Annotated in this window: 112 protein-coding genes and 4 pseudogenes (1 of these 116 cut by a window edge); 83 read left to right on the forward strand and 33 right to left on the reverse strand. The window is 60.0% G+C overall.

The annotated features are described in order from the left end of the window. Window positions 1-80: 80 nt before the first annotated feature. The 13 genes from EV130_RS11495 (at window position 81) to trmB (ending at window position 11,751) form a co-directional block, all read left to right on the forward strand. Window positions 81-647 (forward strand): NifU family protein, encoded by a 567-nt coding sequence (locus tag EV130_RS11495; RefSeq protein WP_074059972.1) that lies wholly within the window; start codon window positions 81-83, stop codon window positions 645-647. Window positions 648-724: 77 nt separating this feature from the next. Beyond that, the gene (gene tsaB / locus EV130_RS11500) at window positions 725-1,384 is read left to right on the forward strand and encodes a tRNA (adenosine(37)-N6)-threonylcarbamoyltransferase complex dimerization subunit type 1 TsaB (RefSeq protein WP_132551152.1); all 660 of its coding nucleotides are present in this window, start codon (window positions 725-727) and stop codon (window positions 1,382-1,384) included. 2 nt (window positions 1,385-1,386) lie between these two features. Further along, on the forward strand, window positions 1,387-1,881 hold the full coding sequence (locus EV130_RS11505; protein ID WP_074059970.1) for a GNAT family N-acetyltransferase: 495 nt from the start codon (window positions 1,387-1,389) through the stop codon (window positions 1,879-1,881). Window positions 1,882-1,917: 36 nt separating this feature from the next. Then, window positions 1,918-2,346, forward strand: coding sequence for a Fur family transcriptional regulator (locus tag EV130_RS11510; RefSeq protein WP_022713474.1), 429 nt, complete (start codon window positions 1,918-1,920; stop codon window positions 2,344-2,346). Between the two features lie 30 nt (window positions 2,347-2,376). After that, complete coding sequence (gene olsA / locus EV130_RS11515) at window positions 2,377-3,174, forward strand: lyso-ornithine lipid O-acyltransferase (RefSeq protein ID WP_132660512.1); 798 nt, start codon at window positions 2,377-2,379, stop codon at window positions 3,172-3,174. A gap of 49 nt (window positions 3,175-3,223) precedes the next feature. After that, window positions 3,224-4,645 carry a tRNA (N6-isopentenyl adenosine(37)-C2)-methylthiotransferase MiaB gene (gene miaB / locus EV130_RS11520; protein WP_074059969.1) on the forward strand — a complete coding sequence of 474 codons (1,422 nt, stop codon included), beginning with the start codon at window positions 3,224-3,226 and terminating at the stop codon, window positions 4,643-4,645. An 18-nt stretch (window positions 4,646-4,663) separates the two neighbouring features. Further along, on the forward strand, window positions 4,664-5,716 hold the full coding sequence (locus EV130_RS11525; protein ID WP_074059968.1) for a PhoH family protein: 1,053 nt from the start codon (window positions 4,664-4,666) through the stop codon (window positions 5,714-5,716). Then, the gene (ybeY, locus tag EV130_RS11530) at window positions 5,716-6,231 is read left to right on the forward strand and encodes an rRNA maturation RNase YbeY (protein WP_132551156.1); all 516 of its coding nucleotides are present in this window, start codon (window positions 5,716-5,718) and stop codon (window positions 6,229-6,231) included. Before EV130_RS11525 ends, ybeY begins: the two co-directional genes overlap by 1 nt. Beyond that, complete coding sequence (locus tag EV130_RS11535) at window positions 6,228-7,364, forward strand: hemolysin family protein (RefSeq protein ID WP_074059966.1); 1,137 nt, start codon at window positions 6,228-6,230, stop codon at window positions 7,362-7,364. The genes ybeY and EV130_RS11535 overlap by 4 nt, the downstream gene beginning before the upstream one ends. A gap of 79 nt (window positions 7,365-7,443) precedes the next feature. Next, window positions 7,444-9,048, forward strand: coding sequence for an apolipoprotein N-acyltransferase (lnt, locus tag EV130_RS11540; RefSeq protein WP_132551158.1), 1,605 nt, complete (start codon window positions 7,444-7,446; stop codon window positions 9,046-9,048). Between the two features lie 150 nt (window positions 9,049-9,198). Further along, entirely contained in the window at window positions 9,199-9,618 is a 420-nt protein-coding gene (locus EV130_RS11545; RefSeq protein WP_022713467.1) for a helix-turn-helix domain-containing protein, read from the forward strand. Between the two features lie 181 nt (window positions 9,619-9,799). Then, window positions 9,800-11,053 carry a methionine adenosyltransferase gene (gene metK / locus EV130_RS11550; protein WP_132660342.1) on the forward strand — a complete coding sequence of 418 codons (1,254 nt, stop codon included), beginning with the start codon at window positions 9,800-9,802 and terminating at the stop codon, window positions 11,051-11,053. Next, entirely contained in the window at window positions 11,050-11,751 is a 702-nt protein-coding gene (gene trmB / locus EV130_RS11555) for a tRNA (guanine(46)-N(7))-methyltransferase TrmB (protein WP_074059963.1), read from the forward strand. Before metK ends, trmB begins: the two co-directional genes overlap by 4 nt. A gap of 10 nt (window positions 11,752-11,761) precedes the next feature. On the opposite strand, the gene EV130_RS11560 is transcribed toward trmB, so the two are convergent. Both EV130_RS11560 and EV130_RS11565 read right to left on the reverse strand, forming a co-directional pair. Then, the gene (locus EV130_RS11560) at window positions 11,762-12,019 is read right to left on the reverse strand and encodes a BQ00720 family protein (protein WP_074059962.1); all 258 of its coding nucleotides are present in this window, start codon (window positions 12,017-12,019) and stop codon (window positions 11,762-11,764) included. A gap of 47 nt (window positions 12,020-12,066) precedes the next feature. Beyond that, window positions 12,067-12,492: an Hsp20 family protein gene (locus EV130_RS11565; RefSeq protein ID WP_022713463.1), complete on the reverse strand. Its 426-nt coding sequence runs from the start codon at window positions 12,490-12,492 to the stop codon at window positions 12,067-12,069. 292 nt (window positions 12,493-12,784) lie between these two features. Between EV130_RS11565 and EV130_RS11570 the strand changes: the two genes are divergently transcribed. Further along, window positions 12,785-13,729: a nucleoside hydrolase gene (locus EV130_RS11570; protein WP_132551162.1), complete on the forward strand. Its 945-nt coding sequence runs from the start codon at window positions 12,785-12,787 to the stop codon at window positions 13,727-13,729. A gap of 36 nt (window positions 13,730-13,765) precedes the next feature. Here EV130_RS11570 and grpE read toward each other — a convergent pair whose 3' ends face one another. Both grpE and hrcA read right to left on the reverse strand, forming a co-directional pair. Then, window positions 13,766-14,398 (reverse strand): nucleotide exchange factor GrpE, encoded by a 633-nt coding sequence (grpE, locus tag EV130_RS11575; protein ID WP_132551164.1) that lies wholly within the window; start codon window positions 14,396-14,398, stop codon window positions 13,766-13,768. A gap of 100 nt (window positions 14,399-14,498) precedes the next feature. Next, on the reverse strand, window positions 14,499-15,587 hold the full coding sequence (gene hrcA / locus EV130_RS11580) for a heat-inducible transcriptional repressor HrcA (protein ID WP_074059959.1): 1,089 nt from the start codon (window positions 15,585-15,587) through the stop codon (window positions 14,499-14,501). Window positions 15,588-15,769: 182 nt separating this feature from the next. On the opposite strand from hrcA, the gene rph reads away from it, so the two are divergent. The 4 genes from rph to hemW are packed head-to-tail and all read left to right on the forward strand — an operon-like array spanning window position 15,770 to window position 18,766. Next, window positions 15,770-16,489: a ribonuclease PH gene (rph, locus tag EV130_RS11585; RefSeq protein ID WP_074063023.1), complete on the forward strand. Its 720-nt coding sequence runs from the start codon at window positions 15,770-15,772 to the stop codon at window positions 16,487-16,489. Beyond that, window positions 16,486-16,902, forward strand: a complete 417-nt coding sequence (locus tag EV130_RS11590) for a VOC family protein (protein ID WP_074059958.1) — start codon at window positions 16,486-16,488, stop codon at window positions 16,900-16,902. Before rph ends, EV130_RS11590 begins: the two co-directional genes overlap by 4 nt. Before the next feature lie 7 nt (window positions 16,903-16,909). Continuing rightward, window positions 16,910-17,554, forward strand: a complete 645-nt coding sequence (gene rdgB / locus EV130_RS11595) for an RdgB/HAM1 family non-canonical purine NTP pyrophosphatase (protein ID WP_074059957.1) — start codon at window positions 16,910-16,912, stop codon at window positions 17,552-17,554. Between the two features lie 9 nt (window positions 17,555-17,563). After that, window positions 17,564-18,766, forward strand: a complete 1,203-nt coding sequence (gene hemW / locus EV130_RS11600) for a radical SAM family heme chaperone HemW (RefSeq protein ID WP_074059956.1) — start codon at window positions 17,564-17,566, stop codon at window positions 18,764-18,766. A 3-nt stretch (window positions 18,767-18,769) separates the two neighbouring features. On the opposite strand, the gene EV130_RS11605 is transcribed toward hemW, so the two are convergent. After that, window positions 18,770-19,684, reverse strand: a complete 915-nt coding sequence (locus EV130_RS11605; RefSeq protein WP_132660344.1) for a DMT family transporter — start codon at window positions 19,682-19,684, stop codon at window positions 18,770-18,772. 213 nt (window positions 19,685-19,897) lie between these two features. Here EV130_RS11605 and gcvA point away from each other — a divergent pair, with 213 nt between their 5' ends. The 4 genes from gcvA (at window position 19,898) to EV130_RS11625 (ending at window position 24,969) form a co-directional block, all read left to right on the forward strand. Continuing rightward, window positions 19,898-20,776, forward strand: coding sequence for a transcriptional regulator GcvA (gcvA, locus tag EV130_RS11610; RefSeq protein WP_132551168.1), 879 nt, complete (start codon window positions 19,898-19,900; stop codon window positions 20,774-20,776). A 128-nt stretch (window positions 20,777-20,904) separates the two neighbouring features. Further along, on the forward strand, window positions 20,905-23,091 hold the full coding sequence (locus EV130_RS11615) for a TonB-dependent siderophore receptor (RefSeq protein ID WP_132660346.1): 2,187 nt from the start codon (window positions 20,905-20,907) through the stop codon (window positions 23,089-23,091). 4 nt (window positions 23,092-23,095) lie between these two features. Then, the gene (gene fhuF / locus EV130_RS11620; protein WP_074059953.1) at window positions 23,096-23,851 is read left to right on the forward strand and encodes a siderophore-iron reductase FhuF; all 756 of its coding nucleotides are present in this window, start codon (window positions 23,096-23,098) and stop codon (window positions 23,849-23,851) included. Then, window positions 23,848-24,969, forward strand: coding sequence for an ABC transporter substrate-binding protein (locus EV130_RS11625; protein ID WP_132551172.1), 1,122 nt, complete (start codon window positions 23,848-23,850; stop codon window positions 24,967-24,969). Before fhuF ends, EV130_RS11625 begins: the two co-directional genes overlap by 4 nt. On the opposite strand, the gene EV130_RS11630 is transcribed toward EV130_RS11625, so the two are convergent. The 5 genes from EV130_RS11630 to mutM all read right to left on the reverse strand — a co-directional run bounded on the left by EV130_RS11630 (window position 24,966) and on the right by mutM (window position 30,742). Continuing rightward, window positions 24,966-26,048, reverse strand: coding sequence for a saccharopine dehydrogenase family protein (locus EV130_RS11630; protein ID WP_132660348.1), 1,083 nt, complete (start codon window positions 26,046-26,048; stop codon window positions 24,966-24,968). The genes EV130_RS11625 and EV130_RS11630 overlap by 4 nt on opposite strands. Before the next feature lie 123 nt (window positions 26,049-26,171). Then, window positions 26,172-27,725, reverse strand: coding sequence for a chromosomal replication initiator protein DnaA (gene dnaA, locus EV130_RS11635; protein ID WP_074063021.1), 1,554 nt, complete (start codon window positions 27,723-27,725; stop codon window positions 26,172-26,174). An 869-nt stretch (window positions 27,726-28,594) separates the two neighbouring features. Further along, window positions 28,595-28,873: a 30S ribosomal protein S20 gene (gene rpsT, locus EV130_RS11640; protein ID WP_022713448.1), complete on the reverse strand. Its 279-nt coding sequence runs from the start codon at window positions 28,871-28,873 to the stop codon at window positions 28,595-28,597. A 194-nt stretch (window positions 28,874-29,067) separates the two neighbouring features. After that, window positions 29,068-29,841 carry an enoyl-CoA hydratase gene (locus EV130_RS11645; RefSeq protein WP_132551174.1) on the reverse strand — a complete coding sequence of 258 codons (774 nt, stop codon included), beginning with the start codon at window positions 29,839-29,841 and terminating at the stop codon, window positions 29,068-29,070. 10 nt (window positions 29,842-29,851) lie between these two features. Continuing rightward, complete coding sequence (gene mutM, locus EV130_RS11650) at window positions 29,852-30,742, reverse strand: bifunctional DNA-formamidopyrimidine glycosylase/DNA-(apurinic or apyrimidinic site) lyase (protein WP_132551176.1); 891 nt, start codon at window positions 30,740-30,742, stop codon at window positions 29,852-29,854. 151 nt (window positions 30,743-30,893) lie between these two features. Between mutM and ubiE the strand changes: the two genes are divergently transcribed. The 8 genes from ubiE (at window position 30,894) to EV130_RS11690 (ending at window position 40,719) form a co-directional block, all read left to right on the forward strand. Beyond that, window positions 30,894-31,670, forward strand: a complete 777-nt coding sequence (ubiE, locus tag EV130_RS11655) for a bifunctional demethylmenaquinone methyltransferase/2-methoxy-6-polyprenyl-1,4-benzoquinol methylase UbiE (protein WP_074059949.1) — start codon at window positions 30,894-30,896, stop codon at window positions 31,668-31,670. A gap of 5 nt (window positions 31,671-31,675) precedes the next feature. Next, window positions 31,676-33,250: a 2-polyprenylphenol 6-hydroxylase gene (gene ubiB / locus EV130_RS11660; protein ID WP_132551178.1), complete on the forward strand. Its 1,575-nt coding sequence runs from the start codon at window positions 31,676-31,678 to the stop codon at window positions 33,248-33,250. A gap of 95 nt (window positions 33,251-33,345) precedes the next feature. Continuing rightward, window positions 33,346-34,929 carry an aromatic amino acid lyase gene (locus tag EV130_RS11665; protein WP_132660350.1) on the forward strand — a complete coding sequence of 528 codons (1,584 nt, stop codon included), beginning with the start codon at window positions 33,346-33,348 and terminating at the stop codon, window positions 34,927-34,929. A 28-nt stretch (window positions 34,930-34,957) separates the two neighbouring features. Beyond that, window positions 34,958-36,340 (forward strand): dihydroorotase, encoded by a 1,383-nt coding sequence (locus EV130_RS11670; RefSeq protein ID WP_132660352.1) that lies wholly within the window; start codon window positions 34,958-34,960, stop codon window positions 36,338-36,340. Then, entirely contained in the window at window positions 36,337-37,617 is a 1,281-nt protein-coding gene (locus tag EV130_RS11675; RefSeq protein ID WP_132551182.1) for a Zn-dependent hydrolase, read from the forward strand. Before EV130_RS11670 ends, EV130_RS11675 begins: the two co-directional genes overlap by 4 nt. Continuing rightward, the gene (locus tag EV130_RS11680; RefSeq protein ID WP_074059944.1) at window positions 37,598-38,695 is read left to right on the forward strand and encodes a thiohydantoin desulfurase; all 1,098 of its coding nucleotides are present in this window, start codon (window positions 37,598-37,600) and stop codon (window positions 38,693-38,695) included. The genes EV130_RS11675 and EV130_RS11680 overlap by 20 nt, the downstream gene beginning before the upstream one ends. A gap of 4 nt (window positions 38,696-38,699) precedes the next feature. Next, window positions 38,700-39,029 carry a TfoX/Sxy family protein gene (locus tag EV130_RS11685; protein ID WP_132551184.1) on the forward strand — a complete coding sequence of 110 codons (330 nt, stop codon included), beginning with the start codon at window positions 38,700-38,702 and terminating at the stop codon, window positions 39,027-39,029. Window positions 39,030-39,057: 28 nt separating this feature from the next. Continuing rightward, window positions 39,058-40,719: a thiourocanate hydratase gene (locus tag EV130_RS11690; RefSeq protein WP_074059942.1), complete on the forward strand. Its 1,662-nt coding sequence runs from the start codon at window positions 39,058-39,060 to the stop codon at window positions 40,717-40,719. An 18-nt stretch (window positions 40,720-40,737) separates the two neighbouring features. Here the strand turns inward: EV130_RS11690 and EV130_RS11695 are convergent, their stop codons facing one another. Together EV130_RS11695 and EV130_RS11700 are read right to left on the reverse strand one after the other, a co-directional pair. Beyond that, window positions 40,738-41,121 (reverse strand): VOC family protein, encoded by a 384-nt coding sequence (locus tag EV130_RS11695; RefSeq protein WP_132551186.1) that lies wholly within the window; start codon window positions 41,119-41,121, stop codon window positions 40,738-40,740. Beyond that, window positions 41,118-42,356, reverse strand: a complete 1,239-nt coding sequence (locus tag EV130_RS11700; protein ID WP_132660514.1) for an MFS transporter — start codon at window positions 42,354-42,356, stop codon at window positions 41,118-41,120. The genes EV130_RS11695 and EV130_RS11700 overlap by 4 nt, the downstream gene beginning before the upstream one ends. A 109-nt stretch (window positions 42,357-42,465) precedes the next feature. Between EV130_RS11700 and EV130_RS11705 the strand changes: the two genes are divergently transcribed. Beyond that, the gene (locus EV130_RS11705) at window positions 42,466-43,338 is read left to right on the forward strand and encodes a LysR family transcriptional regulator (protein WP_132660354.1); all 873 of its coding nucleotides are present in this window, start codon (window positions 42,466-42,468) and stop codon (window positions 43,336-43,338) included. A 4-nt stretch (window positions 43,339-43,342) separates the two neighbouring features. On the opposite strand, the pseudogene EV130_RS11710 reads toward EV130_RS11705, so the two are convergent. After that, window positions 43,343-43,519 (reverse strand): annotated as a pseudogene (locus EV130_RS11710) (LysR family transcriptional regulator); the annotation flags it as partial. A 1-nt stretch (window position 43,520) separates the two neighbouring features. Here EV130_RS11710 and EV130_RS11715 point away from each other — a divergent pair. Then, window positions 43,521-43,636, forward strand: a pseudogene (locus tag EV130_RS11715) (SDR family oxidoreductase); the annotation flags it as partial. A 207-nt stretch (window positions 43,637-43,843) separates the two neighbouring features. Beyond that, window positions 43,844-45,055: a bifunctional phosphopantothenoylcysteine decarboxylase/phosphopantothenate--cysteine ligase CoaBC gene (gene coaBC / locus EV130_RS11720; RefSeq protein ID WP_132660356.1), complete on the forward strand. Its 1,212-nt coding sequence runs from the start codon at window positions 43,844-43,846 to the stop codon at window positions 45,053-45,055. Here coaBC and EV130_RS11725 read toward each other — a convergent pair. Further along, window positions 45,042-45,851 carry a class II glutamine amidotransferase gene (locus EV130_RS11725; RefSeq protein WP_132660358.1) on the reverse strand — a complete coding sequence of 270 codons (810 nt, stop codon included), beginning with the start codon at window positions 45,849-45,851 and terminating at the stop codon, window positions 45,042-45,044. The two genes, coaBC and EV130_RS11725, sit on opposite strands and share 14 nt — an antisense overlap. 519 nt (window positions 45,852-46,370) lie before the next feature. Between EV130_RS11725 and EV130_RS11730 the strand changes: the two genes are divergently transcribed. The 6 genes and pseudogenes from EV130_RS11730 to otsA all read left to right on the forward strand — a co-directional run bounded on the left by EV130_RS11730 (window position 46,371) and on the right by otsA (window position 52,587). Then, complete coding sequence (locus EV130_RS11730) at window positions 46,371-47,048, forward strand: FadR/GntR family transcriptional regulator (protein WP_074059937.1); 678 nt, start codon at window positions 46,371-46,373, stop codon at window positions 47,046-47,048. Continuing rightward, window positions 47,045-48,332 (forward strand): annotated as a pseudogene (locus EV130_RS11735) (CynX/NimT family MFS transporter). The gene EV130_RS11730 and the pseudogene EV130_RS11735 overlap by 4 nt, the downstream one beginning before the upstream one ends. Window positions 48,333-48,428: 96 nt before the next feature. Beyond that, window positions 48,429-49,925: a S10 family peptidase gene (locus EV130_RS11740; protein ID WP_425375567.1), complete on the forward strand. Its 1,497-nt coding sequence runs from the start codon at window positions 48,429-48,431 to the stop codon at window positions 49,923-49,925. 7 nt (window positions 49,926-49,932) lie between these two features. Beyond that, window positions 49,933-50,334 (forward strand): GFA family protein, encoded by a 402-nt coding sequence (locus EV130_RS11745; RefSeq protein ID WP_132551196.1) that lies wholly within the window; start codon window positions 49,933-49,935, stop codon window positions 50,332-50,334. Between the two features lie 37 nt (window positions 50,335-50,371). Continuing rightward, window positions 50,372-51,169, forward strand: a complete 798-nt coding sequence (otsB, locus tag EV130_RS11750) for a trehalose-phosphatase (protein WP_074059933.1) — start codon at window positions 50,372-50,374, stop codon at window positions 51,167-51,169. Between the two features lie 44 nt (window positions 51,170-51,213). Further along, entirely contained in the window at window positions 51,214-52,587 is a 1,374-nt protein-coding gene (otsA, locus tag EV130_RS11755; protein ID WP_074059932.1) for an alpha,alpha-trehalose-phosphate synthase (UDP-forming), read from the forward strand. Here otsA and EV130_RS11760 read toward each other — a convergent pair. Further along, window positions 52,568-53,491, reverse strand: coding sequence for a choline sulfate utilization transcriptional regulator (locus tag EV130_RS11760; RefSeq protein WP_132660362.1), 924 nt, complete (start codon window positions 53,489-53,491; stop codon window positions 52,568-52,570). The genes otsA and EV130_RS11760 overlap by 20 nt on opposite strands. Before the next feature lie 283 nt (window positions 53,492-53,774). On the opposite strand from EV130_RS11760, the gene betC reads away from it, so the two are divergent. Next, entirely contained in the window at window positions 53,775-55,289 is a 1,515-nt protein-coding gene (gene betC / locus EV130_RS11765; protein ID WP_132660364.1) for a choline-sulfatase, read from the forward strand. A 25-nt stretch (window positions 55,290-55,314) separates the two neighbouring features. Here betC and EV130_RS11770 read toward each other — a convergent pair whose 3' ends face one another. Beyond that, window positions 55,315-56,022: a glutathione S-transferase family protein gene (locus EV130_RS11770; protein ID WP_074059929.1), complete on the reverse strand. Its 708-nt coding sequence runs from the start codon at window positions 56,020-56,022 to the stop codon at window positions 55,315-55,317. Between the two features lie 113 nt (window positions 56,023-56,135). Between EV130_RS11770 and EV130_RS11775 the strand changes: the two genes are divergently transcribed. Beyond that, window positions 56,136-57,032: a LysR substrate-binding domain-containing protein gene (locus EV130_RS11775; RefSeq protein ID WP_132660366.1), complete on the forward strand. Its 897-nt coding sequence runs from the start codon at window positions 56,136-56,138 to the stop codon at window positions 57,030-57,032. A 9-nt stretch (window positions 57,033-57,041) separates the two neighbouring features. Here the strand turns inward: EV130_RS11775 and EV130_RS11780 are convergent, their stop codons facing one another. After that, on the reverse strand, window positions 57,042-57,344 hold the full coding sequence (locus EV130_RS11780; RefSeq protein ID WP_074059927.1) for an ArsR/SmtB family transcription factor: 303 nt from the start codon (window positions 57,342-57,344) through the stop codon (window positions 57,042-57,044). A gap of 50 nt (window positions 57,345-57,394) precedes the next feature. Between EV130_RS11780 and EV130_RS11785 the strand changes: the two genes are divergently transcribed. Beyond that, the gene (locus tag EV130_RS11785; RefSeq protein WP_132660368.1) at window positions 57,395-58,333 is read left to right on the forward strand and encodes a threonine/serine dehydratase; all 939 of its coding nucleotides are present in this window, start codon (window positions 57,395-57,397) and stop codon (window positions 58,331-58,333) included. A gap of 400 nt (window positions 58,334-58,733) precedes the next feature. Here the strand turns inward: EV130_RS11785 and EV130_RS11790 are convergent, their stop codons facing one another. Further along, entirely contained in the window at window positions 58,734-60,317 is a 1,584-nt protein-coding gene (locus tag EV130_RS11790) for a peptide chain release factor 3 (RefSeq protein WP_074059924.1), read from the reverse strand. A 90-nt stretch (window positions 60,318-60,407) separates the two neighbouring features. Between EV130_RS11790 and dut the strand changes: the two genes are divergently transcribed. Further along, window positions 60,408-60,878, forward strand: a complete 471-nt coding sequence (dut, locus tag EV130_RS11795) for a dUTP diphosphatase (RefSeq protein WP_074059923.1) — start codon at window positions 60,408-60,410, stop codon at window positions 60,876-60,878. Then, window positions 60,875-61,774 carry a GNAT family N-acetyltransferase gene (locus EV130_RS11800; protein ID WP_132660370.1) on the forward strand — a complete coding sequence of 300 codons (900 nt, stop codon included), beginning with the start codon at window positions 60,875-60,877 and terminating at the stop codon, window positions 61,772-61,774. The genes dut and EV130_RS11800 overlap by 4 nt, the downstream gene beginning before the upstream one ends. 21 nt (window positions 61,775-61,795) lie before the next feature. On the opposite strand, the gene EV130_RS11805 is transcribed toward EV130_RS11800, so the two are convergent. Further along, window positions 61,796-62,257: an Lrp/AsnC family transcriptional regulator gene (locus tag EV130_RS11805; protein WP_074059921.1), complete on the reverse strand. Its 462-nt coding sequence runs from the start codon at window positions 62,255-62,257 to the stop codon at window positions 61,796-61,798. A 112-nt stretch (window positions 62,258-62,369) separates the two neighbouring features. On the opposite strand from EV130_RS11805, the gene EV130_RS11810 reads away from it, so the two are divergent. Further along, on the forward strand, window positions 62,370-63,266 hold the full coding sequence (locus EV130_RS11810) for a DMT family transporter (RefSeq protein ID WP_074059920.1): 897 nt from the start codon (window positions 62,370-62,372) through the stop codon (window positions 63,264-63,266). Here the strand turns inward: EV130_RS11810 and EV130_RS11815 are convergent. Beyond that, a complete protein-coding gene (locus EV130_RS11815) occupies window positions 63,253-63,813 on the reverse strand; it encodes a cysteine hydrolase family protein (protein WP_074059919.1) in 561 nt (186 codons plus the stop codon). The two genes, EV130_RS11810 and EV130_RS11815, sit on opposite strands and share 14 nt — an antisense overlap. 105 nt (window positions 63,814-63,918) lie before the next feature. Here EV130_RS11815 and EV130_RS11820 point away from each other — a divergent pair, with 105 nt between their 5' ends. Together EV130_RS11820 and cysK are read left to right on the forward strand one after the other, a co-directional pair. Then, window positions 63,919-64,536 (forward strand): LysE family translocator, encoded by a 618-nt coding sequence (locus tag EV130_RS11820; RefSeq protein WP_132660372.1) that lies wholly within the window; start codon window positions 63,919-63,921, stop codon window positions 64,534-64,536. Between the two features lie 133 nt (window positions 64,537-64,669). Beyond that, window positions 64,670-65,632, forward strand: coding sequence for a cysteine synthase A (cysK, locus tag EV130_RS11825; protein WP_074059917.1), 963 nt, complete (start codon window positions 64,670-64,672; stop codon window positions 65,630-65,632). Window positions 65,633-65,906: 274 nt separating this feature from the next. Here cysK and gshB read toward each other — a convergent pair whose 3' ends face one another. The 3 genes from gshB to rsmI all read right to left on the reverse strand — a co-directional run bounded on the left by gshB (window position 65,907) and on the right by rsmI (window position 68,642). After that, window positions 65,907-66,854 (reverse strand): glutathione synthase, encoded by a 948-nt coding sequence (gshB, locus tag EV130_RS11830; protein ID WP_074059916.1) that lies wholly within the window; start codon window positions 66,852-66,854, stop codon window positions 65,907-65,909. A gap of 95 nt (window positions 66,855-66,949) precedes the next feature. Beyond that, a complete protein-coding gene (locus EV130_RS11835; RefSeq protein ID WP_074059915.1) occupies window positions 66,950-67,453 on the reverse strand; it encodes a cupin domain-containing protein in 504 nt (167 codons plus the stop codon). Window positions 67,454-67,721: 268 nt separating this feature from the next. Then, complete coding sequence (gene rsmI / locus EV130_RS11840; RefSeq protein ID WP_245520051.1) at window positions 67,722-68,642, reverse strand: 16S rRNA (cytidine(1402)-2'-O)-methyltransferase; 921 nt, start codon at window positions 68,640-68,642, stop codon at window positions 67,722-67,724. Window positions 68,643-68,885: 243 nt separating this feature from the next. On the opposite strand from rsmI, the gene dnaN reads away from it, so the two are divergent. From dnaN to EV130_RS32900, 7 genes are all read left to right on the forward strand, one after another. After that, the gene (dnaN, locus tag EV130_RS11845) at window positions 68,886-70,004 is read left to right on the forward strand and encodes a DNA polymerase III subunit beta (RefSeq protein ID WP_132551208.1); all 1,119 of its coding nucleotides are present in this window, start codon (window positions 68,886-68,888) and stop codon (window positions 70,002-70,004) included. A gap of 117 nt (window positions 70,005-70,121) precedes the next feature. Then, on the forward strand, window positions 70,122-70,715 hold the full coding sequence (gene pmtA, locus EV130_RS11850; RefSeq protein WP_074059913.1) for a phospholipid N-methyltransferase PmtA: 594 nt from the start codon (window positions 70,122-70,124) through the stop codon (window positions 70,713-70,715). 1 nt (window position 70,716) lies between these two features. Further along, on the forward strand, window positions 70,717-71,304 hold the full coding sequence (locus EV130_RS11855; RefSeq protein WP_132551210.1) for a histidine phosphatase family protein: 588 nt from the start codon (window positions 70,717-70,719) through the stop codon (window positions 71,302-71,304). A gap of 1 nt (window position 71,305) precedes the next feature. Further along, window positions 71,306-71,998, forward strand: coding sequence for an orotidine-5'-phosphate decarboxylase (gene pyrF, locus EV130_RS11860; RefSeq protein WP_074059911.1), 693 nt, complete (start codon window positions 71,306-71,308; stop codon window positions 71,996-71,998). Between the two features lie 79 nt (window positions 71,999-72,077). Further along, window positions 72,078-72,365, forward strand: coding sequence for a DUF1330 domain-containing protein (locus EV130_RS11865; protein WP_074059910.1), 288 nt, complete (start codon window positions 72,078-72,080; stop codon window positions 72,363-72,365). 111 nt (window positions 72,366-72,476) lie between these two features. After that, the gene (locus EV130_RS11870; RefSeq protein ID WP_132660374.1) at window positions 72,477-73,457 is read left to right on the forward strand and encodes a complex I NDUFA9 subunit family protein; all 981 of its coding nucleotides are present in this window, start codon (window positions 72,477-72,479) and stop codon (window positions 73,455-73,457) included. Between the two features lie 278 nt (window positions 73,458-73,735). After that, complete coding sequence (locus tag EV130_RS32900; RefSeq protein WP_027510599.1) at window positions 73,736-73,888, forward strand: hypothetical protein; 153 nt, start codon at window positions 73,736-73,738, stop codon at window positions 73,886-73,888. A gap of 49 nt (window positions 73,889-73,937) precedes the next feature. Here EV130_RS32900 and EV130_RS11875 read toward each other — a convergent pair whose 3' ends face one another. Beyond that, window positions 73,938-74,738, reverse strand: coding sequence for an undecaprenyl-diphosphate phosphatase (locus EV130_RS11875; RefSeq protein ID WP_074059909.1), 801 nt, complete (start codon window positions 74,736-74,738; stop codon window positions 73,938-73,940). Between the two features lie 148 nt (window positions 74,739-74,886). On the opposite strand from EV130_RS11875, the gene EV130_RS11880 reads away from it, so the two are divergent. From EV130_RS11880 to EV130_RS11955, 15 genes and pseudogenes are all read left to right on the forward strand, one after another. Continuing rightward, window positions 74,887-75,579: a glutathione S-transferase family protein gene (locus EV130_RS11880; protein ID WP_074059908.1), complete on the forward strand. Its 693-nt coding sequence runs from the start codon at window positions 74,887-74,889 to the stop codon at window positions 75,577-75,579. A 12-nt stretch (window positions 75,580-75,591) separates the two neighbouring features. Then, window positions 75,592-76,749, forward strand: a complete 1,158-nt coding sequence (queG, locus tag EV130_RS11885) for a tRNA epoxyqueuosine(34) reductase QueG (RefSeq protein ID WP_132551216.1) — start codon at window positions 75,592-75,594, stop codon at window positions 76,747-76,749. Further along, window positions 76,749-77,621: an SDR family oxidoreductase gene (locus EV130_RS11890; protein WP_074059906.1), complete on the forward strand. Its 873-nt coding sequence runs from the start codon at window positions 76,749-76,751 to the stop codon at window positions 77,619-77,621. Before queG ends, EV130_RS11890 begins: the two co-directional genes overlap by 1 nt. Before the next feature lie 397 nt (window positions 77,622-78,018). Further along, complete coding sequence (locus EV130_RS11895; RefSeq protein WP_074059905.1) at window positions 78,019-78,387, forward strand: septal ring lytic transglycosylase RlpA family protein; 369 nt, start codon at window positions 78,019-78,021, stop codon at window positions 78,385-78,387. A 122-nt stretch (window positions 78,388-78,509) separates the two neighbouring features. Further along, window positions 78,510-79,799 carry an RsmB/NOP family class I SAM-dependent RNA methyltransferase gene (locus EV130_RS11900; protein ID WP_132660376.1) on the forward strand — a complete coding sequence of 430 codons (1,290 nt, stop codon included), beginning with the start codon at window positions 78,510-78,512 and terminating at the stop codon, window positions 79,797-79,799. A 487-nt stretch (window positions 79,800-80,286) separates the two neighbouring features. Beyond that, window positions 80,287-81,558: an imelysin family protein gene (locus tag EV130_RS11905; RefSeq protein WP_132660378.1), complete on the forward strand. Its 1,272-nt coding sequence runs from the start codon at window positions 80,287-80,289 to the stop codon at window positions 81,556-81,558. A gap of 46 nt (window positions 81,559-81,604) precedes the next feature. After that, a complete protein-coding gene (locus EV130_RS11910) occupies window positions 81,605-83,143 on the forward strand; it encodes a di-heme oxidoreductase family protein (protein ID WP_132660380.1) in 1,539 nt (512 codons plus the stop codon). Beyond that, entirely contained in the window at window positions 83,143-84,237 is a 1,095-nt protein-coding gene (locus EV130_RS11915) for an imelysin family protein (protein ID WP_074059901.1), read from the forward strand. Before EV130_RS11910 ends, EV130_RS11915 begins: the two co-directional genes overlap by 1 nt. Window positions 84,238-84,241: 4 nt before the next feature. Then, the gene (locus EV130_RS11920) at window positions 84,242-85,333 is read left to right on the forward strand and encodes a DUF1513 domain-containing protein (protein ID WP_132660382.1); all 1,092 of its coding nucleotides are present in this window, start codon (window positions 84,242-84,244) and stop codon (window positions 85,331-85,333) included. A gap of 133 nt (window positions 85,334-85,466) precedes the next feature. Beyond that, complete coding sequence (locus EV130_RS11925) at window positions 85,467-85,916, forward strand: PaaI family thioesterase (protein ID WP_074059899.1); 450 nt, start codon at window positions 85,467-85,469, stop codon at window positions 85,914-85,916. Continuing rightward, a complete protein-coding gene (locus tag EV130_RS11930) occupies window positions 85,913-86,551 on the forward strand; it encodes a 5'-methylthioadenosine/S-adenosylhomocysteine nucleosidase (protein WP_132551228.1) in 639 nt (212 codons plus the stop codon). Before EV130_RS11925 ends, EV130_RS11930 begins: the two co-directional genes overlap by 4 nt. 94 nt (window positions 86,552-86,645) lie before the next feature. Continuing rightward, window positions 86,646-88,208, forward strand: a complete 1,563-nt coding sequence (gene guaA, locus EV130_RS11935) for a glutamine-hydrolyzing GMP synthase (RefSeq protein ID WP_074059897.1) — start codon at window positions 86,646-86,648, stop codon at window positions 88,206-88,208. 426 nt (window positions 88,209-88,634) lie between these two features. After that, entirely contained in the window at window positions 88,635-89,717 is a 1,083-nt protein-coding gene (locus EV130_RS11940; RefSeq protein WP_245520052.1) for an AI-2E family transporter, read from the forward strand. A gap of 1,030 nt (window positions 89,718-90,747) precedes the next feature. Then, a complete protein-coding gene (locus tag EV130_RS11950; RefSeq protein ID WP_132660386.1) occupies window positions 90,748-91,584 on the forward strand; it encodes an alpha/beta fold hydrolase in 837 nt (278 codons plus the stop codon). Window positions 91,585-91,617: 33 nt separating this feature from the next. Beyond that, window positions 91,618-91,818: pseudogene (locus EV130_RS11955) on the forward strand (NAD-dependent epimerase/dehydratase family protein); the annotation flags it as partial. A gap of 349 nt (window positions 91,819-92,167) precedes the next feature. On the opposite strand, the gene EV130_RS11960 reads toward EV130_RS11955, so the two are convergent. Next, window positions 92,168-92,728, reverse strand: coding sequence for a methylated-DNA--[protein]-cysteine S-methyltransferase (locus EV130_RS11960; protein ID WP_132660388.1), 561 nt, complete (start codon window positions 92,726-92,728; stop codon window positions 92,168-92,170). Between the two features lie 401 nt (window positions 92,729-93,129). On the opposite strand from EV130_RS11960, the gene EV130_RS11965 reads away from it, so the two are divergent. The 3 genes from EV130_RS11965 to ybaK are packed head-to-tail and all read left to right on the forward strand — an operon-like array spanning window position 93,130 to window position 95,019. After that, window positions 93,130-94,191 (forward strand): M14 family metallopeptidase, encoded by a 1,062-nt coding sequence (locus tag EV130_RS11965; RefSeq protein ID WP_074063016.1) that lies wholly within the window; start codon window positions 93,130-93,132, stop codon window positions 94,189-94,191. Window positions 94,192-94,193: 2 nt separating this feature from the next. Further along, window positions 94,194-94,544: an ArsC family reductase gene (locus tag EV130_RS11970; RefSeq protein ID WP_074059893.1), complete on the forward strand. Its 351-nt coding sequence runs from the start codon at window positions 94,194-94,196 to the stop codon at window positions 94,542-94,544. A gap of 1 nt (window position 94,545) precedes the next feature. Further along, window positions 94,546-95,019, forward strand: a complete 474-nt coding sequence (ybaK, locus tag EV130_RS11975) for a Cys-tRNA(Pro) deacylase (RefSeq protein WP_132660390.1) — start codon at window positions 94,546-94,548, stop codon at window positions 95,017-95,019. Here ybaK and EV130_RS11980 read toward each other — a convergent pair. Continuing rightward, window positions 95,016-95,456 (reverse strand): MarR family winged helix-turn-helix transcriptional regulator, encoded by a 441-nt coding sequence (locus EV130_RS11980; protein ID WP_132551258.1) that lies wholly within the window; start codon window positions 95,454-95,456, stop codon window positions 95,016-95,018. The two genes, ybaK and EV130_RS11980, sit on opposite strands and share 4 nt — an antisense overlap. An 80-nt stretch (window positions 95,457-95,536) precedes the next feature. Here EV130_RS11980 and EV130_RS11985 point away from each other — a divergent pair, with 80 nt between their 5' ends. Both EV130_RS11985 and EV130_RS11990 read left to right on the forward strand, forming a co-directional pair. Further along, window positions 95,537-96,238, forward strand: coding sequence for a glutathione S-transferase family protein (locus EV130_RS11985; RefSeq protein ID WP_132660392.1), 702 nt, complete (start codon window positions 95,537-95,539; stop codon window positions 96,236-96,238). Window positions 96,239-96,350: 112 nt separating this feature from the next. Continuing rightward, entirely contained in the window at window positions 96,351-97,604 is a 1,254-nt protein-coding gene (locus EV130_RS11990; protein ID WP_074059889.1) for an aminopeptidase, read from the forward strand. Here the strand turns inward: EV130_RS11990 and EV130_RS11995 are convergent. Continuing rightward, a complete protein-coding gene (locus EV130_RS11995; RefSeq protein ID WP_074059888.1) occupies window positions 97,552-98,463 on the reverse strand; it encodes an EamA family transporter in 912 nt (303 codons plus the stop codon). The genes EV130_RS11990 and EV130_RS11995 overlap by 53 nt on opposite strands. Before the next feature lie 100 nt (window positions 98,464-98,563). Here EV130_RS11995 and EV130_RS12000 point away from each other — a divergent pair, with 100 nt between their 5' ends. Next, window positions 98,564-99,046, forward strand: coding sequence for a MarR family winged helix-turn-helix transcriptional regulator (locus EV130_RS12000; protein ID WP_132551262.1), 483 nt, complete (start codon window positions 98,564-98,566; stop codon window positions 99,044-99,046). On the opposite strand, the gene EV130_RS12005 is transcribed toward EV130_RS12000, so the two are convergent. From EV130_RS12005 to EV130_RS12015, 3 genes are read right to left on the reverse strand one after another with little or no spacing between them, the layout of a single operon-like run. Then, window positions 99,047-99,637, reverse strand: coding sequence for an NAD(P)H-dependent oxidoreductase (locus EV130_RS12005; RefSeq protein WP_132551263.1), 591 nt, complete (start codon window positions 99,635-99,637; stop codon window positions 99,047-99,049). Between the two features lie 9 nt (window positions 99,638-99,646). After that, complete coding sequence (gene xseA / locus EV130_RS12010; protein WP_074059885.1) at window positions 99,647-101,227, reverse strand: exodeoxyribonuclease VII large subunit; 1,581 nt, start codon at window positions 101,225-101,227, stop codon at window positions 99,647-99,649. 54 nt (window positions 101,228-101,281) lie between these two features. Further along, window positions 101,282-103,120 (reverse strand): hypothetical protein, encoded by a 1,839-nt coding sequence (locus tag EV130_RS12015; protein ID WP_132551542.1) that lies wholly within the window; start codon window positions 103,118-103,120, stop codon window positions 101,282-101,284. Between the two features lie 173 nt (window positions 103,121-103,293). Between EV130_RS12015 and EV130_RS12020 the strand changes: the two genes are divergently transcribed. The 4 genes from EV130_RS12020 to EV130_RS12035 are packed head-to-tail and all read left to right on the forward strand — an operon-like array spanning window position 103,294 to window position 105,789. Continuing rightward, entirely contained in the window at window positions 103,294-104,295 is a 1,002-nt protein-coding gene (locus EV130_RS12020; protein WP_074063015.1) for a glycosyltransferase, read from the forward strand. A 30-nt stretch (window positions 104,296-104,325) separates the two neighbouring features. Further along, window positions 104,326-105,030: a class I SAM-dependent methyltransferase gene (locus EV130_RS12025; RefSeq protein ID WP_132660394.1), complete on the forward strand. Its 705-nt coding sequence runs from the start codon at window positions 104,326-104,328 to the stop codon at window positions 105,028-105,030. Between the two features lie 11 nt (window positions 105,031-105,041). Further along, window positions 105,042-105,404: a DMT family transporter gene (locus EV130_RS12030; RefSeq protein ID WP_074063014.1), complete on the forward strand. Its 363-nt coding sequence runs from the start codon at window positions 105,042-105,044 to the stop codon at window positions 105,402-105,404. Next, window positions 105,397-105,789: a GtrA family protein gene (locus tag EV130_RS12035; RefSeq protein ID WP_132660396.1), complete on the forward strand. Its 393-nt coding sequence runs from the start codon at window positions 105,397-105,399 to the stop codon at window positions 105,787-105,789. The genes EV130_RS12030 and EV130_RS12035 overlap by 8 nt, the downstream gene beginning before the upstream one ends. On the opposite strand, the gene EV130_RS12040 is transcribed toward EV130_RS12035, so the two are convergent. Next, complete coding sequence (locus EV130_RS12040; RefSeq protein ID WP_074059881.1) at window positions 105,790-106,776, reverse strand: Gfo/Idh/MocA family protein; 987 nt, start codon at window positions 106,774-106,776, stop codon at window positions 105,790-105,792. It abuts the gene before it with no gap. 179 nt (window positions 106,777-106,955) lie between these two features. Between EV130_RS12040 and EV130_RS12045 the strand changes: the two genes are divergently transcribed. Together EV130_RS12045 and EV130_RS12050 are read left to right on the forward strand one after the other, a co-directional pair. Further along, complete coding sequence (locus EV130_RS12045) at window positions 106,956-107,903, forward strand: aldo/keto reductase (protein ID WP_132660398.1); 948 nt, start codon at window positions 106,956-106,958, stop codon at window positions 107,901-107,903. A gap of 10 nt (window positions 107,904-107,913) precedes the next feature. After that, a complete protein-coding gene (locus EV130_RS12050) occupies window positions 107,914-108,357 on the forward strand; it encodes a GNAT family N-acetyltransferase (RefSeq protein WP_132660400.1) in 444 nt (147 codons plus the stop codon). Here the strand turns inward: EV130_RS12050 and EV130_RS12055 are convergent. Continuing rightward, the gene (locus tag EV130_RS12055; protein ID WP_074059878.1) at window positions 108,347-108,964 is read right to left on the reverse strand and encodes a hypothetical protein; all 618 of its coding nucleotides are present in this window, start codon (window positions 108,962-108,964) and stop codon (window positions 108,347-108,349) included. The two genes, EV130_RS12050 and EV130_RS12055, sit on opposite strands and share 11 nt — an antisense overlap. A 153-nt stretch (window positions 108,965-109,117) precedes the next feature. On the opposite strand from EV130_RS12055, the gene EV130_RS12060 reads away from it, so the two are divergent. Both EV130_RS12060 and EV130_RS12065 read left to right on the forward strand, forming a co-directional pair. Next, window positions 109,118-109,618, forward strand: coding sequence for a YciE/YciF ferroxidase family protein (locus EV130_RS12060; RefSeq protein WP_074059877.1), 501 nt, complete (start codon window positions 109,118-109,120; stop codon window positions 109,616-109,618). A gap of 121 nt (window positions 109,619-109,739) precedes the next feature. After that, window positions 109,740-110,099, forward strand: coding sequence for a nuclear transport factor 2 family protein (locus tag EV130_RS12065; protein WP_074059876.1), 360 nt, complete (start codon window positions 109,740-109,742; stop codon window positions 110,097-110,099). Window positions 110,100-110,160: 61 nt separating this feature from the next. On the opposite strand, the gene pheT is transcribed toward EV130_RS12065, so the two are convergent. Next, on the reverse strand, window positions 110,161-111,250 hold the 3' portion of the coding sequence (pheT, locus tag EV130_RS12070) for a phenylalanine--tRNA ligase subunit beta (RefSeq protein ID WP_074059875.1). 1,334 nt of this gene lie beyond the right edge of the window; only the last 1,090 of its 2,424 coding nucleotides appear in the window; its start codon lies beyond the right edge, outside the window; it ends in the stop codon at window positions 110,161-110,163.

The raw sequence follows: 111,250 nt of genomic DNA on the forward strand, positions 1-111,250 counted from the left end.
AGCGCCGCCAATCGGCTTATTTTCTTTTGAAGAATTCTAAAGACGGCCTGAGCGACGACCTGGCCCGCATGGAGAGCGAAATGTTCATTCAGACCGAAGCCACGCCGAATCCGGCCACACAGAAGTTCCTGCCGGGCAAGGTGGTGATGGAAACCGGCACTGCCGAATTCCGCAGCGCCAAGGAGGCCCAGGCTTCGCCGCTTGCTGCGCGCCTTTTTGAAATTCCGGGCGTGACCGGTGTCTATTTCGGCTACGATTTCATTTCCGTCTCCAAGGAGAACCAGGAATGGCAGCACCTGAAACCCGCCATCCTTGGCTCTATCATGGAACACTTCATGTCCGGAAAGCCGGTCATGGGCGACGCTTCGGTACTTTCGGAAGAGCTCGATGCCGGAGGTGAATTCTTCGATGCGGCCGACGAGACCATCGTGCTCACCATCAAGGAACTCCTTGAAACCCGCGTTCGCCCGGCAGTGGCCCAGGATGGCGGCGATATCACGTTCCGCGGCTTCAAGGATGGCAAGGTCTATCTCAACATGAAGGGCTCCTGCGCCGGCTGCCCCTCGTCCACGGCGACACTGAAGCATGGCGTCCAGAACCTGCTTCGTCACTTCGTTCCCGAAGTGCAGGAAGTCATCGCCGCCTGACGATTTGTCCGAAATTCAGCCGGCTTAGCATTGCGCCGGCTGAATTTGTGGTAGGCTTTTATTCGGAAATTGATGGCATGATTGTTCTGGCGCTCGACACGGCTGGTGTAGATTGCGCTGCCGCTGTCTACGACAGCGGCAGGGATATGGTGCTGGGGGAGGCATCCGATCTGATCGGCAAGGGCCATGCAGAGCATTTGATGGGAATTGTCGACCGCGTGCTCAGCCAGGCGGACATGAAACTTGCAATGGTCGAACGCATTGCAGTCACCGTCGGTCCCGGCTCCTTTACAGGCATCCGCGTCGGTGTCGCCGCAGCTCGCGGTTTCGGCCTTGCGCTCAATATCCCAACCGTCGGCATCACGACGCTCGAGACCATGGCCGCCGCCCGGCGCGAAAAGACACCCGGGCGCCCTGTTCTTGCCGCCATGGACGCCAAGCGCGGCGAAATCTACCTCCAGAGTTTTTCTGCCGACGGCCCGGCGCTCGATGAACCTCGCGCAGTGCCGATCGAGGAGGCGAAAAGGATTGCGGCAGCCTTTGCCGGCGAAATTACAGGTTCGGCTACACCGCTCCTGAAGCCGGACGCTTCGGGCGAACACGCCAATCATTTTCCCATTTCCATCGTGGCACGCCTCGGTGCAGCCGCCGATCCCGGTTCAGGAAAGCCGAAGCCTCTTTATCTACGCGGACCCGACGCCAAACCGCAGGCAGGGTTCGCGATCGCGCGAGTGTGACCATGCTGGAATCTTATCTCACTCTGAAGCCCGAATTCGAGATCATCGCCATGGGCAGCGACGATTGCCGAGCGGTCGCTGCGCTGCATGGCGAACGATTTGCCCGCCCCTGGGGTGACGGCGAATTCCACAGCCTGCTCAGCCAGGACAATGTCTTCGGCTTCGTGGCGCACCAGACCAACGCTTTCTTGAAAAAACCGCTGCCGGGCTTCGTGCTCGCGCGCCAGGTCGCAGGCGAAGCCGAAATCCTTTCGATCGCCGTACAGGCGAAAGTTGCCCGTGCCGGCCTCGGCTGGCGGCTGATGCAGGCAGCAATGCGTGAAGCCAAGCTGCGCGGTGGTGAGAGCATGTTCCTCGAAGTCGACGACGGCAATGCCGCCGCCCTCGGCCTCTACCAGAAGCTCGGCTTCGAGAAAGTCGGCGAGCGCCGCGGATACTACAAGGACGCGAACGGCGCCGTTTCCACGGCGCTTGTCATGAAGCGCGTTCTTCGCTAGTTCCGTTGAGAATTGGAATCTGAATGAAGGCCGCCAATGACCGACGCAGCCAAGACCCTTGAGGAGCTTTGCACCGAGCGCGGCATGCGAATGACCGAACAGCGCCGCGTGATCGCTCGCATCCTGGAAGAGTCGGCAGATCACCCGGATGTCGAGGAACTCTATCGCCGTTCCGCGAAGGTCGACGCGAAGATTTCGATTTCCACGGTCTATCGAACAGTCAAGCTGTTTGAGGATGCCGGCATCATCGCCCGCCATGACTTCCGCGACGGCCGCTCGCGCTATGAAACGGTGCCGGAAGAACATCACGACCACCTGATAGACCTGAAGAACGGCGTTGTCATCGAATTCCGCTCGCCGGAGATCGAAGCGCTGCAGGAGCGCATTGCCCGTGAGCATGGCTTCCAGCTTGTCGATCATCGGCTGGAGCTTTACGGCATTCCGTTGAAGAAAGACGAACGCTGAACCGATGACAGCAGCCGCATGGAGCTCGCGTTGATCGTCTGGCTGCGCATCGCCTATGCCGCAGTCGTCGTCGCTGCCGCCAGCATTGTGCTGATGCCCCTCCAGCTTCTCGGCCTCCGTTTCGACTGGAAGCTTCGCCGCATCCTTCCGCGCCTGTGGCACCGCGCTGCCTGCCACGCCCTCGGCATTCGCGTGAAGGTTCACGGCAAGCTTGAGGGGCGCCGACCGCTGATGCTATGCGTCAATCATGCATCGTGGATGGACATCATGGTGATGTCCTCGGTCGCCGATGTCGCCTTCATCGCCAAGATAGAAGTGCGCGACTGGCCCATCTTCGGCCTGCTTGCCCGGCTGCAGAAAAGCGTCTTCATCGCGCGCGAAGAGAAGCGAAAGACCGGCAATCAGGCAAGCGAGATCGCCGCCCGCATGGCGCGCGGCGAAATCATCGTGCTGTTTCCGGAAGGCACGACCTCGGACGGCAATCGCCTGCTGGAAGTCAAGTCCTCGCTTTTCGGGGCGGCCGCCATGGCCGTGCCGCACTCGCCGAACGGTTCCGTCTTCGTGCAGCCGGTTGCGATTGCCTACACAAAGGCGCACGGCGTTGCGATGGGCCGCTATCATCGACCGCTGGCCGGCTGGCCAGGCGACGTGGAACTCGTGCCGCACCTGATCGACGTCGTGAAATGCGCCGCCCTCGATGCCGAGGTCTGCTTCGGCGAGGCGGTCGAATACCGTTCGGATTCGAACCGGAAGGATGTCAGCGCCACCATAGCACGGCGTATCCGTGCAATGCTCAACAGCCGCCTTCGCGGCCGTGAAATCCCCTGAGGCAAGATTTCGATTTTCTAGAGGGCAAAAAACCACTAAATAGCCGGCCATGACCCAAGACAGCGCCCTTCTTCCGGCCCCGGAGATCATCCCCAGCAAGGACCTTCGCGATGGCACCAACAGCCGCAAGGTTTTCATCAAGACCTATGGCTGCCAGATGAACGTCTACGATTCGATGCGCATGAGCGATGCACTGGCCCGCGACGGCTACGAGCCGACGGAGAACATGGATGAGGCGGATCTCGTTCTCCTGAATACCTGCCATATCCGCGAAAAGGCGGCCGAAAAGGTTTATTCGGCGCTCGGTCGGCTGCGCGAGATGAAAAAGAAGAAGGCCGCCGATGGGCGCGAGATGATGATCGGCGTGACCGGCTGCGTTGCCCAGGCCGAAGGCGAAGAAATCCTCCGCCGCGCGCCTGCCGTCGATGTCGTCATCGGCCCGCAGACCTATCACCGCCTGCCGGACGCGCTGCGGCGCGCCAAGCAGGGCCATCGCGTCGTCGATACGGAATATGCGCTGGAGGACAAGTTCGAGCATCTGCCGATTGCCGAAAGCAGGAAGATCCGCTCGCGCGGCGTGACCTCGTTCCTTACGGTGCAGGAAGGCTGTGACAAGTTCTGTACCTTCTGCGTCGTACCCTACACGCGTGGCTCGGAAACCTCCCGCCCAGTCAGCCAGATTGTCGAGGAGGCGCAAAAACTCGTCGAAGGCGGAGTGCGCGAGATCACATTGCTCGGCCAGAACGTCAACGCGTGGCACGGCGCCGGGGCCAATGGCGAAGAATGGAGCCTTGGCGATCTACTTTATCGCCTCGCTGAAATTCCAGGCCTTGCGCGGCTTCGCTACACCACCAGCCACCCGCGTGACATGGACGACCGCCTCATCGGGGCACATCGCGATCTGCGGGCGCTGATGCCCTACTTGCACCTGCCCGTGCAGGCAGGCTCGGACCGGATCCTGAAGGCCATGAACCGCCGCCATACGGCAGCCGAATATATCATGCTGATCGAGCGCATCCGCGCCGCCCGCCCCGATATCGCGCTTTCGGGTGATTTCATCGTCGGTTTTCCTGGGGAGACAGACAAGGATTTTGAAGCTACACTGCAACTGGTGGAGGAGATCGGCTATGCGCAGGCTTTCTCCTTTAAGTATTCGACGCGGCCGGGTACGCCCGGAGCGGAACTGAAGGACCAGGTGCCGGAAGAGATCAAGGCAGAACGGCTTGAGCGCCTGCAGGCGCTTCTCCTCAAGCAGACGCAGGAATTCAACACGTCCTGCATCGGCAAGGAGATTGATTTGTTGCTTGAAAAGCCCGGTCGCATGCCAGGACAGCTTATCGGCCGTTCTCCCTGGCTTCAGTCAGTGAATGTTGATGCAAAAGCATCGCAAATCGGTGACATTATAAAAGTGCGAATCACCGGAACCGGAACGAACAGCCTGTTTGCCGAGTTTGCAGAGGCTGAGGTTTAACCTAGGGAGCTCGACCGCTTGAACGGACAAGAATTGGTTTCTTCTTCACCGCGCCACCCACGCATTGCGAGCGACGCCAATCACTTCGTCCTGACGTTCGAGAACAACCGGTTCGCCAGCGAGCTGTTCGGGCAATTCGACCAGAATCTGAAGCTTCTCGAAGAGCGGCTGCAGATCGATGCGCGCGCCCGCGGAAATTCCGTCGTCATCACCGGTGACGTCGTCGCCACCAATCAAGCGCGGCGCACGCTGGACTACCTCTATGAAAAGCTCCAGAAAGGCGGCAGCGTGGAACGATCCGACGTGGAAGGCGCGATCCGCATGGCGGTTGCCGCCGACGATCAGTTGAGCCTGCCGACCATGGAGAAGAAAGCCAAGCTGACCATGGCGCAGATTTCAACACGCAAGAAGACGATCGTTGCGCGCACGCCGACGCAGGATGCCTACATACGCGCCATGGAGCGCGCAGAACTTGTGTTCGGCGTTGGACCAGCCGGCACGGGCAAGACCTATCTCGCCGTCGCGCATGCGGCCCAGATGCTGGAACGCGGTGCCGTCGAGAAGATCATCCTTTCGCGGCCAGCCGTCGAAGCCGGCGAGCGCCTTGGCTTCCTGCCGGGGGACATGAAGGAGAAGGTCGATCCCTATCTCCGGCCGCTCTATGATGCGCTCTACGACATGATCCCCGGAGACAAGGTCGAGCGCGCGATCACGGCCGGCGTCATTGAGATCGCGCCGCTCGCCTTCATGCGCGGACGCACCCTCTCGAACGCAGCCATCATCCTCGACGAGGCGCAGAACACGACCTCGATGCAGATGAAGATGTTCCTGACGCGTCTCGGCGAGAATTCGCGAATGATCATCACGGGCGACCCGAGCCAGATCGATTTGCCGCGCGGCGTGAAGTCCGGACTCGTCGAGGCACTGCATCTGCTCGACGGCGTGGAAGGGATCTCGACGATCCGCTTCAAGGATGTCGATGTCGTGCGCCATCCTCTGGTCGGACGGATCGTAAGGGCCTATGACGCCACCTATACCACGCGCCCGGAAGACGCCGGACCGCAGGTCTGATGGCCGCAATCGATATCCAGATCAGCATCGAGGAGGGCGACTGGCCCTCGGAGAACGAACTTCAGGCCCTGGCCGAACGCGTGCTGGAAGCGGCATCGAAGCTTCTCGAGCAAGACGAGAAGCAGAGGTTTCCCAAGAGGGCGACGGAGCTTTCTCTTCTCTTCACGGACGACGAGGCCATCCGCGCCATCAACGCCCAATGGCGCAAGAAAGACAAGGCCACCAATGTCCTCTCCTTCCCTGCCTTTCCGATAGCGCCGGGACAGATGCCAGGTCCGATGCTTGGTGATATCATCATCGCCAGGGAGACCGTCGAACGGGAAGCACGCGAGCTCGAAAAATCGTTCGAGGACCATCTGACGCATCTGATGGTGCATGGTTTCTTGCATCTCTTCGGCTACGACCATATGAATAACGACGAAGCCGAAATTATGGAGCGGTTGGAGACTCGCATTTTAGCGGTACTCGGCCTATCTGACCCATACGAGGGTCAAGACCTTAAAATGGAACGATGAGCGACTTTACAACGAAACCGGCGGCGGAAACCAAGGACGCCGATCAATCCTCCTCCTCGGATGAGGCTGGCAGTAGTAGCAGGCAATCAGGACGATCATTCTGGGCGCGTGCGGCCCGCATTCTCCGCCCCCAGCAAGGTTCGCGCATCCGCGAAGACCTCGCCGACGCGCTTATGACGAACGATACCGGCGACGATGCCTTTTCGCCCGACGAGCGGGCGATGCTCCACAACATCCTGCGTTTCCGCGAAGTGCGTGTCGCCGACGTCATGGTTCCGCGCGCCGATATCGAGGCGGTCGACCAGAACATAACCATCGGCGAGTTGATGATCCTCTTTGAGGAATCCGGACGCTCGCGCATGCCCGTATATGCCGATACGCTCGACGATCCGCGCGGCATGGTGCATATCCGCGACCTGCTCTCCTATGTCGCAAAGCAGGCACGCAACAAGCGCCGGGCAGGTACCAAGACTGCTGCCAAGCCGCTGGTCGAGATCGCCACAGACAACATCCAAAAGCCGGGACGCTCGGCAAAACCGAATTTCGATCTCGCCCGCGTCGACCTGCAGAAAACGCTCGCCGAGGCCGGCATCATCCGCAAGATCCTCTTCGTGCCGCCGTCGATGCTGGCATCCGATCTGCTTCGCCGCATGCAGGTGAACCGCACGCAGATGGCGCTCGTCATCGATGAATATGGCGGCACCGACGGCTTGGCTTCACACGAGGACATCGTCGAGATGGTCGTCGGCGACATCGACGACGAGCATGACGACGAAGAAGTCATGTTCAAGCGCATTTCCGAAGACGTCTTTGTGGCGGATGCCCGCGTCGAACTGGAGGAGATTGCAGAAGCGATCGGCCCGGATTTCGACATAACCGAGCAGGTGGACGAGGTCGATACGCTTGGCGGTCTCATCTTCTCCGCCCTCGGCCGCATTCCGGTTCGGGGCGAAGTGGTCCAGGCGCTGCCGGATTTCGAATTCCACATTCTCGAGGCCGATCCGCGCCGCATCAAGCGCGTGCGCATCACCCGCAAGCGTCAGGCGATCCGCCGGCGTGTGAAGGCCGACGGCGAAAGTGCGACCGGTGCTGAGGCAACAGACGACCGGACGGCGGAGTCCACGTCGAACTGATTTTCCGCACGGCACGACAAAGCGCGGCTTTTTTGAAAGACTGCGGACCGGGTTGATTCGCGGCTTGAATGGAGTGCGCATGGAGCGTCTTGCGGACAGGGTCATCCTGGTCTGGGGTTTCAAACGAGCGTTGCTGGCTGTCCTGGCCGGCGCAATTGCCGTTCTGGCCCTCCCGCCGATCGGCTTTTTTGCTGCAATGTTTTTCTCTTTCACGCTCCTCGTCTGGCTGATCGATGGCGCAGCCGCCTCCCCCGGGGCAAGCATCCTCGGCCGCCTCTGGCCCTCCTTCGCGATCGGGTGGCTCTTCGGCTTCGGCTATTTCGTCGCAGGCCTCTGGTGGCTTGGCCATGCGCTCATGGTCGATTCGGAAGAATTTGCCTGGGCGCTGCCGCTGGCCGTCCTCGGCCTGCCGGCAGTGCTGGCGATCTATTATGGCCTTGCGGCAGCTGTTGCCCGCATCTTCTGGTCGGACGGGATGGGCCGCATTGCAGCACTTGCCGCAAGCTTCGGCCTCTTCGAGTGGTTGCGCAGCTTCACCTTTACGGGTTTTCCGTGGAATGCGGTCGGCTACGGCATCATGCCTATGCCCTTGATGATGCAGTCCGCACACCTCGTCGGCACCGCAGGCGTGACTGCTCTTGCCGTCTTCGTCTTTTCTGCCCCGGCTCTTGTTGGGACGCGCCAGGGTGCGACGGCAGGTGTCGGGCTTGCCGCTCTGCTTTTTGCAGCTCATGTCGGATACGGCGCCTATGTGCTTCATGTTGCGCCGCAAGCTTCCACGCTGCCGGAGGAGAAACGGCCAGTGATCCGGCTCGTGCAGCCGATGATCGACCAGGCGGCCAAGCTCGACAGCAACGCCGACCGCTCGGCCATCTTCGAGATGCATTTGAAGCTCTCCGCCGAAGCGCCGCGAGACGGCGGAAAGAAACCCGACATCATCGTCTGGCCGGAAACTTCGATCCCTTTCATCCTCACCGACAATCAGGATGCTCTTGCCCGGATTGCCGATACGCTGGACGACAATCAGATTCTGATCGCAGGCGCCGTGCGAGCCGAAGAGATGGGGCCGGGAAACCCGGTGCGATACTACAATTCGATCTACGCCTTCGATGGACGCGGCCAGATCATCGCAGCTTCCGACAAGGTGCATCTCGTCCCATTCGGCGAGTATGTGCCGTTCGAGGATATCCTCGATGATTTCGGCATCGGGAATATCGTCGAAATGCCGGGCGGATTCTCTGCCGCGGCAACGCGGCATCTCCTGGAACTGCCGACGGGGCTAAAGCTCTATCCCCTGGTCTGTTACGAGATCATCTTTGCCGACGAGATGACCGGCGACATCGCCGATGCCGGTGCGATCTTGAACATCACGAACGACGCCTGGTTCGGCAATACCCCCGGTCCTTATCAGCACTTCCAGCAAGCGCGGGTGCGCGCAGTGGAGACAGGTTTGCCGCTGATTCGCGACGCCAACAACGGCATTTCGGCGATCGTGAATGCGCGCGGGCAGATCGTTGCAGGGCTCAGCCTCAATGAGAGAGGCTTCATCGACGCAACCCTTGAGAGATTCGGCAACGCTTCCCGGAATTTGTTTTTACAACAGGCTTACTTCTGGTTGACTGAAACGTTGTTGTTTTTGATTGCGGCGATTTCCCGCTTTGGTTTTATTTTCAAGCCGAATTGACCCAAAACCCCTAAAATTGCATAGTGGTGACGATCGGCGTTGTTAACGTATGCTTGATGATGGGGTTTTCGCCGCTTGCAACGTGGCGTTACGGATGGGTCTGGGCACTGCCGGTTTAACCAGGTTGAAATTCTTTGCTAGGGCACGACCATGATTGAAAACAAGAAGAAGCCTAACCCGATCGACATACACGTTGGCAGCCGCATTCGGCTTCGCCGCACAATGCTGGGAATGAGCCAGGAGAAGCTCGGCGAGAGCCTCGGCATTACCTTCCAGCAGATCCAGAAATATGAAAAAGGCACGAACCGCGTCGGTGCGAGCCGCCTGCAGAACATCTCGAGCATTCTCAACGTCCCGGTTTCGTTTTTCTTCGAGGACGCGCCCGGCGATCACACCGGTGGACTGACCGGCATGGCAGAAGCGTCGAGCTCGAATTATGTGGTCGATTTCCTCTCTTCCTCGGAGGGCCTTCAGCTCAACCGGGCGTTCGTAAAGATTTCCGACCCGAAGGTTCGCCGCAAGGTCGTGGAGCTTGTGAAGGCACTTGCCGCCGAGGCCGACACGGACTGAATCCCTTGATGCTTCCGGTTTTTCAAAAGGTGGTCGAAAGGCCACCTTTTTTGCTTTTTCGGGGCAAAATTTATCATTTCATGGTAGATATAAAGATATATTTATGTCCTTCTGTGCTTGTTTTTCGAACGCGAAATGAGTACCAACTAACGGCTTTTGTTCTTTGAGGGGAATCCCGAAAATGCGCGCGAATTATCTTTTCACCAGTGAGTCAGTCGCCGAAGGTCACCCGGACAAGGTGTGTGACCGCATCTCGGACGAGATCGTGGATCTGGTCTATCGTGAGGCGGCCAAGACCGGCGTCAACCCCTGGGGCGTGCGCATTGCCTGCGAAACCCTGGCAACGACGAACCGCGTCGTGATCGCCGGTGAAGTCCGTCTGCCACCAAGCCTGATGAAGAAGGGCAAGGACGGCAAGGACGTCATCAACCCGTCGAAATTCAAGGCTGCCGCCCGCCGCGCCATCAAGGACATCGGCTACGAGCAGGAGGGCTTCCACTGGAAGACGGCGAAGATCGACGTGCTTTTGCACTCGCAGTCTGCCGATATCGCTCAGGGCGTCGACAACGCAGCCGACCAGCAGGGTGACGAAGGCGCCGGTGACCAGGGCATCATGTTCGGTTACGCATGCAAGGAAACGCCGGACCTCATGCCGGCGCCGATCTACTATTCCCACAAGATCCTGCAGCTGCTTGCCGCGGCCCGCAAGAAGGGCGACGGCGATGTCGCCAGGCTCGGTCCGGACGCCAAGAGCCAGGTGACCGTGCGCTACATCGACGGCAAGCCGGCCGAGGTGACCTCGATCGTCTTGTCGACCCAGCACCTCGACGAGAGCTGGGATTCCAGCAAGGTTCGCGCTGTCGTCGAGCCCTATATCCGCGAAGCGCTCGGTGAGCTGCCGATTGCCACGGATTGCAACTGGTACATCAACCCGACCGGCAAGTTCGTCATCGGCGGTCCGGACGGCGATGCCGGTCTCACCGGCCGCAAGATCATCGTCGATACCTACGGCGGTGCCGCTCCGCACGGCGGCGGGGCGTTTTCCGGCAAGGACACGACCAAGGTCGACCGCTCGGCGGCCTATGCTGCCCGCTATCTTGCGAAGAACGTCGTTGCCGCAGGTCTCGCCGACCGCTGCACGATCCAGCTTTCCTATGCAATCGGCGTCGCTCAACCGCTGTCGATCTATGTCGACCTGCACGGCACCGGCAAGAGCGTGACGGAAGACCAGGTCGAGGCGGCGATCCGCAAGAACATGGACCTGTCGCCGACCGGCATCCGCCGTCACCTCGACCTCAACAAACCGATCTACGCCAAGACCTCGGCCTACGGCCACTTCGGCCGGAAGGCGGGACGTGACGGCTCGTTCTCATGGGAGCGCACCGACCTCGTCAAGGCGCTGAAGGAAGCCGTGAAGCTGCGGGAAGCCGCATGACGGATATGGAGCGTCGGGGGCGCGCGACGGAGGCGTTCTTCGGTCGCCGCAAGGGGAAGGCTCTGCGCGAACATCAGGCGGAAAGACTGAACACCCTGCTCCCGACATTCCTCATCGATATTTCGGCGGCTCCACCCGAGCCGCTGAAAAGCCTCTTTCCGGTTCCGGTAGAAGCACTGCGCCTGGAAATCGGCTTCGGCGGTGGCGAACATCTGATCCACCGTGCGCTGGAAATGCCCTCGACCGGCTTCATCGGCGTCGAACCCTTCATCAATTCCATGCAGAAACTGCTGGCAAGCATCGAGACGAAGGATGCAAGGAATATCCGCGTCTATGACGACGATGCAACGCAGCTTCTCGACTGGTTACCGAACGGCTGCCTTGATCACATCGATCTGCTTTATCCCGATCCCTGGCCGAAACGGAAGCATTGGAAACGACGCTTCGTTTCCAAGACCAATCTCGACCGTTTCCATCGCGTGCTGAAGCCGGGCGGCCTCTTCTGCTTCGCCTCGGACATCGATACCTACGTGAACTGGACCCTGCTGAAGTGCCGCGATCACGGCGGCTTCGACTGGCTTGCGCAAAACGCTGCCGACTGGCTTGCGCCTTATCAGGGCTGGCCGAGCACACGCTACGAGGCCAAGGCCCGGCGCGAGGGCAGATCCTCGGCCTATCTGACATTCAAAAAGATCTAAGCCTGCATCTCTAGTGCAGGCTGACCGTTTTCAATTCGTCTTCAGCCGCCTTGAAGAAGGTGCTGGAGCGATTGTCCGTGAGCAGGATCGGCGTTCCGTCTGCGCCGAAAAGGGCCCAAAGGTCGACGCTCGGATCGATCTCTGGTGCTTCGGGAAAGCACTTCGAAACCTCGTCGTTGCGCATTTTGCGGATATAGGCGACCTCGCCGTTGCCGATACCGGCAAGCTCGGACTTGGTCAGGTGAGAATTCGCTTCTTTCATCAACATTCCTGTACCTCCGGGAGAAGGGACCAACAGCCGGATGGGCCGTTGTCCTACTGTGAGACCGAAATGTTAATTTTCTTCACCATGCGCGCTGGTTCTGGACGAACGAGATCGACGGCCAGCAGTCCGTTCTTGAGGCTGGCGCCCAGAACCTGCATGCCGTCTGCCAAGACGAAGGTTCGCTGGAACTGGCGCGCAGCAATGCCGCGATAGAGATATTCATGTTCGCCATGCTCGACCTGGCGACCGCGGATCAGCAACTGATTCTCTTCCGTCGTAACGTCCAGCTCGTCTTCGCTGAAACCCGCAACGGCAACCGTGATGCGCAGGCGCTCGGGCGCTCCCTGGCCCGGAGCGATACGTTCGATATTGTAGGGTGGGTAACCATCGCTTGCCTTGGAAATGCGTTCAAGCGTCTTTTCCATGGCATCGAAACCCAAAAGCAGCGGGCTGGCGAAAGGTGTCATGCGGCTCATCTCTCAAAGTCCTTGATTCAAGCGACCTTCCCGGACCTAAGCGTAGCATCCGGACGCCGTTAATATGGGAAGTATGTGCCTTTGGCGCAAGTCACATGCGACGCATCGCCGTCACATGAGTTTAAGACGGTCGGACTGGCGTTTAAGACGGTTGGACCTGGGGCCGTTGCTTGACAAAGATCACGCCGCCTCGCATCACATCGTCGACCGCAGCGGCTGCGCCGATCTGCGACGGGAAAATGAACGAATGGTGCCTGCCAAAACGACGTGCACCTCGAGACGGAGCAACGCAATGGCGACCCCCAGGAAGATCATCATCGACACCGATCCCGGCCAGGACGATGCAGCGGCCATCATGCTTGCCTTCGGCAGTGCCGAAGAGCTCGAAGTACTCGCCATCACGACCGTTGCAGGCAATGTGCCGCTCTCCTACACGAGCCGCAACGCGCGCATCGTCTGCGAGCTCTGCGGACGGACCGACACCAAGGTCTTCGCAGGCGCCGACGCGCCAATGGCGCGCAAGCTGGTCACGGCCGAGCACGTGCACGGAAAGACCGGCCTCGATGGACCGGAGCTCGACGAGCCGACGATGCCGCTTGAGGCACAGCACGCCGTCGACTTCATCATCGAGACGCTTCGCCGTGAGCCGGAAGGTACGGTGACGCTTTGCACGCTCGGACCGCTCACCAATATCGGCATGGCCTTGCAAAAGGCGCCAGACATCATCCCGCGCATCCGTGAACTGGTGATGATGGGAGGCGGCTTCTTCGAGGGCGGCAACATAACGCCCGCCGCCGAATTCAACATCTATGTCGATCCGGAAGCGGCCGACATCGTCTTTCGTTCCGGCATGGCCATCGTGATGATGCCGCTCGACGTGACACATCAGTTGCTGACACGCAAGGATCGTGTGAAGCGCATGGCCGATCTCGGCACGGCACCGGCCAAAGCGATGGTCGAAATGCTGGAATTCTTCGAACGCTTCGATGTCGAGAAATATGGTTCTGACGGTGGACCCCTGCACGATCCGGCAGTCGTCGCCTATCTCTTGAAGCCGGAACTGTTCAAGGGCCGTGACTGCAACGTCGAGATAGAGGTGAAGTCGGAGCTGACTGTCGGCATGACGGTGGTCGACTGGTGGCATGTGACCGACCGCAAGCGCAATGCCAAGGTGATGCGCTATGCGGATGCGGACGGCTTTTTCGACCTGCTGATCGAGCGCTTCGCCCGCATCTGATTTTCATCCTGATTGCGACGGCGTCTGAGAAGACGATCAGGCGTCCTTTTCGGTGAAGGCTGTGTTGAGATCTGCATCCGCTGCCTTCGGGCCGCCCTTGGCCACGCCGACCATTGCGGGACGAAGAACACGCTCGCCGATCGTGAAACCTGCCTGGACGACCTGGACGACCGTGTTATTTGCCACTTCGGCATTCGGAACCTCGAACATCGCCTGGTGGAAGTTCGGATCGAACTTCTGGCCGATGGGATCCAACTTGCGGACACCGTGGCGCTCCAGCGCCGAGAGCATGGAGCGCTCCGTCATCTCGACACCTTCGATCAAAGTGTTGAGGCCCGTCTCGCCCGCTTCCTTCGCCTCGGGCGGTATGGCATCCAGCGCGCGGCGCAGATTGTCCGAAACGGCAAGCATATCGCGCGCAAAGCCGGCGACTGAGTAGGATTTTGCATCCTTCACGTCGCGCTCTGTGCGGCGGCGCAGATTGTCCATTTCGGCGGCCAGGCGCAGATAACGGTCGCGCAGCTCGGCATTTTCAGCCTTGAGCACTTCGAGCGGATCCGGCTGGCGCGGCGCTTCCACCGTGGTTTCGTTCTCGACGTTTGCGGCAACGTCGTCTGCGGCTTCAGCCGCGGCAGCGTCAGATCCGTTTTTCGTCGTTTCGTCAGTCATGACGGTCTCCGGTAGTAGGTTCTCTTGGGATGGGCCCGATATCGAGCTTTGACCGCAAAAAATCAAGTCTGCGTGACGAAGAAGAGAAAATTCCGTTCTTTTAAAGCGTGCCGCGCGCAAGCCGGGAAATCAGCTGGGCGGTGTAGTCCACCATCGGCACGATGCGTGAATAATTGAGCCGCGTCGGTCCGATGACGCCGACGGCGCCGACAATGCGGTCGTCATCGTCGCGATAGGGCGCAACAATCAGCGACGAGCCGGAAAGTGAAAACAGCTTGTTCTCAGAACCGATGAAGATGCGCACGCCCGGACCGGTCTCGGCAAGGTTCAGCAGCTCGATCAAGCTGTCCTTCTTTTCGAGATCGTCGAAGAGCATGCGGAGACGATCGAGGTCCTCCGCGCCTGCCAGGCCCTCGAGCAGGTTGGATCGGCCGCGGATGATAAGCTGCGGCGGCTTGCCTTCATCCGTATCGCCAGACCACACCGCGATACCGCGCTCGACGAGATCGCGCGACAACGCGTCGAGCTCGTGGCGGACGTTCTCCTTCAAGCGGCTGAGCTGCTTGCGCAATTCCGGCAATGTCTGGCCGGACATATGGGCATTGAGGAAATTGGCGGCCTCCGTCAGCTGCGACGACGTAACGCCTGCCGGCAATTCGATGATGCGGTTTTCGACCTGATCGTGATCGCCGACGAGCACTGCCAACGCCTTGGTGGGCTCCAGGCGGATGAATTCGACATGCTTGAGAACCGGGTCGCTCTTCGAGGTGATGACGAGCCCTGCGCCGCGCGAAATGCCCGACAACATCCGGCTTGCCTCGTTCATCATCGATTCAACCGGATTATCGCGGCTTTCGGGGCGGACCTGGCGGTCGATATTCGCACGGTCCTCGGCCGAAAGGTCGCCGACCTGCATGAAGGCATCGACGAAGAAGCGAAGGCCGCCCTGCGTCGGCAGGCGTCCGGCGCTGACATGTGGCGAGTAGATCAGGCCCAACTCTTCCAGGTCGCTCATCACGTTGCGAACCGACGCCGGCGACAGCGACATGGGCAGAATGCGCGAAAGATTGCGCGAGCCGAGAGGCTCGCCACTTTCAAGATAACCTTCAACGATGCGGCGGAAGATTTCCTTGGAGCGTTCATCCAGCGCAGCAACGGCATCCGAAACCGACGTCGACCTGAACCCCATGAACTTCCTTGGACCTGCCTTTGATGACGATCCTTAAAATATAGCCGTTCTCGTCCTCGTAGCAAAAGGGAATTTGCAAATGGCTGCGGCCAATCGTAGAAGCTGTCGACACCATTCAAGCATGCATGATGTTTTGCGCAAGCCGCTTCACGGTTTTCGGCATCATGTTTCAGGAGATCACAATGCGGCCTTCAGGCAGAAAAACCGACCAGATGCGCAAAGTCACTTTCGAGCGCAATTTTTCAAAGCATGCGGAAGGTTCCTGCCTCGTCAAATTCGGCGATACGCATGTGCTGTGTACCGCAAGCCTGGAAGAAAAGACGCCACCATGGCTGCGCAACACTGGAAAGGGCTGGGTCACGGCCGAATACGGCATGCTGCCGCGGGCAACCGGCGAGCGCATGAAACGCGAGGCCGCAGCCGGCAAGCAGGGCGGACGCACACAGGAAATTCAGCGCCTGATCGGCCGCTCCCTTCGTGCCGTCGTCGATCTCAAGGAACTCGGCGAGCGCCAGATCACCCTCGACTGCGACGTCATTCAGGCTGACGGCGGCACGCGCACGGCCTCCATTACAGGCGCCTGGATTGCGCTCTACGACTGCCTGAAGTGGATGGAAACCCGCAACATGATCAAGGTCGAGCGCGTGCTCAAGGATCATGTCGCCGCAATTTCGTGCGGCATCTTCGCCAGCCAGCCGGTGATCGACCTCGATTATCTCGAAGATTCCTCTGCTGAAACCGATGCGAATTTCGTCATGACAGGGGCGGGTGGCATCGTTGAAATTCAAGGAACCGCCGAAGGCACGCCGTTTACGGACGGCGAATTTGCCGCGCTGATGACACTGGCCAAAGCCGGCATCGTGGAACTCGTCGACATGCAGAAACAGGCCATCGCCGTATGACTGCCCTTTTGGAAGGCATGCTGGAGACGGCGCTTTATGCGGATGATCTCGACAAGGCCGAGGCTTTCTACGAAGGCGTACTCGGCCTTTCGAAGATCGCGCGCGCCGCAAACCGGCATGTATTCTTCCGCTGCGGGCAAGGCGTGCTGTTGATCTTCAATCCCGATGAAACGGTGAAGCCGCCAGCCGCCGGTGCCCTGCAGGTGCCGGCCCACGGCACGAAAGGTCAGGGCCACGCATGCTTCCGGGTGTCTGGTAAGAACATCGATGTCATGGCGCAGAAGCTCAGGGCCGAAGGCATCGAAATCGAATCGGAAGTGCACTGGCCGAACGGCGGCCGCTCGATCTATTTCCGCGACCCGGCGGGAAACAGCCTCGAATGCGCCGAAGCCAGAATCTGGGGCATCGAATAGGACGACCATGCGCACGCTTGAAACGAAGACCATCGTCGTCGCCAGCCACAACGCCGGCAAGATCCGCGAGATCCAGGACCTGATCGGGCCGCTCGGCTTCACTGCCAAATCGGCAGCGGACCTGAACTTCATCGAGCCTGACGAAACCGGCACGACCTTCGAGGAAAACGCGACGATCAAGGCTCTCGCCTCCGCAAAGGCAGCGGGAATGCCGGCGCTTTCCGACGATTCGGGACTGGTGATCGACGCGCTCGGTGGCGATCCGGGCGTCTATACGGCCAACTGGGCCGAGACTGCCGACGGCACGCGCGACTTTGGGTTGGGGATGGAGAAGGTGCAACGGGCGCTGGAGAAAGCCGGAGCCACTACGCCGGAGCAACGGCGCGCGCGCTTTGTCAGCGTGCTGTGCCTTGCATGGCCAGACGGCCATACGGAGCTTTTCCGCGGCGAGGTGGAAGGTAGCGTCGTCTGGCCGCCGCGCGGCACCCAGGGTTTCGGTTACGATCCGGTTTTCCAGCCGGAAGGTTACGACATCACCTTCGGCGAGATGAGTGCGCAGGAAAAGCACGGCTGGAATATCGGCGAGCCGCAGGCCCTGTCGCATCGGGCGCGCGCATTCAAACGCTTTGTCGAAACCTGCCTGGAAGCGTAAGGTCGGTTCGTGGAGATACTCGATACACCAAGCTTGACGCGCGATGCGATGCTCCTGCCCGATACCGGCGAGCCAGGTTTCGGCGTCTACGTGCATTGGCCGTTCTGCGCGGCGAAGTGCCCCTATTGCGACTTCAACAGCCATGTCCGTCATCAGCCGATCGACCAGGAGCGGTTCGCCGCTGCATTCGTCAAGGAGATGGCGGCCGTTCGCCGGTTGAGCGGGCCGAAGACGGTGACGAGCATCTTCCTTGGCGGCGGCACGCCCTCGCTCATGCATCCAGCAACGGTCTCGGCCATTCTCGATGGTATCGCCAAGCACTGGCACGTGCAAAACGGCATCGAGGTCACGATGGAGGCCAATCCTTCTAGCGTGGAGGCCGATCGCTTCCGCGGCTATCGCGCTGCAGGCGTCAATCGCCTGTCGCTCGGCGTCCAGGCCCTGAACGACCGGGACCTGAAATTCCTCGGCCGCCTGCACGATGTCGCCGACGCACTGAAAGCCATCAAGCTGGCGCGCGATATCTTCCCGCGCATGTCTTTCGACCTGATCTATGCCCGCCCCGACCAGACCGTCGAGGAATGGGACAAGGAGTTGAAGGAGGCGATCTCCTATGCGGTCGATCATCTTTCACTCTACCAGCTGACGATCGAGGAGGGCACGCCCTTCTACGGCCTGCACAAGGCCGGCAAGCTGATCGTGCCGGACGGGGAGCAATCGGCGATCCTCTACGAGGCGACCCAGGAGATCATGGCACGCGAGGGCATGCCCGCCTACGAGGTTTCCAACCATGCCCGGCCCGGCGCCGAGAGCCGCCATAATCTCACCTACTGGCGCTACGGCGACTATGCCGGGATCGGCCCCGGCGCACATGGACGCCTGACGCAAGGCGCTGAGAAGATCGCAACGGCGACCGAGCGCAAGCCGGAGACCTGGCTCGAGCTTGTCGAGCGCGACGGGCATGGCATTCTTGAGCAGGAACGGCTCGGCTATGACGAGCAGGCCGACGAGCTGCTGCTCATGGGACTGCGGCTGAAGGAAGGCGTCGATCTTGCCCGCTGGCAGCAGCTTTCCGGCCGGGATCCGGATCCGAAGCGCGAAGAATTTCTGCTGGAGCACGGTTTCATCGAGCGGATCGGCAACTCCCGGCTTCGCTGCACGCCGTCGGGCATGCTGATCCTCGATTCCGTCGTCGCCGACCTCGCCTGCTGAGCCTCAGGCTGGCCGCCTTTTCCCAAGTGACATCAACCGCCCGTCGATCGCCGCAAGGCCGACGGCGATCGTCACCATGCCGATCAGATGTTTCGCCTGCAGCTGCTCGCCGAGGATGAGCGTACCCAACAGAATGGCGCTGACGGGAATGAGGAAGGTCACCAGCGCCAGGTTCGTCGCGCCCGCCGTTGCGAGAACCCGGAAGAACAGCACATAGGCGACGGCGGTCGAAAGCAGTGCGAGGCCGGCCAGCGCCAGCCAGGTTTCGATACCAGGAGCGGGCAATGCCCATGGACGGTCGGCAATCAGCGCGATCGGCACCATCAGGATGGTGGAGGCCGTCACCTGGCCTGCGGCGGGCAGCAGCGGCGGCATGTTCATCGCCCGGAAGCGGCGGCCCCAGATGCCGGCGAAGGAATAGGAGATCGCAGCGCCAAGTACGGCGAGTTGCGCCAGCACGTTCGACCCGAGATCGTGAAGCACATCGAAGCCGATCATGTAGGCCACGCCGGCAAATCCGATCAGCACGCCAATCAGGCGATGGCCGGTCATCTTCTCGTCGGTGGTCAGTATATGGGCAACAACGACGGTAAAGAGCGGCGTCGTGGCGTTCAGGATCGAGGCAAGGCCGCTTGCAATGTGAACCTGGCCCCAGACGATGAGGCAAAAGGGGATCATGTTGTTCAGAACGCCCATGCCGAAGAAGGCAACCCAACTCTTGCGGTCGCGCGGCATCGTGTGGCCCATGAGCCGCACGATGACATTGAGCGCGAGTGCCGCCAGCAGCACCCTGCCCGTGACGATCGTAAACGGCGGCAGCGCCTTGACGAGGATGCCGTTGAACAGGAACGAGCCGCCCCAAAGAAGTGACAGGACCACAAGCATGCTCCATTCGGCCAAGCCCATTTGTTTCTGCATGTCTTTCTCCCTTCATTGTTGGCAAGGCTTACGATGCGGCCGACGATCTCGCCACCCGTTTCTTGCGCACCAGCTTCTGAAAGCTGCGACCTGTACTCGATGAATGTCGCTTGACGATTCTCTTTAGTGAATTGCTTTCATTTTGATATTATTTCGATAATTTTGCTTCTACAAACGAGTCTTTTTCCGCATACGCTTTAGCTGAACTAAATCATGAGCGAGTTTCTGCCATCCCTTTCGGCCCTACGGGCCTTTGAAGCTGCGGCGCGGCATCTGAGCATGACGCAGGCCGCCAAGGAGCTGCATGTGACGCCAGGCGCCGTCAGCCTGCAGATCCGCGATCTTGAAGCTGCCCTCCGCATACGGCTTTTTGAGCGGAAAGCGCGCGCGCTCGCCCTCACGGTCGAGGGCGCGGATTACTTCGCCACATTGCAGACCGCCTTCCGGCTGATGAGAGAGGCGACGGCTGCGATTGCGGCGCGGGGGCGCGGTTGTGTGCTGAACGTCACCTGCACGGCAGGCTTTGCGACCTATTGGCTTGTTCCGCGGCTCGGGCGCTTCGAGGAGATCCATCCGGAGATCGACGTGCGCATCAGTGCGTCGCATCGTGTGCTCGACTTTCAGCGCGATGGCATCGATCTGGCGATCCGGCACGGGCTTGGCGGCTATGACGGCCTCGTCAGTGAGCGGCTGGTGGATGACGAGCTGGTGCCGGTCTGCATTCCACCGCTGGCGGCTGAGCTTGGAGACCACCCCTTGCCAGATGGGCTCGCCGGATTCCAGTTGATCCATGATGTCTACCGGCACGACTGGAAGCTCTGGCTGGAGGCAGCAGGCGCGACGAAGGTGGATGCTTCGCGCGGGCCGATCTTCATGCATGGCAATGGCGCCTACGAAGCCATGAAGGCCGGCCTCGGTTTTGCATTGATGCGGCGGTCATTTCTGGACAAGGAACTCGCCGAAGGCGCCGTGGTCGCGCCCTTCCCGCTTGGTGTTGCAAGCCGCCTTGCCTTTCATCTCGTCTATCCAGGCGCGGCACTCGAACGCCCCGCCGTCGCGGCCTTCAGGCGTTGGCTGCTTTCGCAAGCGTGACCACCTCGCGCTTGTCGCCTCTTTCCCTAAAAAGTGGAGTACAATACTCATAAAAGGGTTTTCATCCGGCTTTTTGTTGACTATGACACTCATGATTTATCAACTAAACTGCCGAGAGTTGCAAGCCGATGAAAATACAAGTCTTTGCCAGGTCGCTGCGGGCTTCCGCATTGACGGGGGCCGCGATGGCCCATCTTCTCCTTCCCGCCGCTGCGCAGGACACGGCCGCCGACAAGCAGCAGGAAGATGGCGCAACAGTGCTTCAGGACATCATTGTCAACGGCGGTAGCGGCGGTGTCATCCAGGCGGACGGCTACGTCGGCAAGAGCAGCGCGACAGGCGCAAAGACCGATACGCCTTTCATCGAGACGCCGCAGTCGATCTCGTCCGTGACGGAACAGCAACTCAAGGACCGCAATCCCCAAACGCTGCTCGACACGATCGCCTATACGCCAGGCACGCGCGTGGGTGCCTATGGTTTCGATCCACGCTTCGACAGCTTCACGGTGCGCGGCTTCGACGTCACCTATACGGGTGTCTTTCGCGACAACCTGCGCCAGCCAGGCGCCGGCTCTTCGCTCTTCAAGACCGAACCCTACGGCCTTGAGGGCGTCTCGATCCTGCGCGGCCCCTCGTCGGCTCTTTATGGCGCCTCCGGCGCCGGTGGTCTCTACAACCTGATCACCAAGCGCCCGACGGAGGAGCCCTATCGTGAACTCCAGTTGCAATACGGCACGCAGCAGCGTTACCAGAGCCAGTTTGATTTCACTGGTCCCGTTAACGACCGTGATCCCTTCTACTATCGCCTCACCGGCCTTTATCGTGATGCCAATACGGAGCAGATCAGCGTTCCCGACGACCGCGTCTACATCGCGCCGGCTTTCACATGGAAGCCGGACGAGGACACAAAGCTTACCATCCTCGGCGAATATTCACGCACGAAGACAGGTGGCACGGCAGCCTATTACAACGACCCGGTCACCGGCGAAGTAACGGATTATTTCGCTGGCAATCCTGCCTTCAACGATTCTGTTCAGAACCAGGGCCGCATCGGCTATGAGTTCGAACACAGGCTCAACGACACCTTCGTCTTCCGCCAGAATGCACGCTTCTCGACATTGAACATCGACACGGATTGGGCCTTCGCCTACGCACCAAACGCGCTCGATCCAACGCTGCTCGATCGCAGCGCCGGCACGTTTGACGAGCGCCTTGCGGCTTTTGTCATCGACAACCAGCTCGAGGCGAGCTTCGATACGGGCGATGTCGACCATACGCTGCTCGCCGGCATCGACTTGACCCGGCTTCGCTGGCGTTCACTCGACGGCCGCGGCGTCTCCCCGCCGCTTGATACCAACGATCCGAGCGCAGGCGCTCCAGTCCCGCACATCGACTTCCAGACCCGCACCGTTCAGGACCAGTGGCAGGCGGGCACCTACCTGCAGGATCAGATGCGCTACGACGCCTGGCTGCTGACGCTCGGCGGGCGTTACGACTGGGTTTGGACCGATACGGAGAATACCGATCTGGTTGCAGACACCGAGGACACCGTCTCACAGAAGGACAAGGAGTTCTCCGGCCGGATCGGCCTGAGCTACGAGACCGACTTCGGCCTCGTTCCCTATATCAGCTATTCGACCGCCTTCGCGCCGAATGCCGGTATCAACAGGCAAACCAACGCCCCCTTCAAACCCACCGAAAGTGAACAGGAAGAGATTGGCGTCAAATACCTGTTGCCGGACAGCAATACGATGCTTTCTGCCGCCCTGTTCAATATCGATCAGAAAAACAGTCTCTATTACGAAGTCGTAAACCTGCCGAGCGGTCCGGCAAACATTCAGGTCCAGCGGGGCAAGATTCGTTCCCGTGGCCTCGAGATCGAGGCCAACACGAGCCTCGACAACGGCCTGTCGCTGGTCGCGTCCTATACCTTTACGCAGGCCAAGATCCTCGAAGGCCCGACGGGTACTGTCGACAACTATGTCTCCTCCGTGCCGAAGCACATGGCATCGCTCTGGGCCTACTACCGATTCCAGGAAACCAGCCCGGTTTATGGACTGGGCCTCGGCCTGGGTGCCCGCTACATCGGCAAGAGCTACGGCAATGATGAAAACACGACGGAAAACAGTGCCCGCGTGCTTTTCGATGCAGCAGTCAGCTACGACTTTGCGGCACTCGACGACAAGTATGATGGTCTCAGCCTGCAGGTGAACGCCACCAACCTGTTCGACCGCCGCGAGCCCGTCTGCTCGGCGGACTTCTGCTACCGCGACCAGGGCCGCTCGGTGATCGGCACCCTTCGCTACACTTGGTAGGCCGATGGCAAGCGCGTCGCATCGGGAGAGGAGTATCGAAGACGGGCTGCTTTGCCTTTCGCCAGCCTTTTGCGGCGAGCATGCCTGGTGCCGGGACAAGATGATGTTGAGCAAGGCGCTTGCCGGCGGCGTGCCACTGCCTGCCTTTTTCCGGGAAGGCGGCTTTCAGCGCGCGATCGATCGCTATGCGGAAGTATCCGGCGCCAGCGACCGGCGCGCCGTCGTTTCCATGTGGTCGCTCTACTATTTTTCCGCACTTTCCATCCCCTATTTGCTTGCCCGGCGCCTAAGCGGCCAGGCGCTTCCGGTCGGATTCGAAGAGATGACGATTGCATTGGAGGATAACGGCCTGCCACGCGCCTTCGGCGTCCCGCATGCCGGCACGATTGAAAGCGAGGTGGAGACCGAAAGTTTCGCCGCCGTCGGCCCCCTTCTTGAACACCACCTTGGTGAAGCGGTGATGCGGCTGAGGGCCTGCGGGATCTCGGCAAGGCTGTGCTGGAACAACGCTGCCGTCTATATCGATTATGCATTGCGCCTGACTGGAGGAGCACCGTCAGGCGGTCCCGATCTTCCGCTCTTTGCGCACGGCACCCTGCCGGATGGCGGCGTAAACCCGTTTTGCGGCTGCCTCAGCTACCTGGATGAGGAGGGTGAAAAGGTTGCACGGCGCAAGGTCTGCTGCCTTCGATACATGCTTCCCGGAATTCCAAGCTGCGGCAAACTCTGCGCATTGCCAAGCCAGAGGAACCCTCAATGACCGAGCTTGTCATCACGCGGCGAAATCTGATCGCTATGGCTTCCGTCGTCCTTTGTGCTCCGCATGTTGCAAAGGCGCAGACTGCCTGGCCGCTCACCATCACGGATGCCATCGGCCGCAAGGTGACGATCAGGAAAAAGCCGGAAGCGGTAATCCTTGGGACCGGATTCAATCTTGTCGCCCTGTCGCTGATCCATCCCGATCCCGTCAGCCTGCTCGCCGGCTGGGCAGACGACATGAAGGGCGACAATCCCTTTATCTATGAGGCCTTCCGGCAGAAATTTCCGGCAATCGAAAACGTGCCTTTCGTCGGCAATGGCCAGGCGGATGGGCTGTCCTTCGAGGCAGCGCTTTCGCTCAATGCCGACCTTGCGATCATGGCCATGTGGCAGGCCGACGGCGAACCCGGCCAGCGTGCGATACAGTATCTCGACGCCGTCGGCGTGCCGGTCGTCGTTGTCGATTTCAATCGCGACCCGCTGAAGACCACGCCGCGCGACATGCGCCTTCTCGGCCGGATCTTCGAGCGGAACGAGCAGGCCGAAGATTTCGCCAGGTTCTACGAGACGCGGCTGGAGCGCATCAAGGCCAAGGCAGCCACGGAAACGGGGCCTCTCGTACTGATGGATGCCTTTCCAAGCAAGGTCCGCGCAAGCTGGGCAATCGGCCGCACCGGGCTTGGCGAACTGATCACGCTTTCAGGCGGCCGCAACGCCGCCGACAAGAACCTTCCTCCCCAGGGCGGACCGGTGACTGCGGAATATATCCTTGAAGCCGACCCCGATGTCTACATTGCCACCGGATCACCCGGCGGCACCTATTCGGCCTTTTCAATCGGTCCCGGCGTCGATCCATCGCAAGCCCAGCGCTCGCTCGGCGAGACGGTGAAGATGCCGAATCTTGCACCGCTGAAGGCGGTTCGCGAAGGCAACGTCCACGGTATGTGGAATTTCTTCAATGCCGTGCCGCTGAACATCCTGGCAGCCGAAGCGGTGGCAACCTGGCTAAGGCCGGAGCTTTTCCACGACGTCTATCCGGCAAGCAGTCTTGCCGAGATCAACGCGCGTTTTGCCGCGGTCCCTTTCGAAGGTGCCTATTGGACGAGCCTCAAGGCCTAATGGCGACTTGAGGCGCTCGCCTTGAACAGGCTTCCCGTCGGCGTCTGCAAAAACACATCGAGCGGGATGTGCTCCTGATGCAGGAAACCCGTTGCCGGCAGCTTGCCGTCGCGAACCATTTCGATGACGGCGACGACGGACGCCGAGGTCGTCCAGGCGATTGCCGTGCGGCGCGCGCCGGCAATCTCGATCGGATAATAGGCGCGCACGAACTCCTTGCGGCGGAGGCTTCCTGCTTGCGTGCCTTCGGCCGCCACATGGACATAGACCACGTCGTCCTCGACCGGCGGCTTGGCATTGGTCAGGATTTCGCCGGCGAGCTTTCGCTGTTCCCGCATCAGCAACTCATGGAAGAAGAAATTCATCAGCTCCATGTGGCCCGGATAGCGCATCGTCTTGTAGTCGAGATTGTCGACCTTGCCGTGGAGCGTATCGCACATCGTGCCAAGCCCGCCCGACGTTGTGAAGGCTTCAAGCTTGACGCCTTCGACATAGACCGTTTCATGCCATTCCATCGGCGAGACGAGCTTGCGAACACCGCCTTCTATGACCTCGCAATCGTTCAGATATTCGTTGACGACGCCCTCCGGCGACCAGTTGAAGGCATAGCCCAACAAGCCCGTCGGGTTCTGCGGCAAGGCGCCGACACGCATTCGGATCGAGCGGCAGGCGTCGAACCCATCGGCAAGGCTTGCACCAACGATGCCGACGAAGCCCGGCGCCAGGCCGCATTGCGGCGCCATCAGGCCGGACGATGTCCTGGAAAGTTCGAGGATCAAATTGGTGGTCGGAACGTCTTCCGTCAGGTCGAAATAATGAATGCCTGCCACGTGGGCAGCTCGCGCAAGCTCGATATTGAGATGGTATGGCAGGCAAGAGAGTACCGCTTCCGCGCCGGATAGCAGCTCCGTCACGAAGGCCGGGTCTGAAATATCGCCGACACGGCACATGAACGGCACTTCGGCCTGCGGCAATTGCGTATCGACGCCCGTCACTTCGAAGCCGCCCTCGTGCAAAAGCGTTGCCGCAAGGCATCCGACCTTGCCAAGCCCGAGAACGGCGATCCTCTTGAAACTCATGCTGACCCCCATCGCCGTCGAAGCCGCGGCGCTTGCTTCATGCGGCTGTGATAGAAGAAAAAACTCATAAAAGAAAACGGCCGGAATTGCTTCCGGCCGCATATTCACGTGGACGACCACCGATTATTCGTTGATCAGGCGCTTCAGAAGCTCGATCTCGTGCGAAAGCTTGGTGTCTCCCGCAATCAGCTCCTCGATCTTGCGCACCGCGTGCAGCACCGTCGTGTGGTCACGCCCACCGAAGCGGCGGCCGATTTCCGGGAATGAACGCGGCGTCAGCGTTTTCGACAGATACATGGCGATCTGCCGCGGCTTTACGATGACGCGCGTGCGGCGGTTCGAAACCAGCTCCTGGCGGGACACATTGTAGTGGCGTGCGACGATGCGCTGAATATCCTCGATGCGCACCCGGCGCGGCTCGCCGGATCCGACCAGATGGGCAAGCAGTTCGTCCACCCGCTCGATCGACAGGTTCGGCTCGAAGGAGCGCCGGAAGATCAGCTGATTGAAGGCGCCTTCCAATTCGCGGCCGCTTGCCGTCACGCTGCGGGCGACATGCGAGAGCAGCTCGGCCGGAATTTCCAGGGATGGATCTTCCAGACGGGCCGCACTCAGGCGGCGCTTCAAGATCTCGAGGCGCATCTCGTAGTCGGGCGCATCAAGCTCGATCGCCACGCCGCCCTGCAGACGGGAACGCACCCGCGGGTCGAGCGATTCCAACTCCCAGGGCGCCCGGTCGGCGGCAACCACCACCTGCTTGGCGCTGTCGAGCAGCATGTTCAGCAGGTGGCAGAACTCGTGCTGGATCATCTTGCCTTGCAGGAACTGCATGTCATCGATGATCAGAAGGTCGATATTGCGGAGCGAGTCCTTCAGCGTCAGCGCATCGTTGTCCCGGATCGCCGTTGCAAAACGCCACATGAAATACTCGGCCGTCAGATAAACGACGCGCAGCGCCCGCGGATTCTGAACCGCTGCGTTGGCGATCGCCTGCAGCAGATGGGACTTGCCGAGACCGACATTCGAATGAACGAAAAGCGGGTTGAAGCGCACCGCGCCCTGTCCTGCTTCCGCAATCGTTTTTGCCGCAGCAAGCGCAACGCGGTTGGAGCTGCCTTCGACGAAGGTGTCGAAGGTGAAGCGTGAGTCGAGCGGCGAACCGAACAGCGGCTGGCCGACCGTCGCGGGACGGGCGGCAGCGGCGGCCGAAACGGCCTGTTGAATCGCCTGACCCGCAGGCTGAGCAGCAAGCGGCCGACGCATTGGCGTGACCGGTGAAGCCGGCTCTTGGGAAGCCGCCTCATCGATCGGCTTCATGCCGGGACGCGTTGCTGTACGGACGAGAATTTCCACCTTCAGGATTTCTGCATCTTCCTGCCGGAAAAGGCTGGTGATGAGATCAAGGTAGCGGTTGTTGATCCACGACTTGAGAAATGTCGTGGGAACCGAAAGACGCACGACGCTCTTTGAAACCGAATGCAGCTTCAGGCGTGCGAACCAGCTTGCATAAACGTCAGGGCCGACCTGGGCCTTCAGACGCGCACCAACACGCTCGAAAAGTATGCCATGCTTCATGTCTCCTTTTTCTCCCGCCGCATCCGGGCAAATTGAGCCAAACGCCTGCGGTGCATTATCCCCATTTTCAAGCGCACCCGTCGTCAATGAATTCATTTGCATCATGCCGCCTTCCAAATTCATTTCACCGGGCGGACATCAGTCAACAGCCGCCCGATCAATTTTCCCCGTTTTGGCACGCGCAAGGCCCTTTCATGGACCATCATGCATGCCGGTTCACACAAACGCTGTCCCGCAAGGCGAAACCGGCGCAGAAAACCGTGGCGGATACCGCCTTCATGCGGCCTCCGTCATGTTCGCCGCGCCAAGCCGGCTACCGGAACCTCGTTTTCCGGCAAGCCTGCCAAACGCAAATATTACTGTCCCCATCCCCTTCGGCTCCCTTGAACATGGAACCGCCGAGCGCACAAAGCCTCTTCGTTCCGTGACCAGCCACGGTCCCGGTGTAAATAGCTCAAGTGCTTGAAAAAACGGAGAGATAGCTACTCCGTGGCAAATGGCACAAACCCATCGCCCTGCCGGTGTGGCAGTTTAGACTGAGCCTTTGCAGGTGATGTCCGCGCCCTTTGCTGGAAGCCATTTAGGCAGGATCGCTTGCCGAGATCAATGATGAATTTTACGCAAAATTAACAAGCGACCATTGACTCCGGGGCCCGTTTTTGGGCGTCACGCCAATGTCAAAAAAGAATCGCAGGAGAATCAAGGAGATTCCCGAAGTGGGTATTTTGGACACGCATTGAAAGAAAAAAAATAAAAATCCGCTTGACTCACAACTAAGCCCACCGGAACGCAGAAGAGTCGCTCAAGCTGGAAACATCCTTGCGCAACTATTTGATTCTAAAGGTTTTTTCATGTCATCCCAGTGACACGAAACAGTCGCCAAATTAACCAATCCGGAGAGGATCATCGGAATCGAAAAAGCCCGGCTTGATTACCGGGCTAATCATAACGATCAATTTGTTAATCAAAGATTATGCGGTGGCAGTCGCCGACAGAGCCTTCACACGAGCAGCGAGCCGCGAGACTTTGCGCGATGCCGTGTTGGCATGGACGACGCCCTTGCTTGCAGCGCGCGCCAGTTCCGGCTGCGCTGCCAGGAAGGCTTCCTTTGCCTTGGCAGCATCACCCGCTGCAAGTGCCTCTTCGACCTGGCGAACGAAAGTGCGAACGCGCGAGCGACGAGCCTTGTTGACGTCGGTACGGCGGGCGATCTTGCGGGTCGCTTTTTTCGCCGAAGTTGTATTGGCCATGGATGCCTCTCTCAAGAATTCGAACAAACTCCGCCACCACCGCGGGCCCTGCGGCCACAACTTTCAGCAATGCGGGAGCATAAACGGAAAACCTGATCGGCTTCCCGAACCGTGGGCGGGCATATAACTCTAAAGCCGGCCCGCGTCAACGCGCATTTTCAAGGAAACGCCGCCTTTGTCCCATGGAATGACGATCAGCGGTGTTTAAAGGCCGGCTTTCGTTTGTCGATGAAGGCCGCCATGCCTTCCTTCTGGTCTTCGGTTGCGAAAAGGCTGTGGAACAGACGGCGCTCGAAACGCAGGCCCTCCTCCAGCGTGGTTTCCAGCGCGCGATTGACCGCCTCCTTGGCCATCAGCACCGAAGGCTGCGACAGCGAGGCAATCTTGGCGGCCGCCGCCAGCGCTTCGTCGAGCAGCCGCTCGGGCGCCACCACGCGCGAAACGAGCCCAGCACGCTCGGCTTCCGCCGCATCCATCATCCGGCCGGTCAACACCATATCCATGGCCTTCGATTTGCCGACCATGCGCGTCAAGCGCTGCGAGCCGCCCATGCCGGGGATGACGCCGAGTGTGATCTCGGGCTGGCCGAATTTGGCAGTTTCCGACGCAATGATAAAATCGCACATCATTGCCAGTTCGCAGCCGCCCCCCAGTGCGAAGCCGCTGACGGCAGCGATGACCGGCTTGCGAGCCTTGGCGATCTCGTCCCAGCCGCTGATGAATTCGGTCTTGTACATATCGGCAAACTGCAGCGGCTGCATTTCCTTGATATCGGCGCCGGCTGCGAAAGCGCGTTCTGATCCGGTCAGAACGATTGCACCGATCGCCTCGTCGGCATGGAAATTGGCATAAGCCTGCTTCAGTTCCTCAAGGACCATGGAATTCAGCGCGTTCAGTGCCTGCGGCCGGTTCAGTGTAATCAGACCGACATTGCCGCGTGTTTCGACAATCAGCGTTTCATAGGCCATGCTTGCCTCCCTATTTCTGGCAGTCCGGGCAATAAAAGGTGGAACGTCCTGCCTGCACGATGCGCGAGACCGTACCGCCGCAACCGGGTGTGCGGCAAGGCAGACTTTCGCGGTCATAGACCGAAAAGGAATGCTGGAAATAACCGAGCGAGCCGTCGGTCTGGATATGGTCGCGAAGCGACGAGCCGCCGGCCCTGATCGCATCGGCGATGACGCTGCGGATAGATGCGACGAGCAGACCAAGCTGCTCCTTCGGCTTTCCTGTCTTGGTGACCATGGTCCCCGCAGCGCGTGCCGGCATCAAGTGTGCGCGCCAGAGCGCCTCGCACACATATATATTGCCGAGACCGGCAACGTTTTTCTGGTCGAGGAGAGCGCCCTTCAGGGGCTGTGCCTTTCCCGCAAAGCGTTCTGCCAGGTAGGCCGCACTCAGTTCGTTGCCGGTCGGCTCCGGCCCGAGGCCGAAAAGGAAGGGAGTGTTGTGAAGCTCGCAGCGATCGGCGATATCCATGAAGCCGAAGCGGCGTGGATCATTGTATATGACGCGGGCCTCGCCACCCTTGCCTTGCAGATGGAAAATCGCATGGTCATGCTTCTCGTCCTTCGACCGCTTGGAGCGAAAATCGCCAGGCGTTTCACTGGCTGGCCCCTGCTCGATACGGAAGGAGCCAGACATGCCGAGATGGGAGATGATGGTCTTGCCGCTGTCGAGGTCGATCAGCAGATATTTGGCACGGCGGCCAAGCCCGATGATCGTGCGGCCCGAAACCTCGTCTTCGAAATTGTCCGGGAAGGGAAAGCGCAGGTCGCCGCGGCGAAGCTCCAGCCTCTCGATGCGCGCGCCCTCCATGGCGGGCGAAAGACCCCGCTTCACCGTTTCGACTTCTGGCAATTCCGGCATGTTAACCCATCTGTATCTAAACGTGTTTCAACTGCGGACGATGTGGGTTATAGCGCCAGTAAGCCGCGGGTATTACCCGCCTCCACAGATAGCGTCTCAAGCGGCCTTTCGCTATGGTCGCCGTACCGATTTCGAGTAACGGAGTAGTCCGATGTCAGAAAGCCGTACTTCCGCCAATGGCGGCATGGAAACATCCTACGGCTTCCGCGAGGTGCCGAGTGGCGAGAAGCAGGGTCTCGTCAACGACGTCTTCCATAAGGTCGCAAGACGCTACGATATCATGAACGATGTAATGTCGATGGGGATGCACCGCGTCTGGAAGGATGCGATGGTTGCAGCGCTCAATCCGCGCAAGGACTCGGGCTACAAGGTGCTGGATGTTGCAGGCGGCACGGGCGATATCGCCTTCCGTATCGTCGAGGCATCGAACCGCCTGGCGCACGCGACCGTGCTCGACATCAACGGCTCCATGCTCGGCGTCGGCGCCGAGCGGGCGGACAAGAAGAAACTTCGCGACAATCTCACCTTCATCGAGGCCAATGCCGAGAGCCTGCCCTTCGAGGCCGGCACCTTCGATGCCTATACGATCGCCTTCGGCATCCGCAATGTGCCGCATATCGACGTGGCGCTCTTGGAAGCTCATCGCGTGCTGAAGCGCGGCGGCCGCCTGCTGGTGCTGGAATTTTCGGAAGTGGACATGCCGCTCCTGGACAAGGTTTACGAGGCCTGGTCCTTCAACGCCATTCCGCGGTTCGGCAAGGCAATCACCGGCGACGCCGAGCCCTATCAGTATCTCGTCGAATCCATCCGCAAGTTCCCGAACCAGGAAAATTTCGCTGAAATGATCCGCAATGCCGGCTTTTCGCGCGTGACCTACACCAGCTACACCGGTGGTATCGCGGCCTTGCACTCGGGTTGGAAGCTTTGATCTGAATGAGTGCTTTCGGAGCATATTTTCGGCTCTTGCGGGTCGGCTGGATTCTGGTGCGCGAGGGCGTTGTTTCGGCGCTGCCTTCAGAAGGCTTGCCGCCTTCCGTCAGCCTTGCCAAATCCTTTGTCGGCCTGTTTGCGCGCAGCCGGGCAAAAGCCAAGAAGCGCAGCGATAGGCTTGCCCGGGCCGTCGAGCGGCTCGGACCTTCCTATGTGAAGATCGGTCAGTTTCTGGCGACCAGGCCTGACGTCGTCGGCGTCGAATTCGCCGACGACCTTTCGCAGCTCCAGGACCGGATGGCCTTCTTCCCGATCGCGGCGGCAAAGGCGAATATCGAAGGCTCGCTCGGTCGCCCGATCGAAGAGCTTTATGTGACTTTCGACGATCCGATTGCCGCAGCCTCTATTGCCCAGGTGCATCCTGCAGAGGTCAATACCCCCAACGGCCGCAAGAAGGTCGCCGTCAAGGTGGTGCGCCCCGGTGTGCGGCAGCGATTCGCCCATGACATCGAGGCAATGTACCTCGTCGCCGGCATGCAGGAGCGCTTCATGCCCTCGAGCCGGCGGCTGAGGCCGGTCGAGGTCACGAAGACGCTCGAGCAGTCGACCAAGGTCGAGATGGACCTCCGGCTCGAGGCGGCTGCACTTTCGGAGATCGCCGAAAACACGGGACAGGATCCAGGCTTTCGCGTCCCCAAGGTGGATTGGGAACGCACCGGACGCGACGTCATTACCATGGAGTGGATCGACGGCGTCAAGATGTCCGATGTCGAGGGTCTGCGCGCTGCCGGCCACGATCTCAACACCCTTGCCGATATCCTCATCCAATCGTTCCTGCGCCACACGCTGCGCGACGGCTTCTTCCATGCCGACATGCATCCCGGCAATCTCTTCGTCGATTCAGGCGGCATGATCGTCGCCGTCGACATGGGCATCGTCGGTCGGCTCGGAAAGAAGGAACGGCGCTTCCTTGCCGAGATCCTCTATGGCTTCATTACGCGCGACTACGTGCGTGTCGCCGAGGTGCATTTCGAGGCGGGCTATGTGCCCGGACATCACAATGTTGAAAGTTTCGCGCAGGCAATCCGGGCGATCGGCGAGCCGATCCACGGCCAGCCTGCTGAAACGATCTCGATGGGCAAGCTGTTGACGCTGCTCTTCGAGGTAACGGAACTTTTCGACATGCAGACCCGGCCCGAACTGGTGATGCTGCAGAAGACCATGGTGGTCGTCGAAGGCGTATCGCGGATGCTGAATCCGCGTTTCAACATGTGGAAGGCATCGGAGCCCGTCGTCGGCGACTGGATCCGCAACAATCTCGGTCCGAAGCGGGTCGTCACCGACCTCAAAGACGGACTGAAGGCTGCCGTGAAGCTGGCGGAAGCCGTTCCGGAAATCGCTGCGAAGACCGAGAAATTCCACCATCAGTTGCTGCATATGAGCGAGCATGGACTGCGCTTCGACGCTGAAACGGCCGACGCGATCGGCAAATCCGAGGCACGCTACAGCCGATCCGGCCGCCTGGCGCTCTGGATTATCGCATTGACGCTTCTCTATATAGCCTGGATGCTGAGCTGAGGCCCAGACACAAACAATTGCATGCTGTGTTCGGCATTTGGGATATCTCAAATTGCGCAGTGCTCGCTTAGTCTCGCATTCAAGGAGACCTGCAGATGAAGCATGAACGCCCCGGCATCGAACTTTCCGGCCAACCATTGAGCTTTGCCGAGATGGTGCGAATAGGCTCCGGCAGGGTAGCGCTTTCTGCTTCTTCGACAGGCATGGCACGCGTGGAGATCGCACGCTCCGTCGTCGAAGACGCGATCCAGGCCGGCATTCCCGTCTATGGCTCTACCACCGGAGTGGGCGCGATGAAGGATGTCGAATGGTCCGCGGAGGAACTCGACATCTTCAACCTCGGCCTCGTGCGCGCCCATCACTTCGGCACCGGCACGCCATTTTCCAGCGCTGTCGTGCGAAACGCCATGGCCATCCGGGTCAATACGGCGCTGACGGGCCAGGTCGGGTGCACGCCGGAACTCATAGAAACATATCTGCGGCTGCTCAGGGCCGACCTCATCCCGCTCGTGCGGCGCACGGGCTCGATCGGTTGCGCCGATATCGGCCTCATGGGACAGATCGGTGCGGTTCTGACCGGCGTCGGCGAAGCCGTCTATCGCGGCAAGCGCATGCAAGCGGCCGATGCCTTCAGGGCGGCGGGGCTTGAACCGGTCACCATGGCGCCGCGCGACAGCCTCGCCTCGCTCAGCATCAATGCCGTGAGCTTTGCAGCCGCCGCCGAGGCAACGCGCAATGCGGCGGCTTCGATCCGCGTTCTGCTGGCAACCGGTATGATGGCGGCAGGCGCGCTTGGCGCTTCGCGCGACCCCTGGCGGGCAGTGCGCCATGTCGGCACGCCGCGGGAGGCGCTGATCGGCTCGTGGCTGTGCAATGCCTCCGACGCCTGGGAATGGCCGGTCGCGACCCACGTGCAGGATCCGCTCAGCCTTCGCATGATCGCGCAGGTCTTCGGCGCAGTGATCGAGAACCTGCTGTCGACCGGTCACAAGATCCTTGCTGCCACCGGCCGCTCTGACGACAACCCGGTCGTCGTCGAGGGCCGGGTGATGACGTCGGGCGGTTCGCTGCCCCTCGATGTGACGATCCTGCTGGAATCGGCGGCATTGTGCATGGCGCATGCAGCGCGCAACGCCTTCAACCGCTGTGTCCTGCTCGGCAACGGGCAGCGGCGAGACCTGCCGGTCAACCTCGTGCCGCCGGGCCGAATCGCAACGGGTTTCGGCCCGATCATCAAGCTCGCCGGCGAGATCTTTTCACGCGTGCTTTCCATGTCCAACCCGGTATCGGCCCAGTCGCTGGTGGTTGCGGCGGGGCTCGAGGACGAAGCCGCTTTCCTGCCGCTGGTCATAGAGCGCTTCGAGCGGCAGATGCAGGCGCTGAAGCGTATGGCTGCGCTCGAGGCGCTGCTGGCAGCACAGGCGGCCGATATTCTCGGTGACCGGCCTGAAGGCGTCGCGGGCATGATCTACGATGTCGTGCGCAAGCACGCCGATTTCTACACCGTGGACCGGCCGCTTTCGGCCGAGGTCGAAGCAATCGAAGAAGAGCTCGGATCCGACGAATTCGCTTCGAAGCTGATCGAGCAGGTGCCGATCGCCTCATTCGACGACTTCTTCGCGCTCGGCTCGCTCGAGCGAATCGAACGGAGGCTGACGCAGGACGCCCTCGTCATCTGAGCTCTTGAACCGGATACGGAGGAACAGCATGGCTGATTTCGACCTTGTTTTGCAGGGCACCGTCGTGCTCCCGGAGCGGATCCTCGAAGGGGGTTATGTTGCAGCCCGCAATGGCAAGATCGCAGAGGTCGGCATCGGCGTGCCGCCTGCGGCCAGGGAGCGGCATCTGCTCGGCAAGGCGCTGATCATGCCCGGTGCGATCGATGCGCAAGTCCATTCGCTCTCCCAGAAGGATCAGGAGGACTTCATCTGGTCGACACGTTCGGCGGCAGCTGGCGGCGTGACGACGATCGTCGACATGCCCTATGACGAAGGCAACCTCGTCTGCTCGGCCGACGCGGTGAAGAAGAAGATCGATCACGCGAGCCCTCAGGCGCGAGTCGATTTCGCGCTCTACGGCACGGTCGATCCCGAAGAAGGTGCGGCGCGGATCCGCGAAATGGCGGATGCCGGCGTTGCCGCCTTCAAATTCTCGACCTTCGGGACCGATGCGAAGCGTTTCCCGCGCATCCCCCCCGCCCTTCTCGACGAATGCTTCGCGGCCATCACGCCGACCGGGCTGACTGCCGGTGTCCACAACGAAGACGACGAGGCAGTGCGCACCTACATGGAGAAGGTCAGGAAAATCGGCGTGACGGACTGGCGCGCCCACGGTCTCTCGCGTCCGCCGATCACAGAGCTGCTTGCCATGCACACGATCTTCGAGACCGGTGCCCATACGGGCTGCCCCGCGCATGTCGTGCACTGCTCGCTCGGCCGCGGCTACGACATCGCCCGCGCCTATCGCCGCGACGGGTTCGATGCGACCGTCGAATGCTGCATTCACTACCTGACGCTCGACGAGGAAAACGATGTGCGGCGCCTCGGCGGCAAAGCAAAGATCAATCCACCGGTCCGGCCGCGCGCCGAGGTGGAAACGCTGTGGCGGAAAGTGGCGGAAGGCAACGTCTGGCTGGTTTCGACCGATCATGTGAGCTGGTCGGAAAACCGCAAGACCAATGCGGACATGCTGGCAAATGCCTCCGGCGTGCCCGGGCTCGAGGTCATGGTGCCGTTGTTCGTCAAGGGAGCGCTCGAACGAGGCATCCCGCTCACCTGGGCTGCGAGGCTGATGGCGGAAAATCCGGCGAAACATTTCCGCCTCGACCACATCAAGGGGGCGCTGACGCCCGGCAAGGATGCCGACATCGTCGTGCTCGAGCCGCGCGAAACCGTCTATGATGCTGCCGCCAGCGGCAACAATGTCGTCGGCTGGAGCCCCTATAACGGCATCCGTCTGCCATGGACGATTTTAGCGGCATATCTGCGCGGCAGCCAGATAACCGATGGCACGAAGGTGCTTGCAAAGCCCGGCAGCGGAAAATTCGTCCGCCCCTTGCCGCGTCAGATCATTTCCGGAGAAGCTGCATGAACCGCAATCTGCCTGTCAACGTCGATCGTATTGCCGAGGATATCGATGCGCTGGCGAAGGTCACCGAGCCTGGTCATCCATGGACACGCCGGGCTTTTTCGCCGCTCTTTCTCGAAGGCCGCGCCTATATCGAAGCGCGCATGAAAATGGCCGGGCTGGAGACGCGGATCGATGCCGCCGGCAATCTGATCGGACGCCGTGCAGGGACGAAACCGGGTCTTGGAACGATTATGGTCGGCTCGCATTCCGATACGGTGCCGGACGGCGGACGCTTTGACGGTATCGCCGGTGTGATCGCGGCGCTGGAAGTCGCGCGCGCCCTCAAGGACCAGGCAATCACACTGCAGCATGACCTGGAAATCGTCGATTTCCTCGCGGAAGAGGTCAGCATCTTCGGCGTTTCATGCGTCGGCAGCCGCGGCATGACCGGTCAACTTCCCGAAGCCTGGCTTTCGCGCACGAGCGGCGAGCGCGATCTGGCACAAGGCATCCTTTGTGTCGGCGGCGATCCGGCAACGCTTCTCGCGCAGCGGCGCCCCGACCTCAAAGGCTTCCTTGAGCTGCATATCGAGCAAGGGCCGGTGCTTGAGAACGAGAAGAAGGATATCGGCATCGTGACGGCAATTGCGGGCATCACCCGGATCGAGGTCACTGTCGAAGGTCGGGCCGACCATGCCGGTACGACGCCGATGGATGCCCGCGCGGATGCGCTGGTGGCAGCCTCGCAACTGGTGCTCGATATCCGCAATGCGGCAGCCGAACGGGCGAAGACGCCGGGTCATTTCGCCGCAACCGTCGGGGAATTCCGCATCGAGCCGAATGCGGCCAACGTCGTGCCTTCCAAGGTGGTTCTGCTCATCGACGGGCGTGCGGAAATTCGCAGCGACATGGAAGACTTCTGCAGATGGCTCGATGCGCATGTCGTCAAGCTTGCGATCGCCCACGGCGTCACGATCAATTCGCCCAGTCGCGTCTCCGACAACTATCCGACGCCCGGTAATCCCGGCCTGCTGAAGACGCTCGAAAACGCCTGTGAAACGGTCGGCGCCAGACATCGGCGCATGGCGTCGGGCGCAGGACACGATACGGCCTGGATCGCGAAGGTCGCGCCGGCCGCGATGATCTTCGTACCATGCAAGGAAGGACGCAGCCACTCGGCCGACGAATGGGCAGAAAATGACGACATCGCACTCGGCGCTGCCGTGCTTTTCGAGGCTGTGCGCGAGATGGACAGGACGCTGGATAGGGAGGCTTTGGATGGGACGCATACTCGTTGAGAACGACGTCGAGGCGGCGGTCAAGGGTGGCTCGGTCTATGCAGCCGGTGGCGGCGGTTGGGCCGATCACGGGCGGATGCTGGGATATGCTGCGGTCAGCATCGGCAAGCCGGAGCTCGTTTCCATCGATGAATTGGATAACGACGACTGGATCGCGACAGCAGCGGCAATCGGAGCGCCGGCTTCCACGACGCCCTGGGAAATGCAGGGCATCGATTATGTGAAAGCCGTGCAGCTTTTGCAGGACGAACTCGGCGAAAGGCTGTCGGGGCTTATCATCGGGCAGAACGGCAAATCCTCGACGCTGAACGGCTGGCTGCCCTCGGCAATCCTCGGTACCAAGGTTGTCGATGCCGTCGGAGATATAAGAGCACATCCCACCGGCGACATGGGCTCGATCGGCATGGCGGGCTCACCGGAGCAGATGATCCAGACGGCGGTCGGCGGAAACCGCGCGCAGAACCGATATATCGAGCTTGTGGTCAAGGGTGCGACCGCCAAGATTTCGCCGATCCTGCGCGCTGCGTCCGACCAATCGGGCGGCTTCATTGCCAGCTGCCGCAATCCGGTGCGGGCGTCCTACGTGCGTGAGCATGCCGCACTCGGCGGCATCTCGATGGCGCTTGCCCTCGGCGAAGCGATCATTGCGGCGGAAAAGAAGGGCGGAGCGGCCGTCATCGATGCTGTCTGCAAGACAACCGGCGGCAGCATCCTCGCGGAGGGCGAGATTTTCAGGAAGGACGTCGTCTATACCAAGGAAGCCTTCGATGTCGGCACGATCGTCGTCGGCTCCGGCGCCAAAGCCGTGACGATGCATGTGATGAACGAATACATGGCCGTCGACGACGCCGATGGAGCGCGCCTGGCGACTTTTCCCTCAGTCATCACGACGCTTTCGCCGCAGGGCGAGCCGCTCAGCGTCGGTCAGCTCAAGCAGGGCATGCATGTCTTCATCCTACATGTGCCGATGGAGATCATTCCGCTTTCGGCAAGCGTGCTCGATCCGACCGTTTATCCGCCCGTGGAAAAAGCGATGGGTATCGAGATTGCGCGCTACGCTTTGTCGGCAAGGGCCTGACGCCATGGCGCGAGATGCCGGCCTTGAGGAACTGCTGAGGGAAGAGCTCGCTGGCCTGCCTGGTCTCAGCGAAAAGGCGATGTTTGGCGGATTGGCCTTTCTGTTGAACGGCAACCTCCTTTGTGGTGCGCGAGACGATGGCATGCTCGTTCGCCTCGGCAAAAGCAATGACGGCTTTGCGCTGGAGCTGCCAGGGGTCGTCCAGATGACCTCGGGCGGACGGGCGATGCAGGGCTGGGTTCGCGCCGATGCCCGTGCCTATGGCGAAAATGCGCTGCGCAAGCGCCTGCTCGATGCCGCCCGCGCCTACGTGCAAACGCTGCAGGTGAAATAACAAGACAGGACTTGAGGAAGGACATCCCATGCCGAAGCCCAATCCACGTCATCCAAAATTTCCAATTCCCGGCGGGCCGCAGTTGCGTGCCAAGGGGTGGCGGCAAGAAGCGCTGCTCCGCCTCCTCGAAAACGTGCTTGCCGTCGGCGAAGATCCGGACAATCTCGTCGTCTATGCCGCGCTCGGCAAGGCGGCGCGCAACTGGGCGGCGCACAAGGGCATCGTCAAGGCGCTGACCGAGATGGAAGAGGACCAGACGCTGCTGATCCAGTCGGGAAAGCCGATCGGCCTCATCAAGACTCACACGAAGGCACCGCTCGTCATCATGGCGAACTGCAATATCGTCGGACAGTGGGCCAAGGCTGAAGTCTTCTACGATTTGCAGCGCAAGGGGCTGATCTGCTGGGGCGGGCTGACGGCAGGCGCCTGGCAGTATATCGGCAGCCAGGGCGTCATCCAGGGAACGTACGAAATCTTCATGCGCATTGCCGAGCGGCGTTTCGGCGGCGACCTCTCCGGCCGCTTCGTGCTCACCGCCGGTCTTGGCGGCATGGGAGGGGCTCAGCCGCTTGCCGGCCGTATGGCGGGAGCTGCGATCCTCTGCGTCGATATCGATCCGGAGCGGGCAAAAAAGCGCCAGCAAATCGGCTATCTGCAGGAGATCGCACCTGATCTGGATGCTGCATTGCATATGATCGACAGGGCCGTGAAGGAAAAGCGCGCACTGTCGGTCGGCCTCGTCGGCAATGCGGCCGAGATCTACCCAGAGATCGCCCGGCGCGGCATTACGCCCGATATCGTGACGGACCAGACCTCGGCACACGATCTCGTCTACGGCTATGTTCCGAAGGGCATGAGCCTTGCCCAGGTCAAGGCACTTCGCGACGACGGCCAGGGCCAGTTGATGGCGGCAAGCCGCGCCTCGATCGTCCAGCATGTGACGGCGATGCTGGAGTTCCAGAAGAAGGGCTCCGAGGTTTTCGACAACGGCAACCTGATCCGCACGCAAGCGAGAGAAGGCGGCGTTGCCGATGCCTTCGACATTCCGATCTTCACCGAAGCCTATCTGCGCCCGCTCTTTGCGCGCGCTATCGGTCCCTTCCGCTGGATGGCGCTGTCGGGCGAAGAGAGCGATATCGCCCGGATCGACGATCTGCTGCTTCAAATGTTTCCGGATAACAAGATCATCACCAACTGGATCCGGCTTGCCCGCGAGCACGTGCCTTTCGAGGGCCTGCCGGCACGGATCGCCTGGCTGGGCCATGGCGAACGCACCGCCCTTGCCCGTCGCGTCAACGAATTGGTCGCAAGCGCAGACCTGAACGGTCCCGTCGCCTTTTCCCGCGACCATCTCGATGCCGGCGCTATGGCGCATCCGAACATCATGACCGAACGCATGAAGGATGGCTCCGATGCGATTGCCGACTGGCCCCTGATCGATGCGATGATGCTCTGCTCCTCGATGGCCGACCTCGTCGTCGTCCATTCCGGCGGAGGCGGCTATGCCGGCTACATGACCAGCTGCGGCGTGACTGTCGTTGCCGACGGCACCGAGGCCGCCGACGAGCGGCTCGATCATGCGCTGACCAACGACACGGCGCTGGGCGTCATGCGTTATGCGGATGCCGGATACGAGGAAGCGCTGGACGAAGTGCAAAAGAAGGATGTCCCGTATATCCGGTTGAGCTAGCACGCGGGACCAAGCGGCTCAGATGGGATTGGATACTTCGATGAGATTGCCGTCCGGATCGCGAAAATAGATCGAGCGGATAGTCCCGATGGCGCCGGAGCGTTCGACGGGGCCTTCCTCGATGGCAATATCTGCCGCTTCGAGATGCGCGATGACCTCGGCGAGTGGCGTTTCGGCGATAAAGCACAGATCCGCCGAACCCGGTACCGGCTGTTCGGCTTTGGGATCGAACTCGCGCCCGGCCTGGTGAAGATTGATCTTCTGATTGCCGAATTTCAGGGCCCTGCGGCCCTTGGCGAAGGTTTCCACGGACATGCCGAGGACACGGCGGTAGAAATCGCAGGTCGCCTCGATGTCGGAGACGGTCAGGACGAGGTGATCGAGGCGGCTGATGCGGATCAAAATTTTCTCCTCGAAAAGCTGCGTGCAGCGCACGCCGCCGCAAAGGCGAGAGCCAGCATGGCAAGGGTGAAGTAGACGACTGCCGTCCAGCCCTCGATGGCGAAGAACCAGCCGCCTGCCGAGCCCATGACGCTCGAGCCGACGTAATAGCCAAGCATATAGAGCGACGAGGCATGCCCTTTCGTGCCTCTGGCAAGCTTCCCGACGAGGCCGCTTGCGATCGAATGGCTCATGAAGAAGCCGCTGGTGAGCACGACAATGCCGAAAATGATGACCGGCAGGAAGGCGGAAAGCGTTAGGGCGGCGCCAACAGCGGTGATTGCAATTCCCGTCAGCAGGACAGCGAAGTGGCCGAAGCGGTCCCCCAGCAGGCCACCGAGCGACGAAGCGCCGATGCCGAAGAGATAGACGGTGAAGATCAAGCCGAGTTCGCTCTGGGTCAGGCCATATGGTGCTGCGACGAGCCGGAAGCCGGCATAGTTGTAGACGGTGACGAAGGAGCCCATCGCCAGAAAGGCAATGGCGAAAATGAACGGCAGCGCCGGATTGCGCATATGCGCCAGCCAGGCTTTCAGATGGAATTTCGGATCGAAGCCAGGGCGGCGGATAAAATTGCGCGAGGCGGGTAGAAGCGCGATGAAGCCGGCTGCCGCCACCAAGCCTGTCGCGCCGATCAGAAACATTGCCGGCCGCCAGGTCAGGTATTGCGCCAAGATACCGGTCAGCACCCGGCCGGACATACCGCCGAAGGCTGTTCCGCCGACATAAAGTCCCATTGTCGCGCCAAGGCCGCGCGGATCGATTTCCTCCGCAAGATACGCCATCGCAACGGCCGGAACGCCGCCAAGGACGAAGCCCTGGAGGGCACGGATGACAAGCAGCAGGTGCCAGTCCGGTACAAAGGCGGCAGCAATCGTCAGTACCGCCGCACCGACGAGCGAGATCGACATCAGGCTGCGGCGGCCAAGACCCTCCGAGATGATGGCCGCGCATATAATGGCAATGGCGAGGAAGCCGGTCGACAGCGAAAGCGCAAGCGAGCTTTCTGCGGGACTGACGGAGAATTCGTCCGCAAAGATCGGCAACAGCGGCTGGACACAATAGAGCAGCGAAAAGGTGGAGAAGCCAGAGAGGAAGAGTGCAAGACTGGCACGGCGGTAGGACGCCGTGCCACGCTGCAGGTATTCTTTCGCCGGCGGCGCCGCCGGTATTTCCATCGGGGAAATGTCGCTCATGACTGCGGTCTTGTGCATGGCTCAAGCCTTTCTCCAGTCATCTAGTCAGAAGGGCATAAGCTGTCCAATATATGGAAGTGATGTTTTCGATATGTTTTGGAGATAGCGCATGGAGCTTCGGCATATCCGCTATTTTCTGGCGGTCGCAGAAGAAGGCAATTTTACGCGGGCCGCGGCGAAACTCGGTATCGGCCAGCCGCCGCTCAGCCAGCAGATCCGCGATCTCGAAAAGGAAATCGGCGCGGCTTTGTTTCACCGCGTGCCGCATGGCGCGGAATTGACGGCGGCGGGCGAGGCGTTTTTCGGCAAAGCCAAGGCCTCACTTCTCTCTGCCGAGACGGCAAGGCTTGCCGCGCAGCGTGCCAATCGCGGCGAGACGGGCAAGCTGGCGCTCGGCTTTACGGCTTCTTCCGCGTTCAATCCGGTTGTCAGCGCGACGATCAGGCGGTTTCGAGCAGAGTGGCCGGAAGTACGGCTGTCTCTGACGGAATTGAACACGTTGGCCCTGATGGAGAAACTCCATCGCGGCGAACTGGATGCAACCTTCATGCGGCCGAGCCTGGACGATCCGCCGGGCGTGCGCCTGAAACGCCTCGGCGACGAGCCGATGGTGGTCGCCCTGCCAGCAAACCACCCGCTGGCGAAATACGAGCGGCTGGCCCTTTCACTGCTGTCAAACGAGCCGTTCATTCTCTTTCCGCGGCTGGTCGGCCTCAGCCTCTTCGACGATGTCGTGCTCGCGTGCCGGCAGGCGGGTTTCGAACTGACGGTCGCACAGGAAGCACCGCAGATTTCCTCTGTCGTCAATCTGGTTGCTGCAGAGCTTGGAGTGTCGATCGTTCCCGCATCGATCGCACAGATAAGGCTCGATGGCGTCGCCTACCGGCCGATCGACGGACCGCCTGCGGTCGCGCGGCTGGCGCTCGCGGTGCTGAAGACGCAGCGCTCGCCGGTGACCGAAAATCTGATGAGCCTGCTTTGACCCAGCCTGCACGATCCCAGTAAGGCGGATCACTGAGGGTTTCCTTCAGGTGATCGGCTAAGGCGCGGAGTTTTGCGGAGGGATTGCGGCCTTGCGGATGCGCCATGTAGATGAACTCGGCTTCGGGGCTGGAGCCGACATCAATCCCGACGAGCTTGCCTTCGCGGATTGAAGGACCTGCTGGCTTCAGTTTCGCTTTCCCGGGCGTCGCCGCCTATGCCGCCAGCAAATCCGGCCTGGTCGGCCTGATGCAGGCTCTTGCCGCCGAATTCGGGCGCGCAATGTCCGCGTCAATGCAGATCGGCGGCGGCATCGGTTGCTGGAATTCTCGATCGTTTCCGAAGCGCCTTCTCCGGTCGATTATGATGGCCTTTGCAGTCGCCTGGCTTGCGATCGCGATCTTCACTCCCAATGTCAGTGAGCTTGGGGACGCCGTGGTGATTGCATGTTATCCGCCAAAGGCTTAGGGTCGCTACCAGTCACAAAGGCAACGGATAGAAGGCCCATGGCTCTCAGCGGCAAACGCATCCTGCTCATCATTTCCGGCGGCATCGCGGCCTACAAGAGCCTCGACCTGATCCGGCGCCTGCGCGATTGCGGTGCTTCGGTGCGTCCGGTGATGACGAAGGGCGCGCAGGAATTCGTCACGCCGCTTGCCGTCGGCGCTCTTGCCGCAGACCACGTCTTCACCGATCTCTTTTCGCGCCAGGACGAACAGGATGTGGGCCATATCCGGCTTGCTCGCGACTGCGACCTCGTTCTGATCGCGCCGGCAACGGCCGATCTGATGGCCAAGATGGCAAACGGTTTCGCCGACGACCTGGCCTCGACCGTTTTGCTCGCGTCGGACAGACCGGTTCTTGCCGCGCCGGCGATGAACCCGAAGATGTGGTCGAAGGCGGCGACGAAACGGAATTTCGACATCCTGAAAGGTGACGGCATTCATTTTGTCGGGCCGATGACAGGCGAGATGGCGGAGAGCAAGGAGGCAGGCATCGGCCGCATGGCTGAACCGCTGGAGATCGTTGCCGCTGCAGAAGCGCTGCTTGACGACGGACCGAAGCCGCTTACCGGACGCAAGGCGGTCTTGACCTCGGGACCGACCCACGAACCGATCGATCCCGTCCGCTACATCGCCAATCGTTCTTCCGGCAGGCAGGGACACGCGATTGCCGCAGCACTTGCCAGGCTCGGTGCCGACGTCACACTCATCTCCGGTCCGGTGGCAATCGCCGATCCCGTCGGCGTCAGGACCATCCATGTCGAACGCGCCGAAGAAATGCGCGATGCAGTGCTCGCTGCGCTGCCCGCCGATATCGCCGTCATGGTGGCAGCCGTGGCCGACTGGCGCGTGGCTTCTGCCGCCGATCAGAAGATCAAGAAGCATCCAGGCGAATCCATTCCGACGCTGGCGCTGACCGAAAACCCTGACATCTTGAAGGCCGTCGGCCACCACACGATGCGGCCGACGCTGGTGATCGGCTTTGCGGCCGAGACGCAGGACGTCGAAAATAACGCCAAGGCGAAGCTCGAGCGCAAGGGCGCCGACCTGATCGTTGCGAATGACGTCTCGCCGGCGACTGGCATCATGGGCGGCACGCGCAACAGCGTGAAACTGATCAGCCGAAGCGGCGTCGAGCAATGGCCCGATCTCGGCAAGGAAGAGGTTGCCGAGAAGCTGGCAGCCCTGATCGCAGAACGCTTCAGGCAGGGATAGCGATACCCGCCGCTGCGCCGATACGCTTTTGCGGCTTGAAGGCCACGACCTCGATGCCGTTGTCGCCAATCGTGACGGCGCTGCCGTCCGGTATCTCGGCCCAGGCGTCGATGTCGTCATTCAATGGCTCGGAAACAAGGCAGTGTCCCCGGCGCATCGGTGAGGCATAAAGTGTCGGCGCCTTTCGATCCGTCGCATAACGAATGCCGTAAAGCGACCCTCCGTCGGAAAACGCCGCAGTGAAACGCAGATGGGCGCGGCCCAGGATGTTTTCAGCAAGCCCTTCGACAAAGCTCACCATCTCCGCCATTGCAGTAAGAGGCGCCCGGCACAGACCGAATTGCAGCGCGAGCAGGAACATCAGCTCGGAATCGGTCGTGCCACTGCGGACATTGAAGAGCTCGTCGTCGAGCATCGCCTCCATGGAACGGCGCAGGCGCTCGAAGCCCCCGATCTGTCCGTTGTGCATGAACGACCAATTCCCATGCGTGAAGGGATGGCAATTGTCGCGCCGCGTGCCGCCGCCGGTGGCTGCGCGCACATGCGCCAGGAAAAGCGGCGAGCGGATTTGACGCGCCAGGCTCTTCAGATTGCAGTCGGACCATGCGGGAAGGATATCGCGGTAGCGGCCCGGCTCCGGCCGGTCTCCGTACCAGGCGATACCGAAGCCATCGCCGTTCGTTGCGGTCTTGGCGCGGGTGGCACAATGAGATTGCTCGATCAGCGAATGGGCAGGTGAGGAAACCAATTCCTCGAGATAGAGGGGCTCTCCGCGATAGGCTGCCCAGCGACACATGCTTTTCTCACTCCGTAACCCGCCGTCCTTCCGGCGGGACTGATTGAAATGCCCGTTCGATTGTCGAGCGCGATGGTGAATAAAAACTTAACGATTGCACTTTTTGCAAGGCAGCATGCGGGTTGGAACCGCTTCAGTCGATCACATTCGTTGAGCACGCATCTTCTTTTGTGAACATTGCCTCTCGGCCGTCTCGCCGCGGTCGTCGTAAGGATTTCTCTTGCATCGTCGAAATTTTTCCTTACCTTTTCATCATCAGCAACAGAACGAAAGGAAGGTGATCCAATGTCTAATGAGATTTCGGACCTCGTATCGGGCATGGGAGTGGTGACGAAAGCGAGGCAGCCCTCGTTCTAATCCCCGCCTTCCTGGGGCCGCTTTGACGGTCCAGGCCAGCTACAGGCCAAACTCATGGAAAAGGGTCGCTGAGGCGGCCCTTTTTTATTTTGCAGATTATCTTTGACTGCAGGCGGATCGCGTCGTATTCATAAAGTCATCTGATGATTTTATGAATATGACATGCAGCCGCTCAACAAGACAAATCTGACCGAAACCGCCATTGAAGCGATCCGCGGCGAAATCTGCGCGAAGCGATGGAGTATCGGCGACAAGCTGCCGAACGAAACAGCTCTTTCGGCCGCGCTGGCAGTCAGCCGGGGCACGATCCGCGAGGCCGTGCGCGTGCTTGTCTCTCAGGGCCTGCTTCAAACGCGACAAGGCTCCGGGACCTACGTCCTTTCGACGATGGACGCCGGTCGGCCCCTGACGATGGCCCGGCGGGCAAGCCTGCGCGACCAGTTCGAAGCGCGCTGCGCCCTTGACGTCGAGGCAGCCCGCCTCGCCTCGCTGCGGCACACGCCGGAAACCATCACCGTGCTGCGCGAGCTTCTGGCCAAGCGCGGCACATACGAAGGGGGCGAAAAGGCCGCCTTCATCGAGCGCGATCTTGCCTTTCACAAAGCGATCATCGCAGCCTCCGGCAACCGGGCGATGATCGAAATCTATGACTTCTTCTCGACCTCGATCGCCGAAACCATCGAAGCGACGCTCGGGCAGGACCTTCCCGAGCCCGACATGAAAGCGCACAGCGATATCATCGATGCCATCGAAACCGGCCACCCCGGGAAAGCCGATGCCGCCGTGCGCCGCTTCATGAAGCCGGTGATTGCCGCCCTTGAACGGATGATCGTCTCGTGACCACCTCCATTTCTAATGCAGCCGAGGCTCTCGAGGCCATCGACGATCCGTTGATCGATGCCGAGGCAAACAGTGTTCCCGCACCGCAAGCTCCGGCACAGTCGACGGTGGCAAGCCGTGTCATTCTCGGTGTCAGCCTCGTCCTTATCGCCTTCAACCTCCGCCCCGTGTTCTCCAGCGCATCCGCGCTGCTGCCGGAAATTCGCGCGGGGCTTGGCCTTTCAGCCCTCGGCGCGAGCCTGTTGACCACGCTTCCCGTCGTTTGCCTCGGCGCTTTTTCGCCGCTTGCGCCAAAGCTCGCACAGCGCTTGGGTGCCGAGCGAACGCTCCTCGGCGTGCTCGTGCTTTTGGCACTCGGCACGGCCATGCGCGGGCTGTCCTCGGTCCCGCTTCTCTTTCTCGGAACCGCGCTTGCTGGTGCTTGTATCGCCGTCGGAAACGTCCTGCTTCCTGGCCTGGTCAAGCGCGATTTCGCCGAGCGCACGGCGCTGATGACCGGATGTTATACGATGGCGCTGTGCGCCGGCGCAGCGAGCGCTGCCGGTTTCACGCTGCCGATCGAGCACTCTCTCGACGGATCGCTTGAGGGCGCACTTGCCGCCTGGGCATTGCCCGCCTTCATCGTCGCCATGATCTGGCTTCCGCAGGTTCTTGGAGCTTCGGCTCAGGCGCGGCGAAGCGGCTTCAGGGTCGAGGGCCTGTGGCGAGACCGGCTTGCCTGGCAGGTCACCCTTTTCATGGGCCTTCAATCAGCGCTCGCCTATTGCGTCTTCGGCTGGCTGGTGCCGATCCTTCGCGAGCGCGGCCTCGACGGCGTGACTGCCGGTGCCATCGTTTCGGCATCAGTCATGGTCCAGGCCGCCGCCTGCCTCGTGGCACCGCAGATTGCCGTACGCGGCAAAGACCAGCGGTTGATCAACGCTTCGCTGTGCGTCGTTGCCGTGGTTGCCCTGCTTGGCCTACTCTTCGCCGCTTTCGACGGTCTGGCTTTGGGCAGTGCTGCAGGGAACGGGACAAGGCGGCCTGATTGCAGTGGCAATGACAACGATCGTGCTGCGATCACGCGATCCTCATGTCGCAGCTCACCTATCCGGCATGGCGCAATGCATCGGTTATCTGCTGGCCGCCGTCGGCCCCCTGATCGTCGGACTCATTCACGGCGCAACCGGAAGCTTTGCCTGGAGTGCCGCACTCTTTGTTCTGCTCGGACTGGGAGCCGCGATCAACGGCTGGAATGCCGGACGTGCGCTGCATGTCAATGCGCGCACGATCAAGACGACGTAAAGGTCTCTCCTCACCTGCGCATCACCATCTCTTGATACCTCTTAGAGATGGCAGATGTTACGGTATCTATCGTGTTTCATCGCCCAGGAGGAAAGAGTGTCGTTAAGGTCTGCTGCCATCCTGTTTGCGCTGCTGGTTCTCGCCACACCTGCTTTGTCAATTGCCCAGGAGCGGCCCGGCGTATTGAAGCTGTTGCCGTCCGATTCCGTCACCCAGCATGAACAGAACATCGGCGGCCGCAGGCTGGCCTATACAGCGACGGCGGGCACGCTCGATCTCTTCGGGCAGGACGGCGCTCGCACGGCTGCGATATTCTACACTGCCTATACCGCCAGGGAGCGTACACCCAACCGCCCCATTACCTTCGCTTTCAACGGCGGTCCGGGCGCGGCTTCGGCATTTCTGCACCTTGGGCTCGTCGGGCCGCGCATATTGGATTTCGGTCCGCAGGCCCGCGACGGCGCAAATGCCAAGCTCGTCGACAATCCGCAGAGCTGGCTCGATTTCACGGATCTCGTGCTGATCGATCCGATCGGCACAGGATGGAGCCGCACGGCAAAGGCCGACGACGCTTCGCACTACTACAGCGTCAACGCCGATGCGCAGGCCATCGCAAAGGCAATCGCGCTCTATGTCGCACACAACAATCGCTCCGGCTCGCCAAAATATCTTCTCGGCGAAAGCTATGGCGGTTTCCGTGCGGCCAAGGTCGCTGCTGCCCTTCGGCAAAGCCAAGGCATCATCATCTCCGGCGCGGTCATGCTCTCGCCGTTGCTGGAGGGCCAGCTGATGTTCAATGCAGACCGTTTTGCCCTTGGCGCTGCTCTCGAATTCCCGTCCCTTGCCGCCGCTGAAGCCGAGCGCCGCAAAACCTTCGACGAAAAAGCGCAACGGGACGCGGAGAAGTTCGCGCTCAGTGAATATCTGACGACCTTGGCCGGGCCGGCACCGGCGGGCGAGGCTGCGAAGGCATTCTATGGCAAGGTCTCGACGATGACCGGCATTCCCGAAGACGTCGTTGCCCGCAACCGCGGCTTTCTGGGCAATGCCTTTGCCAAGAATTCTGCCAGGCAGCAGGGCGAGGTGATGAGCCCCTACGATGCCTCGTTCGCAACGCCCGACCCTTATCCGGAATCAGACTCCGGTCGTGGCGATGACGCGGTCCTCGACGGCTTCACCCGCGCTTATGGCGGCGCTTTTGCCGATTACGCACGCAACGAACTCGGCTTCAGGACCGAGATGACCTATACGCTGCTCGAAAGCGACGTCAGCCGTCAGTGGGAATGGGGCGGTGGACACGGCACCGGCTCACGGCTGCAGGCGAGCATAACGGATGACATCCGCGAATTGCTGGGCACCAATGCGGGCTTTCATTTGCTGATCGCACATGGCTACAGCGATATCGTCACGCCCTATGGGGTCAGCCGCTATGTCGTGGACCACCTACCTGAAAGCCTGACTAGAGGCCGTGTAAGCCTGGACGTCTATCGCGGCGGCCATATGTTTTACACCAATGCGCAGGCGCGGGCTGCTTTTACCGCTGATGCCAAGACCTTTTATGGTCAGCATCCGGCGGCGCAGATAGCCGAATGAGGAGCAGATGCACGTTACCGGCGGATGCCATTGCGGCGCGATTGCCTATGAGGCCGAAATCGATCCGGAGCGCGTCAGCATCTGTCATTGCACGGATTGCCAGCGGCTGACCGGAACGGCTTATCGTGTCAGCACGGTTGCGCGACGGGCCGATTTCCGGCTTCTCCGCGGCAGACCGAAAACCTATGTCAAGCATGGCGAAAGCGGAGCACGCAGCCGGCAATTCTTCTGTCCAAATTGCGGATCGCATCTCTATCGCATGGGAGAGGACGACGCCTTCGTCGGCATCCGCCTCGGCACGATCAACGAGCGGGCCGAGCTGTGGCCGCGCAAGCAGATCTGGTGCCGCTCTGCCCTGCCCTGGACCGGCAATATCGAAGCACTGCCGCGATTCGAAACGGAAAGCTAGGGTTGCCTGGAGTGGGCCCTGACATAGATAGAGCCTTATGTCATACCAGAAGCAGTTTCTCAGCGCCTCGGAACCGGATGCGGTTTCAGGGGTAGACTCTATTCTCGCCGTTCTCTCCGCCGAGCCGGAAAACTGGGCTCTCTTCATCGATATCGACGGGACCCTGCTCGACCTGGCCGAAACGCCGGACGACATCGTCGTTCCACCATCGCTGCCCGAAAGTCTCGATGCCCTGGCAAAAAGGCTCGCAGGTGCCCTGGCCCTCGTCACCGGAAGAGGGCTTGACTATGCCGATCAGCTCTTCCGGCCGTTCCACTTCCCGATCGCCGGGCTTCACGGCGCAGAGCGGCGCGACCCGGACGGACGCGTGAGCAAAGCCGAAGTCACAGCGCAATTCGAGCAGCTGAAGGCCGATCTCACCGCAGAGACTGCAGGTTGGGCCGGGGTTCTGATCGAGGATAAGGGAGCGGCGGTTGCCGCACATTACCGGCTTGCGCCGGACAGGGAGCTCGAACTCGAACCATTGATGGAACAGGCGCTTGGTCGAGCCGGACCGAACTTTACGATCCAGCACGGCAAGATGGTTATCGAAATTCGTCCGGCCAGTGCCGACAAGGGCAGTGCGGTCGAAGCGTTTCTCGCACATCCAGTCTTTGCCGGCAGGCGCCCCATTGCGATCGGAGACGACGTGACCGACGAAGCGATGTTTCGCACGGTCAACCGCCTTGGCGGTCAATCGATCCGCGTCGGGCCGCTTTCGCCTGCAAGCCAAGCGCGCGGCTCCATCCCCTCGGCAGAAGCTCTGCGCGGCATGATCGAGACATTGGCCTCGTGAAGATTTGAGCACCCGACGTATTTCATTGCATGAAAGGAACTGGCATGAGCCGTCTCGTCATTGTTTCCAATCGCGTGCCCGTTCCCGACAAAGGCGGCATTGCGCCCGCCGGCGGTCTGGCGGTCGCCCTAAAGGCCGCCCTTGAAGAGCGCGGCGGCATATGGATGGGCTGGTCGGGAAAATCGAGCGGCGAGCATGAGCCGCAGCCGCTTGCACGGCTGCAACAAGGCAACATCACCTATGCACTGACGGATCTGACCGACACCGATGTGGAAGAATACTACCACGGCTTTGCCAACCGTGTACTCTGGCCGATCTGCCACTACCGTCTGGATCTCGCAGAATACGGCCGCAAGGAGATGGCCGGCTATTTCCGCGTCAACCGTTTTTTCGCCCATCGGCTGGCGCCGCTGATCGAACCCGATGATCTCATCTGGGTGCACGACTACCACCTGATCCCGCTCGCCGCGGAACTGCGCCAAATGGGCTTGAAGAATCGCATCGGCTTCTTCCTTCATATTCCATGGCCGCCTGCGGACGTGCTCTTCACGATGCCGGTTCACGAGCAGATCATGCGCGGCCTCTCGCATTATGATGTCGTCGGCTTTCAGACCGATCACGACCTTGAGAATTTCGCTGGTTGTCTCAGACGGGAAGGCATCGGCGATGAACTCGGCGAAGGCCGCTACAGCGCCCATGGCCGGACTTTCAAGGGCGGCGCCTATCCGATCAGCATAGAGACTGCAGCCTTTGCCGAATTCGCCCAAAGGGCCGCAACCAACAGCATGGTCAAAAAAGCCCGTCAAAGCATCGAGGGCCGCAGCCTGATCATCGGCGTCGACCGCCTGGATTATTCCAAGGGAATCACGCAGCGCATCGATGCTTTCGAGCGCTTCATCTTGGCCAATCCGGCACAGCAGGGGCGCGTCACCTATCTGCAGATCACCCCCAAGTCCCGCTCCGAGGTACCCGAATACGAAGCCATGCAACGCACCGTGGCCGAGCAGGCCGGCAGGGTGAACGGAGCGCTCAGCGCCGTCGACTGGGTGCCGATACGCTATATCAACCGTTCCGTGGGGCGCCACGTTCTCGCAGGGCTCTACCGGCTCGGCAAGGTCGGCTTGGTGACGCCGCTGCGTGACGGGATGAACCTTGTCGCGAAGGAATACGTGGCCGCACAAAACCCGGACGATCCGGGTGTGCTCGTGCTTTCGCGCTTCGCCGGAGCTGCCCGCGAGCTGAAAGGCTCCCTTTTGGTCAACCCCTACGACATCGAGGGTACTGCAAACGCGATGGCAAGGGCGCTCAGCATGCCGCTGGAAGAGCGCAAAGAGCGCTGGGAGATGATGATGGACCATCTGCTCGAACACGATGTTTCGCGCTGGTGCCGGGATTTTCTCAAGGATCTTGCGCCTTGAGCGCATCTGCGCCGGCCTCGGAGATCAGCCAGGCGGCAAGCCGATCAGTCTGCGCGCTCTGCGCTTTCGGCGGCAAAAGCCAGTAGCCTCGGTCCGGGGCCTCCAACATCGGTCCGGCCGTAACCAGCATACCTGACGCCAGCAGCGAATCGACCAGACCCATCCAGCCGATCGCCAGTCCCTGCTCGCCTATCGCCGCCTGCACGACGAGCGAATATGTGTTGAAGCTGAGCTCGCCCTGCCCTATGGCCGCATCGCGATTGATGCCAAGCTCGGCCAGGTAGCTCTTCCAATCGAACCACGGCGACGGTGCGCGCGCATCGAGATGCAGAAGACGCGCGCCGGCAATTTCGACCGGATCGAAGAACGGGCCGTTCCGATCCAGAAAGCCCTGGGTGCAAATCGGGACGACCTTTTCCGGCAAAAGGAGCGTGGCATTGCTGCCGAAGTCCTCCCGCGTTCCGAAGACGACAGCGATGTCGCCATCCGGAGGACCGTGCTGCTCCATGCGCTGCGTGGCGACGATCTGAATGTCCATTTCGGGATAGAGCAGGCGGAATGTATGCATGCGTGGGATCAGCCAGAGCGATGAGAAGGCATAATCCGTCCTCAGCCTGATCGCCGGACGTTCGGATTGGCTGCGAAGACTGCGCACCAGCATGTCGATATCGTCAACCGTGCGAGAGGTGACTTCGAAAAGCCTGCGGCCTTCCGAGGTCAGTTCGACGCCGCGGTGCTGTCGCTGAAGGAGGCTGACGCCCATGTGCTCTTCCAGGCGACGGATCTGGTAGCTGACGGCAGGCTGGGTCAGGCCGAGAGTTCCGGCCGCAGATGAAAGACTGCCCATTTTCCCCACCGCGACAAATACACGAACCCATCCAAGGTCAACTGGTCGCTCTGCCATAAGGAATCCTTTGATCACCCATTGAAAAATGCCAGCTTTACAAGGGGAACTAACCTGATGTTCAATAAATTGCTCGAATAACAGGGAAACTGCAACGGAAAGAATTCGACCATGAACCGGTTCGCGGCCAGCCTCCTCTTTTGCCTCCGCGGCGTCCGGCTTCCCGCACTTTCTGAAGGCGGATGGAAGGCCATCGATGCGTAATCTGCGGCGCATTCGACGGGAAGCCTGCTGCCGATACGGCGAAAGCTCGCTTTGCCTCTAATTCCAGGACAAACTACACATGGAACGTCCCAATATTCTCATTCTCATGGTCGACCAGTTCAACGGAACGCTGTTTCCGGACGGGCCGGCCGAGTTTCTTCACGCTCCGCATCTGAAGGCATTGGCGCAGCGTTCAGTGCGTTTCGCCAACAGCTATACGGCAAGCCCGCTCTGCGCTCCGGCGCGAGCCTCCTTCATGTCGGGCCAGCTTCCCAGCCGGACCCGCGTCTATGACAATGCCGCGGAATTTGCCTCCGACATCCCGACTTACGCGCACCATCTGCGGGCCGCCGGATATCAGACAGCACTATCCGGCAAGATGCATTTCGTCGGTCCAGATCAACTTCATGGCTTCGAGGAGCGGCTGACGACCGATATCTATCCTGCCGACTTCGGCTGGACGCCAGACTACACGAAACCCGGCGAGCGCATCGACTGGTGGTATCACAACCTCGGATCGGTCACCGGCGCCGGCGTCGCCGAAATCACCAACCAGATGGAATATGACGACGAGGTCGCCTACCACGCGACCCGCAAGCTCTACGATCTTTCGCGCCGGCAGGACGAGCGTCCATGGTGCCTGACCGTCAGCTTTACGCACCCGCACGACCCTTACGTGGCAAGGCGGAAATTCTTCGATCTCTACGAAGACTGCCCGGCGCTCGACCCTCAGGTCGGACCGATCCCGTTCGAGGAGCTCGATCCGCATTCCCAGCGCCTGCTCGAGGCCTGCGACTACAAGGCTTTCGACATTACGCCCGAACAGATCCGCCGCGCGCGAAGGGGCTACTTCGCCAGTATCTCCTATGTAGACGAGAAGATCGGCGAGATCCTCGACGTGCTCGAGCGCGGACGGATGGCAGAAAACACCATCATCCTGTTTGTCTCCGACCACGGCGACATGCTCGGCGAACGCGGGCTTTGGTTCAAGATGTGCTTCTTCGACGGTTCGGCGCGGGTGCCGCTAATGATTGCCGCTCCAGGCTGGAAGGCAGCGCGTATCGACCAACCGGTTTCAGCGCTGGACGTGACGCCGACGCTGGCGGGGCTTGCCGGCCTCGACATAAGTTCACTCAAGAAATGGACCGACGGCGAGGATCTGGCCCCTCTCGCCACGGGCACCGGCAGTCGCGGCCCGGTTCCGATGGAATATGCTGCGGAGGGCTCGATCGCGCCGCTCGTGTGCCTGCGCGACCGGCGCTACAAGCTGTCGCTCTGCCAAAAAGATCCACCGATGCTCTTCGACCTAGACGCCGATCCGCACGAGCTCCGGAACCTCGCTGCGGACCCGGCCCATGCCGCGACGCTCACGGCATTGACCGACGAGGCCAATAGTCGCTGGAACCTTGCACATTACGACCAAGCCGTGCGGGAAAGCCAGGCACGCCGCTGGGTCGTCTATGCAGCGTTGCGCAATGGCGCTTATTATCCCTGGGACTACCAGCCGCTGCAGAAGGCCTCCGAGCGCTATATGCGCAACCACATGGACCTTAACGTCCTGGAAGAGAACAAGCGATATCCGCGCGGGGAATGACCCGCGCGGATCGTGCTTGCAAGCATCAGGCAGCATGCTTCAGATAGCCGAGCGCGTCCTCCAGCGTGACATGGCCACGAAAGTCACCTGTGCTTTCAGCCGGTTCTTCGTGTTCGATCGCCAGGGCAAAGCGCACTGCTGGATTTTCCTGCAGCCTCTCATAGAGGCTGTTCAGTGCCGGGAATTGCTTGCGATCGACGACATCATGAAAGTCGTTCCAGCGTGCGATGCCGGCGAAATAGGCATCGGCAAGGCTGGGTCCCTTGCCAAGCAGCCACTTGCGGCCGCCAAGAAGTTGCTCGAGTTCCCTATGGACCTTTTCCACCTTTCCAACGCCATAGGCGGTCAGCGCCTTCCTGGCGTCCGGTTCGAGCTCATGCTCGATCGTGTGCCACAGTGGGCTGAACGCGTTGAAAAAGCTGGTGTTCAGATAGGCGAGCATCTGGTTCAGCTGATCAAACTCGGGGCTGGCCTGTGCAAAGCCGAGCCCCTTGCGGATGTGGCCGGAAGCGATGTGGTTGAGGATTGCCATGCTCTCGCTGATGACACGGCCATCGCCAAGCATGAGCGAAGGTGTTTCGCCGATTGCGTTGATCCGCCGGTAGTCTTTGCTCGAGACCACCTTTGGCATCTCGATGCGGCAAAGATGATAGGGCGCACCTGACCATTCGAGTGCGACGATGGAGGCAAAGGAGCAGCCTTCCGGCACGCCGTAAAATAAAATCGGAGACATTCGTCGTTCCTTTCAGGATTGAACTGATTTCACGATCAGAATATCGATTTGTGGACGATCGCCGAACAGACCTTCAAAATGCACATCAAAGTCTACAAATCTGGAAGATCAGATTGAGCTCCTTTAACCTCAACGACCTCAGCCTGTTCGTTCACGCAGTCGAAGGCGGCAGCTTCACGGCTGCTGGACGGCGCCTTGGAGTCCCTAAATCGACAGTGAGCAAGCGGGTTGCCGAGCTCGAGGCGAAGCTGGACGTGCGACTGATCCAGCGCACCTCGCGCAGCTTTTCGCTCACGGATCTGGGACGCGATTTCTTCGAGCACGCGCGGGCAGCAGTCATCGAAGCGGAGATGGCCGAAAGCATTGTCCGGTCGCGTCTCGGCGAGCCGAGCGGCACCGTGCGCATCACTGCCTCGGTGCCGACTTCGCAGTTCACGCTTGCCGGGCATTTGCCGGACCTTGCGATCCGATACCCGAAGCTTAAAGTCCTTCTGCATGTCACCGATCGCTTCGTCGATATCGTACAAGAGGGCTTCGATATCGCAGTACGCAGCCATCAGCTACCGCCTGCCGATTCAAGCCTCGTGCAGCGTAAACTGGCAGAGCATGAATTTCTTCTCGTTGCCGCGCCATCCTATGTCGATAGGCACGGGGTTCCACAAAGGCCGGAAGATCTCGCAGCGCATGCTGCCGTCATGCCCAGCCTCACCGAGACGGCCTGGCGGCTTTTGTCCGCCGCAGGGGACGACAAGCTCGTCAAGCCAGCGCCGGTCATGGCGGCCGACGAACCGTTCGTCCTGTTGAAAGCTGCGGCGGCGGGAATGGGAATCACCATTCTTCCGACTTCCGTCTGCCGAGAGGCCATAGAGCAAGGGCGATTGCTCCGTATCCTGCCGGAATGGACGGCGGGAAACATCACGACAACGGCGCTCCTGCCGCATCGGCGCGGCCAACTGCCATCAGTGCGCGCCGTCCTGGATTTCCTGAGCGAGCGGCTGGGGCAGCCATGAGCCCTCCGGTCACAGGTCGGCGAAAAGTCCCTGCTTCAGCGCCGCGATGCGGTCTTCATTGCGCCGATAGAAGATCCATTGCTTGATTCGTTTTGCCTGTACCAGCTCCGCCTGCACCAATATGCGCATATGTTCGCTGAGCGTTGCCGGAGTTATGCCCAGCTTTTCGGCGATGAGCACGGCGCAGACACCGTCATCGTCCAGGTCGCCATCCACCTGAGGCGAAAAGTGCTCCCGCGGTTTCTTCAACCATTCGAGAACGACGAGGCGTCGTTCATTGGCGAGGGCTTTCAGAATACCAGCATCTTGCATTTCGTTATTTTGCCAAGTAACGAAATATTGTCAATCCATGGAGAGCGTGCATGCCGAACGCCCTTTCTGCCGAACGCATTGCCGAAATCGAAGGGCTGATCCGCCCCTATATCCGTCGCACGCCCATGATGTCCGTCGACATGCAGGATTTCGGGGGAGCGCCCTTCAAAGTCGACCTCAAGCTCGAATGCCTGCAGCATTCCGGCTCCTTCAAGGCACGCGGCGCCTTTTCCCATCTCCTTACGCGGCAGGTTCCCGCAGCCGGCATCGTGGCAGCCTCCGGCGGCAACCACGGCGCGGCCGTTGCCTATGCCGCATCGCGGCTTGGCGTGCCGGCTACCATCTTCGTGCCGGCCGTCACCTCGCCTGCCAAGGCGCAGAAGATCCGCGCCTACGGTGCCAGTCTCGTCATCGGAGGAGAGCGTTACTCCGATGCGCTGGCGGCGAGCGAGACCCATGAGCGGGCAACCGGGGCGCTTGCCGTACATGCCTATGACCAGCTGGAGACGCTGCTCGGCCAGGCAACGCTCGGCAAAGAGATCGAGGAGGACATGCCGGCCATGACCACATTGCTGGTCGCCGTCGGCGGCGGCGGATTGGTCGGCGGCATCGCGGCCTGGTTTGGCGGCCGGGTGAAGATCGTCGCCGTGGAATCGGATGGAGCGCCCACCCTTTACGAGGCCTTCAGAGCGGGCAGACCGGTGGATGCTCCGGCAGGCGGCATTGCGGCAGATTCGCTCGCCCCGAAGCGGGTCGGTGAACTGATGTTTCCGCTCGCGCAGCAATTCGTGCAGCCGCCGGTGCTGGTAACGGACGACGAAATCCGTACGGCTCAGAAAGCCCTGTGGGAAGGGGCCAGAGTCGTTGCCGAGCCCGGCGGCGCGGCGGCATTCGCAGCCGCACTCTCCGGCAAATATGTTCCGGCGCGCAATGAGCGGGTCTGCGTCTTGGTCTGCGGTGCCAACACGACGGCCGTGAAATTCGACTGACTTTTTTGGCGGCAACGGCATAGATCTGCACTCGCTTGCGCCTGCACCGGCCGCTCGAGATCAGTGGAACGCGCGATATGGCTGCGCGTGCAGCCGACGTCTTCCGGGCAATCAACCTGGCCGGGACATTCGACCGCCTGATGTTTTCAAAACCGCACCTTGATGGCCATGCTGGCATGGCAGCTCGGGCGAATTCTGGCCGGGGCACAAACGACTACGGGCAACATCGTGCAGCTGACCCGCGACCTGCGCGACCGCATCTTTTGGCAAAGGCAAACCACAATGGGCAGGTGGCGGCGAGCTCGGAGAGCGCCGGGTTGCCCGCAACAGTCGTGGTCTTCGAACGCTGCGGGAGGACTGGCTGGTCGATCGAGTTTGTTGCCGCCGCGTAAATGAGAAATCACGCCGCCTTAGCGACGTGATATTCCTTGATTGCGACCATCTTGATTGCCGGATAGCGTTCTGCCTCGTAGCGCAGGGAGAAGCTGTCCTGTGCCAAGAACACGGGATCGCCGTCGAGATCGCGGGCGATATCGCCACGTTTGACCGTCAGGAACTTTTCGAGTTCTGCAGGCTGCTCGGCCGACACCCAGCGGCAGACTGAAAAGCGCGACATTTCGAAAGAGACCGGCAGGCCATATTCCGCCTGCAGACGTTCCTTCAAGACATCGAGCTGCAGGGCACCGACAACGCCGACGATCGCCGGTGAACCGTCTTCGGGGGAAAAGAGCTGGACGACGCCTTCTTCGGCCATCTGCTGCAAGGCCTCCTTCAGCTTCTTCGCCTTCATCGCATCCTCAAGGCGGACACGACGGAGAATTTCCGGCGAGAAGTTGGGCACGCCCTGGAACACCAGCGCTTCGCCTTCCGTCAACGTATCGCCGATGCGCAGCGTGCCGTGGTTCGGAATACCGACGACGTCGCCCGCATAGGCGGTATCGGCGAGCTGTCTTTGCGAGGCAAAGAAGAACTGCGGCGCTGTGAGACCCAGTTGCTTGCCCGTGCGCGCAAGGCGTGCCTTCATGCCGCGTTCCAGCTTGCCTGAGCAGATGCGGGCGAAGGCGATGCGGTCGCGGTGGTTGGGATCCATGTTGGCCTGGATCTTGAACACGAAGGCTGTCATCTTGTCTTCGCTTGCATGTACCTTGCGGGTATCGGCTATCTGGTCGCGCGGCGGCGGGGCGAATTCCCCGAGCGCATTGATGAGATCGCGGACACCGAAATTGCGGAGCGCCGAGCCGAAGAACACCGGCGTCATGTGGCCTTCCAGAAAAGCCTTGCGATCGAAGGGACGGCAAGCCTCCATCGCCAACTCCGTCTCGTCGATGAAGGCAGTCCGCTCGTTTTCCGGCAAACGGTCAGCGACGCTACGAGGACCGTTGACCGGCGTTGCTTCCACTTCCGTATCTGAACCGCGCACAGTGCTTGTGGCCAGGTGATATGAGCCACAGAACGTCTTGGAGCGGCCGATTGGCCAGGTGATCGGAGCTGTGTCGAGCGCCAGTTTCTCCTCCACCTCATCAAGGATTTCGAACGGATCGCGGCTTTCGCGGTCCATCTTGTTGATGAAGGTGATGATCGGAATATCGCGCATGCGGCAGACTTCGAAGAGCTTCAGCGTACGCGGCTCGATGCCTTTGGCGGCGTCGATCACCATGACGGCGGCGTCGACAGCTGTCAGCGTGCGATAGGTATCATCGGCGAAGTCTTCATGGCCGGGCGTGTCGAGAATGTTGAAGACGTTGTCATCGTATTCGAAGGTCATGACGGAGGTCACCACCGAAATACCGCGCTCGCGCTCGATCTTCATCCAATCCGACCGGGTCTGGATGCGATCCTTCTTCGCCTTGACTTCACCGGCGAGCTGAATGGCGCCTCCGAAAAGAAGCAGCTTTTCGGTGAGCGTGGTTTTGCCCGCGTCCGGGTGCGCGATAATAGCGAATGTGCGGCGGCGAGAAACCGCCTCGGCGAGACTTTCGGCCATGATGTGAATCCTGTGGAATTGCGGCGTATCTAGCGATTAAAGCCCGCCATTGCAATTGACCTTGGGCGTCCCGGCGCAAAGTAATGTCCCATGACCATTCACAACGACATCCGTCCGCAGCTCAACCTCGTCCGTTTGCCCAATGGCGTAGGTCTCGACCTGCCCTCCTATGAGACGAGCGGTGCTGCGGGCATGGACATTCGGGCGGCTGTGGCCGTCAACGAACCGATGACGCTCGCGCCGGGCAATCGCGCTCTGGTGCCGACCGGCTTCATCTTCGAAATTCCGGATGGCTATGAAGCCCAGGTTCGGCCCCGTTCCGGCCTCGCTTTCAAGCACGGCATCACCTGCCTCAACACTCCCGGCACGATCGACAGCGATTACCGCGGCGAAGTGAAGGTACTGCTCGTCAATCTCGGCAATGAGCCGTTCGAAATCACGCGCGGCATGCGCATCGCACAAGTCGTGATTGCACCGGTCACCCAGGCGCGTGTTGCAGAGGTCACCGAAAGCAGCACCACGGCTCGCGGCGCCGGTGGCTTCGGCTCGACCGGCGTATGAGCAAGTCTTTCGATAGCGCCGGGCTGACCTTTCGAAAGGACTATTTTGACGATCGGGCGGCATGGACAGCGCTCGTTTCTCTCCTCGACGATACATTCGGCATCGATATCGGGCCGCTGCGCCATCTGGGCGGCCCGGACCCGACCAGCATGCCTTTCGGCTGGTTTGCCTCCAACGACACGCTCGCCGCCAATCTCACCGCCTTTGCCATGCCAATCGTCGTCAATGGCCGGCAGATCGAAGCAGGCGCCTTCCAATCCGGTGCCGTTCGCCCGCCATGGCGCCGACGCGGGCTTTACCGCGACTTGACGCGGAAGGCGCTTGAATGGTGCGAGGGCCGGCAGTTTGAGGCAATCGTGCTCTATACCGACAAGCCTTCGCTCTACGAATCTTACGGCTTCAGCATCCTGCCGATGCACCGCTACTGCGGGGGAGCACCAAAGCCAAGGTCCGCCACAAATTCTGCCCGACAGCTCGATCCATGGAACAAGACCGATTTTGCTTTGCTGCAGGAGGCGCTGAAGACGCGGGCACCCGTTTCGGACGTGCTGGCCGTTTCCGGCAATGCGGCGATGTTCCTCGTCAATACCCAACTCGATACAGAGGTTCGTCTGAGCTGGCTCGATGAGGAGAAAGCCATCATCGCGTGGAAAGCCGGAGCAGCTGGCCGCTTCAGCCTGCTCGACGTCGTCGCTGCTGAAATTCCCCCGCTTGCCGTCATCCTCGGAAGACTCGGCGCATTGCCTGAACACGTCGACGTCTTCTTTTCGCCGGACAAGCTTGATTGGGGCGGAGAGGCTGTCGCCTTCGACAACGGTACGGCCTTCATGCTCCGCACGACGACGGATCTCGCGCCTGCGTCGCCTGCAATGCTCTCACCGATGGCGGACTTCTAGCAGGTCGGTTCGCGCAACCGTTCAGCGGCCCGAAAGCGGCGGCAGCCGACGTTTGACCGGGGAAGCCTTGATCATCGAGGTGTTGGTCTCTGCCCTTTCGGCCACCTTGTCCAGGATAACGTCGAGTTCGCCCATCGAGCGGACGACGAGGCGGGCGATGAAGCAATCGTCGCCGGTGACCTTGTCACATTCGATAAATTCCGGGGTTTCCTGGATGATCCGCTCAACCACGTGCAACTGTCCCGGCAGCGGCCGGACGCGGACGATTGCCTGTAGCGGATAGCCGAGGGCAGCCGGATCGATATCGATCGTGAAGGCCGTGACGATGCCGCGCTCTTCAAGTCTGCGCAGCCGTTCCGCCGCGCTTGGCGAGGAGAGGTGGGCCACTTGCGCCAGCTCTTTCAGAGAAATACGCGCGTTCTGCGCCAGCGCATCGAGGAGACGCTGGTCGATGCTGTCCAAGTGAGTTGCTCCGTTAGCCATTAATGTAATCTTACCTTTCTTTATTAGGCAAAATTCGCTCTACGCGCATTTAACTTTATAGAGATCAGCATACAAACGCAATAATCTCCAATGTCACAAAGAGGAGATCGCGATGCACAACGACATAGGCAAGGGCACAGTTGAGATGACGGCAGCAATGGTGGTTTCGGGGACGATCGGCTGGTTCGTCGTCATGTCCGGCCAGCCTGTGAGCGGAGTTGTTTTCTGGCGTTGCCTGTTTGGTGCTGCGAGCCTTCTCGTCATCTGCGGTGCTTTCGGATTCCTGAAACCCGGCATTCTCTCGCCGAGAACATTTGGCATCGCCGTGCTTGGCGGGATCGCCATCGTGGCGAACTGGCTGCTGCTTTTCGCCTCCTACTCGCACGCATCGATCTCGATTGCGACCACCGTCTACAATACCCAACCCTTCATGCTGCTGACGCTCGGCGCCGCATTCCTCGGCGAGAAGATCACTTTGACGAAACTGTTCTGGCTGGCGTTCGCCTTTGCCGGCATGGCGGCGATTGTCGAAGCCAAACCTGAGGCGGGCGTCGTTTCAGGCAGCTACGGACTGGGTATTGCGCTGGCGCTCGGAGCGGCCTTCTTCTATGCTCTGGCAGCAATTGCTGCAAAGTGGTTGAAGGGCACGCCGCCGCACCTGATCGCGCTCATCCAGGTTTCGACCGGCATTCTCATGCTGGCGCCCGTGACCGACTTTTCGGATCTGCCCACAACGGCCGGAGCATGGTCTATTCTCGTGGCGATGGGGGTCATCCACACCGGGCTGATGTATGTACTGCTTTACGGCGCCATCCAGAAGCTGCCGACACATCTTACCGGCGCCCTTTCCTTCATTTACCCGATCGTGGCGATCGCAGTGGACGGCCTCGCTTTTGGCCGCGCACTGCAGCCGTTGCAGATCCTCGGTGCAGCAATCATCCTTGTCGCGGCAGCGGGCATGAATCTCGGCTGGACGCCTTGGCAATGGCTGCGGCCTAGCCGAAATTGATCGCCGCTGCCTCTGCAAGCCGGATTTCGTGACTGCCGGCATCGAACTCGTCGAGCACGGCATTGTGGTGGGCAATGATCTGTTGAAAGCCGAGATCGCCCATGTCGGCCGTCATATGCCCGTCGGACATCAGCGTTACATCGTAGCCGAGCGACACGGCGCGCCGCGCGGTTGTATCGATGCAGAACTGGGTCATGCAGCCGCCCACCACCAGCCTTGTGATGCCGTTCTCCTTCAGGCACGTTTGGAGACCGGTTTCGAAAAACGAGTCGCAGCTGCGTTTGTGAATGACAATGTCGCGATCTTGAGGCGCAATCTCGTCGCGCAACAGCCAGCCGTCGCTGCCTTCAGCAAGACGGTGGGATGCCTGTCCGTCATGCTGGACGATGAAGACCGGTGCGTTCACCGCGCGGGCTTTGCGAAGGACCTCTGCAAGACGCGCCACGGTTTCGTCCAGCGCCTTGTCGATCAAAGGCTGGCGTTCGGTGCTTCCGAGGCCTTTCAAGATGGCTTTCTGAACGTCGATCAGCAGCAGTCCGGTTGTCATCGGCTTTCTTTCCTTTCAGCCCACTTCTACCTGATTCGAGCGTGGGAGCTCATCTTGAAAGCCGGCCTAAGCATCAGTAAGAGAAGCTGCCTGAGGAGAGCAAAGATGACCATTGCAGCCCTGCTTGCCTATAGCGGCGCCCTTTTTATCGCTGCGATAATTCCCGGACCCGGTATCACCACCATCGTCGCCCGCGCGCTCGGCTCGAATTTTCGCGAGACCTTCTTCATGGGTCTCGGCCTCGTTCTCGGCGACATCACTTACCTGACGGCGGTGATCCTCGGCCTTGCATTCGTGGCGCAGACCTTCACCGCGGTATTCCTCGTCATCAAATTCGCCGGCGTCCTTTACCTCTGCTATATCGCCTACAAGCTATGGACGGCGGGGCTTTTGCCGCACGATATTGCTGCGCGCAAATCGAGCAGCATCGGCATGTCCTTCCTGTCTGGCCTTCTGGTGACCCTCGGCAATCCGAAGACGATGCTCTTTTATATCGCCCTCGTGCCAACGCTGATCGACATCAGCCACGTCGGTCTTCAAGAATACGGCATACTTCTGATCGCAACCTTCGCGGTGCTGCTTTTGGTTTTGGTCCCCTACATGCTGCTTGCGTCGCGCGCCCGCACGATGCTGAAACAGCCGCGCGCGCTTCAAGCGCTCAATCGGGTTGCGGCGAGCATCCTGGCCGGTACCGCAGCCTTTATCGCTGCACGCGCAGCCTGAAAAAATCATTCGGCAAAGCACCCTTTCCAAACGATTTTTTCTTCCGGATGACACTTCCGTGGATCAAGCCCCTCTGGCCTGATTCGGCCTTTGACCCTATTCTCTCGCGCAACAATCACTAAGGGAGCGCACCATGTCGAGAAAACCGGGCCGCGGCCGCATCTACTCGTCGATCACCGATACCATCGGCGATACGCCTATCGTGCGCCTCGACAAGCTGGCAAGGGAAAAGGGCGTGACGGCCAATCTGCTTGCCAAGCTCGAATTCTTCAATCCGATTGCTTCGGTCAAGGACCGCATCGGCGTCGCCATGATCGAGAGCCTCGAAGTGCAAGGCAAGATTGCCCCTGGCAGGACGACGCTCATCGAGCCGACCTCCGGAAATACCGGCATCGCGCTCGCCTTTGCCGCTGCCGCCAAGGGCTACAAGCTCATTCTCACCATGCCCGAAACCATGTCGGTCGAGCGCCGCAAGATGCTGGCGCTGCTCGGCGCCGAACTGGTATTGACCGAGGGAGCGCGAGGGATGAAGGGCGCAATCGCCAAGGCGGAGGAACTTGCCGCAACAATTCCCGATGCCATCATCCCGCAACAGTTCGAGAATCCTGCGAACCCGGAAATCCACCGCAAGACAACGGCCGAGGAAATCTGGAACGACACGGAGGGTGCCGTCGACATCCTCGTTTCCGGCATCGGCACCGGCGGCACGATCACTGGTGCCGGCCAGGTTCTGAAGTCGAAGAAACCCGGCATCAAGGTAATTGCCGTCGAGCCCGAGGAATCTCCGGTTCTTTCCGGCGGTCAGCCGGGGCCGCACAAGATCCAGGGCATTGGCGCCGGATTTGCCCCGGCGATACTCGACACGAAGATTTATGACGAAGTCGTCACCATCAACAGCGCGCAGGCGATGGAAACGGCGCGTCTTGTCGCCAGGCTTGAAGGCGTGCCGGTCGGCATTTCCTCCGGCGCGGCACTGGCGGCGGCAATCAAGATCGGCAGCCGCGAGGAAAACAACGGCAAGAACATCGTCGTCATCATCCCTTCCTTCGCCGAGCGCTACCTTTCGACTGCTCTCTTCGAAGGTCTCGGGAGCTAATTTCCGGGTAAATCGGGGCGCTTCGGCGCCCCTTTCTCCGTCAGGAAACCGCCGTCGGCCGCTCGCCGGCAACGCTGGGGAGCATGCCGAGCACGACGAAACTCGGCAAGCGCATCCATCGGTACGACGCCAAGGCCGTCATCCGACCAAACGCAGGCAGGTCGAAGTGCACGCTTCCTTGGGGAGACCCGCAACAACGATAAAGCTACAGATTGACGTCTCAGCCGCAGTCAGTTGCAGAGCATGAACGAAGGCCAAAGAAAGCCGCAACGCCCTAAGGGCGCTTGCGCTCGATCGCATCCCAGAGAAGGCTTGCGATATCAGCGCCGCCGAACTTGCGGACCTCGCGAATTCCGGTCGGCGACGTGACGTTGATTTCGGTCATAAAGTCGCCGATGACATCGATGCCGACGAGCAGGAAGCCGCGTTCCCTCAGCGCCGGGCCGATGCGTTGGCAGATTTCCTTTTCACGTGCCGTGAGCTCGGTCGCTTCCGCGCGGCCGCCGACATGCATGTTGGAGCGGCTGTCGTGGTCGGCAGGAACCCGGTTGATTGCGCCTGCCGGCTCGCCGTCAACCAGGATGATGCGCTTGTCGCCCTTGCGGACATCGGGAAGATACTGCTGGGCGATAAAGGGTTCACGGAAAAGCTGGCCGAACATTTCGAGCAGCGAGGACAGATTGCGGTCGTCCCTCGTCGAGTGGAAGACGCCGGCACCGCCGTTTCCGTAAAGCGGCTTCAAAATGATATCGCCCATCTCGTCTCGGAAGCGGCGGACCTCGTCCGCGTCCTTGGTGATCAGCGTCTTCGGCATCAGGTCGGCGAATTCGGTGACGAAGATCTTCTCCGGCGAATTGCGAACCCATGCCGGATCGTTGACGACGAGCGTCTTCGGGTGAACGCGCTCCAAGAGATGCGTGGAGGTGATATAGGCCATGTCGAAGGGAGGATCCTGGCGCAGCAGCACCACATCCATGGTCGAAAGGTCGACACGTTCGGGAGCACCAAGCTCGAAATGATCGCCCTTCACGTCGCGCAGCAGCATCGGTTCGACGGAAGCGTAAAGCTTGCCATCGCGGAGACTGAGCCGCTCAGGCGTATAATGGAAAAGCTTGTAGCCTCGGGCTTGGGCCTCAAGACACACGGCGAAGGTGGAATCGCCTGCAATGTTGATGCCCGCGACATGGTCCATCTGGACCGCTACGTTCTTGATCTTGCCCATTTCCGTCCCTCAGTGAGTGCCGGACAGATGTAGGTCGCAAGCAAAGCAAACGCAACGGCCAATCAAGGACCTCCAGGTGCGGGCCTCAAGGATTTTCAGGCGGCGAAACCCTGCTGGCCGCTGCTGCGCAACAGGTTGCGAAGCCGATAGAGCATCGCCACAGGCTTGGGAAAGGGCTTTCGCAGAAAAGCGATCTTCCGGACGTAGTTGTCCACGCGCCAGTTCGCCCATGTACCACCCGCGAAGAAGGCAACGTCGCCGGCTCGTAGAGTGCGTTCCGTTCCGTCTTCGGCGGTGACGTGCACTTCGCCTTCGAGGATCATCACCGTCTCGTCCCAGCCGAAAAACCAGCGAAATTCTCCAGCTGTGCAGTCCCAGATTGCCGTGAACGATGCGTCGTCATGACCGCGGGAATGTTCGGCCGTGCGCGCCTGCGGGTCGCCATCGACGATCCAGTCCGGATTGATCGGGGTCGATTTCATCGGCAGGTGGTCGCTGGAGTGTGCAACGAAATTCCTGCCTCGTGCTGGCGCGACGACATACGGCAGCGAACGCGCGGCCATTGCAACTGCGCTTGCCAGCATGAGCTTCATGGCCATGGATCCCCCTAATCTGCTACCCAATCATTGCCCCAATAGCAGAAACCCGTAACAGAGGCGTTCAATCGGCCGCTAAAATTTTAGCAGTCCATTTCAACTCTTTGGGATATGCGTGTGCGACTGTCGGATGATGAGCAGTGAGCGCACCACCGGCACCAGCGCCATTGCCGCGATGACATCGCATTTTTATTTTAAACTGCCAGGCGCAGATCAGATGGTGAAGTCACAGCTCGGAACATGCGTTGTTTGCCGGCTAATGGTCGCACAGCTACTGCCCATCCTTGGCTTTCATATCAAGTAAGCGCTGGTAGAGTTCCTTGCGCGGCAACCCGGTGACGCGAGCTGCTTCGGCGGCTGCCTTTGCCGTCGGCATGGAAGTCGCAAGGTCGGCGAGGATGGCCTCCACATCCGATTCGTCCGCCGGCTGCTCTTGCGGTGGGCCGACGACGAGCACGATCTCGCCCTTCACATTGTGGTTTTCGCCATAATACGCAGCAAGCTCTGCAAGCGTGCCGCGGCGGAACTCCTCGTATGTCTTCGTCAATTCGCGGCAAACGGAAGCCCTACGGCTGGGCCCGAGCACGTCGGCGGCAGCAGCCAGCGTCGCGCCGATCCGATGCGGCGAGTCAAAGAAGAGGAGCGTCGCTGGAGCGGCGACAAATTCCGCCAGCCGGTCGCGCCGCGCTTTGTCCTTCGCCGGGAGGAATCCCGCAAACAAAAAGGTGTCGTTCGGCAGGCCCGAGCCGACAAGTGCGGCAAGCGGCGCCGATGCTCCCGGAATGGGAACGACACGGTAACCTGCTTCGATCGCAGATTGTGCAAGACGATAGCCGGGGTCAGAGACGAGCGGCGTCCCGGCGTCGGAGACAAGTGCAACAGACCTGCCCGCCTCCAGGGCCTGCAGCAATCGCGGACCGGCCTCGTCGGCATTGTGCTCGTGATAGGCAAAGGGCCGGTTGTGAATGCCGTATCGGTCGAGCAGAACGCGGGTCACACGCGTATCCTCGCAGGCGAGCACATCAGCGCCTGCCAGCGTTTCCAGGGCCCGCAACGTAATATCGCCCAGATTACCGATCGGCGTAGCGACAAGATAAAGTGCCGCTTCCAGCGGGCGCGCCGGGATGGCGACATTATGCAGCCGATAGCCGCGCTGCCTGCCGCCCTCGCCTGCCGTTTCCTCATTGTTCAATTTCGATGGCTCCTTTGGCTTTCTACCTTTATGCGCGGGCGTTTGGCCCGCAGCAAGTGTTCGGATTTCTGTGAGCATTGTCCCGGAAAACGGCATTTGCAGCGATGCTGCGTCTCGCACCCCTTGCATTCGTGAGCAAAGTTCTGCCATTTTGCCTGTCCACTCCTCCGGCCCGGAGCCGGACAGCATCTTCCGGCGCGTCTTGCGTGCTGGGGCAGTAACGGTCGAAAGCGGTAGCATCCCATGCGTATAACTATTGAGCGGTCAAACCTTTTGAAGTCGCTGAACCACGTTCACCGCGTGGTCGAACGTCGCAACACGATCCCGATCCTGTCCAATATCATGCTGCGCGCCGATGGCCAGAACCTTGACATGAAGGCGACGGACCTCGACCTGGAAGTGACCGAAGCGACGCCCGCCAATGTCGAGCAGGGCGGCGCCACAACCGTTCCGGCGCATCTTCTTTACGACATTGTCCGCAAACTGCCGGATGGTTCGGAAGTTCTTCTGGCAACATCGGCGGATGGCGGATCCATGGCTGTCCAGTCCGGCCGCTCGAAATTCTCGCTGCAGTGCCTGCCGGAATCCGATTTCCCGGATCTGACCGCCGGCACGTTTACGCATTCCTTCAAGCTGAGGGCGGCCGATCTCAAGATGCTGATCGACCGCACGCAGTTTGCGATCTCGACGGAAGAAACGCGCTACTATCTGAACGGCATATTCTTCCACACGATCGAAAGCGACGGCGACCTGAAGCTGCGTGCGGTAGCAACCGACGGACACCGCCTCGCGCGTGCCGACGTGAAGGCGCCCTCTGGCTCTGAAGGCATGCCGGGCATCATCATTCCGCGCAAGACGGTTGGTGAACTGCAGAAGCTCGTCGACAATCCCGACGCGGTAGTCACCGTCGAAGTCTCAGATGCCAAGATCCGCCTCGGCATCGACTCGATCGTCATGACCTCGAAGCTCATCGATGGCACCTTTCCGGATTACCAGCGTGTGATCCCCACCGGCAACGACAAGGAAATGCGCGTCGATTGCACGACATTCGCTCAGGCTGTCGACCGCGTTTCGACGATTTCTTCCGAGCGCGGTCGCGCCGTGAAGCTTGCGCTTTCGGACGGCCAGCTTCTGCTCACCGTCAACAATCCGGATTCCGGCAGCGCGACGGAAGAAGTCGCCGTCGGTTACGACACGGATGCCATGGAAATCGGTTTCAATGCCAAATATCTGCTCGACATCACTGCGCAGCTTTCCGGTGATCAGGCGATTTTTCTGCTTGCGGATGCAGGCTCGCCGACTCTCATTCGCGATACCGCCGGCGATGATGCACTTTACGTCCTGATGCCGATGCGTGTGTAAGCGCACGTCGCATTTGCTGCGCTAAAGTTTGCCGATTGCGACGTTTGGTCTTGTTTTTGCGCCAGAGGATGGCAAATAGGTAGCCAGCGGTTTAGTAAATTATTCGTGGAGGACGGCATGGCGTTGCGGCTGAAAGAACGGCTCGGCAAAAAGTTCGATGAAGAAATTCGTTTCTTCAAGGGCATGATGCAGGGGCCGAAAACGGTCGGCTCCATCGTTCCCACCTCCTCCATCACCGCCCGCAAGATGGCGAGCATCGTCAACCTGAATTCTGGCCTCCCGGTTCTTGAACTCGGTCCTGGCACGGGCGCGATCACCAAAGCGATCCTCGGGCGCGGAGTGAAGCCGGAAAATCTCGTCGCCATCGAATATTCGACGGATTTCTACGAGCATCTCGTTCGCCTCTACCCCAGTGTCCGCTTCATCAATGGCGACGCCTTCAACCTCGACAAGACGCTCGGCGACCTCAAGGATCAGACATTCGATTCCGTCGTTTCGGCCGTGCCGCTGCTGAATTTCCCGATGCAGGCGCGAATTGCCCTTCTCGAAAGCCTGCTCGACCGTATTCCGGCAGGAAGGCCGGTCGTGCAGATTTCCTATGGTCCCGTCTCGCCGATCATCGCACGGCCGGAGCGCTACCACATCCAGCATTTCGATTTTATCGTCCGCAATATTCCGCCGGCACAACTGTGGATCTACCGACGCAGCTGATATGTACGGGCTGTACATCACCCACCCGCAAGTGAAAATCGATCCGAACCTCGCGGTGCCCAAATGGGGTTTATCCGAGATCGGCGAGGCTCGCGCGCGCAAGGCGGCAGAAAGCAGCTGGGTGAGGCAGCTGCGCCGTATTGTTTCTAGCGACGAGACGAAAGCCATCGAGACCGCTGAAATTCTGTCCGCGACGGCTCATGTGGCCGTCGAAATCCGGCATGGCATGCATGAGAACGACCGGTCTGCAACGGGATTCCTGCCGCCTCCGGAGTTCGAGAAAGCCGCCGACCGGTTCTTCGCGCATCCGCAAGATAGTTTCAGAGGCTGGGAGCGTGCCGCCGATGCGCAGCAGCGCATCGTTTCGGCCTTCGACGCTGTTCTTGCCGACCACGATCCCAACGAGGCAATCGCCTTTATCGGGCATGGCGGGGTCGGCACGCTGCTCAAATGCCATCTTGAGAGCCGCGCCATCGCACGCGACCGCGATCAGCCGCCCGGCGGCGGCAATCTCTATTGTTTCAGCCTTGCGGACCGGCGCTTATCATGCGACTGGACGCCCATGGAATACTGGCACGGATGGATGTGAGATGAACGCACGCGAGCGGTTGATCGTCGGACTCGATGTTCCGACACTTGGCGAGGCCGAACAGCTCGTCTCGACGCTCGGCGACGACATTCTCTTCTTCAAGATCGGCTATCAGCTCGCCTTCGCCGGCGGTCTGGAATTCGCTCGCGATCTCGCACGAAGCGGCAAGAAGATCTTCCTCGACATGAAGCTGCTCGATATCGACAACACGGTCGCCTCCGGCGTCGAGAATATCGTGACGATGGGAATGTCCATGCTGACGCTCCATGCTTACCCCAAGGCGATGAAGGCTGCCGTCGAAGCGGCAAAGGGTTCCGATCTATGCCTGCTCGGGGTCACCGTCCTTACCTCGATGGACGAACAGGATCTGCTGGCCGCAGGTTACGAATACGACCCACATACACTGGTGCTGCGCCGTGCCGAACAGGCGTTGCTCGCTGGCATGGGCGGCGTCGTCTGCTCCGCCGAAGAATCCGCCGCCGTCCGGAAAATCGTCGGACCTCGCATGGCCGTCGTCACCCCCGGCATTCGCCCGGCTGGTAGCGAAAGGGGTGATCAGAAGCGTGTCATGACGCCCGCCGATGCCCTGAGGGCCGGCTCGAGCCATCTCGTCGTCGCCCGCCCGATCGTCAGGGCGCCCGATCCGAAGGAAGCGGCATGCGCCATTCTTGCCGAGATGGAAGCCGTTCTCTGACGCTTGAAGGACACAGCCGATACTGAGCATATCAGCAATTTGAACGACGTGGGCAACTGTCAACAGGGAGGAAAACACCATGGCAAAAGGGTATTGGATTGCACACGTCGATGTTCGCGATCCCGAGCGCTACAAGGACTACGTCGCGGCAGCAAAGCCGGCCTTTGAAAAGTACGGTGCAAACTTCCTCGCCCGCGGTGGTTCAATCACCGAACTCGAAGGTAAATCGCGAGCCCGAAACGTCGTCATCGAGTTCCCATCCATGCAGGCTGCGGTCGATTGCTACAACTCGCCGGAATACCAGATCGCTGCCCGGATCCGCCAGCAAGCTGCCGACGCGGAAATGATGGTCGTAGAAGGCATCTGAGCGCTCTTCGCACCTGCGAAGGCGAGGCAAGATGGACCTTTCCGTCGCGCTGGGTTTCGGCTAATACGAGTGCCGATCAACGCATCCATCAAGCCTTTCGAGGAGCCTGCCATGACCCTTGCCAATCTGCCGCCGCTCGTGACCGTGTTCGGAGGCTCTGGCTTTCTGGGCAGGCATATCGTGCGCTCCCTCGCAAAGCGCGGCTATCGCATCCGCGTCGCGGTGCGCCGGCCGGATCTCGCAGGCTTCCTGCAGCCGCTCGGCAATGTCGGCCAGATTTCTTTTGTCCAGGCGAACCTGCGATATCGCAATTCGGTCGATCGCGCCGTCGAGGGTGCCGACGTCGTCATCAACTGTGTCGGCGTGCTCTTTGAGACGGGGCGCAACACCTTCGATGCAGTGCAGGAATTCGGTGCACGCGCCGTGGCGGAAGCCGCCCGGGCATCCGGCGCGAAGCTCATCCATATTTCTGCAATCGGCGCCGACGCCCATTCGGATTCCAGCTATGCCCGCACCAAGGGCCGCGCGGAGGCGGCAATCCTTTCGATCAAGAAGGACGCCATAATCTTCCGTCCCTCCATCGTTTTCGGGCCGGAAGACGGGTTCTTCAACAAATTTGCGGAGATGGCTCGCCTTTCGCCGGTGCTTCCCCTCATCGGTGGCGGCAAGACGAAGCTGCAGCCGGTCTACGTGGAGGATGTGGCAGAAGCCGTGGCACGCGCCGTCGAGGGCAAGGCTGCGAGCGGAACGATCTATGAACTGGGGGGTCCCGAAGTGCTCACCTTCCGAGAGTGCCTTCAGATCATGCTGAAGATCACCGCCCGGAAGAACCGGCTGGTTTCCATCCCCTTCAGTCTCGCGTCGCTGATCGGCAGCATCGCTTCGCTCGTCCCATTCGTTAAGCCTCCGATCACGCCCGACCAGGTCCGCCTGCTGAAGCGCGACAATGTCGTTTCAACGAAGGCCGAAGCGGATGGCCTCACGCTGAAGGCCCTCGGCGTCACGCCGACAATGGTGACCTCCGTACTGCCGTCGTATCTGGTGCATTATCGCCCGCACGGCCAGTACACGGGTTCGGGAAAAGCAGCCTGAGAAAATTATCAATCGGGCAAGCGCCGCTCTGTCGATCACAGACGGCGTTTTCTTTTCGATTATTTCAGGCAGCCGGAGCCAAGTTTCGCGTGCTTCCAAAGCGCCCGGCCGGAAGGGCGTTGCATAAAAGACGCATCAAAAAATTAGTGAAATTAACGTCACATTTAGCTGCAACCTTTATTGCTATTTGCCATTCCACTGACTACACACCCCGCGCGTCCTGAACCGGACTCAGCGCCATTTGCGGCGCGCTAAATCGACTTGAAAGGCTTTATTCGATGGGCAAGTCAATCGCGCTTCTTTTTGCGTGTGCGGCACTGGTTATTCTCGCAGGTTCCTTCATCGCGCCCGGCTCGGTCGCAGCGGTGAAAGGTGGCTGCGCGCCGGCTTACGGCATCGATCCCTGTTCCACAGCCTCCCTCAACCACTGAGGCAAGGGCGGCTCCTTTCGCAGCCGCCCCTCTTGTCAAATACTTGAAATCAACCGAACAACGTCAAGCCGACGAGGCCTGCCGCGCCAATGAAGATTCGCCACCAGGCGAAGGGCGCATAGCCCCGGATCGAGACGAAGTCGAGCAGTGCGCGCACGACGAATAGCGCCGAGACGAAAGCCGCCACGAATCCGATGACGATGAGCATTCCGTCATCGAAGCTCAGCACATTGCGGTTTTCGTATAGATCCAGAGCGAAGGCGCCGACCATCGTCGGCATGGCGAGAAAGAACGAGAATTCGGCCGCAGAGCGCTTGTCGGCACCCATCAGCAATGCGCCGACGATCGTCGCGCCGGAGCGGGATGTCCCAGGGATCATTGCCAGGCATTGGAAGAAACCTATCTTCAGCGCCATCGGCAGGGAGAACTCCGTCACATCGTGATATTTCGGCTTGAACTGGATCTTGTCGACGGCAAGCAGGACGAGGCCGCCAAGGATGAGGACGACGCAGATCAGCATCGGCGTTTCGAAGAGCACGTTCTTGATGAAGTCGTGCGCCATTGCGCCGATGACGGCGGCAGGCAGAAAACCAAAGAGTACGGCAAGGACGAAATGCCGCGCCCGCGCGCTGCGCGGCAACGCAAGCGCCAGGCTCAGCAGCCGTTTGAAATAGACGAGAAGAATGGCAAGGATCGCGCCGAGCTGGATGAGAACGACAAATGTATTGCCCGGCGAGCGAAAGCCCAGGAAATGTCCTGCCAGCAGGACATGGGCGGTCGAGGAAACCGGTATGAATTCAGTAAGGCCTTCAATGAGGCCTAGAACGAGCGCGCTAAAGATATCAGCCATGTTTTATCCCTTGTGAGGCGGGCGAGGCCCGATTTGCTTGTATTGAAAGGGCCAAGCTCCTATAGCTGCAACGAATGAGTCATGACTAGGGCGCTATGATTATGAGTGCACCAGAGCATGCCGCGACAAATCAACACTTCGGGTATCGATGCCGACGCTTTATCATCATCCTATGTCATCCGCTTCACGCTTCGTCAGGTTGATTCTGAGCGAGTATGGCTTTCAGGCAGATCTCATTGAAGAGCAACCCTGGGAAAAGCGGCGCGACTTTCTGGCGCTCAATCCTGCCGGTACCCTGCCTGTCTATGTCGACGACAGCATGCGCGCTCTTTGCGGCGCGACCGTCATTTCGGAATATCTCGATGAAACGCATGGCGTGCTGAAGCGCGACCGGCGGCTTCTTGCGGAGGATCCTTTCCAGCGCGCGGAAATTCGCCGCCTCGGTGAATGGTTCATGCAGAAGATGGAGACGGACGTGACACGGCCCCTTGCCCGCGAACGCGTGTACAAGCTGCAGATGAGCGCAGATCAGGGCGGCGGAGCACCGGATTCGAAGATCCTGCGCACGGCACGCGCCAACATCCGCCAGCATATGAAATACCTGACCTGGCTTGCCGGTTCGCGGCAGTGGCTGGCAGGAGATCGCATGAGCTATGGCGACCTCGCCGCGGCCGCTTCGCTGTCGATCCTCGACTATCTCGGCGAGATCGACTGGACGGAATCGCCGGTCGCCAAGGATTGGTACCAGCGCATGAAATCACGACCGTCCTTCCGCCCGCTGCTGACGGAGCGGGTGCGTGGGCTCACACCGGTCTCTCACTACGCAGACCTGGATTTCTGACGAGGGCTTTCGATGCCCGAACGGATAGCAGACGATAAAGAACGCAAGCGCCGCGACAGTTTGACCGCCTTTGTTCGTGCCGAGGCGGCAAAGCTCGGCTTTGAGCTCTGTCGCATCACGCGGCCCGATTCGATACCAGAAGCGAAGGAACGGCTTGGCGAATTCATCGACGCCGGACGTCACGGCACGATGGAATGGATGGCTGAGACGCGCGATCGCCGCGGCGATCCTCGCACGCTCTGGAGCGATGTGAAATCCATCGTCGTCTTCGGCCTCAATTACGGCCCCGGGGAAGACCCACGCCATATTCTCGAAACTCCGGACAAGGCGGCGATCTCAGTCTATGCGCGCAATCGCGACTATCACGACGTCATCAAGGGACGGCTCAAGGAGATCGCCACTCGCTTTGCAGCACGGGCAGGTGCCGACGTCAAAGTCTTTGTCGACACTGCACCCGTGATGGAAAAGCCACTCGCCGCGGCAGCGGGCCTCGGCTGGCAGGGCAAGCATACCAATCTGGTCAGTCGCAGCCACGGGTCCTGGCTTTTCCTTGGCTCGATGTTCACGACGGCCGATCTCAATATTGACGACGCCGAGATCGATCACTGCGGCTCGTGCCGCGCCTGCCTCGATGCCTGTCCGACCAATGCATTCCCGGCGCCGTATCAGATCGACGCTCGGCGCTGCATCTCATACCTGACGATCGAGCACAAAGGCCCAATCGACGTCGAATTCCGGCCGCTGATCGGCAACCGGATCTATGGTTGCGACGACTGCCTCGCCGCCTGTCCGTGGAACAAGTTTGCTGCATCGGCATCCGAAATGAAGCTGCGGGCCCGTGACGACCTGAAAGAGCCGTCGATTTCCTTTCTCCTGACGCTGGATGAGGCGGCTTTCCGGACTTTCTTCAGCGGTTCGCCGGTCAAGCGCATCGGCAGAGACCGCTTTATCCGCAATGTATTGATCGCCGCCGGCAATTCCGGTGATCAGAGCCTTGCCGATCAATGCCGAAGGCTCGCCACCGACGCGTCTGCGGATGTTCGCGGCATGGCAATCTGGGCGCTTTCGCGATTGATGGAGCCTGGTGAATTCGGAGACTTTGCGGCACAAAGGCCGGATGAGACTGATGCGGGCGTACTTGCAGAATGGCAATTGGCGGGGGTGATGTGATGCATGTGATGATTTTCGGCTGCGGTTATTCCGGCACGGCGATTGCCAAGGCGTTCTCAGTCGGAACCGGTCGCATTTCCGGCACCACCAGATCGGCAGACAAGGCTGAGCTCCTGCGCAGCCAAGGTATTGAAGCCTTCATTTTCGAGGGCGAGAATATCAGTGCCGCCTTGCTTGACGCCATGGCAAGCGTCACACACCTCGTCCAATCGATCGCGCCGCGGGAAGCAGGCGACCCGCTGATCAATCTCGCAGGCGGCCAGCTCGGCAAGATGATGCCGGCGCTTCAGTGGATCGGCTATCTTTCCACCGTTGGCGTATACGGCGACCACAAGGGTGAATGGGTCAGCGAAGAGACCGTCTGCGTTCCTGTGTCCGGGCGGTCGAAGGAAAGGCTCGAGGCAGAGGGTGCGTGGCTGGCGCTCGGCAAGGATCTCGGTATTCCGGCCGCCATACTGCGCCTGTCGGGCATCTACGGCCCGGGCCGGAATGCATTCGTCAATCTAGAACGGGGCACAGCCCGGCGCCTGATCAAGAAGGATCAGGTTTTCAATCGCATCCGCGTTGAGGATATCGCCGCATCGGCGCGCTACCTCTCGGACCGGTCCCTTGGCGGCCTATATAATGTGACCGATGACCTGCCCGGCCCGCCGCAGGACGTCATTGTCGAAGCAGCGCGGCTGATGGGTGTTGAGCCGCCTCCGGAACAGCCCTTCGAAACCGCGGCGCTGACCCCGCTGGCCCGTTCCTTCTATGGTGAGAACAAGCGTGTTTCGAACGCCAAATTGAAAGCTGCGGGCTATAGCTTTAGCTTTCCGAATTACCCCGTGTCGCTTGCACAATTGTGGCAGAGCGGACGGTGGCGCGGTTAGTCCGAACGGGCGGTTCCGGCACATTCGAAATGAGTAGAAAATTCCTACTTCGGCATTTTGGCGATCCGAATTTCGCTCCGCTTTATGGTTAACGGCCTCTGAATTTGCGCAAATGAGGCATCAATTGTGGCAAGTTCGGAAAATTATTTTTGTTACTTTTCCAACAAAGCATGACGCTGCGCCGCAGCAGAAAAAATCGTTCTAATTTTACCTGATTCTCTTATCTTTTTTCCATTTTCTCGGCAATCGCGCTTTTTCAACCCGAGGCCCGGGAAAACACAAATATTACCGGCTGTAACATTCCGTGATAGACAGCGGCACTTTTTCGCCACTTTTCGCCGGATTTAACCCCGCCGCCCGTAAAGGCGCAAGTTCAATAGTTGAGGGACAATCCGTTTTGAAGAATATCAGCCGCTCTATAGTCGCTGCCGTAGCTATTGCAGCTAGTTCTTTCATCCTTCCTTCCGAAGGTTTTGCTGCGGCCGGATGTGGTGGTGCTTCGTGGTACGCACTGCATTCCAAAACAGCTTCCGGCGAACGTATGAATCCTGCCATTTTGACTGCCGCTCACCGTTCGCTCCGCTTCGGCACGAAGCTTAGGGTAACCAACCGCAATAATGGCCGCAGCGTTATCGTTCGGGTCAATGACCGTGGCCCGTTCATCCGCGGCCGTGTTCTCGACCTTTCGCGCGCTGCCGCACAGAACATCGGCATGGTCCGCTCCGGTACCGCCAAAGTCTGCTACGAAGTCGTCACGGCCAGCTGAGCGTCCGAACCTGCAGCGGACGGCGCTTGCTCTTGCCGTCAATCGCGGATACCACGCGGTTGAGACTTGTGACATGCTTCCTGCCGGTTGCGCACAGGTCCGTGGCAACGGGAGTTTCGTGAATGCGTTTGGGCGGCCGCCTTGAGGGGGCGATTTCGGTTCTGGCTGATATCGATCAGCGCAAGAGACCTGTCGCCGAGGCGCTGAAGGACTGGGGCCTTGCGCATCGTTTCGCCGGCTCCGGCGATCGCGCCGCAATCGGCAACATCGTTTACGATGCGCTGCGCATGCGGCTTTCACACGCGTTCCTGATGGACGACGACGGCCCACTGGCGATCGCTTATGCCGTCATGTTCCGCCAATGGGGTTTCACGCCGGAAGCGCTTACCGCTGAACTTTCCGACGACAGGTTCGCGCCGCCTTCTCTGCCCGATGCAGCGCTGGCAGCCTTCCAGAACCGGGCTCTTTCCTCCGCGCCTGTCCACGTCCAGGGTGATATTCCCGAGTGGGTGCAAAGCTCCTTCGAGACTGCATTCGGTGATAGCTGGCTTTCCGAAGCCAAGGCGCTCGCTTCCCGCCCAACGCTCGATCTTCGCGCCAACATTTTGAAGGCCAGCCGCCAGAAGGCGGTCAAAGCGCTTGAAAGAGCCGGCGCTCATGAAGCGAAAATTGCGCGGTATGGCATCCGGATTCCCGCCGGCGAAGGCGCCTCACGGCTTCCGAACGTCACAGCAGAGCTTTCCTTTCAAAAAGGCTGGTTCGAAGTTCAGGACGAGGGATCGCAGATCGTTGCCGATCTGGTGCTGCCCAAGGATGGCGAGCAAGTGCTCGACTATTGCGCCGGAGGCGGCGGCAAGACGCTAGCAATGGCGGCAGCCATGCACAACAAGGGCCAGATCCATGCCTATGATGCCGACCGCAAACGCCTTGCGCCGATCATCGAACGCCTGAAGCGCGCCGGTACGCGCAATGTTCAAGTCCATGACAATGCAAAGGCTCTTTCGAGCCTGCGCGCTCGCTGCGACAAGGTGCTGGTCGACGCCCCCTGCACGGGCACCGGCACTTGGCGCCGCCGCCCCGATACCAAATGGCGGCTGACGGCGAAGAACCTCGACGAGCGTACGAGCCAGCAACAGGATGCCTTGAAGCAGGCGAGCGCCTTCGTGCGCCCCGGCGGCGAGTTGATCTATGTCACCTGTTCCGTGCTGCCGCAGGAGAACGAAGATCAGGTACGACGCTTCACCGCGGAAAATACGGCATTCTCCATCGAAAGCGCCCTGGCTGGCTGGGACGAGCTGTTCGGCAAGGATGCGCCGCGCCCGCGGTCGTCTGATGGTGAAACGGTTACACTGACACCGGCATCGACTGACACGGACGGTTTCTTCTTCTGCCGCATGCAACGTAAGGCTTAAAATCGCCTGGCGCGCGCGCGAAGTCGATATCGATGCCGCGGCGGGATGACGTGGTCTACGTCTGCGACCACCACCACCGGACGCCGTTCGGATAGAACGCCAGCAAAGAGCCCAAGCCCGCCGAGATGCGAACTGAGCACCTGGCGGTCCCACCGGCGGATGCGGGCTCTGCAACGGCAAGCACGCCGGCAATTGCAGGACCGATGGCGGTCGCCGCGACCCAACACCCAAGGAAGAAGACAACCAGACAGCAATCAGCGCCGCAGCAGATAGCGTCGCGCGCGCACCAGATCCGGACCAGAATTGAACAATTGCACTAACAGCTCAATCTTGTGTTCTTCTGCAAGTAAAAATCCCTTCTGAACACGCGCTTTCAAACAATCTCCAATTCTTAAAATCATTCCAAACTAGAGTATTTGACACTGGTTTTCTTTTGGGCGAAGAGATTTGGGCGATTTCAGGCGGATATCCGTCACAGGAGAGGACCATGAAGCTCAACAAGAAATTCTGCGCAGCATTGGCGCTTGTGATAGCCCCGCTATCCAGCCCGGCTCTCGCGGACACCGATGCTGCAGCCGTCGTGAAGCATTACGCCGAAGTGGCGCATGCCAAATACGAGGACTCGCTGATCACCGCCAAAGCGCTCGACAAGGCGATTGACGCCTTCCTGAAGACGCCGAACGACGAGACGCTGAAGGCCGCCAAGGATGCTTGGCTTGCGGCCCGTGTTCCTTATCAGCAGACGGAAGTCTACCGCTTCGGCAATCCGATCGTCGATGACTGGGAAGGCAAGGTCAATGCTTGGCCGCTCGATGAAGGCCTGATCGATTATGTCGATGCCTCCTACGGAGCGGAGAGCGACGAGAACGCGCTCTATGTTGCAAACGTCATCGCCAACAAGACGATCAAGATCGACGGAAAGGAGATCGATGCTTCCAAGCTGACGCCGGAATTCCTGTCCGGTACGCTGCAGGAAGCAGGTGGCGTCGAAGCCAATGTCGCGACCGGCTACCATGCCATCGAATTCCTGCTCTGGGGCCAGGACCTGAACGGCACCGGTCCGGGGTCGGGCAGCCGCCCGGCAACCGATTACGACCCCGAAAATTGCACGAACGGCAATTGCGATCGCCGCGCCGAATACCTGAAGTCGGTATCCACGCTGCTGGTCTCCGACCTGCAGGAAATGACCGATCATTGGGCGGCTGACGGTGCCGCGACAAAGAACGTCGAAGCCGATCCGAAGGCCGGCCTCGTCGCGATTCTGACCGGCATGGGCTCGCTCTCGTACGGCGAACTCGCAGGCGAGCGGATGAAACTCGGCTTGTTGCTGCACGATCCGGAAGAGGAGCACGATTGCTTCTCCGACAACACCTATAACTCGCACCTCAACGATGCGATCGGCATCGCCGCCGCCTACAGCGGGGAATATACCCGCGTCGACGGAACGAAGCTGACCGGCCCGTCGCTGCACGATCTCGTTGCCGCGAAAGACAAGGCACTCGATGCCGAAGTCGCCGGCAAGCTGAAGACGACGCTTGATGCAATGCTCGCCATGGCAAAACGCGGCGAGACGGTCGAGAAATACGACCAGATGATCGCTGAAGGCAACAAGGACGGCAACGCCGCCGTTCAAGCCGCCGTCGACGGCCTCGTTGACCAAACGAAGTCGATCCAGCGTGTTATTGCCGCGCTGGATCTTGGCACGGTTCCGCTTGAAGGTTCCGACAGCTTGGATAAGCCTGACGCTGTCTTCCAATAAGCAAAAAGGCGGGCCGCTTCCAAACCCAAGCGGCCCGAACTCTGAAATGCCGCATAATCCGGCTTGTCGCGTCGTTCTTTGCGCTGCTTTCTGCGCCACGCTTGTCAGCCTTCCGGTGGCTCTTGCCGCCGGTTTTGATCTTCCCACGAAGCGCACCGATCTTTCCGATGCCGATTTGAAGCGCGTCGAGGCAGTAACGCGCCCGGCCGTCGATTTTTCCGAAGCCGAGCCATACGAGGCGATGCAGGCAGGTGCCGCCACATCGGTCGATCCGGTTACGCAGGATGCCTTTTCGCATATCTCGGCAAACATCCCATTCGAAGAAGAGCAGAACTTCAAGCTCGGCAACGCACTCTTCAAGAAGCTCTGGGTTTCCGCACCATCTTCGACACAGGCATCGGATGGCCTCGGGCCGCTCTTCAATGCGCGCTCCTGCATGAGCTGCCACGTAAACGACGGACGCGGCAGGCCACCGGAAGGCGGCGCCAGCGCCACATCGATGTTCTTTCGCCTTGGTCGAGCAGCGGCGACACCGGAAGAAAGAGAGGAGATCGCAAATGCCGACGCGGTCAATTTCCCGGACGCTACTTATGGTCATCAGCTGCAGGACCTTGCCGTGCCCGGTCTCGCCGGCGAAGGCAAGATAGTCATTCGCTATACGGAAACGACCGTGGCGCTTGCCGGCGGAGAAACAGCCTCATTGCGAGCGCCAACCTACGATGTGAGAGATCTTGCCTACGGCAGTCTCGATCCGGCGACAACGATATCGCCACGCGTCGCCCCGGCAATGATCGGGTTGGGCCTCATCGAAGCCATTCCAGCAGCCGATATCCTCGCGCATGCCGATCCGGACGACAAAGATGGTAATGGCATTTCAGGCAAGGCCGCCATCGTGCGTGATCATCGCACAGGCATAGTCGCCCTTGGCCGCTTCGGATGGAAGGCGCAGAATGCAACTGTGCGCGACCAGAGCGCTGCCGCTTTCTCCAGCGATATCGGCATATCGACGCCCGACCGGCCGGACGCACACGGGGATTGCACGAAGGCCGAGATAAAATGCCAAAAAATGCCGACCGGTGTTCAAAAGCGACTGGGCGATGAAGAGGCGCCCGGACCCATCCTCGATCTAGTGACCTTCTATTCCGCAAATCTCGCCGTGCCGGCGCGGCGAAAGGCAAGCTTTCCTGACACGCTGAGAGGCAAGGAACTCTTCTATCGTTCCGGCTGCACGTCCTGCCACGTGCCCAAGTTTGTCACACGTCGGGATGCCGCCGAAAAAGCTCAGTCCTTTCAGCTTGTCTGGCCTTATTCGGATTTTCTGCTGCACGATATGGGCGAAGGTCTTGCCGATGGCCAGCAAGTTGGCCGCGCAAGCGGACGTGAATGGCGCACGCCGCCGCTATGGGGTATAGGACTGACCCGGACTGTCAGCGGACACAGCTTCCTCCTTCACGACGGCCGCGCCAGAAATCTTACCGAAGCGATCCTCTGGCACGGCGGCGAAGCGGAGAAAGCCCGCGATGCATTCTCCTCTCTGCCGAAAGACGATAGAGAGGCCCTGATCAGATTCCTGGAGTCCCTGTAATGCGCCTTTGGCAACCTCTCCTGCTTTCGTTCATGCTTGCGGCATCGGCAACTGCGCAGACTGCGTCGACGCCGACGGGGCTGAACGAGGAAGCGGTGCCGGGCGTGATGGCGCGCGCCGTCGACGAGGTGATCCGTCCCGGCTACCGAAACATGCAGCAGTCTACGGCACGCTTGACGACGGCGATGAAGGACCTTTGCGACGAGGGCACACAGCAGACTTTGGACAAGGCCAAATCTGCTTTCGACGATACAATCCGCTATTGGTCGATTATCGAGATCGTGCAAACCGGTCCGGTGATGCACGACAATCTCTTCGAGCACATCCTCTTCTTTCCTGACCGCAAGGGTGTCGGCCTTAGACAGGTACAGGCACTGCTCGCCAAGGCCGACCCGAAGGATGCAACGGTCGATGCGATTGGTGAAAAGAGTGTCGCCTTGCAGGGTCTGACGGCGCTCGAATACGTGCTTTACGGCAACGGGTCAGACGATCTCCTCAAACAAAAGAACGGGTTCCGCTGTCAATATGGTGCGGCTGTCGCCGGCAACATCCAGCGCGAGGCAGGCGAAGTCGTTGCGGCTTGGGAAAAGCCGGACGGCGTTCAGGCAAGCTGGAAACGACCCGGTCCCCAAAGCGAAGATTTCATCGACAACAAGGAAGCGGTGACCGCGCTTCTCGGAATTCTTGTCCACGGCGTCGAAACCGTCCGCGATCAGCGGCTGGAGCTGTTTTACAAAGGTCGAGACACGGCACCGCGCCCGCGGATGGCTATCTACTGGCGCTCAAAAAACACCTGGAAATCGATGACGGCAAATCTCGAGGGACTGCGCACGCTCTGGCAGAAGGCCGGAATGGCAGAACTTCTGCCTGCCGACAAGAAGCCCGTTGCCGATGCAATCGAGGCGAACTTCAAGACCCTGCTTGATACTGTCCCGAAGCTCAACCCGGATATTGACGTGGCAACCAGCGATGCGGAGAAAGCCAAGCTCGACGCATTTCTGGCGGTGAGCCGTGAATTGATCACCCGCATCAGCGACGAATATGGCGGCGCGATCGGTCTTTCGGCCGGCTTCTCCTTCTCCGACGGGGACTGAGGCGATGTGGCGGAGCGCTGCGATCGACCGGCGCAGTTTCGTCAAGGCAGCGGGCCTGAGCTTTCTCGCCGCATTGCCGCCGCGCGGGCTGCTGGCACTTGAGCGCGCGGATGCGGTTTATGCCTCGGGCATCCGCGCCGCCGACGGCTCCTTCGCGGTGGCGACCGTGACCGAACGCGGCGAAATCATCGATCAGGTCGCCCTGCCAGCACGTGCCCATGGCATGGCTTTCAGCCCGACCACCGGCAAGGCCGTCGCCTTCGCCCGCCGTCCCGGCACCTACGCAATGATTTTCGAACCCAGCAATAGGAGCGAGCCGGACGTCATCACCTCCGCCGAAGGCCGCCACTTCTACGGACACGGCACCTTTTCGCCGGACGGGCGGTTGCTTTATGCCAGTGAGAACGATTTTGACGGCAATCGCGGCATGATCGGTCTCTACGACGCGACAAACCGCTTCGCCCGCATCGGCGAGTTCAAGACCTATGGGGTCGGCCCGCACGATATGACCGTCTCCGATGACGGCCGCTTTCTCGTCATCGCCAATGGTGGCATCGAGACCCATCCCGATTTCGGCCGCACGAAGCTCAACCTCGGCAACATGCAGCCATCGCTGACACTGATCGATGCAGCAAATGGAACGCTCGTCGAAAAACATGTGCTGCCACGGCAATGGTCGCAAGTCTCGACACGTCATGTCGATATAGACGCAAATGGTCGCGTGTGGTTTGCATGCCAGTACGAGGGCCACCGTAACGACCTGCCGCCGCTCGTCGGTCACTTCGCCAAAGGCGAGGAACTGACCTTTATCGATCTGCCACAGGAAACGACCCGCCGGCTCGGCAACTATGTCGGCGCCATTGCCGTCAACCGCAAGGACGCCCTGGTCGGCGTGACCTCGCCGAAGGGCGCATCGGCAATCCTCGACTGCAACTCCGGCAAGGTATTGGCCGAAGACATCATCCCCGACGCTGCCGGCATCGCGCCCGCCCGACATGGTTTTGCGATCTCTTCCTATGCCGGTGAGTTCCTTGCAACGCGCAGCAATGTGGCATGGGATCAGCACATCGTCAGGATTGTCCGAGCGCGCACTTGATCTGCATCCTGTACTTATGCTGCGGATCGTTTTTGCGGCATTCCGGCTCGATTGCATATCGGAACTGATTGCCTTTCATCCTTGTCGAAACCGGCGCGCCGTGCCACTTTCGCGATCGCAAGGGGATAAATGCATGAGCGTTAGGAACAACGGCGACTTCCGCGAACGGATCCGTCGCAATTTTGCCCGCCAGGCGGCGATGGAAACGATCGGCGCCGAGCTGACGCGCGTCGAGCATGGCGTGGTGGAGATCGAACTCCCCTTCGACTTCAAGCTTACGCAACAGCATGGCATTCTTCATGCCGGCGTCATTTCGGCAGCTCTCGACAGCGCCTGCGGCTTTGCCGCCTACAGTGTCATCGACATCGATGCCTCGATCCTGACAATCGAATTCAAGGTCAACCTGATGTCCCCTGGGCGCGGCGAGCGCTTCCTGTTTCGCGGCGAGATCACCAAGCCAGGCTCCAATATCATCGTTGCCGACGGGCGTGGCTATGCGATCGGCGATGGACCGGCCAAGCTGATTGCTTCCATGACGGGAACGATGATGGTCGTTCGCGGCCGAGAAGGAATTACGGGATGAAATTCGAACTGAAGCCGATCGCCGGCAAGTCAATTCTCTTCGTCATGGCAGCGGAAGCCGAATATGGACCCTTCTTGCGCTCCCGTTTCGAACCGCTGATGACGGGCGTCGGTCCGGTCGAGGCGGCGGTCGCGATGACGAAGACCCTTTCCCGGCTCGATCAGGCCGACGACCTGCCGCAGCTCGTCGTCTCTCTCGGCTCGGCAGGTTCCGCGACGCTGGAGCAGACAGAAGTCTATCAGGTTTCTTCCGTTTCCTATCGCGACATGGATGCATCGCCGCTTGGTTTCGAGAAGGGCCACACACCCTTCCTCGATCTTCCAGCGGTCATCGATTTGCCGTTGCGCATTCCAGGTATTCCTGAGGCCAGCCTTTCCACCGGTGGCAACGTTATCTCTGGGCCGGCCTACAGGAACATCGCTGCCGACATGGTGGACATGGAAACATTTGCGATTCTGCGCGCCTGCCAAGGCTATAGGCTGCCGCTGATCGGCCTTCGCGGAATCTCCGACGGCGCTGAAGAACTGCAGCATATCTCCGGCTGGACGGAATATCTGCACGTGATCGACCGCAAGCTCTCATATGCCGTCGATAGCCTATTCGCAGCGCTCGAGGATGGTGTTTTCTGGTTCTGATGCGCTCTAAAGCGGTGACAATCAGGACAATAAAATCCCGCGTCGGCGGATTTCCTGGATTGCCACGACGAGTGCTTTTCATTAAAGGCTCGCCATGACCCACACAGCACATCCCGACAGCGTTCTCATCGTCGATTTCGGCAGCCAGGTGACCCAGCTGATCGCACGCCGAGTGCGTGAGGCGGGTGTGTACTGCGAGATCGTTCCCTTCCAATCCGCCGAAGAGGGCTTCAAGCGCCTTCAGCCGAAAGCCGTGATCCTGTCCGGCAGCCCGGCTTCGACGGTCGACGAAGGTTCGCCCCGCGCGCCGCAGATCATCTTCGAAAGCGGCCTGCCGGTCTTCGGCATCTGCTACGGCCAGCAGACGATGTGCATGCAGCTCGGAGGCAAGGTCGAGAGCGGTCATCACCGCGAATTCGGCCGCGCTTTCCTGGACGTCGACAAGGACTGCCCACTGTTCGAAGGACTGTGGTCTAAAGGTTCGCGCCATCAAGTCTGGATGAGCCACGGCGACCGCGTCACGGTGCTGCCGGCAGGATTCGAGGTCGTCGCGACCTCCTCCAATGCGCCATATGCTTTCATCGCCGACGAAAAGCGCAAATATTACGGCGTACAATTCCATCCGGAAGTCGTGCATACCCCGGATGGCGCGAAGCTCATCGGCAATTTCATTCACAACATTGCCGGTATCAAGGGCGACTGGTCAATGTCGGCCTATCGCCAGAAGGCGGTCGAGCAAATCCGCCAGCAGGTGGGCACCAAGCGCGTCATTTGTGCGCTTTCGGGCGGCGTCGACAGCTCGGTCGCAGCGCTCCTAATCCACGAAGCCGTCGGCGACCAACTGACCTGCATACTCGTCGATCATGGCCTGATGCGCAAAGACGAGGCCGCGAGCGTCGTCGCGATGTTCCGCGAGCATTACAATTTACACTTGCTGCATGTCGATGCCTCGAACAGGTTTATCGGCGAGCTCGAAGGCGTCAGCGATCCGGAGACCAAGCGCAAAATCATCGGGCGCTTGTTCATCGAGACCTTTGAGGAAGAAGCCAAAAAGCTCGGCGGCGCCGATTTCCTGGGCCAGGGCACTCTCTATCCGGATGTGATCGAAAGCGTATCTTTCACCGGTGGCCCGTCGGTTACCATCAAGTCGCATCACAATGTCGGCGGTTTGCCGGAGCGCATGAACATGCAGCTCGTCGAGCCTCTGCGTGAGCTCTTCAAGGACGAAGTGCGCGCACTCGGCAAGGAACTCGGGCTGCCCGATAGCTTCATCGGCCGCCATCCCTTCCCAGGCCCGGGGCTCGCAATTCGCTGCCCGGGCGGCATCACTCGCGAAAAGCTCGACATCCTGCGCGAAGCCGATGCAATCTATCTCGACGAAATCCGTAAGGCGGGCCTCTACGATGCGATCTGGCAGGCCTTCGCGGTGCTGCTTCCGGTCCAGACCGTCGGAGTCATGGGCGACGGGCGCACCTACGAATTCGTCTGCGCGCTTCGCGCCGTCACCTCGGTTGACGGCATGACGGCGGATTTCTATCACTATGACATGGAATTCCTCGGCCGCGCCGCAACCCGCATTATTAACGAAGTGCGCGGCATCAATCGCGTGGTTTACGACGTGACCTCGAAGCCGCCCGGAACGATCGAGTGGGAGTGAGGGAAACGGTGATGGTAGGCGGCTCTAGCGTAGTATTTCGCAAAAAATACAATGATTTGCGGGCAGGGCAGACTGCTAGCCGGGGCACATTATCAATGGACTTGACAACTCTATCAAGTCGTTGAAATCGTTAAGTTTATCGGAGCGCCTGGCGCAGGCTCGCAGCTTGTAGCAGATCACTCTGACGGTACTTTTGACGGTGTTTTTCGTGTCCGACAGAGCATTCGCCTCCGGCGTGGGCGATGCAGCGCCTGATTTTCGAGCCGATAAAGTCCGCCTATTCATCAAAAAAGATCGTCGCAAACGAGCGGGCGTCGAAGGAGGCTGGGATAGGTGCACCTGCTGCCCCCGGCATTGTATGGCGCGAAGTGGGTTGACACGGCTTTGGAATAATCGATTGTGCGGGCGCAACCGGAAAAGCTGACTGTGCGGCAAATTAAGGAAAAGACCTTCATCTGGCTGACGGCCGCCGTATCGCTGGCTTTCGCATGGATGCTGTGGCCGTTTTCTGGCGCGATCCTATGGGCGACGGTGCTCGCTGTGCTATTTGCCCCCGTCAACCGCGGGATTCTTAGGAGCATCCCGGGCCGGCGCAATCTTGCAGCGCTTTTCACATTGGTCATCATTCTCATGATGGTGATCTTGCCGTTTCTGCTCATTGCAAACCTCGTCTTTCGCGAGGCGGCCTCGGTTTACAAGAGCATCGCGGCGGGCCAGTTCGCTCCCGCCATTGACATACAAACCCTGCGCGGCATGCTGCCAGACTGGTTAAATAGCCTGCTCGACAGTATCGAGCTGCCGGATGCTGCTTTGCTGCGCGAACGGCTGCTGAACGCGCTCGCAGAGAGCGGGCAGTTCTTGGCGGGGCAGGCGATCAACATCGGGCAGTCAACCTTCCATCTCGTGGTAAGCGTTTCCGTGATGCTTTACCTACTGTTCTTCTTGCTGCGTGACGGGCGCGAATTGGCGCGACTGATCGGCGAGGCTATGCCGCTCAGTGGCGAGTTGCGCCAGGCGCTGTTCAGCCGATTCGCACTGACCATTAATGCAATCGTCAAGGGCAGCGTCGTCGTGGCGCTCGTGCAGGGAACGCTGGGTGCGCTAGTTCTCTGGATGCTTGATATTCGGACGCCAGTGCTTTGGGGGGCGGTGATGGCCTTCTTCGCGCTGCTGCCGGTTGTGGGCACCGCTCTCGTGTGGGGACCCATCGCCATCTTCCTGCTGGTATCAGGGGCTATTTGGAAGGGCACGGTGCTGCTCGCCTTCGGAATCCTCGTGATTGGGCTCGTGGACAACCTGCTGCGGCCAATCCTTATAGGAAAGGAAACCAGAATTCCGGATTATCTGGTCCTGATCTCGACGCTGGGTGGCATCGCCACCTTCGGGCCTGACGGCTTAGTAGCCGGCCCTGTGATCGCGGCGCTGTTTCTGGCAGCGTGGTCGGTGTTTCCCGCCGTTACGGGCGAACGAAATTACCGGGGCGGCAACATAGATGGAGATCAAAGCTGACGACCGTCTCGCAAGTTGGGCCGGGAACGATCAAATGACGTCGAACTCCAATCACTCCCCTTTGCCAGTCGAAGACCGTCAACGCGCTGGTGCGCTTTGACTTCATCCTGGCCAATCTCTGGCCGATTTTGCGCTCCATCTGAGCTCGAAGAGGGCCGCCGGTTTGGATGCCTTTGACAGAGAGGGGCGTCGGCTCTCGAGCCATCACGAGGGATGAAGACGGGTCTGCAAAGCCGTGACATGTGTTCTGGTGTGCCACAAGTCCGCTACTCAACGGCATCGGTGGGGTCTATTGTCAGGATTGCGACGTCGCGGTCCTCCACACCGGCGACGCAAGGCCGGCGGAGTGTCAAATCCTTGAGCCGCACGAGCTTGCCAAACGTTTCTGGCGGATCTCAACACAGATGACATGGATGGCTCTGCAACACCGTCAACGGTGGCGGTGTCCAATGGCAGGTATCAATCCAAGCGAACCCAGCTCCTCTGGATGAGGGCTTGGCGACGGCCGCGGGTGATCTACATACGATGGTCTGATTCTTCAGACCAGGTCACAAAATCCATCCTACTTGCTGCTTTGCAGAAAATACTCAAGAATACAGGTCAACGCACCGGGGCGGCAATGTTCTTGAATATTACTAGATAAAAAAACTCGACTACTTCCCGGGTTTGGTCGAAATGAATACATTCTGTTCCATTAGTTACTTAAGCTCTTGCTACAATGTTGCGGGGCATTGCCGGCGATGCATCATCACTGATCACCAGATCCTGCGCGCGCTCAAGGGTGAGTGAGACGATCACTTCCACCCGGAAAAGCAAGTCGAATAGAGAACAGTAATTCTGCCGCGAGCGGAAAAGGGGGCGATTGATGACAGACATAAAACCACATGAACCGGACGATCCTGGCCGTCGCGAGATGCTTGCATTCGGCCTTGGCGCGACAGCGATGCTCCCAAGCTGGCCAGCCACAGTCTAATCAACCACAGCCCAATCAACCACAGCCCAAGGCCCAACCTCCGAAAGGAACCAAACCATGGCCACGATCACCACACAGGACGGCGTCGAGATTTTTTACAAGGACTGGGGTCCGAAAACCGCCCAGCCCATCATGTTCCACCATGGCTGGCCGCTGTGCTCGGACGATTGGGACACGCAGATGCTGTTCTTCCTCCAGAACGGCTATCGCGTCGTTGCCCACGACCGCCGCGGGCACGGGCGCTCGGCACAGGTGAGCGAGGGTCATGACATGGACCATTATGCCGCTGACGCAGCGGCGGTGGTTGAGCATCTCGACCTCAGGAACGTCGTGCATATCGGCCATTCTACCGGCGGCGGCGAGGCGACACACTACGTTGCAAAGCATGGACAGCCGCAAAGTCGCGTCGCCAAGCTGATTATCATTGGTGCGGTTCCGCCGATCATGGTGAAGACAGCGTCCAACCCGGGCGGCCTGCCGATCGAGGTGTTCGACGGGCTGCGCAAGGCGCTCGCCGACAACCGTTCCAAATTCTACGTCGATTTACCGTCAGGTCCCTTCTACAGCTTCAACCGGCCCGGCGCGCAGCCGATTCAGGCCGTTATCGACAATTGGTGGCGACAGGGCATGATGGGCGGCGCCAAGGCCCATTATGATGGCATCAAGGCATTTTCCGAGACCGATTTCACGGAAGACCTGAAGATCATCACGGTGCCGACATTGGTCATGCATGGCGACGACGACCAGATCGTACCGATCGCGGATTCCGCGCCCCTGTCGGCGAAGCTGCTGAAGAACAGCACGCTGAAGGTCTACGAGAGGTTCCCGCACGGCATGTGCACCACACATGCCGATGTGGTGAACCCGGATCTCCTCGCGTTCGTGAAGGGCTGACTCACCAGAAGCCGGCATCCCCAGCGCCGGCTCATGGCCCTCGTTCCAAATGGAGGCACGTTCCTAAAAATCGTCGTTATCGGCGGCAGCGGACTGATTGGGTCGCGCCCCGTCACTCTCCTGCGCGAAGCGGGTCACGAAGTGGTCGCCGCCTCGCCCAGCACTGGCGTCAACCCCTTCACCGGCGAAGGGCTCTCGGAAGCCCTCGCCGGTGCTCAGGTGGTGGTCGATGTGCGTGAGCGGCGGTGTCGTAATGCTGTTCGATATAGCCAATATCTTAAAAAGAACCTCGGCGAATTCGCTGCGAAAGTGCAAACATCGCGGGTAGAAGACGTGCGGAGTTTGATTGTTCGTAGAAGTTCCGGCGAGAAGTCCAGGCGAATACTGGGGTGGCATCCTCGCGCTCCGGAAAAAACGATCATCGAAACAGCCCGAAGTCTATTTCGGGCACGGCGTCGTAAGCTCGCAATAACGTCCGGACGAGAAACTTTTTGATGGCCTGGTTGCCGAAGTTTGTACGGTGCCAAAAGCCGTTGTCGTTATACGTTTCATTGAACGATCACGCGGGTTTTCATCCCGCAGACTAAAATTCCAGGGATTGCTGCGCCGGCTGCGGCTCAAGTCGGACGCCTTCCAGCTCCAGCATCCTGAGTTTGGAATTCGATCCGCCCGGCGCCGAAAATCCGCCAATCCTGCCACCTGCGGCAAGTACGCGGTGGCACGGGATAATGAGGGCAACCGGGTTCTTTGCCATCGCCTGACCCACGTCCCTCGCCGCTTCCGGGCCTGCGCCAAGTTCCCTCGCCAACGCGCCATAGGTGGTCGTTCGGCCCCAGCCGACGCGGCGGGCAGCGGCATAGATGCACTTGAAGAATGCATCCTGACCCTCAAGGTCGAGCTTTACGCCTGAAAAATCTGTTTCTTTGCCGTCGAAGTAACGCTTTACCGCAGCGACCGCCTCTGCAACCTCAGGCGTCGGTGTACCTGGTTCGGCTGCCGGAAGGCGACGCAACAGAAGCCGCTCCGTCGCATCCGCGGCACTTGTCGGCAGTTGAAAACGTGCAATGCCGATCTCGTTCCAAGCAATTCCGCAAAAACCGCCAGCCGTCTCGAAGATTAGATATTGATGCGCTTTCTCAGCCATGACATCGCCTCTGTGCTTCACTCGCCCCTAAAATCGTGCGGCCGGACGATGAGTTCAACCCGTTTCTTGCAACAGTTTACCCATTTCGCACGGGCCTTGGCCAAGGTTAAATGTTCTAATTTTGTTCGTGCGCTTTAGCACCTTCGGTGGATCTGGAACTGCATGAGAAAATGGAGGCGACTGCGATGCCTGCGAATGGTCATGCCAGCACCGAACAATTCGAACTTCCTTCGCCCATTCGGGAGCCGGCGAGAGCGAAGCATATCGGCGAGCGTCACCGATGGGATGGCGGAGTAAGGGCGGTGTACTTGCTTCAAACGAAGAGCACTAGCTGACGCCTTGCACATGCCCGCCGGGTTCGCATAAAGCTCTTTCAAGCAAAATTTTCGGGAGTGCGCAGCGTGGATATTTCCGAGATCATCATTCCGGGCGACACACCCGGCATCGAGTGGCGTCTGCCGGTTTTTCGGTTCAAGGGCAACGACCCGGCCGCACCTAAGGTTTATATCCAGGCGGCACTCCATGCCGACGAACTTCCGGGCACAGCACTTCTGCATTTTCTCTGCAGGATGCTGCGCGATGCAGAAACTGCCGACAAGATTGCGGGCGACATCACGATCGTACCCCAGGCCAATCCGATTGGTGCGGCACAGTCGCATTTCGGCGCACTTCAGGGCCGTTTCGATCTCGGTTCGCGGATAAATTTCAATCGGGACTTTCCGCTGATTTCGCTGCGCGACCGCGACAACCTGACCGACGATCTCGATCGTTATCCGGCAATCGACCGGCTGAAGCGGCAGTTGATGCATATGGCGCTTGGCGCCGATCTCGTGCTCGATCTGCATTGCGACGACGAATCCCTCCAATACGCCTATATCGATGAGGCCTACTGGCCGGATGCGAGCGACCTTGCCGCCGCCTTGGCGATGGACGCAGTGCTCCTTTCCGATGGCGAAAGCACGGCTTTCGAGGAGGCGATCAGCTTTGCCTGGAAATATGAAGTGCCTGGCGAAAAGCGCACCCGTCTGCCCGGCAAGCTTTCCGTCACCTTGGAACTTCGCGGCATACGCGATGTCTATCCGGATATGGCCAAAGCGGATGCAGAAGGGCTGTGGCGCTTCCTCACTGCACGCGAGATCATCAAAGCCGAGGGTGTCTTGCCAGGCAAGTTCGCCGGTCCGGCCGTGCCGCTCGACAATGTCGAGATGATCCGTTCGCCGGCGTCCGGCACGGTCCTCTTTCATCGAAGCATCGGTGAAGTGGTAGCTGAAGGCGATCTGCTGGCCACGATCCTCACGCGTCCCGGCCTGGCGGACGGCAGCATGCAAATTCGCGCGCCGCAAGCCGGCCTCGTGCTGACCCGCGTTTCCGACCGACTGGTACGCCGGCGCGCGACCCTGATGAAGATCGCCTGCAGCCAGCCCAGCAGCGTGGCGCGCAAAGCCGGAACCCTCGAGGATTGAGAATGACTGCCATCATTTACGGTATCAAGAACTGCGACACGATGAAGAAGGCGCGCGCCTGGTTGAAAGAGCATGGCGTTGCCTATGATTTCCACGACTACAAGGCCGTGGGTATCGATCGCGCTCATCTGGAGCAATGGGTTGACCGAGCCGGATGGGAAACGGTGCTCAACCGCGCCGGAACGACCTTCCGCAAACTACCCGACTCCAGCCGCCAAAACCTCACGCGGGAAAAGGCCATCGCCCTGATGCTCGATCAGCCGTCGATGATCAAGCGGCCGGTTCTGGAAGCAGGCGGCAAGCTGCTGGTCGGCTTCAAGCCTGAGAGCTACGCGGCGGAATTCGAAAGATAAGATGTCCAAGTCGACGCGCGCCACGCAGGTTCTTGCCAAATCCGGTGTCCGTTTCACGGTGCATGGCTACGACTATGATCCGAATGCCGAACGTGTCGGTCTCCAAGCTGCCGAAGCGCTCGGCGAGGAGCCGCATCGCGTGCTGAAAACGCTGATGGCGGAAGTGGACGGTAAGCCAGTCTGTGTCGTCGTGCCCTCCGATCGAGAAGTCAGCATGAAAAAACTTGCCAGCGCTTTCGGCGGAAAATCGGCAAACATGATGAAGCCTGCAGATGCAGAGCGAATGACCGGATATCATGTCGGGGGCATCAGCCCGTTCGGTCAGAAAAAGCCGGTTCCGACGGCGCTGGAGGAGGCCACGCTCAGTGAGCCTCTGGTTTACATGAACGGCGGTCAACGCGGCCTGCAGGTGCGCCTTGCGCCGAAGGAGGCGCTCAAGATGCTGAATGCCAAAGCCGCCTCGCTCATCGCTTAGGCGGAAAATCGCGCCAGTAGATTGACGAGCGCCGTGGCGGATGGTTCGTCAAGCTTCGAGCCGACGTGGGTCTCGATCGCCCTGGAATAGACCGTCCACATGCGTTCGCGAAGCGCCCGGCCGGCCTGGGTAATGACAACCCATCGGCCGCGCCCGTCTTCGGCAAGCGTCTCGCGGCTGACGAGCTCCTCGCGCTCGAGCCGGTCGATCAATCGCGAGAGATTGTATTGTGCCAGCAGCGTCCGCTCTTCGATTTCGAAGGGGCGCAGTCTGCCTTCCTCCGCGCGCGCCAACTCCCAGAGTACATCATACCATCCAAGCGGCGGCAGGCCGGCCTTCTTGAGATCGCTCTCGATGGCCCGCAGCAAGCGCTGCTGAGCGTGCATGATGGCGATCCACGCTTGCGTGACTGTCTCGGTTCGAGGTTTTTGGCCCATATAGATGCAATTACATTTACCTTGACGAACGAGCAAGGAAAATTATATGCAATTACATATACCATTGGAGACTCACGCACATGAACACCGGTCAATCCAGGTCCAAGCAGAAGCTTTCCCTCATCTCGCACCACCTGTGCCCTTATGTTCAGCGCGCTGCGATTGCCCTTGGTGAGAAGGGCGTGCCCTACGAGCGCATTTTCATCGATCTCGATGACAAGCCTGACTGGTTTTTGAAGATTTCTCCGCTCGGCAAGGTTCCGCTTCTGCTGATCGAGGCAGACGGGCGGCAGATCAACCTCTTCGAGAGCGCGGCAATATGCGAATACATCGACGAAACGCAACCCGGGCCGAGGCTTCATCCGCAAGATGCCCTGACACGGGCCCGCCATCGCGGATGGATGGAGTTCGGCTCGTCCATCCTGGCCGATCTGTGGATATACGAAACGACGAGCGACCCGCGGGTGCTGGCGACCAAACGAACGGTCCTTGCATCGAAATTCCTTGTCATCGAAACCGAACTTTCCGGCGGACCACATTTCGGCGGCACGAGCTTCAGCCTCGTGGATGCCGTATTTGCACCGATCTTCCGATATTTCGATGTCTTCGACACAATCAGCGACAGCCGCATCTTCGATGGCCTGGAAAAGGTGCAGCGCTGGAGAAGCACGCTTGCCCAGCGGCGAAGTGTCAGGCAAGCCGCCGCTACCGATTATCACGAGCGTCTCATCGCGTTCCTTGAGAAACATCGCTCAGCATTGCTTGAACAGGCGGCTGCCTAAGATCGTGCGTTGTATTGCCGCTTTGCAATTTCACGCCGGCGAGCTTCATTTTCGCCGTAAAGGGGTCTAAGTCTGGCATCTTCAGAGAGCAGATTTCAAGAGGTAGCCGGCCATGACGTTCATGCCCCAGAGTCAGAATTCCGTCGATCCGATCAAGCTGGAAAAGCTCGCCGAGGTCGCCGTCAGGGTCGGCCTGCAGCTACAAAGGGGTCAGGATCTGGTGATGACCGCGCCGATTGTCGCAATGCCTTTGGTACGATTGATCACCAATCACGCCTACATGGCGGGCGCCGGGCTTGTTACGACTTTCTACTCCGATGAAGAGACCACGCTTGCCCGCTATCAATACGGCAGCGACGAAAGCTTCGACAGAGCCTCAGGCTGGCTCTACGAAGGCATGGCAAAGGCATTTCAAAACGGTGCGGCACGTCTTGCAATTGCCGGCGACAATCCAATGCTCCTTTCCGAACAGGATTCCGGCAAGGTCAGCCGCGCAAACCGGGCGAACTCCGCTGCCTACAAACCAGCGCTTGAAAAGATCTCGAACTTCGACATCAACTGGAACATCGTTGCCTATCCCAATCCGTCTTGGGCGAAGGTCGTGTTTCCAGACGATCCAGAGCCAATCGCGGTCGCGAAACTGGCAAAGGCAATCTTTGCCGCCTCTCGCGTCGATCTCGACGATCCGGTCGCAGCCTGGATCGAGCACAATACGAACCTTGCCGCCCGCTCATCCTGGCTGAACGGTCAGCGCTTCGCAGCACTGCATTTCCAGGGTCCAGGCACCGACCTGACCGTTGGGCTTGCCGACGGTCATGAGTGGCATGGCGGTGCCTCCGTCGCCAAGAACGGCGTGACCTGCAACCCGAATATCCCAACGGAGGAGGTCTTCACGACACCGCACGCGCTGCGCGTGGAAGGCCATGTCTCAAGCACAAAGCCGCTGTCGCACCAGGGCACACTGATAGACAACATCCAGGTTCGTTTCGAAGAGGGCCGGATCGTCGAGGCCAAGGCTTCGCGCGGCGCAGAGGTATTGAACAAGGTGCTCGACACCGACGACGGCGCGCGCCGCCTCGGCGAAGTTGCGCTCGTGCCGCACTCGTCACCGATTTCGGCAAGCGGCATCCTTTTCTACAATACGCTTTTTGACGAAAACGCCTCGTGCCATATCGCGCTCGGACAATGCTACTCGAAGTGCTTCCTCGACGGCGCAAAGCTCAGCCAGGACCAGATCAAGGCCCAGGGCGGAAATAGCAGCCTTATCCATATCGACTGGATGATCGGTTCCGACAAAGTCGATATCGATGGCATCAAGCCGGACGGTTCGCGGGTTGCGGTGATGCGGCAGGGAGAATGGGCCTGACGGGTGCCATCGCTCGCTGGCTGATCCACACGCTCGCCAGTACGAGCAGGAAACCGAAGAGCTGCACGGGCGTCAAGCTTTGGCCAAGCGCAAGCCAACCGAGACACGTCGCCACAAGCGGGCTCAAGAAACCGAGCGAGGCCGCCGCCGCTGGCTCGATCTTCGACAGGCCGCGCAGCCATAGGACATAGGTGAAGGCCGCGCCGATCAGTCCGAGATAGGCCATGCCCAGCACATTGGCCGTTGTCGGCACAGGAAGAGCCGGCTCGAAAATCAGCGCAACTGGCACGAGCAAGAGCCCACCCGCCGTCAGTTGCCATGCGGTGAAGGTCAAGTTCGATACCGGCGGCGTCCACCGGCGCGTCAGCACCGTGCCGAAAGCCATTGATACGGCGCCTGCAAGACCGGCGGCAATGCCAATCGGATCGAGCGCAGCCTTGGGTGTCAACACCAACAGGGCGACGCCAGCCATTCCGGCCAGACCGGCAACGACGGCAAGAAGCTTGATCGGTTTGCCAAGAAGGAGGCGCGACAGCGCGATAACGATCAGCGGCTGAATAGCCCCGACCGTCGCGGCGACGCCGCCTGGAAGCCGGTAGGCCGAAACGAAAAGCATTGCCCAGAAGAACGAAAAATTCAGCGCGCCGAGGATAAAGACCCTGCCCCACCAGATACCAACCGGCAAGCGACGGATGGTGGCGAGCAAGACAAGACCGGCAGGCAAGGCGCGCAGCATCGCAACAGTCAGCGGATAGCCTGCAGGCAGGAACGCGGTCGTCACGAAGTAGGTGCTGCCCCAGATGGCGGGCGCGACGGCTGTCACCAGGACATCGCCTATATAGGTGCTGTTTTTCTTCATATCAAGAATCTCTATTTCAAGATAAAACCAGCATATCGCTATTTATCTTGACGTCAAGACATATCGTGCTATCCTTTGTTTGTCGAAGGATGAGCAAGCAATGGACCGCGTAGATAAAATCCTGTCCCAATGGCAACGTGAGCGGCCGGACCTTAATGTGGAAGCCATGGGTATCCTGGGGCGCCTGAAACGGTTGTCGACACATCTCGGACGCGAGGTAGAGCAAGTCCTGCTTCAGCACGGGCTCTCGTCATCCGCCTTCGACGTGCTGGCAACGCTTCGGCGCTCCGGAAAACCCTATCGCCTCTCGCCTGGCGATCTTCTTGCGATGACGATGGTGAGCTCCGGTACCATGACCAATCGCATCGACCAGCTCGAGAAATCAGGCTTCGTCGAACGCGTGCTCAATCCCGACGACCGGCGAAGCGTGCTGATTGCATTGACGGAGAACGGTTTTGCGGCCGTCGAGACCGCGGTCGGTGCCCATGTGGCCAATCAGCAGCGGCTTATCGAAGGCCTCAGCGATAAAGATAAGGCAGCGCTCGATGCGCTGCTGCGCAAGTTCCTCGCGAAGTTCGAATAGTCATATCGCGCTCAGCGCCTTGCGCACGCGATCAAGATGAGCTTGGCGTTTGGTGGCCGTCGCGCGGTCCATGTCATGCAGGCTGAGCATTCGAAAATTGAGGCCCTTGGAGCAGAAGTTTGCAATGCCACGCTTCAGTAGCCGCCGCACAGGATCGCCCATGTAGAGATGAACCAGCCACCAGGGCGAGCCCGTCGTCGTCAGAGCCCAAAGCAGCTTGATATTCGTCAGCTGCGGAACGATCCGTCCGCCGGCCGTATCATGCGAGAAGGCAACACCGGGCGCAAAGACCCGATCGAAGAATCCTTTGAGGATCGCCGGAAAATTGAACCACCATTGCGGAAAGACGAGGATCAATCCATCGGCCGCCTTCAACCGCTCCACAATCCTTGAGACACCGGAAGTGTCGTAGGGGATGTCGAAGTAGCCGCCGCGCTCGGTCTTCGTGAGGCGAGGGTCGAAATCCTCGGCGTAGAGATCGAGCAGATCGACCGAATGACCAGCTTCTACCAAAGCTTCACGCGCTGTCTTTGCAACAGAGGCGGCAAAACTCTCGTTGAGCGGGTGGGCGAGTACCAGCAGGATACGCATCACTCCCTCCTAAAACAGGCTACCCTGCTTCGGCGGCATCGTCGGCTCTTCCGGCTTCGGCGAGCGTTTCCTTGGCGGAGCACCGCCTTCGGTGGTCACTGCACCTACGCGGCCGTCGGCAAACTCGAGCGAAATGCCCACGCCAGGCGAAAGCGCCGCGGCCTGCGATACTGGCCGGTTCTCATCGTCGCGAATGACTGCATAACCGCGCTTCAGGACGTTCTTGTAGGACAGCGACTGCAACACGCGGTCCTGCGCCGAAAGCTCGCCCCTTGACCGTGTCAACTGATGGCGGACAGCAGTATCGGCGTGACGGGACAGGTTTGTCAGATGCTCACGCATGCGTGCCGTCTGCGTCTTCAGCCGCATCGGCAAGGATGCAAAGACGGCATCGGCCCTCAAGACGCGGGACTTGGAGCGATCGATCAGTCGCTCCACCGTGCGCTCGGCCCGCGTCATCCGCTCGGCCAGCATCTGGCGGCGCTCGACAATGCGATTGGAAAGAACGTCCGGCCTCAGATGCGATGCTGTGCGCTCGAAGCTCCGGCGCTTGTTGATGGTGTTGAGCTCAAGTCCGCGGCCAAGGCCTGCGGCCGCTTCATCAAAGCGCCGGCGCGGCAGTGCCAGCAACTGATCGAGCGACGGCAGCGCTCGCATCAATGCCCGAACGGACTGCCGCCTGTGATCCATCTGCCGGTTCGTGCAGCCTTGCAGTCGCGCCGAAAGCGCCGAAACCTGGGCGTCCAGTTCGGCTTTGACGGGAACGGCCATTTCCGCAGCCCCTGTGGGCGTCGGCGCACGAACATCGGCTGCATAGTCGATCAAAGTCCAGTCCGTTTCGTGGCCAACCGCCGAGATGAGCGGGATTTCACTTTCAGCGGCGGCGCGCACGACAATCTCGTCATTGAAACTCCAGAGATCTTCGAGGCTGCCGCCACCACGCGCGACAATCAGCACATCGGGCCTTGGCACTTCGCCGCCCGGCTGGAAGCCATTGAAACCGCGGATCGCATTGGCCACCTCCTCGCCGGAACCATCGCCCTGCACCTTGACGGGCCAGACGATGACATGGACTGGAAAACGATCTGAAATGCGATGCAGGATATCGCGAATAACGGCGCCCGTTGGCGACGTGACGACGCCGATGATCCTCGGCATGAACGGCAGCCGCCTCTTTCGCGCCGCGTCGAAAAGTCCCTCAGCACCAAGCTTTCGCTTGCGCTCCTCGATCAACGCCATCAGCGCGCCGGCACCCGCGGGCTCCAGCGTTTCAATGACGATCTGGTACTTCGACGAGCCAGGAAAGGTCGTCACCTTGCCGGTGGCGATCACCTCCATGCCTTCTTCCGGCCGGAATTTTAGCCGCGAGAACGTGCCTTTCCAGATGACGGCGTCGATACGCGCACGATCGTCCTTCAGGGAGAAATAAGCATGCCCTGATGAATGCGGGCCGCGATAGCCGGAAATTTCGCCGCGCACCCGGACCTGGTCGAAGGCGGTTTCGACCGTGCGCTTGATCGATCCCGAAAGTTCGGAGACCGAATATTCAGTCAGGTTGGTGGGCGAATCGGTGTCGAAGACATTGCTCATCCTTTCTTTCTAGCGAAAGCGGAGGGAAAGATCAGCATAGCTTCGGGTCAGCGCTCACTTTTCCGGTTTGAAGAGAAAGAACTGCACGCCAACGCCCGCAGCCTTAGGAAGCGGCTGGAGGTAGGACGGCACATTGCCCTTCGCCAATTGAGAATAAAGACCCTCCGGCTTCAGTTTTGCGAACTGCATCGTCGGATAATCGTCGGGACAGAAAGCCAAAACACGAACGTCGGCCCCCCTCAGGAAGGCCTTTGCATCCTTCGGTTCGGAGAGGCCGATATGCATTTCGGTCAGCATACCCCGGGGATTGCGATGGTAAGGTGCAGTCAGAACACGGTGGCTCGTAAAGCGGAGGATCGACACCCCGAGTTCAGATGAGGCCGCCACCATGCCGACAGGCATCGCCTTCAGCGGCGCAAGCGCCTCTCTTGAGGTGCATGAAGGCTTGTTTTCCTCGTCTTTTTCTTTCTTCTTGTCTTGCTCCGTCTGCCCTTGCAGCTCGATGAAAGCCCCAGCAACGGCCCAGACAGCAGGTACGCTGGCGAGAACCAGCATGATGTAGCAGGAAGCGACAGCGACGTTTTCGCGATCGCTGTTCGATATACGGCGGATGTCGATAATCAGCAGCGCGAGTGGCAGGATAGCGATCAGGTTTGCAAAGGGTACGCCGCGCACCTGCATGAGACCGATCGCCCAGCAGAGGACGAGCAGGAAAAGCAGAATGGCGTGAATGCGCACTCTGTCGCGATAGAGGATCCGGAATGCACTGACAGCAATACCCAAAAGGCCGGATGCGTAAAAGGCACCGATCCCAAAAGGCTCGTCGCGGATCATGTCGAGAATGGAACGCGCTTCTGAAATGTTGTTCAGCCACAACTCAACGAGCATGGGATCGAGATCGTCAAGCGGATTATGCAGGCATTGGGGCGCAATCACGATGGCCGAAGCTGAAACAGCGATGCCGATGGCACCGAGTGCAGCGAAGCGTCCCATCCTCGACGCACGGCTTGCGAAAACAGCAGCAACGGCAAGCATCCCACCGCCGATCGCCGCGAGGCTGTAAAAGCCAAGCGAAAAATTATCGCAGGTTACGGTCGAATATAGGCGGGGCGGCATGGTCAAGAAGAACAGGATACTGACGGCCAGCGTCAGCGTCAGTGCGAATGCTTTGGCAGCGTTCTGAAAGGCTGCCCCCACCCAGGCCCAATGAAGTGCGACGACAAGACAGACCGATGCGACAAACGGTGTGGTCTCGACCCCAATGGCCATCGCCAGTGCCGCCATCAAGCCTGCAACGATATAGCTTCGGGCCCGATGCTCCTCATCGAGAAGCATTGCCGTCATCATCGCGACGAGCCCGATCTGCACATTGTGATGATCGATCGCACCCGGAACGAAACGGTTGCTGGTCCATACGCCCAGTGCGGTCATCGCCAGAGAGATGTGCATGGCAGGCACGCCGCCGACGCGGCGGCCCGCGATCGCCATCGCAAGCATGAGAGGGATAACGAGTGAAACGGGCCAGAGCGCGAGCGCCACGGCCTCGGCCTGCTCGCTCGCCAGAAACAAGCCGAAGAACTTGATGAGCCCGGCGATCGGCAAATCGATCAGCCTCGACCAGTGCATCAGCGTGCCATCAACGCCCAGCCGGTATTGCGTCAAATCGAACCAGCTCTGCCCGGAAAGAAAATCCCTTACTTCGACGAGCCGCATACCGTCGTCATTGTCTGCACCGACGTAGTCTTTCGTCCCGATCAGCTTCACCGGCAAAATGCCCGCGATCAGCACCGCGCTATAAAGCAAAACGGACGGGCGCAGACGCGTAAGAAGCATGCGCATAGTGGCAAGCGATACGGTGGGCGGCGAAGATTTAGAAGCTGAAGTGCCAGTCATTCCTGCGACGTTCGCCATTCCTGCTGTCCCGTCCTGAGCTGCGCAAACTTTAGCTTTTGCAGATCAAGAAAGTGTAAAGCGTCCGACCGGCTGCTGATTCTTCCCGCATTATAGGGTCTTATTAACGCTGCGTGTTTTAGACTGCGAGCCAATTGTCAATGGCGAGTGGCATCATGACACGATCGCAGATCAAAACCCCAAACGTCGCCGTGCTGCTTCCGTGCTACAACGAAGCGGCCACGATCGGTGCAGTCGTCCGCGGATTCAAGGCGGCACTGCCGCAAGCGCAGATTCATGTCTACGACAACAATTCGACTGACGGCACCGCGCTCCATGCGATGCTGGCCGGCGCCGCTGTCGTGCGCGAACGGCGCCAGGGCAAGGGCCATGTCGTGCGCCGCATGTTCGCCGATATCGACGCCGACATCTATCTGATGGCCGATGGCGACGGCACTTATGCGCCGGAAGACGGCGAAGAGTTGATCCGCACGCTGCTGACCGAGCGCGCCGACATGGTAGTCGGAACGCGGCGCGGGGTTCACTCCGACGCCGGGCGCAACGGACATGCTCTCGGCAACCGCATCTTCAACATCCTCTACCGCACGATCTTCGGTCAGGACTTCACCGATATTTTCTCAGGCTACCGCGCCTTTTCGCGCCGTTTCGTCAAGAGCTTCCCGGCCGTTTCCGCCGGCTTCGAGATCGAGACCGAAATGTCCGTCCACGCCTCTCGGCTCAAGCTGCCGGTCGCCGAGCTGGAACTCGATTACGGCCGTCGCCCGGAAGGTTCGCACTCGAAGCTCTCGACCTTGAAGGACGGCGGCAAGATTCTCTGGATGTTTGCCATGCTGATGAAGGAAACGCGGCCCTTTGCCTTCTTCGGCCTCATCAGCGCTTTCTTCATGCTGTCGAGCATGGCTTTCATGGCGCCTGTGCTGGCGGAATATTTCGAGACCGGCCTTGTCAACCGCATGCCGACATGGGTTCTGTCCATGGCGCTGATGATGATCTCCTTCATGGTCTTCACCGCGGGTCTGATCCTTGATTCCGTCGCACGCTCGCGTGCCGAGCAGCTTCGCATTCACTACCTCAGCGTCGGCGCGCCGAGCCAGGGTTTGATGCCGGAAAAGCTCATGGAAACAGCGCAAGGTGCCAGGACCACGCGTATCGCATAGCTGCTTCCGCTCAAAGGTGACGCCCTTTTCATGAACAGAGAGACCACAAACCGCATTCGTTTCGTGCTGGAAGACATCCTGCCGCCGTTTGTCCGTGATTCCTTTGCGTTTCGCTGGGCTGCGCGGCGCGTCTGGGGAGACCATATCACGCACCTGGCGAAATTTCGCGAGCGAGCACCGTTTCTTTCGGCAGAGGAATATGCCGAGCTTTACCGCAATCATCCGCGAGTTCACGAAGGCACCGACAATTCTGCGGCCTGCATCAGCCGCATCCTCGGATCGATCGCGGGAGAGAGCGTCTGCGACATCGGCTGCGGCACGGGAGCGCTGCTCCGCAGCATCCAGTCAGCGCATCCTGGGCTCAAGCGCCTTACAGGCGTCGACTTTGTCATTGAAGACGCATCACGGCTGCCTGGCATCGAATATGTCGCAGCCAAGGTCGAAAACCTCCCCTTTGCCGACGCCGAATTCGACACGGTCATCTGCACGCACGTGATCGAGCATATTCTCGACTACCGGCAAGCGATTGCCGAACTGCGCCGGATTGCAAAACGCCGCCTGATTATCGTTGTGCCGAGGGAACGCGAATATCGCTACACGTTCAATCCGCACTTCAATTTCTTCCCTTATACGCACTCCTTCCTCAGAGCTGTCCACCCGGTGCCTCCAGCCTTTGTCTGCGAGGACATCGGTCGCGACATCTTCTATTCGGAAGAGAGAGGTGGAGGGAATTGAAGGACGGTTCGATGCTTTCCACTTTCTCGACCGCAACATGGATTGGGCTTGTCGGCACGCCGTTGCTGATTGCCTCGGGCCAGGTGCTGTTCAAGCTGGCGAGCGCGGCAACAGGCGAGTTCAGCGTCCGCAACGTTCTTGTGCTGCTTCTCAACCCCGTGTTGCTTGCAGCGCTGCTCCTTTACGGCCTCGGAACGATTATCTGGATTTATGTCCTGAAAGCCGTCCCGCTGACGATTGCCTACTCGTTTATGGGATTGACCTTCTGCTTCGTGCCATTGCTGGCGCAGCTCTTTCTTGGGGAAGCCCTCACTGTTCGCTACGCCATTGGCGCGGCTTTCATTATTGCCGGCATGCTCGCGATCAATGGCTGACGCCCCTCTCAATCGAAGCGGGTCGCTTCTGCGCTTTGCCGCAATGTCGCTATTGGGATCGGCAACCGAAACGCTGCTCTTCCATTTGCTGCTGAAGGTGATGCAAGGCCCGCTCCTGACGCGGGCAGTTAGCCTTGCTGCAGTCCTTGGCATTATGCTCGCGATGCTGCGATGCATCGATCTGACGGCAGCCGGCCGCCTGTCGGTCGGCCGCGCCGGTATCGTCGCCATCCTGTTGACTTCGGCGATCTTGAACTATGGTCTCTACGCCGCCCTCATAACAGGTTTGCCGTCCCTGCAGCCGTTGGCGGCGACGGTTCTCGCCTCCCTCTCTGCATTGTGCTTTGCAATCTTCGGCTACAGCCGGTTCGCATTTCGTGAATAATCAAACAGGCTCCCAGCCGTCCTTCTCGCTCGCCCGGTAAATCGCGTCGATCACCTTTTGGTTCAGCTTCGAGCTTTCGAGCGTGACGACCTCTTCCTTCTCGCCCCTGGCTGCGCGGGCGAAAGCTTCTGCTTCACATTTGTACTGGCGGCTGTCCTGGAAGCGGAAGATGGTCGACTCGTCGTGGCTCCGGTTGGCGAGCTCCAGTTCCTCCGGCCCCCAGCGGTCGGCATTGAAGGGCGATTTTACCTCGATGTAACCTTCCGTGCCATGGAACACCATGACCTGGCGGTTTGCCATCTGGGTCGAGATGTAGAAGCTCAGCTCGAAATCGCCGAAATCGGCCTTGACGCTCGAATAGATATCGGTGCCGAATTCCTTGTCACGTTCGGTGACGGCCTGGATGCGCAGTGGTTCCTTGCCTGTCGAAAAGCGCGTGCTGATCGTCGGATAGACGCCGATATCGGGTAGGCCGCCGCCGCCAAGTTCTGGAATATTGCGCATGTTGCCGGGATCGCGATTGAAATAGGTGAAGGCACCTTGGACATGGCGAAGCTTGCCGATTGCGCCATCGGCAATCAGCGAGCGGACCTTTCGCCATACCGGCGCGTAGGTCACCATATAGGCTTCGGTAATCAGGACCTTGTTGCGATCCCTAGCAGAAATGAGGCTGTCGATCTCGCCCGCATTGAGCGCGATCGGTTTTTCGCAAAGGACATGCTTGCCGGCGTCTGCCGCCTTGATGGACCATTCGACGTGCTGCGAAGTCGGCAGCGGGATGTAGACGGCGTCGATCACGTCGGAGGCGAGCATCTCCTCATAAGAGCCAAAGGCATGAGGAACTGAAAAGCGGTCAGCCATCTCGCGCGCCTTTTTCAGGTCGCGACTGGCAATCGCGGTGACGACACAGTTTTCCGCGTCCTGAATGGCAGGAACGACGAGTTCACGGCCGATCTTTGCCGTCGAAATGATACCGAAACGGAGCATGGCTTACCTCCCTGAGCTTGATTGGGTGCAACCTTATTCAGGGGTGGCGGGCGACGCAATGGCGCGCGCGCAAATCACGGAAGATTGGTTTTCCTCTGCCCCAACATGCCCTAGTTTACTCCCGGCGACCCTCTGTCGCGTATGCCCCTTCAATCAAATCAACATTTTAGGATAGCGCCATGGAAATGCGCCGGCTCGGAAAAACAGGCCTTTCAATCTCGCCTATCGTCTTCGGCGGCAATGTCTTTGCATGGACCGCCGACGAGAAAACCTCCTTTGATATCCTCGACGCATTCTTCCAAGCAGGTCTCAATACCATCGACACGGCCGACGTCTACTCATCCTGGGTGCCCGGCAACAAAGGCGGCGATTCAGAGGAGATCATCGGCAAGTGGCTAAAGAACGCCAAGGTCTCCCGCGACCAGGCTGTCATCATCACCAAGGTCGGCTCCGACATGGGCCAAGGAAAGACGCTGAAAGAGCAATATATCCTCAAGGCCGTGGAAGATTCGCTCCGCCGCCTGCAGACGGATTACATCGACCTCTACCTGTCCCACTGGCCCGACGAAAATACGCCCTATGAAGAAACGCTCGGCGCCTTCGCCAAGCTGAAGCAGCAGGGCAAAATCCGGGCGATGGGCTGTTCCAATCTCGATGCCAGCCAGCTTCAGGCATCCTTCGATGCCGCCTGGAAGGCTGGCGTTCCTCGCTACGATGTCCTGCAACCCGAATATAATCTCTATGAGCGATCGGGCTTCGAGGGCCGGCTTGCCGATCTTTGCGTGAAGGAAGACATCGGTGTCATCACCTATTTCAGCCTCGCAGCCGGCTTTCTCACCGGTAAGTACCGCAGCAAGACCGATACGGAGGGCAAGGCCCGCAAAGATCGGGTCATGAAATATCTCGATGATAAGGGAATGCGCATTCTGGCCGCACTCGACCAGATTTCCGCCGAGATGAGCGCGAAACCTGCCGAGATCTCGCTCGCCTGGCTGCTCAACAAGAAAGGCGTGACGGCACCGATCGCCAGTGCTACCAGCACATCACAGCTCGATAGCCTGGTGAAGGCGGCCAGGCTTGAGCTTTCTGAAGAAGCAATGAGACTGCTCGACGAGGCAGGCGCCTGAGGGGGACGACATGACCGTGACGATCCGCGATGCCAGACCGGGAGACGAAGCGCGCTGGCGCGAACTCTGGCAGGATTACCTCGCCTTTTATGAAGTCACGGTTAATGGCGGCATTACCAATTCAACGTGGCGCCGGGTTTTCGATCCGGCGTCAGCAATCTTCATGCGTGTTGCCGAAGTCGACGGAGAGGTTATGGGCTTCACCCTATCGCTGACGCATGAAGGCACATGGATTGACGGCAGGGACTGCTATCTCGAAGACCTGTTCGTCGACCCAGGCGCGCGCGGCAAAGGGGTCGGCCGGGCGCTCATGGATGACCTGGTTCTGCTCTGCAAGCAGAACGGCTGGTCGCGGCTTTATTGGCACACCAACGCACAGAACAAGAGGGCACGTGCGCTCTACGACAGCTATGTCGAAAGCGACGGGCACATCCGCTATCGCATCAGTTTCTGAGAGGCGGGAAGCCTTCGTAGTATTGCGCATGATCTCCCTGCCAATTCGCCATCCCAGACTTGGTGAGAGTTCCGCGCGGCCGCACGTAGCTCTGGATCGTACGCTTTGGCCGCTCATGCCACTGGATATTAAAGGCCCATAGTTTCGGGAAGAAGCAGAGAGATGCATAGGGCAGATGATCGTGGATCCACCACGCGAGCTTCTGCCAATCTTGCTCATCTCGATAAGTATCGATCATCCAGGGTACGACGATACAGGCCGTCGCCCCCATGCAGCCATCGAAATCGCGCATGTCCCAGATATGGTCCGCCGCGCTCGAGGCATTGGTCGAGCAATTGAGCTTGTTTTTGTTTCCAAACCCGTTGACGGCGGCAGAGCGGTAGCCCGAGCGGATGTGCAGCCTGCCGAACGTTGCCTGAAGCGGCTCGAGCAGTTCCTTGCAAAGCCGCCTGCCCGCCTCGATTGCAAGATCGGGATCGTCTGGAATATTTGGAATGCGATAGAAATTTGCGATCTCGGAATGGAGGAAATCGCGCAGGAAGAAATTCTTCGATAGCCGCACCCGTCCCATATCCTCGAGTGATTTCATCGACCCAGGCTTGTTCATGCGTCTCTCCTCCATCCGCTGGCCGAGCCTAGCGCGTGATCGCGCTATCGCCACCCGGAAAGTGCGGGCTCCAACGGAACAATTTCCAACGAGGTCGCTTCTGTAAGGGTTCACGACTGCGTGAGTCCAAAAACGAGAACAAGGAACGAAGAAATGGCCAAGCAAAAGTCACTTGAGGATCTCTATTACGACACCTTGAAGGACATCTACTTCACCGAGCGGCAGATTCTGCGCGCCCTGCCGAAGATGGCCCGCGCTGCTCAGTCCGCCGATCTGAAGGCCGGTTTCGAAAAGCACAAGGAAGAAACCGAAACCCATCTGGAACGTTTGCAGCAGGTGTTCGAGATTGCCGGCAAACGTGCTCAGGGCAAGACCTGCGAAGCGATTCAGGGCATCATCGCCGAAGGCGAAGAGATCATGGAAGAATTCAAGGGGACGGCCGCTGTCGACGCCGGCCTGATCTCTGCGGCGCAGGCCGTGGAGCACTACGAGATCGCCCGTTACGGCACACTGAAGACCTGGGCGCAGAACCTCGGATACAAGGACGCCGTTGCGCTGCTGGACCAGACCTTGCTGGAAGAAGAGGCAACTGACAAGTTGCTTACGAAACTCGCCGTCAGCGCCGCAAACCAGAAAGCCGCCCGCGCAGCTTGACGACAATCGACTGGAGGAGCCGGTCTTACCGGCTGCTCCAGCCTTGGTACGGCTTGTCAAGGGACCACCCGCCTCTAAATCTTCCACCGTTATGTCGAGGCCGATACGGAGCGTGCAAGATATGTCCGAACAGCAGGCAATCGAAGCAGTCGTCCATCTCTACGTCGAAGGCATGACCTTTGCCAACGAAGCGGCTTTGCGAAAGGCGTTCCATCCGCAAAGCGCGATCATCGGTCACTATGAACATGCGGTCGAATGGCTGACGCGCGACGAATTCATCGCTGCGATCACAGCCGAAGGCGCCGCTCCGCCGGGGACCCAACCCTATATGGATATAACAATGATCGATGTCGCAGGCGATGCCGCGATGGCAAAGGTGACTGACGAATTCGCCGGGATGCGCTTTACCGACTATCTATCGATGCTGAAGATCGACGGTCGATGGACGATCGTCAACAAGGTCTACTACCTGCATTCCTAGCTAGCGCAGCTTTCACAGCATGAGGCCGGCGCAACCGCCGGCCCGCAGTGCGCGACTTATGTCAGCTACGCAGCACACCGCCCGTGAACTTCATCACGCTCGCCACGATCTTCTGCGTCAGTGCCTCAAAATCCTCGTCCGTCAGCGTCCGCTCGACGGGCTGGATCTGCACTTCGATCGCAACCGACTTCTTGCCTTCCCCAAGCGATCCGCCTTCGAAGATGTCGAAGACATTGACGCCGGTGACCAGCCTGCGATCGGCACCGCTCGCAGCCTTTATGATCGCGCCGGCTTCAACCGCCTTGTCGACGACGAAGGCGAAATCGCGCTTGACGGCCTGGAATGGCGAAAGCTCCAGCGCCGGCTTGGTCCGCGTCGCCTTCTTCTTCGGCTCGGGCATCGCGTCGATATAGACTTCGAAGCCGCAGAGCGCGCCTGAGACATCGAGTGCTTCGAGTGTCGAAGGATGGAATTCGCCGAAATAGCCGAGGACGACCTTCGGGCCCATCTTGATGGTGCCGGAACGGCCTGGGTGATACCAATCCGGTCCGCCCTGTTCTATCTGGATATTGCCCATCGGCAGGCCGCAGGCCTCCATCACCGCCAGCGCGTCGGCCTTGGCGTCGAAGACGTCGACCGGCTTGCCGCCGCCCCTCGAACTGTTCGACCACATGCGGCCAGCGCCAGTGAGCGAGGCCGTGCCGCGGCGAATGCCACCGGCAGCACGACGCTGGCCTTCCGGCCGGTCATTCTCGTAGGTTCCGGAGACTTCGAAGATCGCCACATCGCCGTGGCCCTTGTCGGCGTTTCGCTGCGCAGCCATCAACAGGCCCGGCAGGAGCGAGGGGCGCATGTCGGACATTTCGGCTGCGATCGGGTTTGCAAGCTTGAGTGCCGGTGAACCGCCGCCGAAGAGCTTCGCCTGCTCTTGCGAAATGAAGGACCAGGTCACTGCCTCCAGCATGCCGCGCGAGGCGAGCGCCCGCTTGGCCATCCGCGTGCGGATCTGCAGCGTCGTCAAGATCTTGCCGTTCACCGCTGCATGGCTTTCCAAGGGCGCCGGCTTGATGTTGTCGACGCCGTGGATGCGCATGACTTCCTCAACGAGGTCGGCCTTACCGCCGATATCCGGACGCCAGGAAGGAACGGCG

The organism is Rhizobium azibense, from assembly GCF_004342325.1.
GTDB lineage: Bacteria > Pseudomonadota > Alphaproteobacteria > Rhizobiales > Rhizobiaceae > Rhizobium > Rhizobium etli_B.

What these genes read in the sequence shown, in the direction of transcription:
- ubiE (WP_074059949.1), top strand. Translation starts at nt 30,894, where the DNA reads ATGTCAGAAAGCCGTACTTCCGCCAATGGCGGCATGGAAACATCCTAC.
- rph (WP_074063023.1), top strand. Translation starts at nt 15,770, where the DNA reads ATGCGGCCTTCAGGCAGAAAAACCGACCAGATGCGCAAAGTCACTTTC.
- EV130_RS12020 (WP_074063015.1), top strand. Translation starts at nt 103,294, where the DNA reads ATGACACGATCGCAGATCAAAACCCCAAACGTCGCCGTGCTGCTTCCG.
- ybeY (WP_132551156.1), top strand. Translation starts at nt 5,716, where the DNA reads ATGGCCGCAATCGATATCCAGATCAGCATCGAGGAGGGCGACTGGCCC.
- gshB (WP_074059916.1), bottom strand. Translation starts at nt 66,854, where the DNA reads ATGGGCAAGATCAAGAACGTAGCGGTCCAGATGGACCATGTCGCGGGC.
- betC (WP_132660364.1), top strand. Translation starts at nt 53,775, where the DNA reads ATGGAACGTCCCAATATTCTCATTCTCATGGTCGACCAGTTCAACGGA.
- EV130_RS11980 (WP_132551258.1), bottom strand. Translation starts at nt 95,456, where the DNA reads ATGGGCCAAAAACCTCGAACCGAGACAGTCACGCAAGCGTGGATCGCC.
- hrcA (WP_074059959.1), bottom strand. Translation starts at nt 15,587, where the DNA reads ATGGGGTTCAGGTCGACGTCGGTTTCGGATGCCGTTGCTGCGCTGGAT.
- EV130_RS11815 (WP_074059919.1), bottom strand. Translation starts at nt 63,813, where the DNA reads ATGACAACCGGACTGCTGCTGATCGACGTTCAGAAAGCCATCTTGAAA.
- pmtA (WP_074059913.1), top strand. Translation starts at nt 70,122, where the DNA reads ATGGCGTTGCGGCTGAAAGAACGGCTCGGCAAAAAGTTCGATGAAGAA.
- EV130_RS11880 (WP_074059908.1), top strand. Translation starts at nt 74,887, where the DNA reads ATGCCGACGCTTTATCATCATCCTATGTCATCCGCTTCACGCTTCGTC.
- rdgB (WP_074059957.1), top strand. Translation starts at nt 16,910, where the DNA reads ATGCGCACGCTTGAAACGAAGACCATCGTCGTCGCCAGCCACAACGCC.
- EV130_RS11960 (WP_132660388.1), bottom strand. Translation starts at nt 92,728, where the DNA reads ATGGCTGAGAAAGCGCATCAATATCTAATCTTCGAGACGGCTGGCGGT.
- EV130_RS11630 (WP_132660348.1), bottom strand. Translation starts at nt 26,048, where the DNA reads ATGAGTTTCAAGAGGATCGCCGTTCTCGGGCTTGGCAAGGTCGGATGC.
- EV130_RS11865 (WP_074059910.1), top strand. Translation starts at nt 72,078, where the DNA reads ATGGCAAAAGGGTATTGGATTGCACACGTCGATGTTCGCGATCCCGAG.
- EV130_RS11920 (WP_132660382.1), top strand. Translation starts at nt 84,242, where the DNA reads ATGTGGCGGAGCGCTGCGATCGACCGGCGCAGTTTCGTCAAGGCAGCG.
- EV130_RS11785 (WP_132660368.1), top strand. Translation starts at nt 57,395, where the DNA reads ATGCCGAACGCCCTTTCTGCCGAACGCATTGCCGAAATCGAAGGGCTG.
- EV130_RS12015 (WP_132551542.1), bottom strand. Translation starts at nt 103,120, where the DNA reads ATGACTGGCACTTCAGCTTCTAAATCTTCGCCGCCCACCGTATCGCTT.
- EV130_RS11760 (WP_132660362.1), bottom strand. Translation starts at nt 53,491, where the DNA reads ATGGCAGAGCGACCAGTTGACCTTGGATGGGTTCGTGTATTTGTCGCG.
- EV130_RS11875 (WP_074059909.1), bottom strand. Translation starts at nt 74,738, where the DNA reads ATGGCTGATATCTTTAGCGCGCTCGTTCTAGGCCTCATTGAAGGCCTT.
- EV130_RS12045 (WP_132660398.1), top strand. Translation starts at nt 106,956, where the DNA reads ATGGAAATGCGCCGGCTCGGAAAAACAGGCCTTTCAATCTCGCCTATC.
- EV130_RS11930 (WP_132551228.1), top strand. Translation starts at nt 85,913, where the DNA reads ATGAAATTCGAACTGAAGCCGATCGCCGGCAAGTCAATTCTCTTCGTC.
- EV130_RS11770 (WP_074059929.1), bottom strand. Translation starts at nt 56,022, where the DNA reads ATGTCTCCGATTTTATTTTACGGCGTGCCGGAAGGCTGCTCCTTTGCC.
- EV130_RS11725 (WP_132660358.1), bottom strand. Translation starts at nt 45,851, where the DNA reads ATGTGTCGCTGGGCAGCCTATCGCGGAGAGCCCCTCTATCTCGAGGAA.
- dut (WP_074059923.1), top strand. Translation starts at nt 60,408, where the DNA reads ATGACCATTCACAACGACATCCGTCCGCAGCTCAACCTCGTCCGTTTG.
- EV130_RS11890 (WP_074059906.1), top strand. Translation starts at nt 76,749, where the DNA reads ATGCATGTGATGATTTTCGGCTGCGGTTATTCCGGCACGGCGATTGCC.
- rpsT (WP_022713448.1), bottom strand. Translation starts at nt 28,873, where the DNA reads ATGGCCAATACAACTTCGGCGAAAAAAGCGACCCGCAAGATCGCCCGC.
- EV130_RS11745 (WP_132551196.1), top strand. Translation starts at nt 49,933, where the DNA reads ATGCACGTTACCGGCGGATGCCATTGCGGCGCGATTGCCTATGAGGCC.
- EV130_RS11535 (WP_074059966.1), top strand. Translation starts at nt 6,228, where the DNA reads ATGAGCGACTTTACAACGAAACCGGCGGCGGAAACCAAGGACGCCGAT.
- queG (WP_132551216.1), top strand. Translation starts at nt 75,592, where the DNA reads ATGCCCGAACGGATAGCAGACGATAAAGAACGCAAGCGCCGCGACAGT.
- EV130_RS11665 (WP_132660350.1), top strand. Translation starts at nt 33,346, where the DNA reads ATGAAGCATGAACGCCCCGGCATCGAACTTTCCGGCCAACCATTGAGC.
- mutM (WP_132551176.1), bottom strand. Translation starts at nt 30,742, where the DNA reads ATGCCGGAATTGCCAGAAGTCGAAACGGTGAAGCGGGGTCTTTCGCCC.
- EV130_RS11495 (WP_074059972.1), top strand. Translation starts at nt 81, where the DNA reads ATGTTCATTCAGACCGAAGCCACGCCGAATCCGGCCACACAGAAGTTC.
- EV130_RS11590 (WP_074059958.1), top strand. Translation starts at nt 16,486, where the DNA reads ATGACTGCCCTTTTGGAAGGCATGCTGGAGACGGCGCTTTATGCGGAT.
- EV130_RS11675 (WP_132551182.1), top strand. Translation starts at nt 36,337, where the DNA reads ATGAACCGCAATCTGCCTGTCAACGTCGATCGTATTGCCGAGGATATC.
- EV130_RS11565 (WP_022713463.1), bottom strand. Translation starts at nt 12,492, where the DNA reads ATGAGCCGCATGACACCTTTCGCCAGCCCGCTGCTTTTGGGTTTCGAT.
- EV130_RS11570 (WP_132551162.1), top strand. Translation starts at nt 12,785, where the DNA reads ATGGCGACCCCCAGGAAGATCATCATCGACACCGATCCCGGCCAGGAC.
- coaBC (WP_132660356.1), top strand. Translation starts at nt 43,844, where the DNA reads ATGGCTCTCAGCGGCAAACGCATCCTGCTCATCATTTCCGGCGGCATC.
- EV130_RS11705 (WP_132660354.1), top strand. Translation starts at nt 42,466, where the DNA reads ATGGAGCTTCGGCATATCCGCTATTTTCTGGCGGTCGCAGAAGAAGGC.
- EV130_RS11970 (WP_074059893.1), top strand. Translation starts at nt 94,194, where the DNA reads ATGACTGCCATCATTTACGGTATCAAGAACTGCGACACGATGAAGAAG.
- EV130_RS11700 (WP_132660514.1), bottom strand. Translation starts at nt 42,356, where the DNA reads ATGAGCGACATTTCCCCGATGGAAATACCGGCGGCGCCGCCGGCGAAA.
- EV130_RS11810 (WP_074059920.1), top strand. Translation starts at nt 62,370, where the DNA reads ATGCACAACGACATAGGCAAGGGCACAGTTGAGATGACGGCAGCAATG.
- ybaK (WP_132660390.1), top strand. Translation starts at nt 94,546, where the DNA reads ATGTCCAAGTCGACGCGCGCCACGCAGGTTCTTGCCAAATCCGGTGTC.
- dnaN (WP_132551208.1), top strand. Translation starts at nt 68,886, where the DNA reads ATGCGTATAACTATTGAGCGGTCAAACCTTTTGAAGTCGCTGAACCAC.
- EV130_RS11680 (WP_074059944.1), top strand. Translation starts at nt 37,598, where the DNA reads ATGGGACGCATACTCGTTGAGAACGACGTCGAGGCGGCGGTCAAGGGT.
- EV130_RS32900 (WP_027510599.1), top strand. Translation starts at nt 73,736, where the DNA reads ATGGGCAAGTCAATCGCGCTTCTTTTTGCGTGTGCGGCACTGGTTATT.
- EV130_RS11820 (WP_132660372.1), top strand. Translation starts at nt 63,919, where the DNA reads ATGACCATTGCAGCCCTGCTTGCCTATAGCGGCGCCCTTTTTATCGCT.
- EV130_RS11685 (WP_132551184.1), top strand. Translation starts at nt 38,700, where the DNA reads ATGGCGCGAGATGCCGGCCTTGAGGAACTGCTGAGGGAAGAGCTCGCT.
- EV130_RS11985 (WP_132660392.1), top strand. Translation starts at nt 95,537, where the DNA reads ATGAACACCGGTCAATCCAGGTCCAAGCAGAAGCTTTCCCTCATCTCG.
- dnaA (WP_074063021.1), bottom strand. Translation starts at nt 27,725, where the DNA reads ATGCAAATGAATTCATTGACGACGGGTGCGCTTGAAAATGGGGATAAT.
- EV130_RS11625 (WP_132551172.1), top strand. Translation starts at nt 23,848, where the DNA reads ATGACCGAGCTTGTCATCACGCGGCGAAATCTGATCGCTATGGCTTCC.
- EV130_RS11925 (WP_074059899.1), top strand. Translation starts at nt 85,467, where the DNA reads ATGAGCGTTAGGAACAACGGCGACTTCCGCGAACGGATCCGTCGCAAT.
- EV130_RS11780 (WP_074059927.1), bottom strand. Translation starts at nt 57,344, where the DNA reads ATGCAAGATGCTGGTATTCTGAAAGCCCTCGCCAATGAACGACGCCTC.
- EV130_RS11645 (WP_132551174.1), bottom strand. Translation starts at nt 29,841, where the DNA reads ATGGCCTATGAAACGCTGATTGTCGAAACACGCGGCAATGTCGGTCTG.
- EV130_RS12060 (WP_074059877.1), top strand. Translation starts at nt 109,118, where the DNA reads ATGGCCAAGCAAAAGTCACTTGAGGATCTCTATTACGACACCTTGAAG.
- miaB (WP_074059969.1), top strand. Translation starts at nt 3,224, where the DNA reads ATGACCCAAGACAGCGCCCTTCTTCCGGCCCCGGAGATCATCCCCAGC.
- EV130_RS11615 (WP_132660346.1), top strand. Translation starts at nt 20,905, where the DNA reads ATGAAAATACAAGTCTTTGCCAGGTCGCTGCGGGCTTCCGCATTGACG.
- tsaB (WP_132551152.1), top strand. Translation starts at nt 725, where the DNA reads ATGATTGTTCTGGCGCTCGACACGGCTGGTGTAGATTGCGCTGCCGCT.
- otsB (WP_074059933.1), top strand. Translation starts at nt 50,372, where the DNA reads ATGTCATACCAGAAGCAGTTTCTCAGCGCCTCGGAACCGGATGCGGTT.
- EV130_RS12040 (WP_074059881.1), bottom strand. Translation starts at nt 106,776, where the DNA reads ATGCTCCGTTTCGGTATCATTTCGACGGCAAAGATCGGCCGTGAACTC.
- EV130_RS11690 (WP_074059942.1), top strand. Translation starts at nt 39,058, where the DNA reads ATGCCGAAGCCCAATCCACGTCATCCAAAATTTCCAATTCCCGGCGGG.
- EV130_RS11835 (WP_074059915.1), bottom strand. Translation starts at nt 67,453, where the DNA reads ATGGCCATGAAGCTCATGCTGGCAAGCGCAGTTGCAATGGCCGCGCGT.
- EV130_RS11805 (WP_074059921.1), bottom strand. Translation starts at nt 62,257, where the DNA reads ATGGCTAACGGAGCAACTCACTTGGACAGCATCGACCAGCGTCTCCTC.
- EV130_RS12065 (WP_074059876.1), top strand. Translation starts at nt 109,740, where the DNA reads ATGTCCGAACAGCAGGCAATCGAAGCAGTCGTCCATCTCTACGTCGAA.
- EV130_RS11855 (WP_132551210.1), top strand. Translation starts at nt 70,717, where the DNA reads ATGTACGGGCTGTACATCACCCACCCGCAAGTGAAAATCGATCCGAAC.
- EV130_RS11995 (WP_074059888.1), bottom strand. Translation starts at nt 98,463, where the DNA reads ATGAAGAAAAACAGCACCTATATAGGCGATGTCCTGGTGACAGCCGTC.
- EV130_RS11870 (WP_132660374.1), top strand. Translation starts at nt 72,477, where the DNA reads ATGACCCTTGCCAATCTGCCGCCGCTCGTGACCGTGTTCGGAGGCTCT.
- fhuF (WP_074059953.1), top strand. Translation starts at nt 23,096, where the DNA reads ATGGCAAGCGCGTCGCATCGGGAGAGGAGTATCGAAGACGGGCTGCTT.
- EV130_RS11790 (WP_074059924.1), bottom strand. Translation starts at nt 60,317, where the DNA reads ATGGCCGAAAGTCTCGCCGAGGCGGTTTCTCGCCGCCGCACATTCGCT.
- EV130_RS12005 (WP_132551263.1), bottom strand. Translation starts at nt 99,637, where the DNA reads ATGCGTATCCTGCTGGTACTCGCCCACCCGCTCAACGAGAGTTTTGCC.
- EV130_RS11605 (WP_132660344.1), bottom strand. Translation starts at nt 19,684, where the DNA reads ATGCAGAAACAAATGGGCTTGGCCGAATGGAGCATGCTTGTGGTCCTG.
- EV130_RS12000 (WP_132551262.1), top strand. Translation starts at nt 98,564, where the DNA reads ATGGACCGCGTAGATAAAATCCTGTCCCAATGGCAACGTGAGCGGCCG.
- EV130_RS11510 (WP_022713474.1), top strand. Translation starts at nt 1,918, where the DNA reads ATGACCGACGCAGCCAAGACCCTTGAGGAGCTTTGCACCGAGCGCGGC.
- EV130_RS11545 (WP_022713467.1), top strand. Translation starts at nt 9,199, where the DNA reads ATGATTGAAAACAAGAAGAAGCCTAACCCGATCGACATACACGTTGGC.
- grpE (WP_132551164.1), bottom strand. Translation starts at nt 14,398, where the DNA reads ATGACTGACGAAACGACGAAAAACGGATCTGACGCTGCCGCGGCTGAA.
- EV130_RS11915 (WP_074059901.1), top strand. Translation starts at nt 83,143, where the DNA reads ATGCGCCTTTGGCAACCTCTCCTGCTTTCGTTCATGCTTGCGGCATCG.
- EV130_RS12050 (WP_132660400.1), top strand. Translation starts at nt 107,914, where the DNA reads ATGACCGTGACGATCCGCGATGCCAGACCGGGAGACGAAGCGCGCTGG.
- EV130_RS12035 (WP_132660396.1), top strand. Translation starts at nt 105,397, where the DNA reads ATGGCTGACGCCCCTCTCAATCGAAGCGGGTCGCTTCTGCGCTTTGCC.
- ubiB (WP_132551178.1), top strand. Translation starts at nt 31,676, where the DNA reads ATGAGTGCTTTCGGAGCATATTTTCGGCTCTTGCGGGTCGGCTGGATT.
- gcvA (WP_132551168.1), top strand. Translation starts at nt 19,898, where the DNA reads ATGAGCGAGTTTCTGCCATCCCTTTCGGCCCTACGGGCCTTTGAAGCT.
- pyrF (WP_074059911.1), top strand. Translation starts at nt 71,306, where the DNA reads ATGAACGCACGCGAGCGGTTGATCGTCGGACTCGATGTTCCGACACTT.
- EV130_RS11905 (WP_132660378.1), top strand. Translation starts at nt 80,287, where the DNA reads ATGAAGCTCAACAAGAAATTCTGCGCAGCATTGGCGCTTGTGATAGCC.
- EV130_RS11800 (WP_132660370.1), top strand. Translation starts at nt 60,875, where the DNA reads ATGAGCAAGTCTTTCGATAGCGCCGGGCTGACCTTTCGAAAGGACTAT.
- metK (WP_132660342.1), top strand. Translation starts at nt 9,800, where the DNA reads ATGCGCGCGAATTATCTTTTCACCAGTGAGTCAGTCGCCGAAGGTCAC.
- lnt (WP_132551158.1), top strand. Translation starts at nt 7,444, where the DNA reads ATGGAGCGTCTTGCGGACAGGGTCATCCTGGTCTGGGGTTTCAAACGA.
- cysK (WP_074059917.1), top strand. Translation starts at nt 64,670, where the DNA reads ATGTCGAGAAAACCGGGCCGCGGCCGCATCTACTCGTCGATCACCGAT.
- EV130_RS11910 (WP_132660380.1), top strand. Translation starts at nt 81,605, where the DNA reads ATGCCGCATAATCCGGCTTGTCGCGTCGTTCTTTGCGCTGCTTTCTGC.
- guaA (WP_074059897.1), top strand. Translation starts at nt 86,646, where the DNA reads ATGACCCACACAGCACATCCCGACAGCGTTCTCATCGTCGATTTCGGC.
- EV130_RS12030 (WP_074063014.1), top strand. Translation starts at nt 105,042, where the DNA reads ATGCTTTCCACTTTCTCGACCGCAACATGGATTGGGCTTGTCGGCACG.
- EV130_RS12055 (WP_074059878.1), bottom strand. Translation starts at nt 108,964, where the DNA reads ATGAACAAGCCTGGGTCGATGAAATCACTCGAGGATATGGGACGGGTG.
- EV130_RS11560 (WP_074059962.1), bottom strand. Translation starts at nt 12,019, where the DNA reads ATGTTGATGAAAGAAGCGAATTCTCACCTGACCAAGTCCGAGCTTGCC.
- EV130_RS11670 (WP_132660352.1), top strand. Translation starts at nt 34,958, where the DNA reads ATGGCTGATTTCGACCTTGTTTTGCAGGGCACCGTCGTGCTCCCGGAG.
- EV130_RS11900 (WP_132660376.1), top strand. Translation starts at nt 78,510, where the DNA reads ATGCGTTTGGGCGGCCGCCTTGAGGGGGCGATTTCGGTTCTGGCTGAT.
- EV130_RS11950 (WP_132660386.1), top strand. Translation starts at nt 90,748, where the DNA reads ATGGCCACGATCACCACACAGGACGGCGTCGAGATTTTTTACAAGGAC.
- EV130_RS11990 (WP_074059889.1), top strand. Translation starts at nt 96,351, where the DNA reads ATGACGTTCATGCCCCAGAGTCAGAATTCCGTCGATCCGATCAAGCTG.
- trmB (WP_074059963.1), top strand. Translation starts at nt 11,050, where the DNA reads ATGACGGATATGGAGCGTCGGGGGCGCGCGACGGAGGCGTTCTTCGGT.
- EV130_RS12025 (WP_132660394.1), top strand. Translation starts at nt 104,326, where the DNA reads ATGAACAGAGAGACCACAAACCGCATTCGTTTCGTGCTGGAAGACATC.
- xseA (WP_074059885.1), bottom strand. Translation starts at nt 101,227, where the DNA reads ATGAGCAATGTCTTCGACACCGATTCGCCCACCAACCTGACTGAATAT.
- EV130_RS11730 (WP_074059937.1), top strand. Translation starts at nt 46,371, where the DNA reads ATGCAGCCGCTCAACAAGACAAATCTGACCGAAACCGCCATTGAAGCG.
- otsA (WP_074059932.1), top strand. Translation starts at nt 51,214, where the DNA reads ATGAGCCGTCTCGTCATTGTTTCCAATCGCGTGCCCGTTCCCGACAAA.
- EV130_RS11505 (WP_074059970.1), top strand. Translation starts at nt 1,387, where the DNA reads ATGCTGGAATCTTATCTCACTCTGAAGCCCGAATTCGAGATCATCGCC.